Below are 102,934 nucleotides of genomic sequence, written 5' to 3'. Positions count from 1 at the left end.
TTTTACCGTGGTCAACGTGTCCGATGGTACCAACGTTGACATGCGGTTTTAGACGTTCAAACTTGGCCTTTGCCATGGGTATTTCCTCTTTTTTTGGGATCAAATGCTTGGCTCGTATAAATACGACAACTAAGACAATCTTGACCTCATTAAGATAATTGTTAAAAAATCACACATACTAATGTGCAGATATTATAAGAAAATAACAGCCAATAACAAGTCTTTTAACAAGTTATTGGCGTATTTTTCGATGACAATATAATGATATTAGCTATATTGCCGTCTTTAATAAATTTTTACTTACTCGTCATCATCTTTATTGTTGAACTTAGAGATGATTTCAGCAGCAACTGATTTTGGAATCTCAGCGTACTTTTGGAATTCCATTGAATAAGTAGCACGGCCTTGTGACATTGAGCGCATTTGTGTGGCATAACCAAACATTTCCGCTAATGGTACTTCAGCACGAATCTGTTTAGTACCGCCAGGTAAGTCTTCCATACCCTGTACTAAACCACGACGACGGCTAAGATCGCCCATGATGTCGCCCATGTAATCTTCAGGCGTTTCAACTTCTACTTTCATTACTGGCTCAAGTAGTGCTGGGTCAGCTGCCATGAAACCTTTTCTGAAGGCCATAGAACCAGCCATCTTGAATGACAATTCATCAGAATCGACATCATGATAAGAACCATCATACAAAGTCGCTTTTACGCCAACTACTGGGTAACCAGCAAGTACGCCGTTTTTCATGCGCTCTTGGATACCTTTATCAACGGCACCATGGAATTCTTTTGGTACAGTACCACCAACAACTTCTTCAGCGAATTCATATTCAGTATCGCCAGCTGGATCAAGTGGCTCAAGACGTAACCAAACATGACCGAACTTACCACGACCACCTGTTTGACGTACGAATTTGCCTTCTTGTTCGACAGTGTTACGAATCGTTTCACGATAAGCAACCTGTGGTGCACCGATGTTAGCTTCAACGTTGAATTCACGCTTCATACGGTCAACAAGAATTTCTAAATGCAGCTCACCCATACCACTGATGATTGTCTGACCAGATTCTTCGTCAGTGTGTACACGGAACGATGGATCTTCTTTAGCCAAACGACCTAAAGCGATTGACATTCTTTCTTGGTCAGCTTTGGTCTTAGGTTCAACCGCTAGGCTGATAACTGGATCTGGGAATTCCATGCGCTCAAGCGTGATAACATTTTGCTCATCACATAGCGTATCACCAGTCGTTACGTCTTTCATACCAACCAATGCAGCGATGTCACCAGTACGGATTTCTTGCAACTCTTCTTGAGAGTTAGCCATCATCTGTACGATACGGCCAACACGCTCACGCTTCATTTTAACTGGGTTATATACGCTGCTACCTTGCGTCAAAACACCTGAATAAACACGAACGAAGGTTAAGTTACCAACGAATTTGTCATTCATGATTTTGAATGCTAAAGCTGAGAACGGTACATCATCAGATGCTTCACGGAAGCCTTCTGATTCATCTTTGTCATCAAGAATACCGCGGATAGCAGGTACATCCATTGGTGCTGGAAGATACTGAATAACCGCATCCAACATCTTCTGTACACCTTTGTTCTTAAAGGCAGTACCACAAAGCAATGGAATAATTTGGTTATCAATAGTCAACTGACGAATAGCAGTATTGATCTGTTCTACAGTCAATTCACCATTTTCAAGATATTCGTTCATCAACTCTTCGTTTGCTTCAGCAGCATTTTCTACAAGAAGCTCACGATATTCTTCAGCTTTTTCTTGTAATTCAGCTGGGATTTCGCGCTCGTCATATTCCATGCCTTGAGACGCTTCGTCCCAATAGATAGCTTTCATGGTTACTAGATCAACAACACCTTCGAAGTCATCTTCTTTACCAATTGGAATAACCAATGGTACAGGGTTGCCGCCTAAGCGGGTTTTGATCTGTTCGATAACACGATAAAAATCAGCACCAACGCGATCCATTTTGTTTACGAATGCAAGACGTGGAACTTTATATTTGTTAGCCTGACGCCAAACAGTCTCAGACTGTGGCTGAACGCCGCCTACTGCACAGTAAACCATGCAAGCGCCATCAAGTACACGCATAGAACGTTCAACTTCGATCGTGAAGTCAACGTGACCTGGGGTGTCAATGATATTGATACGATGTTCATCAAACTGTTTTGCCATACCTGACCAAAAGCAAGTAGTTGCCGCTGAGGTGATAGTAATACCACGCTCTTGTTCTTGCTCCATCCAGTCCATGGTGGCTGCGCCATCATGTACTTCGCCAATTTTGTGGCTAACACCGGTATAGAATAAAACACGTTCGGTAGTGGTTGTCTTACCAGCATCGATGTGCGCTGAGATACCAATATTGCGATAGCGTTTTAGGGGAGTTTTACGAGCCATAGTGTTTTCCTAGGAAAAGTCGTGTATATAATAATGTATTGTGTCTCTACCTCATACTCTATGACAAAGCGGACAGCTTCGTAATATTACTTACTGATTATTAAGCCTAATACGGACAAAAAAAGAGCAAATACTAAGAATAGTGTGGTATCAAATTTGGGATACTCTCTCGTTAAACCTAGTTAATAGTTAAATAGTGTCTTTTTAGAGAAGCATCTTGATAGATGTCCGCCATCTTAGTTGTAAATAGCTTTTGACTATTAGCAACTAAATAAATGATGGCGGCAATCAATAGAATAAATAACAGTGTAAGACTGGTTAACTTTAGCCAACCAGTCTAAAGCTACTAGTAAACAGTAGCTTAGAAGCGGTAATGAGAGAATGCTTTGTTAGCATCTGCCATGCGGTGAACTTCGTCACGCTTTTTCATAGCAGCGCCTTTGCCATCAGCAGCATCATTCAATTCGCCTGCTAAACGCAGTGCCATTGATTTCTCAGAACGCTTAGCAGCAGCTTCAGCTATCCAACGCATAGCCAATGCAGTACGACGGGAGGGGCGTACTTCCATTGGTACTTGGTAGGTTGCACCACCAACACGGCGAGCTTTTACTTCTACCATTGGGCGTACATTTTCTAAAACGTCTTCGAAGAAAGATACTGGATCTTCGATTTTACGTTTTTCGCTTACTGTTTCAAGTGCACCGTAAACGATACGCTCAGCAGTAGATTTTTTACCATGACTCATTACATGGTTGATGAATTTTGCAACAGTTTGGCTACCAAACTTAGGATCCGGTAGGATCTCACGGGTAGCAACGACGCGACGTCTTGGCATAATAAATTTCCTTGTCTTCAGGAGTGTCTGACATTCACAATCTCGCACCAGTTATTAATCAGGTGGCGTTATATCGAGTTGTCAGTCAGCCTTACTGCACGGCGGTATGTTTTAACAGTGAATCACTAATTTAATAATACTGTCAACACCAGACCCATGCACAGTTAATGTTTGGTATAAAAAGCTTATCTAATAACGATTAGTTATTAAACTTTAGGCTTCTTAGCACCATATTTAGAACGACCTTGCTTACGGTCTTTAACGCCTGCGCAATCCAATGCACCACGAACAGTGTGATAACGTACACCTGGTAGATCTTTTACACGACCACCACGGATAAGAACAACACTGTGCTCTTGTAGGTTATGACCTTCGCCGCCGATGTAGCTTGATACTTCATAGCCTGAAGTCAAACGTACACGACATACTTTACGCATGGCTGAGTTAGGTTTTTTAGGAGTCGTAGTATATACACGAGTGCATACGCCGCGACGCTGTGGGCACGCTTCCAACGCAGGAACTTTTGACTTTTCCTTGATGGTTTTGCGACCTTTACGAATCAATTGGTTAGTTGTTGCCATGAGGCATCCTTCTCCCGTTTGGTATAAAACAAAAAAATGGGGTAATGCACCATCCATCTGACGTTAATGACAGATTTTCGGAGCACCCATTTTTAGGACAGTGTATTATAAAGAGTTGTTGCTGCTATTTCAACCACTTATGAGTGATTGTACTTTACAACATTTGATAGATATGCATTCAGCCTGTTACTGTACCCACTTAGCTGCCTTTAATTAGAAGCCAACTAGAAAATAAGTCACTAAACGTGGCATAAAAACAATATCACATGTGGTCTGAATAAGATGTTTAGTGATAAATAGACATCTATGGTAAGTAAATGGCGATATTATCTAAATTTTCAAGAGTCAAAAGATAATACCACCAATATTAATAGTTAGCGATTGGCCTATAATGACTTATAAGCGCAGCCTTATGTAGAAAACTAAAAAATAGAGATGTTTGAATTGTCTTTATTTACTCTGCTTATCAGCAGACTTATCTTTTGCGGCGCTTGACGGGCTATCAGATGACTCATCCTTCTCATCTGTACCATCCTTATCTTCAGTAGTGCTATCTTTGGTATGGTTATCAGTACTTTCTTGATCATCGCTACTAGCAGACTTATCTACTTTTGCTTCGCTACTGCTATCATCCGTAATTGCACGATTTGCCAGTTTCGCTTCTGGTGCGAAAGTCGCTTGAGCCACCCCGATTACTTCATCAATTAACTGGCTGTTATAGTGCATGCCAATGACGACCGCTGTGGCTGGTAAGAAACGGCGTACCCATGATAAGTTGATTTGATCCAAATCAATGCCAACCTGACTGGCGATATTATCAACTTGTTCTGCATAAAAATTAACGTTTTTGTTTTTTAGGCCTAGATTTTTGAGCTCGTTATGTAAACCACTATTTTGTGCATTATCGAGCAAGCCTTTACCAATACCGATACCAGCAAGCAATGCTTGTTTTTCTTGCATCTTGCTTAGATCTGCATTTGATAGCAATTCATAAGCCATCTTGATACCTTGGCTGCCTGTCAGTGGTTTGTTATAGACAGCAGCTAATTGATAAACGGTACGTAATGATACTAGTAACAACCACAATGTATCAGCTAGCAATCCTGGCAGACCCGCCAATCCTGTCAAACCACCTATGGTCGCAAGTGCGCGGTTTTGATTGGCGATATCAGTAGCTAATGCGTAACGCTCTTCATCATCTAAACTAGCGATATTGGCAAAACGATGCTCACTAGGCAAATCAATCTGACTCCAGTTAGACGCAAGCTTTGCTATTTGTGCAAAAGCTCCATCAACGGTTGTCTGAAAAAAACTGTTTGGCACTACTTTTTTGGCATATTTGCCATAAGTAGCAAAACGTGGCCCTAGCAATTGCTGAGTCGCTTTTAATGTTTGCTGACGAAACAAGTCTTCCTGATAATCTTCATCGCCCAAGTTAACCGCTTTATATTGACGCGGCTTACTTGTCTTGGCATTGACACCGTCAATGATTGCACCCATGCGCTCTAGATTATTACGGGTCAGAGAGCCAACTGTTTTAATGCTTTTAGAAAGAATGCTACGCTTTGCCATCGTCATGTCCTTAATGTGGTGATTGATTTTATAATGATAGATTTTTACTTATAATTGATATGCTATATTAGCGAATGACTATATTCAGTGTCAGTGCGAACAATGTTATCGCCATAACAAACTTTGTATCTAAAAGTATAACTTAATCGATAGTTGACGCTATGTTAAAGTTTATTTGTTCAGTTATATTCAAGCACAGCCTTATATCTTTGTGGTCGATGTATCGACGACTGCCCTCTTCATACTACCTTTTATGTATTTAGTTTTTGTATAACCTTTAACCTTAAACGCTATTTTGTCGTTATTTTGCACTTGTACAAAGATTTTGGACGCTTGATACGTTATCATATGCCATAATTCACAGTACAGTTGTACTCGGATTTATAAAATACCCTTTAAACAGTATATCTAGACGATACATATAAATAATACATCGTTTAATTATGACAGTAATTATAGCTGCAACAGAAGCATTTGATATTCAAAAATACGCTTTCTTTAACATATTCTTTAACACACTGTTTTGACACATTGTGGTTATGAGAGAGTGGTACGTTTGAGATCAAATAATAGAAGTAGATATTAAAAACGATTATTAGAAATAATTTATTAACAGTAATTATCAAAAAATCGTCATTTATAAGGAATAGAATATGCGCCGCGTTGTTATCACTGGAGCAGGGATTGTCTCTTGTATCGGACATGATTTAGCCACTGTTACTGCTGCTCTTAAGCAAGGACAGTCTGGTATTACGTTCAATGATTCTTATGCTGAGCATGAGTTTAAGTCACAGGTCAGTGGTAGTATTGATAAATCAGTACTGGACACGTCTGCTATCGACCGCAAGCTTAAAAGGTTTTTTAGTGATGCCAGTCTCTATGCTTATGTTAGTGCATTAGATGCCATTAAACAATCTGGATTGTCGCTTGATGTCATTAGCCAAAACCCACGTGTCGGTGTGGTTGCCAGCTCTGGTGGCGCTTCAACAGAAAATGTAGTCGCTGCTGTCGACGCCATGCGTGAGAAAGGTCTACGCGGTGTCGGCGCAATGGCGGTACCTAAGACTATGGGCAGCTCAGTATCAGCAGCGCTCGCAACAGGTCTGAAAATCCACGGTATCTCCTACTCTATCTCCTCTGCTTGTGCGACTTCAACGCATTGTATCGGTCATGCTGCTGAGCTTATTCAACTAGGCAAAGCCGATGTCGTCCTAGCAGGTGGTAGTGAAGCTGAGCATTGGACTCAATCATGCATGTTTGATGCAATGGGTGCGATGAGTACTCAATATAATGACACGCCTAAACAATCCTCGCGCGCGTATGATAAAGACCGTGATGGCTTTGTGATTGCAGCGGGTGGCGCAATGGTCGTCGTAGAGAGTCTAGAGCATGCACAAGCGCGCGGTGCTAATATCCTAGCGGAAATCGTCGGTTATGGTGCTAGTTCTGATGGTGCTGAAATGGTTGCGCCAAGCGGTGAAGGCGCCGTACGTTGTATGCAGCAAGCATTAGCCGAGGCTGGATTAGAGAGCGTTGATTATATTAACACTCACGGTACCAGTACGCCTTTAGGTGACATCACTGAGCTTAAAGCAATTGCTAAAGTGTTCGGTAATGATGTTAGTAAAGTACCTGCTCTTAGCTCAACCAAGTCTATGACTGGTCATAGCTTAGGTGCGGTAGGTGCTCAAGAATTAATATATTGCTTACTAATGCTTCAAGAAGGCTTTATCGCACCAAGTATCAATATCGAAGAATTAGACCCTGCTGCTGAAGGCTTTGATATCGTCGCCCAAATGCGTGAAACGAAGCTTGAGACACTTATGAGTAACAGCTTTGGCTTTGGTGGTACGAACGCAACGCTAATCATCAAAAAGTTCGACGCGTAACCGATGCACGAAAAAAATCATAAGACTACTGAGCAGACAGATTCTGCCCTATCGCCAGCTACTAATCCTAGCTGGCGTTTTGGTGAGCTACCTGCCGCAGAATTAATGCCGCATTTACAGCGTTATCTGCTAGCACAAGATGCTAAAGCAAATTGGCAACTGGTTTGGCTGAATAATAATGGACGGCCTGTCATTGGCTTACTTCCTAGAATGAGCTGGTCTGTCTATTTTAATATTGCTGAGAATCAGTCACCTGATGAGCAATCAGCTAATTATAAAGTTATTCGACATTGCCGTGATATTGAAACAACTAACAATGTTGATAATAGTAATGTCATTACGACAGCCTATATGAGCTATGCGGAATGGCAAAATAGCTTAACGACTTATAGCCAAGCTTATGAGACTGAAACTGATGACGGAACATCGACAACTGATATCACTGAAAATCCCAATTATCATCATGGTCTAATAGGGTTTATCAGCTATGACATTGCGGCTCATGAGCTAAGTCCAGCTGCCAATATTGAACTGGCAGCACAGCCTTGTGCGGTATTGGGTCATTACGATATTTATCTGTCACCTAAAGAAAATAGCAAAACTGGTTGGCAGTTAACCGTGAATACAACGGCTAACAGCTCAGATAAAACTATTGATGATGTGTGGAGCGATAAAGCTGTCGTAGCGCTTATCTCATATCTAGACAGACTAGATCAAAAACTGTCTGACACATGTCTGATTCGAAAACACCTTGAGTCATCAACACCTGCTCCTTTAATATTGCAAGCACGATGGCACAAGCATGATTATCAACAAGCATTTGATCGCACCCAAGATTACCTACAACAAGGTGATTGCTATCAAATAAATCTAACGCAAGAATGGCGCGGTCGGCTCTCTCATAAAACAAGCAATACCCAATCAATATCCAATCTGATTGATTATTTGCCTATGCTATATCGTAATACGCAGGCGCCCTTTGCAGGATATCTGTCAGTTAATAGCATGCATGACAGTACAATCACTCCTGATATACCCACGAATCCGTTTGAATTATTAAGCTGCTCACCTGAGCTGTTTTTTACCTTCAAAAAAGATACTAGCACTGGTAAACATCACATTATCACCAAGCCCATTAAAGGTACGATGCCGCGTGGTGCAACGATTGAACAAGATAACAGTTATAAAAATCAACTCAGCGATAGCGAAAAGGATCGTGCTGAAAACGTCATGATTGTCGATTTATTGCGTAACGATTTGGGCAAATATGCCAAAATTGGTAGCGTAAAAGTACCACAGCTATTTGCAATAGAAAGCTTTAGCAATGTACATCATATGGTCAGCACTATCACTGCTGAGCTCAAAGAAAATACCCACCCGTTGGCAGTATTGTTTGGCAGTTTGCCCGCTGGATCTATTACTGGCACACCAAAAAAACGTGCCGTTGAGATTATCGCTGAATTAGAGACAACACCGCGTGGCGCGTATTGTGGCACCATGGGCTTTATGAATTTTGATGGCAGTGGTCAATGGAATGTATTGATTCGTACGCTGCAAGCCAATTCCAATGCTCCAGCAAATGATAATTTAAACAGAGAAAAACATGTCAGCTTATGGGCTGGTGGTGGTATTACTATCGCCTCTAGCTGTGATGCTGAATACCAAGAATGTTTGGATAAAGTGGGTAACTTGCTATCAGTACTTGCCCAAGAGAATCTAAGCAAATAAGATTAAGCAGTGTTTTAAGAAGTAAAAAAAATAAAGCCTGCTCAACACAATGTTGGCAGGCTTTACTTTTATTAGTCAGTATCAATACAACAGGGATGATTCGTTAATTCGCAGCAACTTCAGTATCAGCATGTAATGTTGTTAAATCATTTATTAAAGACATATTGCTCGATACATGACATCCGTTCGTAACACATATTTAACACCTGATATCACTGGTGCACCTTCATGAAGCTGTAGATGTGCAAACAATAATGCTTGGCCTTTTTTCGGTGTAACAATATAAGTTGGCGTATCATTATTATACCAACCACCTTGCCATTGATAAAATTTTGTCTCGCCACCTTCGAAGTCGTCATTCAAATAAAACAATAGCGTTAAGAAGCTTTTATGAAACTTACCTTGCTCATAAGCACCATCAAAGTGTGGTTTGAACGTTTGGCCTTCGCCATAACGATAATAACGGAAACGTTCATTTAGCCCCGACAACTCCCATAAACCCTCATCCCATGTTTTTGGCAAATAACACGCCACTTGGTCAAAGAGCTCTTTTGCTAAATCAGTATCGTCAAATATGATACGGTCATTATTCCGAACACTCGTATCTGTCCGAAACTGGTCGTTGCCTAACGTAATTTGTGCCTGTTCATACTGCTGAACTTCACTTTTTTCAATGAGTTTCTCACATTCCAGCTCATTGAAAACGTGATCAATAGTACAAATCAATGGTAAATTACGAATCACATTCAGATTTTTCATCTATGCGCTCATCGCGTGCAGCGTAGTTAATGCATTGATCAAACGCTCATTCTGCTCTACTGTACCAACGGTAATACGCAAGTACTCATTGATACGCGGTTTGTCAAAATGACGAACGATGATGCCTTGCTCACGTAACGCACTGGCCACAGCACTCGCATTACCCTCTTTTGGACGCACAAATACAAAGTTGGCGTGTGACGGCAGAACTTTATAATCCAATGCTACTAGATCTGCTGTTAGTGACTCACGCAGGTCAATAACCTGCTGACGCGTTTGCTCAAAGTATTCAACATCTAAGACACTGGCAGTTGCACCCACTTGCGCTAACTTGTCTAATGGATAGCTATTAAAGCTGTTCTTCATACGGGTCAATGCTTCAATCAATGAGGCATTACCAAAGGCCATACCAACACGTAATCCAGCGAGCGAGCGAGACTTTGAAAAGGTCTGCGTCACAAGAATATTGTCATAGTCATTGATTAAGCTTATGGCTGAGACAGTAGTATCTGAGCTATCCTCTTCTATCTGGGCAAAGTCAATATAAGCTTCATCAATCACGATCACTGAATTAGAATGCTCACTCGCCAATTTGCTGATATCCGCAAGTGATAGTAGCAATCCAGTTGGGGCATTAGGATTGGCGATAATGATACCGCTACAGGGCTGACGATACGCATCTGGACTGATACTAAAATCAGCATCTAAGGCAATTTGTACCAGCTCGATACCAAAGGTATGCGCGTATACCGGATAGAAACTATAACTGATATCAGGTGCTAAAACAGAACGCTCTTTTAGGAAAAAGCTGGCAAACACCAATGCCAATACTTCATCTGAGCCATTACCGACGAATACTTGATTGACATCGAGGTTATATAATCCTGCCAATGCACTACGCAATTCATCAGACTCAGGTGCTGGATACAAGCGCAAATCATCTGCTTGACGTTCCAACACTTTAGCGATGGCTTCCGCTACTTTTGGAGACGGTGGAAATGGGTTTTCATTGGTGTTTAGTTTGCATAAATTGTCGTGTTGCGGCTGCTCACCTGGTGTATAAGGTGACAAATTACGTGCTTTAGATGACCAAAGTCTCGTGTCTATCTTTAATTCACTCATAAGTTATCCTACTATTAGCCACAAAAATTATTAAAAAAGATGTCAAAATCCATGACAAAATTAAATTTTACAGTATTCAAAAAATATTACTGATAACGATAACGAGCAGAGCGCGCATGGGCATCTAAGTCCTCACGCTGCGCTAAAATATCTGCCGTTTCGGCCAATGGTTTGCTGCCCGCTTCACTACAATAGATAATAGAAGATTTCTTTTGGAAGTCATAGACACCTAGTGGTGAAGAAAAACGCGCCGTGCCTGAAGTTGGTAACACATGGTTAGGACCTGCACAGTAGTCACCAATCGCTTCAGGCGTATGACGACCCATAAATATAGCGCCAGCGTGACGAATATCATTGAGCAGTTCATCAGGATTATCTACTGACAACTCCAAATGCTCAGGTGCCACACGATTGATCACTGCAATGCCCTCTTGACGGTCTTTAACTAGAATAAGCGCACCACGGTTTTGCAATGAATCACGAGCGATATCAGCTTTCGGCAAGTCTGCCAATGCTTTTTCAATCTCAGAAGCAACTTCAGCTAGCTGCTCTTCACTAGTCGTCACAAAAATAGCTTGGGCAATACGGTCATGCTCAGCTTGTGACAATAAATCCATCGCCAACCAATCTGCACGATCTTGCGCTTCACCCTCTGCATATACCAACACTTCAGAAGGGCCTGCAATCATATCGATGCCGACTTGACCGAATACTGCACGTTTGGCGGCTGCCACATACTTGTTGCCCGGCCCTGTAATTTTATCCACTGCTGGAATTGTCGCGGTTCCATAAGCCAATGCGGCCACAGCTTGTGCACCACCAATAGTAAAAACACGATCAACCTGTGCCAAATGCGCGGCTGCCAATACTAATGGGTTTAGTACACCTTTGGGCGCTGGCACGACCATAATGACTTCGGCAACGCCTGCTACTTTAGCAGGAATGGCATTCATCAATACCGATGACGGATAAGAGGCCAAACCACCAGGGACATAGATGCCCACACGATCAAGTGGTGTGACTTTTTGACCGAGACGATTGCCTAGCTCATCTTCATATTGCCACGTCTCTTGTACTTGGCGCTCGTGAAATGTCTGTACGCGTGTGGCCGCTGTCGTCAATGCCGTCTTGACGGTCTCATCAAGGTTGGCAAATGCCTCAGCAAGCGACTCTTTGGATAGCTCTAGCTCTTGCATCGTGGTCGCTGGATGCTGATCAAATTGTTGAGTCAAGGCTAGCACCACACTATCACCATCATGGCGTACTTGCGCGATGATGTCATCAACGGTCTTCAATAAGTCGGCATCATTAACGGTTTCAAAAGCAAGCAACTCTGTCAATTGACTGTCAAAATCGGCATCTTGGGTACTTAGTTGGCGCATGACCTAATCCTATGGCTGAAATGAATAATGTAATGGTAGCGTGTATTGAATATTAACAATAATTTGGTGGCTTATATATCAGATTATACTGGGCTTTTATTCTCTGACAAGCAAATATGAAAAAACCAGTTTAGCACGCTATATCTATCATAGAGCACTAAACTGGTTTAAAAATTTGCATAACCATGCTTTATATTACCAATGATTGCCAGTGGCTTACGATGCACTAGCAATACTGTTTTTAAAGCTATCTAAAATCGGCTCAAGTAGTGCAAATTTACGCTTATAGCTGACTTGATTGACGATAAGACGAGATGAAACATCACAAATGTGATCACGAGCTTCAAGCCCATTCGCACGTAAAGTATTGCCAGTATCGACCACATCAACGATCAAATCACCGAGACCGACCAACGGGGCAAGCTCCATCGAGCCGTACAGCTTAATGACATCTACTTGCTGACCTTGGCTAGCAAAGTAAGCGCGTGCCACATTGACGTATTTGGTCGCGATACGTAGGCGACGATTAGGCAGTGGCGCATCTTTTACGCCAGCAGTCATCAGCTTACATTGAGCAATTTGCAAATCCAACAACTCATAAACATGATTGGCACCATGCTCAAGCAAAACGTCTTTACCTGCCACACCAAAATCAGCTGCACCGTGTTCTACATAGGTCGGCACATCGCTGGCACGCAAAATCAATACACGTACATTGGGATTTGAGGTTGGGAAAATAAGTTTGCGCGAGGCTTCAGGGTCTTCTAATAACTCAACACCAGCTGCGCGTAGCAGTGGCATGGTTTCTTCTAGAATACGGCCTTTTGATAACGCCAATGTTAAGCCTGAAAACTCATCATTCACTTCGTTTAATACACCGCTGGTTGGTAAGGCTTTGGTTGCTTCAGTCATAATGACATCGTATCCATGTACAGTTGGCAGCCCCACTGAAAGGGGCTTTTAGTTGTATATTACTAAGCTTTTCGTGATAACACCAATTACATCCGTGGTGGACAAATTGGTGCTGGATAAGCCAGTTAATATTAATCGTTGGTATTAATACGTTCGATATTCACACCTAGCGCGCGTAGCTTGTTTTCGACGTCTTCGTAGCCACGATCGATATGGTAAATACGGTCGATTAAGCTTTCACCTTCAGCAGTCGCCGCCGCCATGACCAATGACATAGAAGCACGCAAATCAGTCGCCATGACTGGTGCAGCAGTAAATTTCTCAACACCTTTTACCACAGCAGTATGACCATCAACCTGAATAGAGGCGCCTAAGCGATTAAGCTCAGGGACATGCATATAGCGATTTTCAAAGATATTTTCGATAAAAGTACTCGTGCCATCCGCAAGACAGCTAATCGCCATCAATTGCGCCTGCATATCAGTCGGAAAACCTGGATGTGGTTGGGTGCGAATATCAACAGCCAATGGACGGCCTTTCATCTGTGCACGAATCCAATGATCACCAGTGGTAATCACGGCGCCCATGGCTTCAAATTTTTCTAACACTGGCGTTAATAATAGTGCAGATGTATTTTTGGTCAATACATCACCGCGAGTCATCAACGCGCCAGCAAGGTAAGAACCTGTCTCGATACGATCTGGTACAACTGAATACTCACAGCCATGCAAGCGTTCAACACCTTCAATGGTCATGACCGATGTACCGATACCGCTTATTTTAGCGCCCATCGCGACTAGCATATTGGCCAAATCAACCACTTCTGGCTCTAATGCACAGTTACCTAAAACGGTCGTGCCTTTAGCAAGCGCTGCTGCCATGATCACGTTTTCAGTACCGCCCACGGTAATCATATCAAATGAGAAGTTACAACCTATTAGCCTGCCACCTTTTGGTGCCTGCGCTATGACATAACCATTCTCTACGCTAATCGTAGCACCCATCGCTTCAAAAGCTTTTAGATGCTGATCAACAGGGCGTGAACCAATGGCACAACCGCCTGGCAATGACACTTCTGCTTCGCCAAAACGCGCCAGCAATGGCCCAAGTACTAATATCGAGGCACGCATGGTTTTGACCAAATCATACGGTGCATAAAAATTATCGATATCTTTGGTATCGCAAGTAACAGTATCGCCCTGTTTTTGGATTTTGATACCCATGCCGCCGATCAATTCAATCAATGTGCGCACATCTTGTAGCGATGGCACATTGTGTAATGTCGTTGGAGTCTCGGCTAATATCATAGCCGCAAGTAACGGCAACGCGGCATTTTTGGCGCCTGAGATAGTAACTTCCCCTGCGATACGACTACTACCAGTGATTAAAAATTGATCCATAGAGGTGACAACCTAGCGATGAGTGTAAAAAATGGTGAAAATTAAACTTATAACCAACCACCTAAATGGTTAGTTTAAAATGTTCAATCATATATATAACGGTTTAGCCTTTTGACTGGATATCCCATTCAGCAGGCGTTAATGCTTGAATATTGAGCGCATGAATGTCGCCACTCGCAATCTTATCATTGACCAAGGCATAAATCGCTTGTTGACGTTGAACGGCACGCTTGCCCTCAAAACTGGCATCAACCACACGTACATCAAACTTATTACCTTGATTGGCAGCTTGAATAAAAGCATCTGGGAAGTGTGTTTGTAAAAAGGCAATCAAATCGTCAGCGTTCATGCTCATAGAATATCCTGTTAATAGCGGTAAAAAAGGGTTTTATTTTGAATGCAGGTATTATAACAAGAGTTTGAACATCTTACAGCACTGTCTGTGTATAAGAAAACCTGAGCTATATATACAATACCTGCTGAACAATAAAAGCAGTAAGTGTTTAAGTAATCAGTACTTAAAACTACTTCAGCTCTTTATCTAAATAGGTCAGCACTTGCGAGCGCACATCGTTTAACCAACGTAATGGTGGTGCCATCGCGCCGATACTGGTGGCATGGCTGGCACCTTCTATTTCACTGACTTCTACCCTAGCACCATAGTCTTTTAGCGCTTTTGTCATATTGACCGTATTTGTGTCATAGACAATCTTATCATTTTCAGCGGTCAATAATAGATAAGGCGGCTGCTCGCCCTTTAACTGTCTATCAGGCATAACTTGGTCAGGAGTAGCATCGGCAGGAAAAGCAGTAGCACTATCAAACTTCCTAAAATCATAGCTATAAGGGCCTGCGATGCCAACAACTGCTTTGATATCACTTGGTTTGATACCATAAGGTGCTAAGAAATCTTCGTTAGAAACTGCGGCAACTGCATTGAACGCGCCAGCTGATTGGCCCATGACAGCCATGCGCTGAGGATCTGCATGCAAGCTTTTGGCATTGTTATAGCTCCATGCAATCGCTTTTGCCGTGTCTTTTACATAATCAGGATATGGATGTTCGGGTGCCTTCCGGTAGTTAATCACTGCGGTCACATAGCCTGCTCGCGCCAGACTCTTACCCACGAAAGCATATTCTTCTTTGGTACCATTTTCCCATGATCCGCCATAGACGAACACGACCATCGGATAAGTATCAGTGATCGCAGTTTGGGCTTTCATGGCTTTTGCCAAAGGCTTCGGGTAATAGATATCTAAATCTTGTGAAGGCTCATCACCGTAGAGGATGTCTTTACTAACGCCAACACCGCCACTCGATGTAATGCCGTTGACGATAGCCAGCGGTGACACAGCTTGCGCACTATGTGACGCTAGCGCGATACCACCTATTGCTAGCACTGCGGTCAGCCCTACGCCTGTAAATGGTAGCGTGCTTGGCTTTTGATAAGACACTTTGCTATTAGAGGCCTGTTCGTTAGAGGTATTGCTATGGTTGTTTTCGCTCTGCTGTGCGCGTTTCTCTAAATCCTTCATTTACCAGTATTCCTATTATATTTATAAACAATGATGAGCATTACCACAGCCACTTTATAAAATATCATTCACTAAAATTACTATTATTCATTAAAAGTACCATTTATTATTTGGCGGGCTGTTCTACTGCTGATTGTCTATATATTACTGGCTCGCTAAGGATTTATCGTGTTTTTCCTGTTAGTGCTGTTTAGTCTTCTTGTCATTAAAATCCAATCACTTAACAGCCATCACTTATCTATCGGGTTTATAAATAATGACTGCTTTATCAACATAACTACTTTATCAACTTTGGCTTTACTATTGATTCTTGTATAGCTCAATATATGGACTAGAGGATGGCTGCTCACCTGTTGTGCCCTCTTCTGTCACTATAACTGGCGTTGCGGTAGTGGCTGTATTGTTTCCTACAGAGTTGCTAGGACTAAAATTATTATTAGCAGCAGCACCTTCAACGACTGGTACTGAATCAGCATTGCCCAAGTTATTATCAGTCATAATGTCGTTTTGGTTTATCTTCACACCTCGATCATCCACGACTGTCGTCAGTAGCACCAGCTCTGTCACACCGACCGTCGTGTTGGCAATATCAATGAGATTACTCTGTTGAGTGGGTGTCATACGTCCCATAATATAGACCACGCCGTTATCGCTCACTGCCTTAACCTGTGAAGAACTAACACCGTTACTAGCGGCCACTTTTGCTAGCAATTTTGAGGTGATATAACCATCCTGCACGGTAGAGCTATAACCTTTTGAGGCACTAACGTTCAATTCGTTATAAACGCGGCGCACATCAGGCATAGAGCTAACGACTTTTTCTATTTCTGTTTTAATGGCTTCAGTTGGCACTTCACCTGTCAGCAACACTTCACTGTTGAAGCTATCAATGCCCATACGGCTGGTTTGTTGTAGGTTTTCTTGTAGACCATAGACATTGATTTTGGCAGTGTGTTCGATACTGCGATCAAGCAGACGCTGCGGAATAGTGCGCTCTGTCATCGGCACACCATACGTGCCTTCTGTGCTATTGGTCAGATAGTTGGTCGTACAGCCAGTAACAGCGATACTGGATAGTAGTATCATACCAATCGCTGTACGGTGTGATGAGCCGAAAATAGCAGTGCGCAGATGCATCCGTGTCATGATTTACCTCTTAGGACATGATTGTGACGATTATATAAATTTAATGGATTGAACAATTTCGATCTAGCGGCTTTTAGGGCGTGTCATCAATTAGATTGTGAGGCTTAAAATGAGAAAAATTGTAGATAAACAAGGAAGAAATTGCCGTGAATATGTACATATTGGCAAAATTTCTAACGATGTTTAGCAAAATTTAGCCATTTTAAGACCACTAAATGTATTAATGCGCTAATTGATGACACGCTCTAACATAGCTGCTTATAACAACTTGTAATACAGCTACTTATAACATAGCTACTTTACTGAATTTTTGCTGAAGGCGGTTAGGTTTTTGGTAACGATAGCTGGATACTAAATTCTATGTGCTGTTTTATTGGTTCTATTCACTGTTTAGCCGTACCGCTTCTATATAGTGTCACCATGCCTCTGCTACGAAGGCACCCTGAAACCATTCTGGTTGAGTATCTATATTTTGGTTTTTTTTGCTCACACTGCTAGCCGTATTATAAGCAATCACATCAAACCGACATTCATAGTCGCTATATTCAGGATGCTGCTGCAAAAAATAGCGCGCAGCTTTGATAACTTTGCGTTGTTTGCTAGCCGTCACACTCAGCGCGGCATCGCCAAACCCTGACTGCTTGCGCTGACGAACTTCGATAAATACCAGTGTTGACCACGCCTGCCCTGTTTCTATCATGATCAAATCTAGTTCACCCACTTTTGGCTGCTGCCAATTTTGTGCAACTAACCTTAATCCTTGCGCCTGCAAAAATTCACGTGCTTGCTGCTCAAACAGGCTGCCTTGGCGTTGTTTTGGTGAAGTAAGGGTTAAAGGTTTATGGTTCGCCATGATGTCGATTGGTCTGGTTAACATTTCAGAATTATCATAGCACATCATGCTAAACTAGCCACTTTCGCACGCCCTAGCTCTGTCATCGACAAGTATGTAATCGCTTACTATTTGGCTGAAACATACATTAGATGATGACGGTATGGGCAACCGTGCCATATTCTTTTTAATGACCCGAGGTTTTCATGTCTACTCCTACCGCGATGCCAGCTTGTCTATATATCGTTGCCACGCCGATTGGTAATCTTAGCGACATGACACCGCATGCAATTGATGTCCTAAAGCAAGTCGCCATCATTGCCTGTGAAGACACCCGTACCTCAGGCAAGCTATTGTCACATTTTGGTATTGATACCAAAGGCAGCAAAACTGACGATGCAAAAGCATCAACGCCTCATCATAATGAAAACAGTGCTGCAGACGATACGGAAACCACTTCAAAACAAAAAGGCCACAATAAGCTGTGGGCATACCATGAGCACAATAGCGCGATTCAAACACCGAAGATTATTGAGATGATTGAGCAAGGTCATTCGGTCGCTTTGATTAGTGATGCTGGGACGCCACTAGTTAGTGATCCTGGTTATCAATTGGTACAAGCAGCACATGCCGCTGGCGTCGCCGTGTCACCTATCGTTGGTGCCTCTGCTGCTATTGGCGCGCTTTCAGTTGCAGGATTGCCGTCAGATCGCTTTAGCTTTATTGGATTTTTGCCAGCCAAAACTCATGGTCGCCAAAAACAACTGAGCGCATTAATCGCTCGTACCGAAACCCTGATATTTTACGAAGCACCGCACCGTATTATCGCCAGCTTAGAAGATATGGCAACGATATTTGGTGCAGATCGCGAAGTCGCGTTTTGCCGCGAATTGACCAAAACCTTTGAGACGGTACGTAAGAGTACACTTGGCGATTTGGTTGAGTTTGTCAAAGCAGATGACAATCAACAGCGCGGTGAAATAGTCGTTGTCGTCGCTGGCGTGAATGTGGCTCAGGATTCAGATGACATCAGTATCCATGATAAATTATTGCAAAGATTGCTAGAAGACTTATCGGTCAAAAAAGCTGCAGCATTGGGCGCTGATATCACAGGCGTCAAAAAGAATGCGCTATATCAACGCCTACTTGAACTACAGGCTGAATAGCTTTTAAATATAAAAATGTGCGTTTATCACTTAATTGAGGAGAAGTAAGCAATGTACGATGTAATGGCGATAGGGAATGCGTTGGTTGATCACGAATATGTGCTGTCTGATGCAGCATTAGATGAGACAGAACTGACTAAAGGTCATATGACGCTAGCTGGTATCGAGGAGCAACAACAATTACTCGCATATTTCAAACTTGCTAACATTGACCCATCAAAACAAGCAGGCGGTGGCTCAGCTGCCAATGCGATGTATGCATTTGCCAGTCTAGGTGGCAAGCCTTTTTATGCGTGCCGTGTCGGTGATGACGATCAGGGCGCATTTTACCTCAGAGACTTGCACGAAGCAGGCGTGGCCACCTCAGACAAGTCTATCCACGCAGGCGGTGTGACCGGCTCATGCGTGGTCGCGGTTACAGAAGATGGTGAGCGTACCATGCAGACTTATCTTGGCACCTCAAGTGAGATTGTCGCCGACAATGTTGATTTTGATGCGTTGACGCAAGCAGATTGGCTATATCTAGAGGGTTATCTAGCGATGTCTGAGAGCATCCAACCAGCGATGACTCAGTTACGCCAACAAGCCGGTATTCATAATGCAAAAATTGCAGTGAGCTTTGCTGATCCTGCGGTGGTACAATTTGCCAAAGATGGCTTGCTTAATATGCTTGGTAATAAAGTTGCCGTTATATTTTGCAACAGTGAAGAAGCTAAGTTGTTTACGGATAAAAAACAAGTTAAAGCCGCTGCACGTGCCTTGCTTGAATACTGTCAAACTGCAGTCGTAACCGATGGTGCCAATGGTGCTATTATCGCCCATAAATCTGATGACGATTCAGACATTGAGGTTTATGAAGTTGCTACCCCAGTAGTTGCCAATGTTATTGATACCAATGGTGCAGGTGATAATTACGCGGGTGCTTTCTTATATGCATTATCGCAGCAGTACAGCTTGCCAGAATGCGGACGTCTTGCCAGCGAAGTGTCAGCACAAATCATTCAACAGTTTGGGCCGCGCCTTGCTTCACAAGACTATCAAGATATCGCTCAGCGTGTATTATCAGCGTGATATAAATAGACGTTTTTGATGCTAATCAGAAAAGCCCATAGCAAATTTTCTATGGGCTCTTTTTGTCACTCAATAAGCAAGTTACTCAGTTCAATGAGAGTCTTCTAGTATTAAGCTGAAGCTAGTGCCTGCTCTAAATCTGATTTAATATCTTCAATGTGTTCGATACCAATCGATAGTCGTACCATATCAGTACTCACACCTGCATTGGCGAGCTCTTGCTCATTCAACTGGCGATGGGTGGTCGTCGCTGGATGGCAGGCTAGTGATTTGGCATCACCGATATTGACCAAACGCGTAATCAGTTGCAGCGCGTCGATAAAGCGTGCACCAGCTTCTAAACCACCTTTAACCCCAAAGGTCAAAATAGCAGATGGCGTGCCTTTCATGTACTTCTTAGCAAGCTCATGCTCAGGATGATCCGGTAAACCCGCATACTTCACCCAAGCAACTTTATCATGGTCACGTAGATATTCCGCAACGGCTTGAGCATTCTGTACATGGCGCTCCATACGTAGACTCAATGTCTCCATACCTTGCAAAATACCAAAAGCATTTAGCGGACTAAGCGCTGCGCCAGTATTACGCAGTGGTGCCACACGAGCACGAGCGATAAAGGCTGCTGCACCCACGTCTTTGACAAAGTTCACACCGTGATAGCTGTGATCTGGCGTGTTTAATAATGGAAAACGCTCAGGATAATCACCCCATGCGAATTTACCACTATCGACAATCGCACCACCAATCGAAGTGCCTGTACCACTCATATATTTAGTCAACGAATGAATGACAATATCCGCACCAAACTCAAAAGGACGACATAGCGCAGGTGTCGCAACCGTACTATCAATTACAACTGGCACGCCATATTCGTGAGCAATATCACTTAATGCCTGAATATCCACGATGTTGCCCAATGGATTACCGATACTCTCTGCAAAAACCATCTTAGTCTTATCATCGATTAAATCACGAATCGCTTCAGGATTTTTGTGGTCAAAGAAGCGCACTTCGATACCTTGACGCGGCAATGCATGGGCAAATAAATTGTAAGTACCACCATACAAGGTCGATACAGCAACGATATTGTCACCCGCTTCACAGATGGTCTGAATCGCATAAGTGATGGCAGCCATACCAGATGCCACTGCAAGCGCACCGATGCCACCTTCAAGCGCTGCGACGCGCTCTTCTAACACCGCATTGGTCGGGTTCATGATACGAGTATAAATATTACCTGCGACCTTTAAATCAAACAGGTCTGCGCCATGCTGGGTATTATCAAAGGCATACGAGCTAGTATGATAGATAGGTACTGCGACGGCTTTAGTGGTGGGTTCAACACTATAACCGGCATGAATCGCTAAGGTTTCAAGACGTTGAGGGGTCTCTGGTTTTTGGGCTGTTTGCTGGTCTGCTTGTCCATCACTCATTATATATTCCTTTATTTCGATAAAAGTTATTAATCAATAAATGACTAATCAACAAATTATTAATCAACAATCTACCACTGAAAATTCAGTTAAAAAACACTCTACCAAATCATAGCAATAAAAAAAGCCAAGTTCATCAAAACTTGGCTTTTTAATTAAAATAACTTTTCGCTATTACTTAAGTCTGTAACTTCCAGCTAGACTTTTATTTGTAATAAGCGTTTTCAGTACGGGTATGATCCGTCTCATCAATGACTTGGGTCAACTCTGGTATTTGCTGCTTGAGCTGTACTTCAACGCCTTGACGCAAGGTCATGTCGACTGCTGAGCACCCTTGGCAACCACCACCGAATTTCAATACCGCTGTAAGGCCAACACCTTCCTCATCAATCAGCTCAAGCAACTGCACGTCACCACCATGGGCGGCCAGACCGGGATTAATCTCCGACTGTAATACGTAGTTGATGCGCTCTTCTACACTGGCATCAGCACCCACTTTAGGTACTTTAGAGTTTGGCGCGCGGAAAGTCAGCTGACCACCGAAACGGTCTTTATTATAATCGATAACGGCATCTTCTAGATAAGGAACTGAAGCCGCTTCGATAAATGCAGAAAAACTGTCATACGTAAAACGCAAATCAGCGCTATCTTCTTCGCCCGGTTGGTTATAGGCCATACAGCACTCTGCACGTGGCGTACCTGGATGCTCGACGAAAATACGTACGCCGATACCGTCTGTATCTTGCTTAGATAACAAATCCGCTAAGTACCCTTGGGCTGACTCAGTAATAGTAATATTACTTTTTGCTTCAGTCTGATCAGTATCTAGCGCTGATTCATAGTCTGCTGATGGCGCTACTGGGCTATCAACTTGGTCATGCTCACTCATAATGTTTCCTATGCGTTATGACACAAACGCTATATCTATTATGGCTACTGTGTCGTGAATTTGAATGTTTAAAATTTTTACGGCTTGTATAAAACATGCAGGCTAGCAATATTTGAGATTTATTATTGTATGACGCTGCCCGCCATGAGTATAAAGTTTAATTCGTCTATAGCACTCATTATACCTGAATCAAGCATTAATTCCGACCACGCTACTGTGAATTGAACGGTGGGCGCTGTAAATGGTTGTCATTGATTTTTTTAATGATGCTACCTACTGGCAAAGTAACTCAATATTTAAACAATGAAAAACAAACATGCCTAATAGTTGTGTTGCTTAGTTGTGTTGGCTGCCAAGTTATTCTCTATATAAAGACAGCTATACCATTTATCAAGCATACTCAGCATTTTCGCTATGCGATACCGTTCACATCTCGTTTGAGCAAGTCATTTATATTTGACGTAGTATTGATAGTTTGAATAACTTTGTGCACTGGCTTTATGAGCATGGTAGCTTTGATGGCCTTGTATAAATATCACATATTTTTCGGATAGGATGATTTTTATGATGACACGGACGTTGCACTTAATAACTACCAAGGATGATGAGAAAATTGCCGTTTGGAAAGTAATTGATACTATAGAAGACAGTACGATAGCCAACACGTTAGAAAATAGCTTGCCTATTATAAAACCTCAAAATATATTTTTGACGCACGGGACCTTTTCGGACAAACAAACTTGCTTAAAAATCGCTGAGTATCTGGCTGGCCTTGGACACCACTGCTACATCATGGAGTGGCGCGGTCATGGTGACAGCTCAATGCCAAAAGAACAATTTAATTTCGAAACAGTGGCAACCTATGATTACGAAGCGACTTTTCGCTATTTTTTTGATGAATTAAAACTCGATAATTTGCATTGTATTACTCATAGTGGCGGCGGTATTGGTTTGATTATGTTTTTAATTCAAAACCCACGCTATATCGACAAAATAAACAGCATCAGCATGTTTGCTTGCCAAGCCTATGGTGCAGCATCAAAGCCAATTAACCATGCGAAAATTATTGCAGCCAAAATACTCACGCGACTGCTTGGCTTCATCCCTGCCAGAAAATTAAAGATGGGCCCCTGCAATGAAAGTTATTACACGATGAACCAGTGGTACGACTGGAATCTACAAAGGAACTTTAAAAGCAGCTTTATCAAGCAAAGTACATTTAATCAAAGCACGTTTAATAAAGCTAGCACTGATACAAATGGCGTCGCTGACGAGCTTTTAGACTATCGACATCAGATGCCAAACATCACCATACCTGTATACGCCATCAGTGCCAGAGGGGACAACTTTATCTCCCCTACTCATGGCTGTCAGATGCTCTTTGATAGTTTTAAAAATCCCACCAATGTCTTTCGCGAGTATGCGCTCAGTCACGGTGATTTAGACGACTACACTCACAGCCGCATTATGATCAGCCGTAACGCTGCCAAAGAGATTTGGCCAACGGTGACCGATTGGATTGAGCGTCATGCTCAATAGTTGCTATGCCACTTAGCCACTTAGCCACTTACTATAATGAGCGCTTTATTATGTACAACAACTGCAAGGGTTGAAACTATTATGGCTGATAATGGCTATCAAATAGTCTGTAGCGGTAGAATGATAACCGATCAAAACTAATGGTATGAGAATTATGCTTATGAACCAGCTTTTGAGCACTAGGTCGAACAAGGGTGTCATAGACCATAACCATCGCTGGCAACAGCGTTACAAGTCAATATTAGTCGCAGGCTCTATGAGTCTAGCCAGTCTAATGATCGGCTGCCAGTCAACTGCGACTACTCAACTTACGACTCCCCCATCCTTACCGCAAAATGCAGTCTTGATTAATAAGGCGACCAATTTATATCAAGTTGATAAGCTACTGTTTCGAAGTGAGCAGTTACGTGCAGCTGATATCCCTTTACTTAAAGCCAATCGTATTGACGCTATCCTTAATTTACGCTTTTTTGATCGAAATGATGATGAAAAATTACTAGCTGATATTGTTAATGAGACGTCCTTGAACTTATATAATCAACCGCTTAAATCGTGGTATGTTACTCCAAAAGAAATCGCTAAAGCCTTAAATACGATAAAAGATTTACAGGCACAAAATAAGAGCGTACTGGTACACTGCTATCATGGTGCTGACCGTACGGGACTGATTATCGCTATGTATAGAATCATTGAGCAAGAGTGGTATATTGAACACGCTAAGCAAGAGATGGTCGCTGGTGGATTTGGCTATCACGCCGTTTGGGTAAATCTTGAAAACATGTTAAACCCTAAAACCGTGGCTGCTGTCCGTATAGAGATGTAGCCAAAAATTTTGTGATATGGCACTTAAGCTAGTAACTTTAAAAATCCTGACAATGTCTTTTGTGAATACGCGCTCAGCCATGGTGATTTAGACGACTATACTCACAGACGCATTATGATTAGCCGTAACACTGCCAAAGAAATCTGGTCAACGGTGACTGCTTGGATTGCAAAGCATTCTCCTTAAAATTATGGGTGTATTTATCTGGCCTCGTTACATCATGATGCACATCATCATTGACCGTTATACTATCCCAAACATCTTTCCACTTGTCAGCAAGTCATCGGCTGTGTCAGTATTGGCATTATTAATTTTTTACCAATGAAATATAAGTCGTAGGAAATTGGCGTCTATGAGTGAATTATCAGAGCAAAGTTCAGACATACAAACCCCTGATCAGAAAAGCAGTAAATACTATCGTTATTTGGTTTTCATTGGGCGTTTTCAGCCGTTCCATCGTGGACATAAAGCCGTCATCGACGAAGCATTAAAGCGCTCGGATGATGTGATTATGCTCATCGGCTCAGCCAACCTGCCTCGTAGCTTACGCAATCCGTTTAGCGTCGCTGAGCGTGCTGCCATGATTAAAGACGCCTATTCAGCAGAGGAAGCAGCACGTATTCACTGCGTGGGTCTAGACGATGCACTCTACAACGACACCCGCTGGCTACAGTATGTGCAAGCAGGCGTCAAGTCTGTCACTGGTGACTTGCAGAGCGACATTGGGTTGATTGGTCACTCAAAAGACAGCTCATCGTATTACTTATCGCTATTCCCCAACTGGGACTCAGTCTCGGTGCCCAATTATCACAATCTATCAGCCACACCTATTCGCGATAGCTACTTAATGGGTGCCACGCCGACACCTGAACGCACGCCCGAATCAACCCGTAAAGTGTTGAATGATTTCAAAAAAACTGATGACTATCATCAACTGCATGAAGAAGCAGATTTCATCGATAAGTATAAAAGACAGTGGGAATCCGCCCCCTATCCGCCTACATTTATGACGGCTGATGCTTTGATTGTACAGTCTGGACATATCCTGTTGGTAGAGCGTCGTAGTATGCCAGGGCGTGGATTGTGGGCATTACCTGGTGGGTTCTTAAATCCGAAAGAGACCTTATTTGATGCTTGTATTCGTGAGCTGCGTGAAGAAACGCGTCTCAAAGTTCCTGAGCCAGTATTGCGTGGCTCTTGTCACAGTCAGCATACTTTTGATGACCCATATCGCTCGGCACGTGGTCGTACGATTACCCAAGCATTTTATTTTCAGCTTAAAAATGATCCAAAAGGTCTACCAAAAGTAAAAGGTGGCGATGACGCAGCTAAAGCTTTTTGGTTACCGCTGGCAGAGCTTGATGCCACCATGATGTTCGAAGACCACTATGCGATTATTACCAAAATGGTTGGATTGTAAATTTACATAACGTTGACCGACTAGTACATGATTTACAACCTTATAATCAACTACAGTCTATATAATTTATTTTCTTAGTTTTTTATTTTTAAACCTGATTTATCATTTTTGCACACGTTTTTGTACAACAGCTTTCACCGCCCAAGTCGATAGACGGCAAGGGTTCACCGCTGCAACTGTTCTTTCATAAAAGCAGCTGCGGCATTTCAAAGCAGAGGAGTTCTGTGATGTATACCAGTAATCTAAATAATTTAATTCTTAACAGCGACAGCTATAAAACCTCACATTGGGTGCAATATCCAAGCGGTAGTGAGTATCTGTCAAGCTACATTGAGGCGCGTAAAGGCGACTATGATGTGGTATTTTTTGGCTTGCAAGCCTTTATTAAAGAATACCTAAGCACCCCTATTACCCATCAAGATATCGACGAAGCCGAAATGGTCGTTCAAGCGCACGGCTTGACTTTCAATCGTGCTGGTTGGGAGCATTTGGTGGACAAACACAATGGTTATCTACCATTACGTATCCAAGCCGTACCCGAAGGCAGCATCGTACCAGTGTCCAATGTGGTCTGCCAAGTCATCAATACCGACCCTGAATTTTACTGGCTGCCAAGCTATATCGAAACTGCACTATTACGTGCTATTTGGTATCCGTCGACGGTCGCCAGTGTCTCGCATTACTGCAAAGACATCATTCGTAAAGCGCTAGAAAAATCAGCAGACAACACCGAATCACTTACTTTTAGACTGCATGATTTTGGCTCACGCGGTGCATCTAGTCAGGAATCTGTGGCACTCGGCAGCTTGGCACATTTGGTGAACTTTGCGGGCACTGACTCAATGACGGCACTAGTAGCTGCCAGTCGCTGGTATCAAATGGATAAAGACATGCCAGCGTTTTCTATCCCTGCAGCTGAACACAGTACAATGACTGCATGGGGCCGTGACGGTGAGACAGCAGCCTTTGCCAATATGATTGAACAGTTTGGTGGCGAAGGCAAAAGCTTTTCAGTGGTCTCAGACAGTTATGACTTATGGAATGCTATTGATAATATTTGGGGTGGTAGCCTAAAAGACGACGTAAAAAACATGGGCGGCACACTGGTCATTAGACCAGACAGTGGCGAGCCTACCAAAGTTGTCCGCGAGGCATTAGAGCGCTTGGCAGTGAAGTTTGGGACGACTGTCAATAGTAAAGGCTATAAAGTACTGCCTGACTACGTACGAGTCATCCAAGGTGATGGTATCAGTCCGCAAAGCTTAACCAAAATTATTGATGTCATACTAAAAGCAGGCTTCAGCGCTGAAAATGTCACCTTTGGTATGGGCGGTGGCTTACTACAACAAGTCAACCGCGACACCATGAGCTGGGCGATGAAAGCCAGTTCTATTTCTATCGATGGCACATGGAAAGACATCTATAAAGATCCTATTACTAGCCGTTCGAAACGCTCAAAAAAAGGTCGATTGGCTTTGGTCAAAGACAGCAACGGACAGCTTAAAACCATCAAAGCCGATGACTTAGCTGCCGATGCAGAAAACCTGTTGCGTGATGTTTATGTCGATGGCCAGTTATTAATTGAAGACAATCTAACGACTATCCGAGAGCGTGCTGGATGGTAGCAATATGATAAATAGTAATAAAATGGCGACAGTGGCAAGAGATGTCCTCCTTGCCCCTGTTTATCTTTATCAAGGTCGCAGAATCAAGCGTGACACGGTTCGCTTGCCTGAGCCACATGGTGAGAGATATGGTCATGTCCAATTAAGCCACTCTACTAATACCCTGTCTGCTAATACACAAAAAGATGGCGTCCGAAAAATGCTAAACATCATGGTGGTTGGTGACTCAGCCGCCGCTGGTGTTGGTAGTCAAACGCAGCAAGAAGCCTTAGTAGGCAAGCTGATCCCTGCTCTGCAGCAGCAGTCTGCTATTCATACTCAGTTTGATGAGCTGACATGGTCATTGCAAGCAACTACGGGTCACACTAGCTTTGATATCTTGCGTCGGCTTTATATCCTACCCACTCCTAGCCAAGCGGTTGATGTCATGGTGCTGAGTGTCGGAGTTAATGACACCACTGCTAATGTCTCTGCGCGTAAATGGCAGCAGCAAATTGAAGACATCATTGCTATTGCTCAGCGTAAATTTGGTGTGCGAGAATTGATTTTTTCAAGTCTACCACCAATGGCACAAATGCCTGCAATACCTACCCCGCTCAATAATTTTATTGGTGCCAAAGCATCCACTTTGGATAGGATACTGCAGCAAGTCTGTGCCGAGCATGACAGTGTCACTTATATGGAAACTGACTTTGCAAAGATGATAGAAGAGCACTTTGATGGCAAACCTGTCGATATCGCCGTGATGTTTGCCAGTGATGGCTTTCACCCTAGTAGCCTAATGTATGGCTATTGGGCGCAGCAATTATCAGAGTTGATAGTACAGATATTAGACGCCCCGACTGCTTAAGGCTTGCCTTAATTTCACCTTTCAAAAACACTATCCTAAAATTCAAACAAAAAAAACCGCTGAATATTCAGCGGTTTTTTATTGCTTTGCGAAATATATTTACACAATAAGTGTAAATTATTCTGCAGCGTCAGTATCAGCAGCTTTCTTACGGCCACCAAACGCACCAAAGCGTTTGTTGAAGCTAGCAACACGGCCTTCAGTAGAAGTTTTGCGTTGTTCGCCAGTATAGAATGGATGCGACGCACTTGAGATATCAAGTGGGTAGTATGGATATTCTGTACCTTCGTATTCACGAGTAGCTTTGGTTTTAGCAGTTGAACGAGTCAAAAAGAAAACGTCAGCGTTAGTGTCGTGGAATAAAACTTCTTGGTAATTAGGATGGATATCTTTACGCATAATAAACTCTCTATGTCCGATGTATGTATAGTGCTTTTGAGCAACATCTTAAATGATGTGCCAAATCAACAATGGCATACGTAACTGAGGCACTAAGGACATTTATAAGTATGGCAGCTGCATCACTGGCTTATTCCAGCACCCAACACCATTCCTCTGCTCACTTAGCCTTTCCCCAGCGGGAAAATCAAACCGCGATTTTAACGGTTTTCGACGTCCGATGCAAGTTAGTCGGGCGCTAAGACTGTAATGATATGCCAATACAATCTTGATAAAGACCAATTAGTTCTAGAACACCAAAGGATAGTGTGTCAATGGTAGTAAAAGCGGTAGCAGTCGATACCCTAGAGTAGTGAGTGAGATGAATATCGTAGTAGTTGCATCATAGTTATATAGTGAATAGACCATAGCATGCCATATTATTCCGTTAGCAATTTGGCTAGCGTCAATACGCCTGATGCCAAAGGGCTGTCTTTACGATAAACAATCGATAGCTGAACTTGCTTTGACCCATGATTGAGTGGCGTCATGACCAATGATTTTTCATATCGACTACCGACTACCATATTTTTACCAATGATGGTGTAGCCTAATCCCGCAGCGACACACCCCAATACACCGTCAGCGCTGCTCATCAGCATTAGCTCATCACACCCTCTGCCTGCTTCTTGTTGCCAAATAATGGCCTGTGTCCTGTAACCACAACCTTCATCGCGTACGAATAAGACAGGGTCATGCTCACTATCTAATGGCGTCACCATCATCAGCTCTTCTCTGACAACAGGAATCACCACCAGATCTTGATGTTTGGGTGCATTGCCAATTGCCGCACAGTCTACTTTATTATTTAAAACCGCCAAGACCAACCTATCACTGGTATCTGTATAGATTTTGGCACGGATTTCAGAGTGGTTTAACTTCAGTTGCTTCAGTGCCAATGGCATATGGACAGCAGCAAATGTCTCAGGCATACCGATTATTAATTCATAACTGTCTTTATTTCGCAGCATAGCCGATGTGGCTTGATACTCTAGTTGTAAAATTTGATCAGCATAATCGCACAGCTGTCGCCCACTCGGGGTTAATTGCAGCTTTCGACCAATGATATTGAATAATTTGGTATCCAACTCCCTTTCGAGTTTTTTGATACGGTTGGTAATATTTGACTGAACGGTATGCAGTTTTTCAGCAGCCCCTTTAATACCGTTTTCATCAACAACCGCTTTAAACGTCTTTAACGTCAAAATCTCCATGTGAAAATCCTTATTCACTTATTAAACAGTTCTTATAATGAGAATACTTTGTTCTAGATAATTCAATTTTTAAGATTAACAGAGTCACGTATTCTTTGTTAATAACTTTCCGATATGAAGTAATAAAAATGTCTATAGAGCTCACGAAAGTCCGTGTATACATGGCTGGAATTTGCAGCTTGATAGTGACCGTAGGGGTTGCTCGATTTTCGTATAGTCTATTGCTACCAGTCATGCAAGAAGGCGCTGGCTTGACAGAGTTAGGTGGTGGGTGGTTAGCCAGCACGAACTTTATGGGTTATATGTTTGGCGTTTTGATTGCGGCGAGCATGCATAATCTGAATTATAAATATCACTTACATCGTGTTTACCTTGTTTTAAGTGTGGTCACCTCTGCAGCTATGGTTCTGACCACAGATATAACCACTTGGGCGATATTAAGGTTCCTAGCTGGCGTCTGTGCTTCAGGCGGATTTATTATTGCTTCGGGATTGATATTGAAATGGCTGGTAAAAAATAACCACCGTACTGAGCTCGGGGTTCATTTCGCAGGTGCAGGTTTGAGCATTGTGATTACCTCGTTATTGTTTGAGGCAATGCAGTCAATATCAGCAGATTGGCAACAGCAATGGTTAGCACTCTCTGTGTTGGCGATTGTCTTTGCTGTGCCTGCATGGTTATGGATGCCACACCCTTCCACCGATAGTAAAAATCAAGAAGTGATTAAGGACAATCCACCAAGCAAGACTTTCAAATCATTAATGATGCTGGCTTATTTCTGTGCAGGTTATGGTTATGCAGTCAGCTCTACCTTTATCGTCGATATCGTAGAGAGTACAAAAGGCTTACAAGGACAAGGAGGTTTTGTCTTTTTATTGATTGGTTTAGCTGCTACCCCAGCTGCACTTGTATGGGATCGTATTGCTCGGAGGTTTGGTTATCTTAGGACACTAATCGCCGCTTATCTTGTGCAAATAATCGGCATCATATTGCCTGCCCTCAATAACAGCTTACCGACGGTCATAATCAGTGCAGTGTTATTTGGCGGTACTTTCATTGCTTGTGTGAGTTTAGTATTGACGATGGCTGGTAAATTCTTCCCCAGTGATCCTGCTAAATTCATGGGAACAATGACGTTATCGTATGGTGCAGCTCAAATCATTGCACCCGTCTGTACCGGTTATATTGTTAAAATTTACGGAAGTTATGATCCTGGTCTATATCTATCAGCAGCAGTCGTGACAATGGGTACACTACTCTTGTATGGTTTATTGAATTTAAAGCATCCTCAATAAAAATCTATCACTCACAAACTATCAAAAAATGAGATTTAGACTTAAATCTGCATACTAAAATAAGCACCAAGACTATTACTAAAATAGCTAAAAGCAGCCACTCGATGGCTGCTTTTTTTATTGATATAAAAATAACGGCTTTATTATTGAACTATATATTCAATAAAACGCATAAAAGCTTTTGATAGGCTTGTTAACCTCGAAATTTATTGTTATATTCATATATGTGAATTTATGAATATAGTACATAACACTGAGGAAGCAGAAAAATGGATACAATAAAAGTTGATTTTATAGATATAGATAAAGAATGGGATAAGCAAATATCAGACTATCATTTTGACGTATACCATTTATCTGGCTGGATTGCGGCATCAGCCGTCGTCGATAAAGGCATGCCTCAAGGTATAGTCGCTCACTACAAAGATAAAAAAGTGTTTTTACCTATTATCATACGAGAGATAGACTCAGAGCATTGGGATGCCACCTCTACATATGGCTACGGCGGTCCTGTGATGGACAAGACGCTAACCGATGCCCAGCTCGATCTCGTACTAGAAGGCATAAGAGCTTTTCTCTTTGAAAAGGGTTGTGTGTCATTATTTATGCGACTGCATCCAATCATCAATAAAGAATGGCTGCCTACCGTTGGAAAAGCGCTTACTCACGGCCTGACATTAATGTCTGACTTAACAAAATCAGAAGAAGAACACTGGAGCGAGACTCAAAACCGTCATCGTCGAGGCATCAAAAAAGCCATGAAAATGGAGGTTGTCACAAAAATTGAGTCCCTAACCAAAGAAAGCGCCATGGTGTTTTCGAACATTTATAAAGAAACGATGGAACATGTTAATGCTAGCCAGTATTACTTTTTTGATGACAACTATTTTTTCAATTTATTTGAAAACCTTCAAGACAGAATACTACTAATAACGGCTTATCAAGACGGCAAAGCCATTGGTTCATCGATATACACAATCTGTAGAGAATCAGGCATTATGCAGTTCCATCTCGGTGGTACACTCAACGCCTATACACATCTACAGCCGTCTAAACTTATTACTCATGTTGCTCGTAATTGGGGTAGAGAAAATAATTATAACTTACTCCATCTTGGTGGCGGCCTAGGCTCCAACCTAGATTCGTTATATGAATATAAAAAAGGATTTAGCTCACAAGAGCTGTTGTTTAAAACCTATAGACTCGTTGTCAATTCATCCAAATATGCCGCGTTGATTGCGAATAATTGGTTTACTGAAAACGATTTAAGCTCAGATTTTTTCCCTTTGTATAGAAAAGAGCCAACCAAAGAAATGGTATTGGAAGCTGAAGGAACTGAATCTCTAGTTAGTGTTTGATAAGCAGACTTACCTACTCTCAGCAAATATCAGCAAACAAAAAAGCAGCCACGATGATGGCTGCTTTTTTTCGACTCAAGGTTAGCTATTTTATTTCATTGTAACGATATGCCACACACCTAACTTATTATCGCCATCTTTATCACCTACCTGAGTATCATTGGCATAGAAGTACAAAGGTTTGCCATTCATGGCCCATTGATACTTACCATCTTCGCGCTGGAATGCAGCAAACTGACCTGAGGCTTTCGCATTATCAGGTGCTAAAAATGCTGGCCATACTAGCAAACACGCAGCGCCACATTCTGATTTCCCCATAGCATCTTTATCAAAAGTATATAAGGTCATATGATTGTTCGCATCAACCAACATACCGTTTTTGCTCGTAACGGGTGCCGTATTGTTATTAGTCGCCTGCACTTCATGCATGCCAGAACCATCCTTGCCCAATACATTGTTTAACGTTGAACAACCAGTAAGCGTCAAAACACCTGTCAACGCCGATAATATGAGCACACGTTTCATGATAACGTCCTTGTTATTGTCATGGTTAATTTTATTTAGAGTTTGCTTACAATCATACGACTTGAGTACAGGTTCTTTGATTACATGTGATTTAAGTAAAAGCAAAAATGACCCAATCCTGACTTCAAGCTATTCAATATAGCATGGGCATATAGACAGTTGCTTTTATACAGAGTGGTCTTTACAAAACTGCTTATATCCTACGGAACAAGCCAACAAATCCATTGCACTAGATAGACAGTCCTACCTACTCGTTGACAAAACTCATGTATTCACTTACTTATTTGCCGTCATATCAGTTGTAGTTTTTCGTAAAATAACGCTATAGAGTTTAAGAGTTACTAAACAATAGAAAATATTACCATTGCGGCCCAATATACATATTGAAGTTGGCAACTTTGCACGCATATCAACAGTTATAAGTTATTTAGACACAAGATATTTAATGAATACATCGAGCACTATTTGCTGTGAATGCTATTAAGGATATAACAACGACAATGACTCAATCTGTTATCAAAAATCAAACGCATCCTACCAAACGCGTCGGTATTTTAGGTGGGGGTACGGCCGGAGCAACTATTGCTATTCGCCTTGCAGCATTAGGGCTTGAGACGTATTTATTTGAAAAAAACAAATCACTGATTGATGGCCCACCGATGTGTCATCTACATGCAGGGGGCAATCTATATCGCGAGATACCTGACGAGGATTGTGTCGCACTACTAAAGCAATGCATCGATATTTTGCGTCTTTATCCTTACACCATCGACGTACGTCCAACCGTATTTGCCGTGCCGACACGAGATGGTGGCTTGCCCGAAGACTTGCTCCCACGCCTCGATATATTGACCGATGCCTATCGGGAGCTTATCGCTCAAGACGACAATAACAAAGTACTGGGTGAGCCAGAAGACTACTATCAGCTCTATAGCCATGAGCAATTGATTGAGCTATCCGAGCGTGAGCAAGTTGCTGTACCAACGACCGTTGACGAATGGATGATACCAGTCGCCAAATATCTGGATCTGAACAAAGTCAAATTTCCATTGATCGTCGTACAAGAATACGGCTGGAATATATTTCGCTTAGCGGCCTCTGCACAATTGGCATTAGAAGATTATGACCATGCGCATGTCTTTACCGATACTCAAGTACAACAAGTCATGCCTGTCGACTGCGAAAACTGCTCAAATGCGGATCACCATGTCACCAAATGGCGTATCGACTATCAACAAGCTGCTGGTTACGAATCAGCCCTCGAATCAAAGCCTCAAACTGAGTCTATCGAAGTAGATTACTTGATCAATGCTTGTGGCTTTCGTACTGGCGTGATCGACGATATGGTCGGTGTCAAAGTGACTCGCATGGTCGAGTTTAAATCCTCTTATATTACGCATTGGGACAATGCTGGCGGACAGATACCAGAGATTATCGTCTATGGCAATCGAGGCACACCAGAAGGCATGGCGCAGCTAACCCCTTATCCAGGCGGCTACTTTCAAATACATGGCATGAGTAAATTCATTACTTTGTTTGATGATGGATTGGTCGCTTCTAGCAAAGACAGTGCCCAACCCAAATTGCCCCCGCAATATGTACACTATATCGAAGACGGCTGGGACAAGGCACCGCTACAAGCGCGCAGTCAACAATCGATTGATTATGTGGCTGAGTTTGTACCGACATTCCATAGCGCGCGTACAGTTGGCAATGCGTTATATGGTGGTCAGCAAATACCTGGGCAAGATGACACCTTGCGAGTCGCTGATGTGAGCCTGTATTCCAATATCCGTTATGCGCGTGCTGAAAACGTCAAAGCATCCTCGACTCTGATCGCTGCTGATCAAATCGTTGACGAGTTGACCAAACTTGGCTTGGTTAATCCTGATACGTCTGCAAATCGAAATCGCGATGCTCACGAATGGTCTTATTTAGTACATAACGATAGCATAACTATTGATAGAGTCGCTCGTGGTTTGGCTGAAGAACGCGGCTTTCCCATAGCGATGGCTGGCGTGAACCATAGTATTCCTAAGAAGGACTTAGATACGGTATAGTCAATCTCATATACATATAAATGACATACGGTATCAGGCTTAACTTAAGCTTTATCATTGGCTATTTGAAAATTGAGTAAAAAAAAGGAGAGAGTGGCTTATTATTAGCCACTCTCTCTTTTTTTATGCATCTACACTCGATTGCTTTGTGCTATTTATAAATTGAGTCGATTACAAGCCAAATACCGCATAGGCTCGAACTTAATTACCAGCCATTTTTTCTGTATCGACAGCACTATCGATGGTTACTACGGTTTTTAATAGGTCAATGGCTTCATCAATGGTATTGCACACCACCAAACGCTCAAGATCTTCTTGCTTCATAAAACCTTGGTCAGTAGTATATTTTAAGTGCTCAATCATACGATCATAGAAACCATTGATATTGAGGATGATCATCGGCTTTTCATGCTGATATAGCTGACGCCAAGTAGCAATCTCCATGATCTCTTCTAATGTACCAAGACCACCAGGTAAGGTAATGAATGCATCCGCATACTCTGCCATCACTGTTTTTCGAGTATGCATGGTATCGGTCAAGTGTAGACAAGTTAGCTGTTCATGAGCAATCTCATGTTTGAGCATAAAGGTTGGAATCACCCCAATCGCTTGTGCACCGCCCTTGATCACTTCATCTGCAACGGCACCCATCAACCCAATACTAGCGCCACCGTAGACCAAACCCATACCGTTATCTGCTAACGCACGACCTAGCTCGCGTGCTGCTTGCTCATAAATTTCTTTATTACCGAGACGTGATCCGCAATACACTGCCACTAACGGCATTGTCAATGCTGATTTATTCACTGCTTGCTCAATGTTAGTGATGTCTTGGCTAGTGATAACTTCATACGTATCGTTATTAATCTTCATTTGCATATAGCTTCCTTAATGTTACATCGATTGTTTTTATTGAATGTCTATTGATTAAAAATTTAGTTATTAAAAAGTGTATGTATACTGGGGCATGCCCTCAATTCAAAAATAGATTTTTATGAAAACATTGATAGATAATAGCATTTAAAATAAAAAAAATAGAACTTGGAAGTCATCTTCGAGTGCCTTCCTCACTAAGATTTATTTTAACATAAGCAACCCTATCAGATATCAGCAACGATTTATCACTACGCAATGACTACATGCCCAAGACGGTTAGCGATTCTTTACTCATCAAACGCAATGATAAAAATGATAAAAATGATAAAAATGATAAAAATGATAAAAATGATAAAAATGATAAAACATCCTAAGGCCAAACCATGGAAAACAGCCCTATCAATAATCAAATAGATACTGACTCTCAAATAGATGTTTACTCTCTGAGCATCATGACAGACCGTAATAAGGCATTGGCAGCCACTGTCTATCGTCCTAGAGATACGACGAAAAAAGCAATCATGATGGCACCAGCCACAGGTATCAAGCGCCATTTTTATCATCATTTTGCGAGGTATCTCGCAGAGAGTGGTTTTGGGGTGCTGACCTTTGACAATGAAGGTATCGGTGAATCGCTTTCTTCTGAGTTATCTAAATGTGATGCATCTTTGATTAGCTGGGGTCGCCATGACATGCCAGCCGTCCTTGATGCGCTGCAAGATGAATTTCCTAATGCGTCTTATCACCTTATCGGTCATAGCGCAGGCGGTCAGTTGATTGGCTTAATGCCCAACTATCAGGCGATTACCTCAGTCTTCAATGTTGCTTGCTCTTCAGGCCGTATCAAAAACATGGGCATGCCTTATAAGCTCAAGGCGATGGGATTTATGGATGCGTTTATTCCGCTCGCTAACTTAACATTGGGCTATACACCATCGGATAAAATCGGCATGGGTGAGCCATTACCGCGCGGTGTAGCTCGACAGTGGCGTGATTGGTGCAATGAAGACCGCTTTTGGCAAGAGCATACACACGCATTTTTATGATGAACTGAGCATGCCAGCGCTTTGGTTGGGCTTTAGCGATGACGATATCGCCAATAGCAAAAACATGGATGATATGATTCGCGTATTTACAAAAATGCCAGTAGAAAAGCGCTTTTTAGAACCCAAAGATTTCGGGCTAAATCATATCGGTCACATGCGTTATTTTAGTAGCAAAACCAATGCCAAAGCACCAGAGCTTTGGCAGATGGCAGTTGATTGGCTTAGTAAGCAGCATTAAGAGGGATATTTACTTTAAGAGGAGTATTTACTTTTCTGAGCTTTCGTTCTCTTCTGCCTTAACACGTTTCGTCAACGCAGAATACAGCGACGGCTGCATGTTATGAATATTGCCTATCATCCATTTGACATAGCTGATAGGTACCTCTTTAATTGGCTTGCCCTTATGCTTGCCAAACGGCATCTTACTCACAGGGGTCGCTTTATTAGAAATAGCATGCGCCGCTGCAAAATCTGTCGGAGCAATCTCTAGACGTTCGCAGCAAGCCTTATATAGCAAATAACACATGCGTGCATCGCCTAGTGCATCATGAGCAGCCACCGTCATTCTACTTGCTTCAGACTTCCCCAATAGCTGATCGATACACTTGGACTGACCGTAAGCACTCCATTCTGGAAAGGCTACCCTCGCCAGCCGCACCGTACATATAAGCTTGGCAGAGGGGCTGCCAATCACTCTCCAATCAAAGCGTACATTATGACCAATCAGATATTCAGGCAATTCAAATTGGTCTAATTCAAAACACTCAAGACCAACCACATCCTCATCGGTAATGCCATGCACTTTGATGACAATTGGTGATATGGCACGACCACTATTAAAGTATTTCATCCACTCAAACCCTGTCGCCACATTAATAGTCGCAACTTGAATAGGTCTTGGATCACGACCTTGATCTGTTTCGGTGTCGATAATCAGTGCAGTGTCAAAATCGGTCATAGAATATGGGTCATCAATAGTGGCTGAAATAGCCTAACAGAAGCGTTATAGTGAATAGAAACATGCTTGCTACATTTATAGTTATTGGGATAAAAACCAAATATAACAAGCTCATACAGAAAGTAAAGGATAGAACTTCTACAATATAGTATTCAATAATATAGAAAATTTAAGAGAGCCCTATGCTACCTGCCGATGAACATCAGCGAGCCAAACCCACATTTTTACGCCGTGTACTAAGCGTGCTCATTAGAGCTGCTGTGTTGGTGATGCTATTGTTTATATTAGACAAACTACTGCCAAGTATCAGTCAACAAACACAGTCATTCGTTGTGTCAAAGTGGCAACAGTTGAGTCTATTGCAGCAAGCACTGCCTACAGAAGACAGTCTACCCTCGCCGTTACCAGAGCAGAATCTAACGGATACTTGGGGTGCTGCGCGTAGTCAAGGCCGCTCGCATGAAGGTATTGATATCTTTGCAGCGCGAGGCACGCCGATACAGTCGACAACGCAAGGTATCGTCCGCAAAGTAGGTGAAAATAATTTGGGTGGTCGCGTGGTGGTCATCGTTGGACCTGGCGGCGCAGGACACTACTATGCGCATTTAGAAGATTATGCCGATATTGCTCCCAACGACTGGGTGAATGCTGGTGATATCATTGGTTATGTTGGTGATAGTGGCAATGCAAAAGGCACACCGCCTCATGTCCATTATGGGATATACATCAATGGTAGCGCTGTGAACCCGTATCCATTTTTGCAAAAGAATTAGGGCATATTATCCGTCTATAAATCAGTAATATTTTCGGTCTTAACTCGTAGGAGCGGATCGAACATAAGCTGCTGGGAATACCATACTAAATGTGGACCCGACCCCTTCTACCGAGTCAATTTGTAATTTTGCCTCATGTTGGTACAAGACATGTTTTACAATCGCTAAGCCCAAACCTGTACCACCTGTGGCACGACTACGGCCTTTATCAATACGATAAAAACGCTCCGTTAAACGCTCAATATGCTGCGATGCAATGCCAATGCCATTATCCTCAACAGCGAACTTGCAGCCTTCTGACGTCTTGGTCCAGCTGATGGATATATCGCCACCTTTTGGAGTATATTTAATGGCATTAATCACCAAGTTAGACAATGCGCTATTTAGGTACATCTCTGAACCTTGTAGCCCGTCATAAGTATCTATCTGCAAATGAATGGTATGGCCATATGACTGGTTGTAGGCTTGCGCGTCATCGTAGACATGAGTCAACAGCTTGGTCATATCAATATAAGTCAGCTCATGAGCCTCCTCGATTTCAATGCGAGATAACAGGAGCAAGTCATTTACAATTCTGTTCATGCGAGCTGTTTGCTGAGTCATCAACTCAAAACCACGACGCCAATGCGGCGGCATATCTGGCTGATGTGAGAAGTTTTCTAAATACCCCATCATTACGGTCAGTGGCGTACGCAATTCATGCGAGACATTCCCGACAAAATCGCGGCGCATTTCTTCTAAATTATGTAATCGTGTCACGTCATAAATAATGAGCAGCTTTTCATCACCAAACGGTGTAATTTCACACTTTAAATAGCGCTTAGCATCTCGCCATGATTCTATATGAACACCATCGTTAGGTATCGTTGTGGACTGATAATATTGACGGAATTCAGGGGCGCTGATGAAGTCAAAAATACTCTGACCTTTATCTGTTACTTGCAATAGCAGCAAATCCTCTGCCGCTTGATTCCACCACTCCAAACCATCATCATCATTGATTAAAATCACCGCATCTCTTAATGCTTGTACGGCGCTGCTGATTTTTTTAAGTTGATCCGTTGCATGCTTCTGAGAGGTTGACTCTAACGTGCCCTGCTGGTTATTTTCTATTGGCATAGTATTGCTCACTTATTATCCTTACCACTATTCGCTATATTGGGCCACGATTGCCAAGGCACTTTTAGGGTCAATTAACTGGGTTCAATAAAGCTAGAAAACCGATAGCCTGTACCACGAACCGTCTGTATCAACTTATCACAGTCATGTGGGCGCAGTAATGTACGCAGACGTTTGATATGTACATCAATGGTTCTATCTTCAATATAGACGTTGCCACCCCATACTTGATCTAGCAGCTGTGTCCGCGTATAAGCACGCTCTGGGTGACTCATAAAGAATGCCAATAATCGATACTCAGTGGGGCCAACTTCGATGACTTTGCCTGTGGCTGTCACGCGCTGGCTCTTTGTATCTAGGCTTAGATTACCTATTTCGATAGGCTTATCACTACTGAGCGCACTACTACGGCGCAACACTGCTTTGATTCTTGATATCAATTCACGTGTCGAAAAGGGCTTGGTCATATAGTCATCAGCACCGGCATCAAGGCCGTGAACCTTACTATCCTCTTCACCTTTGGCCGTCAGCATAATGACGGGGATTTCGGACAATATCTCATCATTTTTGAGCATACGGCAAAAATCAACACCGCTTTTATCTCCGGGCAGCATCCAATCTAATAAAATAAGCGCAGGCCTATGGTCGACGACTTGCTGATGCGCCTCTGATACATCGGCTGCCTGCAAGCTATCAAATCCAGCCATTTCTAGTGTCATTACGATCATTTCACGAATCGCAGGTTCATCTTCAACAATTAAAATTTGCTCATTATACATACGGTATTCTCAGCGTTAGATGACGAAACTCAACTTATAAACAAGGCGATAGGTGCTCGTTATATTTTATCTATTAAACGGATTAATTATGACAGCTTAATGACATTTGTTTGAAATGCCTTATCCTTAATATTGAATCCGATTGTTTACTTTACCTCTAATAAGAAATTCAGCGGCCCATCATTGATGCTCGATACCTGCATATCAGTGCCAAACTGACCAGTAGCCACATTGGCATGCTGGGTTTTGGCATAAGCGACCAATTGTGCGAACAACGCCTGTGCCATATCGGGTGCCATTGCACCCCCAAAGTCAGGGCGACGGCCTTTATCAGTTTTTGCCATCAAAGTGAACTGTGATACCAATAGCAATCCACCGGCGACTTGCTGGACGTTTTTATCTAATTTACCATATTTGGCAGGATCATCATCATTTTCAAAGATGCGATAGGTCAGGATTTTATCGATCATTCTCTGCGCGCTTTGTAGCGTATCATCGTGACCCAGACCAATATATGCCAACACACCTTGCTCAATAGTACCGACACACTGTTCATCAATGGTGACACTCGCACCCTTCACTCGTTGTATAAGTGCTTTCATTTACTGACTCCTTACAGATTATGCTCATACAATAACATGCTGTCCATGATAAAATGCAGCCATTCACTTGCCCATTAATTATTACATTGAACTTTACTTTGGTAACCTCATTATGAATTTATTCACCACCTTGCAACAGCTTGTCCCGCAGCAGCAGCTAAGTAAAATTGCAGGCCGTCTAGCCGCAAGTCGCCACCCTTACGTCAAACGCGCATTTATCCGTAGCTTTGCTAAAGCTTATCATGTCAGTTTGGACGAGTATGAGCGCCAGAGCTTTAATGCCTATGAAAGTTTCAATGATTTTTTTACTCGTGAACTAAAAGACGATGCTCGCCCTATCGATACTACTGCTGACGGCATCGTCAGCCCTGCGGATGGTGTTATCTCTCAGTTGGGTCAGATCGAAGACCATAAATTGCTCCAAGCCAAAGGTCGCTACTACGATGTTGGGCAGCTACTTGCTGATAGCGAAGATGGCCAGTATTTTGCTGATGGTAGCTTTACAACCGTTTATCTAGCACCTAGTAATTATCACCGTGTCCATATGCCGTTCGATGGTACTTTAACCAAGACGCGTTACGTACCGGGTACGCTGTTTTCGGTCAATAATACGACTGCCGACAACGTGCCTGACTTATTTGCACGTAATGAGCGTTTGGTTTGTATGTTTGATACTAAGTATGGCAAAGCAGCCGTGGTGATGGTCGGGGCGATGATTGTCGCTGGTATCGAGACGGTAGCGACAGGTAAGATTTCTCGTACGGATGATATCCAAGAAGCCGACCATGACATGAGCTTTGAGAAAGGTGATGAACTTGGCCGTTTTTACTTAGGCTCAACCGCCATTGTAGTGCTACCAAAAGCCGCAAAAGCTGCTTGGCAAGACAGTATGAAAGCCAATAGTGTTGTACAAATGGGACAATTATTGGGCAATACCGATACCAAATAAATGTACTACCGACTCCCAAAACAAGAGCTGCAAAAAACAAAAGCCCCGTTAAGCGTAAATCATAACGCTTAACGGGGCTTTTTATTCATTACTTTTTACTAATTATTAAAAGTAACGACTCATAACGAAAGCGCTTCAGTATTGAAAGATATTCAAAGCACCTTAATATCGAAAGTGCTTATGGATAGGATAAGCAAATAGGATGTTTTCCTCTTGCGTACCGCTGCCGATATTATGAATAATCAACGGTGTGCCATCAGCGGCTACTTTGTCCGAGACAATGCCTATGTGCGGCAAGTTACTTTTTGGCAGACGCCATGACACGATATCTCCCGCTTGAAAGCTGTCTTTATCCGTAATTGATAATGTCTGGCCTTGACGCTCAAAGAATGCTTCCAGATTGGGCACACGACGATGGTCAATATTTTTGTCCGTCGATTTCAGTCCCCAATTCTTTGGATAGCTTGACCAGTTGGACTTCATGTCATGATTGACCAATTGCTGTAGATCAATGTTTTGCAGACGATACGCTCTGATGATGACATCAGTGCAGACACCACTTTCTATCGGCACATCACCACGCGGAAACTCTAATTTACGATAAGCGGGATCATAGCTGGTGGTAACCCCAATTTGCTTTTTGGCATCGTGCGCCAATTTACTACCACTACTGATGGAGGTCGCGGCTTGAGCCATTTGTGCCAAGCCTAATACACTGACCAAGACCAGTGATGTACATAATGTTCTATAAATTACAGATAATCTCATTTAACAATCTCTTTTTGGTTGAACCAATCACCAGTACTGTAGCACGTGCAAATGATAGCTAAGTTGCAAAATGTTTAAACAATCAGGCTGTCCCTTTACAAATCAATCAACCACCCTTGCTGAGTTGCATATTTAATATTTTCTGATAACCAGTCATGAATGCTAGGAAAGCTGTCTTTGATAAATGCATGTGCACCGCTTACTTGTGAGCGAGTGACACCTAGCTCAATCCATGTTTTTCCTTCGGTATTTAGATTGAGTAAAAAAGGCAGTAAACGATCAATCACTTTTAGCAGCTGCGTCTCTTTACTATCGCCTGTCTCTTGCTCTTCCCAAACTTCACTTAAATTCGTAATACCATTACCACGTTCAGCTTGTAACCGAGCAATACCCTCACGCTCTTCTACGTGTGCAGTGCTACGAGTACTGGCATATAAGAAAGTATCGCCAGCATCAATCTCACCCAAATCATGTACCAGTGCAAGCTTTAATAACTTCTCATGATTGACATCTAACTCAAACTGCTCAGCGATTGACCAACATGCCATGGCCAAATGCCAAGAATGCTCAGCAGAGTTTTCTAAGCGCGTAGTACCCGTCACATAGCTGCGACGATTGACTCGTTTAAGCGCATCCAACTCTAATAAAAAATGGGTAACGTCATTTATATCGATGTCTACAGCGCGTGTTGAATCGATTGATAAAATAGGTTTGGTTGATACTGCTGGATTAACTACTGACATACTGTTCTCTAACTTGTCTATGGATTGATTGCGCTTTATATTGCTTATATTAGAAATAGAAATAGCGCTGATTCTATCAAGCGCTATTTTTATAAAAACTATTCAAACATATCAGTATATGAATGATACTAACGGCTTAACTATACGTCATGACATTGGTTATTTGATCAAATTGCTAATCGTCTTAAAGGCAGGGTCTTCGCTGCTACGGCACAGTTCAAACAGAATGGTTTCGACTGTGGTAATCACACCACCTGCACGGCGAATACGGCGAATGGCTTGCTTTTTATCATAAGGAAAGCGTGACCCAACCGCATCCCCAATAATGACGGGTTGCATACCGTTATCGAGTAAATCGAGTGCGGTTTGCAGCACACAGACATGCGCCTCTACCCCAAATAATAGAACAATGCTGCGATTCTGCTGTGCTAGATAGTGCCATGAGTCATTGTTGTCGCAAGCGCTAAATGTGACTTTCTCAAAGCTTTTGGCATTAGTGCCTTCTAATATTTCACGTATCTCCGGCAATGTATCACCTAGACCTTTTTTATATTGCTCATTGAGCATGATAGGGACATTCAGCGCTTGCAGACCTTTGATAAGCGTCACTGTTTTTTTGACGATATTCTCGTGATCATAGATGTGCGGGGTAAGACGCTCTTGCACGTCAATAATCATAGCTTGCGTATTTTCGCGAGCGATTCGATAAGTACGATCGGTAATCATAGTAGACATAGCACACTCCTTGTACAACTGACGTTTATAATTCAAATCCGTTTTAGTTTTATCATGAATATTATCATTGTTGAACCAACTCTTATTTAGTCATACTTTGTTCAGTGCGTCAATGAAGATAAACTTAAATAATCGCTATAAAAAAACCTTAGCTTTTAGAGCTAAGGTTTTTTTATAGCGATTAAGACCATAAATGTGAAAGTTTATCGCTATTTTGCTTTTGTGTTTCTAATTTGGTGCAGTTGGCATCAAGTAGAACTTACTCTTTTGGCGTGTTTCCAGAGTCTTTGCTACCTTCAGCCCATTTCCCTAAGTTATGCGCTTGGCAGCTGTATTTCGCCATTCGCGACGCAGTACTTTCACTATTACCGTTATCCAATGCTTGCTGATAATTTTTCATATAAATACTGTCCGTTGGCTGACAGTTACTGCTTGTGGTAGCACATCCAGCTACTACAAGTATACCCAAAGATAATAATCCCATTCCCAATAAATTTTTCATATTCACTCTAGAAATTATAATAATATAATTAAAAACTAATTAATCGATTTTGATCTCAATAAAAAACTCTGCACGAGTGCAGAGTTTTTATTGGAATCAACTCAATAAATCAATAATTACACACGCTCAATGATAGTCGCAATACCTTGGCCAAGACCGATACACATCGTCGCTAGACCGATTTCAGTATCTGACTGCTCCATTGCGTTTAGCAAGGTAACCGTGATGCGAGCGCCTGAACATCCTAGTGGATGACCTAATGCAATCGCGCCACCATTGATGTTGACGATGTCTTGCTTGTCCGACAAGTTTAAGGCTTTAAGTACTGACAAGCCTTGCGCTGCGAATGCTTCGTTTAACTCGATGGTTTGCATATCATCGACGCTCATGCCAGCACGTTTAAGTGCTTTTTGAGTCGCAGGTACAGGACCATAACCCATGATAGCAGCATCACAACCAGCCACTGCCATACTACGGATACGAGCGCGAGGCTTTAGACCTAGCTCTTTGGCTTTTTGGGCGCTCATCACTAGCATAGCAGACGCACCGTCAGACAATGCAGATGACGTAGCAGCAGTAACCGTGCCGCCTTTTGGATCAAACGCTGGACGTAGCTTTTGCATTTGTTCCATCGTTGCGTCTGGACGAATTACTTCATCAACCGTACACAGTTGCAAACGACCCGCAGCATCATGACCTTCGATGCCGATGATTTCATTATCAAAACGACCTTCGGTAGTCGCAGCCCATGCACGGCGATGTGACTCAAGACCGAAAGCATCTTGCTCTTCACGTGTGATGTTATTCATACGGCCTAGCATTTCAGCAGTCAAGCCCATCATGTTTGAGGCTTTTGCGTAGTGCTTTGATGCTGCAGGGTTCAGATCAACGCCATGCATCATGCCGACGTGACCCATATGCTCAACACCACCGATGATGAAAACATCACCTTGATTGGTCATGATTTGAGCAGCAGCAGTATGAAGCGCCTGCATAGAAGAACCACATAGACGGTTGACTGTTTGGCCACCCGCTGTCTTTGGAATACCTGCTAGCAGACCGATGTTACGACCGATGTTTAGACCTTGCTCTAGCGTTTGGTTGACACAACCCCAGATGATATCTTCAACGTCACGTGGGTCAAAGTCGTTACGCTCGACCAATGCACGTACCAATTCAGCAGACATGCTATCAGCGCGAACGTGGCGGAACATACCGTTTTTAGTTTTACCCATCGCTGAGCGTACGCCATCTACGATGACCACGTCTTTTGGACTTAAAATTGTCATACTATCTTCCTTTTCAATTTTTATTGTCAGTGTAGTCAGCTCAATTTACTACTATTAACTCGTCAATCTCGCTTAAAGTACAATAGGTACATTTGCGCTCGATTTTCTTGTACTAGCATTAAATTGAACCAACTATAATCGTACGTTCACTATTGGAGACGATTCATGTCTCAATTGCTTTCATGCAAAAATAGCAAACGTACGGCACTTCATCCTAGTAGTGACTGCCTATTACGCTGTTGCGTAAAAGGTCTCGCCCGCTGCTGCCATGTCGCGGATTTTTTGCGGGGCTTCATAGGCTTTGCCAAGGTATGCGTATTTTTCACATAGTGCCAAGTAGTTATCTAGACCCATTTGGTCAACATAACGGCAAGGACCACCGCGGAATGGTGGGAAACCTACGCCCATAATCATCGCCATGTCGGCCTCGCTTGGCGTGCTCACGATGTTGTCTTCTAAGCAACGCACTGTTTCATTACAGAATGCAATCATGGTGCGATCAATGATTGCTTGATCGTCGAATTCTTGCTTTTCGCTATCTGTGGTGGTTTTTAGTAGCTCATAAGTGGCTTCGTCAGCGACTTTCTTTGGCTTGCCGCGTTTGTCCATTTCATACTTATAGAAACCAACACCGTTTTTCTGACCTAGGCGTTTGTTTTCATATAAAAGCTCAATAGCACCTTTATAATCAGGCTTCATGCGATCAGGAAAACCTTCTGCCATGACTTCTGCGCCATGAACACCCGTGTCTAGACCGACGACGTCGATTAGATATGCAGGACCCATTGGCCAGCCGAATTTTTCCATGACTTTATCGACATGAGCAAAGTCAGCACCTTGCTTAAGTAGCAAGTCAAATGCACCAAAGTATGGGAACAGAACACGGTTTACGAGGAAACCTGGGCAGTCATTGACTACAACTGGCACTTTGCCCATTTTAGTTGCAAGAGCAACAGTGGTCGCAACCGCTTCTTCAGATGACTTCTCACCGCGGATAACTTCTACCAATGGCATACGGTGTACTGGGTTGAAGAAATGCATACCGACGAAGTTTTCTGGACGCTCAAGCGCTTCAGCCAAGAAAGTAATAGAGATGGTTGAAGTGTTTGACGCTAGGATACAGTCGTCTTTTACCAAGCCCTCTACTTCTTTTAGCACCGCACGCTTCACGTTTGGATTTTCGACTACCGCTTCGATAACGATATCAGTTTCAGCAAAATCACCATAGTTAAGCGTTGGACGGATACGGCTTAAGGTTTCGCCCATTTTTGCTGGAGTCATTTTGCCGCGATCGACCATTTTACCAAGTAACTTGCTGGCTTCGCCCATACCAAGATCTAATTGCTCAGACTTGATATCTTTCATGATGATTGGCAAGCCTTTGCTGGCTGCTTGATAGGCAATGCCGCCACCCATGATACCAGCGCCTAGTACAGCGGCTTCATTGATTTCATGTGCTTTTTTGCTGTGTTGTTTTGCTAACTTTTTAACCAATTGATCGTTTAAGAACAGACCTACCAAGCTCTCTGCTTGTGGGGTTTTAGCCGCTTTAGCAAAACCAGCCGCTTCTACTTCGATTGCTTTGTCACGTGGTAAATTAACGTGCTTCTCAATCGCTGCGATTGCTAGCGCTGGTGCTGGGTACTGCTTAGGATTTGCTTTGGCAAAGATCATACCTTTGGCACTGTTGAATGCCATGGCTTGCTCAAGCTGATTTAGCTTAACTGGAACCAGTTTTTCTTCACGTTTTGCTTTCCAATCAAGCTCACCTGAGATACATTTTTTGACCAAGTCAATTGCCGCATCTTGCAAGTCATCAGCTGGAACCGTCGCATCAACCAAGCCTAGCTTTAGTGCTGCTAGTGCTTTTTTAGGTGCGCCAGTCGCGATAAGCTCAAGTGCATTATCGATACCAATGATACGCGTACTACGAACCGTACCACCAAAACCTGGGAAGATGCCCAATTGGGTTTCTGGTAGACCGATGATCGCTTTGTCGCTCATGACACGGTATTCACACACCAAAGTCATCTCACAACCGCCGCCCATTGCAGCACCATTAATGGCTGCAACTTTAGGGAATGGCAGGTCTTCAAAACGATTGAAAGCGTCATTGACATGAACGACCCACTCTTTGATCTCGCTTTCTGACTTCTTAAAAGAACCCACGAATTCTGTGATGTCAGCACCAGCGATAAACACGCCTTTGGCTGAAGTAACGATAAGACCTTTTACGTCATCCGCTTTTTCTAGCGCACTAACTGCTTCACCAAACTGCTTGTTGGTCTCAGCATCAAATTTGTTCACGCTCTCATTTTCGGCGTTGTACTGCATATTGGCGATGCCATCCTCTAGCATTGTCACCGTGATGCGATTTCCTTGGTATACCATGTGGAACTCCTTTCTATTGTAATAAAAACGATGTAGTAAAATTTATGACTTATAAAATTTATAACTTATAAAGCTACTTTTTAGACTGTAAAAAATAGCCGGTTATTGTTAGTAAAGTAAGTAATAGCAATGATTAATCTGTACGCTCATCATGACAAACAGCATGGCAGATGAACCAGTGAAGATGTCTTTATTATCTAGCGCTTATCGTTATGCATTCATTGCTATGTGCGCGTTGTTATTTCTTTAATACCAATGAGTACAGCGCTTCATTTATATCATTTCTTTCAAGATACTGCTGTTGCAAGTGTTGATGTTATAAATACTGACTGAGATTTGATTTTATATGAGTTGTCCGCTTAGATGCAGGCACAAAACTTATGCTTTCATCATCAGGCTATCTCTACGCCAATTAGTGTAGGGGATTATGCCCCTTACTGTCACAAGCTAATGCCATACTCACAAGTCACTCTTAAATCACCTGTAAGCATTTACCTTATGCGCAAAGTGCTTTAGTGAATGATTGTATACTCAAACCAGGCGTGTCGCTGTCAGGCTTTGCGTAAATATTGTCTTGCAACGCATAAATCATAGTAGCAACCATCAAACATACGCCTTTATCAGAACACATTCAATCCGTCAGTGAAATCAATGATAGGTAACGAGAGATTGTTGGAATATTGCGTTCGCAAAAAACAGTCGCGAAAAACAGTTAATTGATACTTTGTCACACACAAGCCATGCGCGCTATCATGCTACACTAATGTCGTTTTTACCTTATCTCTGATAATTTTTACTGCACTCCTATAAACTGCATCCCTATAAATGGTTGGATTATGACTGTTCCTTCTACGCTACACCCTACTCCTTTCGGCTTTATATCGTTTGATAATAATGAACAATTTCATAGCACAGTGCGCGAGCAATTGGCACAAGATATCGACGTGCTGTTTGCTTATGCCAAGCTCCCCAGCCCACTAGTCGATGCTTGCCGTTATGTGATGACTGGACAAGGCAAATTGGTACGTCCACTGTTGGTCGCCAGTGCCTTCTCTAGTATCACAGCGAATAATAACAACAGTCTTAAACAGACAGATATCCAGCAAAAAAGCTCTGAACAAAATGACGGTTTGGACGCACTGTTAGAAAGCAACGCTGACTATGATATGGCGCGCCGTGCAGCGTTGGCAGTAGAGCTGCTACATACCTATTCGTTGGTGCATGATGACTTGCCGTGTATGGACGATGATGACCTGCGCCGTGGTCAGCCGACGGCTCATATCGTCTTTGATGAGGCGACAGCGCTGCTAGCAGGGGATGTGCTACAAACGCTCGCCTTTGAAGTATTGACCGCGGAGCTGCCTACTTTTGCGCCTTATGATTCAGACATTGCCAACCAGCTGCTCGCTATATTTGCGCCACGTGCCAGACGCATGGTTTCCGGTCAAATGCTAGATCTCAATGCCGAGGCCAGTGACAGCATCTCACAAACTGATTTGGAAGCCATTCACCGTGACAAAACGGGTGCATTGATTGAAGCGGCCATGCTCATGGGTGGTGTCTGTGCTGGCGCGACCGCTCCTCAGCGTATGGCACTACAAGAGTGCGCTCAGCATATTGGTCTGGCGTTTCAAGTTCAGGACGATATATTAGATGTGACGACTAGCACGGATACGCTTGGCAAGCCTGCCGGTAGCGATGAAAAACTGGACAAATCCACTTATGTAAAATTCATGGGCGTTGAGAAGGCAACTGACTATGCGCAATCGCTATTTAATGATGGGCGCACAGCCATTATGCGTGAACTAAGTAGTGGTGAATTGAGTAGTGAAAACGAAAAAACAGATACAGACAACGATGCATTATTAGCATTGATTGAGTGGCTCTGGTCGCGTAAAAAGTAGCTTATCGAATTACAAACGATAAAAGATATCGTAGCAAACCTTATTACCCAAAACGGCAGTGAGTGGTCAACATGGACAGTAACCCTACCCCGCGTATTTATCTTGGCACTGGTGGCTATAGCGATACTGATTTGCTCGGTACGCTGTATCCCACTGGCACCAAAAAGACCGACTTTTTACGTGAGTATGCCAAGCAATATGGTGCGGTGGAGATTAACAGCACGTTCTACGCACCCATTGGACAAAAAGCCTTTGCTGGGATGGTCAATAAAGCATATGTCCAAGCCGACAGTCAGTTAAAGTTTGCCGTCAAACTGCATCAAGACTTCACTCATGCACGCAAAGGTACTGCCGAACACGCACAAGCATTTTTAAATGCCTTATCTCCGCTTATCGAAGCAAATGCTTTAGCGCCATTATTATTACAATTCCCGCACGGCTTTGACCGTACTCGCGAGCATCGCCTCTATTTGGCCAATCTGGTCAGTTGGTTTCAAGACTATCCACTCACCATTGAGTTTCGTCATAACGCTTGGCACACGCCACAAGTGGTCGATAGCTTTCGGCAGCAAGGTCTCATTTGGTGCAGCGTTGATTATCCTAATGTCAGCGGACTGCCACCGTCACGATTGATATTCACCGAACGCACTGGCTATCTGCGCATGCATGGCAATAATCTAAATTGGTGGGATGCGATGAGCGCAGCTGATCGTCATGATTATCGCTATAGCGAGGCTGAGATGCAGGACTGGGCGCAAGCGATAGCCAATCAGCGTCAGCATTTCGATACGTTATATATCTTCTTTCAAAACACCACCAAAGCGCATGCTTATTATAATATTGCGATGCTGCGTAAAGCGTTATTCGCTCACCACTTTGAGGTTCTTTAAACCAGAAGCTGCCTTGTGTGATAGTCAATCATTACTCACACTCAAACAAGAAAGCAAATAAGCAATCAAATAAAAAATCATACAAGTAGATAACCATGGATTCACTTAGTCAGATCGTTTTAGGCGCTAGTGTACAAGGTGCGGTACTGGGTAAATACCAAGGACGCAAAGCTTACCTGTACGGAGCTATGCTGGGTACTTTGCCCGATTTAGATGTACTAATACATTATCCTGATCCCATCAGTAATATGACGTATCACCGTGGTTTTAGTCATTCGCTAATTGTCCTGACGGCAGTGGGTATCGTGGGCGCGTGGGCAATCAGTCGCTATCATCAATGGCGCAACATGCCACTGCCTTACTCTACTGCGCGCTTGGCAGCGGCCATGACGCTAGCGCTGACGACCCATCCACTTTTAGACAGCTTTACGGTCTATGGCACGCAATTACTGTGGCCGCTACAAGAGTCTTTATCGCTGACGCCTTTTAGTATTGCGTCAATGTTCATCATCGATCCGCTATATACGTTGCCACTGCTCATCGCCATGATGATAGGGCTGATAAAAGGAAGCCAGCTTGGTATCTTTAAAACTGGCGTATTAGCCCACTGTCAACGGCTTGCCATTTGGATGTTGGTTATCAGTAGTGGGTATTTGATGCTTTCATTAGGGCTAAAATATTACGCGCAAGACAAAGCTGAGCAAACGTTAGCAGCTGCCAAAATAGACAATATAACCCGTATCAAAACCATGCCTGTCCTGCCTACTATCCTGATGTGGCGTACGGTCGCTGAAGACGATCAAAATAGACTGATTGAAATGCGCGGTAGCGTTTTGGACAGTCGCTTACCTGAGTATCGCTATCTGACGCAGTATGACGACTCGCAGACGCTACGCGCAAACTTACCAACCGCGAGCCAGCCCTATGCACATAGGCTGGATTGGTTCTCTGGTGATTGGACAGGCTACCGAACGCAAACCATATTTAATGACGCTGTTGAACCGAATAAGCAAGACATCCAATTGGTCGTTGACGACCTGCGTATGATGGCAGGCGACACAGCGTTCTTTAGTTTTGTCTTGGCAAATAAAACAGGACAAGAGTCGCCATGGCAATCTGTTACGCCTATAGACGCACCTATTGTCAAAACGGATGGTGAACCTGAGGTGTCACGCATTGAATTGGTGAAACAAGGGTTTGTGAGAGTGATCGATGCGTCATCTATGGATAAAGATGGTGGCTGGGTTTTGGTTGATGAAGATTAGTGCTGACTAAGAATAAAAGCTGTCTATAGCGTGTAAGGTGCAAGCAATTGCGAATTAGCATCAGCACTTTGATACGTTATATACTTTCTTTCAAACCACTATTAAAGCGCGTGCTTATTATAAGATTGTGAAGCTGTGGGAAGTGTTGGGCAATTTTAAGTTTTAGGTTTTGTTATAATTGACTACTAAATTCGAAAATTATATTTCAAGGAATAGAAATGTCAAACTGGCTTTTAGATAGACTATTTGAGACTGGTAAGCAGCCTAAACCAAGATTCGCCTTTCAAGGAACTGTTAATTGGATGCGAGCTCTAGCTGAAGTTGTTGATAGCGGAGTTTGTGATAAAGCAAATCTTAAAATTCTGTATCAGAAGGTACAAAGAAGGTCTGTTAATACAGAAGCTGATAACTGGGTTTTCGAAAACATGCATATGGCTTACAACAACTTAGCAGCTCTAAACACTATGAATATTGAAGCTGTTGATAAATACGATATCTGTAGTTCTGCAATCGTATCATGGTATTACGCAGTTTATTTTGCTAGTAGCGCTATGATTGCTGCATCTTCAGGCTCGAAACAAGAAAACCACACTGCGACCGCAAGAGTATGGCAAGCAGATATAGCAGAAAAGAAACTTATCCCCTATCCTTTTGATCTTTATTTAAGTAGTTTAGTTACCAGTAAGGCTGAAGCTGAAATTGCAGTTTATCGAGGAGATAACCAGTTTGATCTAAATCAAAGATCTGGAGGACTAGATATTGCTCATGGAGGTATTATCTCTTACTTGAAGGGCACTCATAAATATAAAAAAGACGAAGCGGAAGAACGTATTCAAAATACGAAAGAGTTTAAAGCACTCAAAGTTGATGACTTTCGAAAGAAAATTGCTAGAGAGCTTAGAGATAAAACTTTAGATAAAGGGCAAGTGAATTTCTTAATTCAAGCTTTTAGATATCGAGGTAAAGCCCATTATAGAGATTCTATCTTTCTGTCCTACGGTGATGATCACATAGAATCTATTGAGCAATTAATTAAAGACTTAAATATAGTTGCACTTGGATTCATACGTGCAGCGTCTCATTATTGCTCAGTTAGGGTAGAAAAAGGGACTTGGGAACTATTTGTCGATGATATTAAAAATAATACACGTTTATCTTTAGATGTCGAAACTATAACCGTATAGACAATTAATCAAACCAAAAAAGGACACCTCACCGTGTCCTTTTTTCTCACTAAGATCCTTATCAGCCCCAAACCACGCTCTCAAACCTACAGAAACCCAGCTATACATTTATCTAAAAACAAGCATACAGAACCGCCCTACTCATTGTCTTTGCACACTGGTAATGTCTGTATCGTTAATTAAAAATTGTCAGTCAAAGCCCCATATAGGCGTACTGATATCTATTTATAATATTGGAGAAAATATCGATGACAACACTAAAAAATAAAGTCGCGATTGTAACCGGTTCATCAAAAGGCATCGGCGCACAGATAGCCATACTACTCGCAGCAGCAGGCGCTAAAACCGTTATCAATTACGTAAATGATGATGCAGCAGCCAATGATATCGTCAACCAGATTAAATCAGCAGGCGGTGAAGCCATCGCCGTGCAAGCAGATGTCAGTAATGCCAAGCAAGTCGAAGCAATGTTTGATGCCACTATCAGCGCTTTTGGCAAGCCAGATATTTTGGTTAACAGCGCAGGCGTGATTATCTGCAAACCTATCGCAGAAACCACCGATGAAGACTTTGACCGTATCTTCTCTATCAATGTAAAAGGCACGTTTAATACATTGCGTGAGGCAGCGACTAAACTTAATGACGGTGGCCGTATCGTCAATCTCTCAAGCACGACCACTCGCATGATGCTGCCCACTTATGGCACCTACTGCGCGACCAAAGGCGCAGTCGATCAGCTGACTAGAATCTTCTCTAAAGAAGTTGGCGCGCGAGGAATCACGGTCAATGCAGTCTCTCCCGGTCCTACTGATACCGAGCTGTTCCATGAAGGCAAAGCGGATGACACGGTAGAAAAGCTCGCCAGCATGTCACCGTTTAATCGTATCGGTGAGCCAGTCGATATCGCTCGTGTAGTGGCATTTTTGGTGAGTGAAGAAGCCGCTTGGGTCACAGGGCAAAATATCGGGGCTAACGGCGGTATCGCTTAACAGCATTATCGTATTGACGATATGTATATTAATACCTAAAACAGAACAAACAAAAAAAGGACACCTCGCGGTGTCCTTTTTTATCAATCAAATACTTAGCAGTTAAAGCTTATGCTTCAACGCCAGCGTCTTGACCTTTATATTTTGCATTTGCGTAGTCCCAGTTCACTAGTTTGTCTAGGAACGTGTCTACATAGTCAGGACGACGGTTGCGGTAATCAACATAGTAAGCATGTTCCCATACATCACAAGTCAATACAGCGATTTGACCGTTCGCTAGTGGCGTACCAGCGTTAGGTGTTTTAGCGATTGACAGTTTGCCACCGATTTTGTCAGCGACTAGCCATGCCCAACCTGAACCGAATTGAGTCAATGCTGCGTTTTTGAACTCTTCACGGAACTTGTCATAGCTACCGAAATCTTCTTCGATTTTAGCTTTTAGATCGCCAGTAGGTTCGCCGCCACCGTTTGTTGGCGTCATGCAGTTCCAGTAGAACGTGTGGTTCCATACTTGAGCTGCTTGATTGAACATACCTTGCTTGCTGTCATCTTTAGCAGTTGCTAGGATGATTTCTGGCAATGTTTTGTCTTCTAGACCAGAACCTGGTAGCAATTCGTTAAGCTTAGTCACGTATGCATTGTGATGCTTATCGTGATGATACTCTAGCGTCTCGGCGCTGATATGTGGCTCTAGTGCGTCTTTTGCGTATGGTAGTTCTGGCAATGTAATGTTTGACATAGTTATTTTATCCTTGCTGTTTAGCCGTTAGTTTATAAAACTGATTATAGAAACTGAATTTTACGCTATTTTTACACCGCAAAAAACACTATAAAATAGCGGACTAAATTGGCTGAGTTTATTGTTTGAAACGAATATTATTGCTTGATACACGGTACTGCTCAATACAATATCACGTATTATTATGAATCCAAAATGAACCTAGCGGTTACTGCTTGCTATTATTCTTTGCTTAAAAGCCAAGTGTTTGACTTCATAAGCATTTATTAATTAAATATTCAAAAGTTACAGGATATAACTCGCTGTAGCTTGGCGAGTATTATAGCAACAATGACCAAAAGTATCAGTTACCAAATGTTATAGACCGTACAATCTGCATAGCGATTGGTTATTTATTCCATGATGCTCGCATGTCTGATAAAACAATGTACTATCACTACGATTATGACTATCAAGGTCAACCAGTACAGTATCTGTAATAATATTAGACTCTAATAATAGACTGACCCAATCATCACTTTTTAGCATTTTTCATATAACGGAATGGCCCTATGAGTACCTCAGATACTTTATCAATCCCTACCCAATCGACAGCTGATAACCAATGGGTGCTCGCCAGTAATAACAAAGGCAAGCTGGCTGAGTTCAAACGGTTATTTGCTGAGGCGAATTTGGATGTGACGATCATCCCGCAAGGTGAGCTGAATATTGAAGATGCCATCGAAGACGGGCTAAGCTTTGTGGAAAACGCCATTATTAAAGCCCGTCATGCCAGTCGCATCAGCGGATTGCCTGCTATCGCTGACGACTCAGGACTGTGTGTGCCTGCACTCGGTAACGCACCGGGCATCTACTCAGCGCGCTACGCAGGTGAGCACGGCAATGATAGTAAAAATAACGCCAAGCTTATCGCTGACTTGCAGCCTATTCGTACTGAGCACGCTCACGAGCCTATTAAAGGGTTATTCGTTTGCGTACTGGCGATGGTGCGCCATGCTGATGATCCATTACCAATCATCGCCCAAGGATTGTGGCATGGCGAGATTTCAGAGACAGCGCATGGTGATGGTGGCTTTGGTTATGACCCATTATTTTGGTTACCTGACTTGCAAGCCAGTGCGGCCAGCTTGAGCGCTGCTGATAAAAACAGCATCAGTCATCGTGGACAGGCCCTTCAGCAGCTATTGGCGCAACTGCCTTTATAAGTGCTCCTATAAAGGCAAGCAACATAAGGAAACATGACACCAAACAGATAATTTTTACTTTAATAATCAGATAGATTATACTGTTCTACTTTTAAAAATTTTGTCGAAAACCGTTATATGTCTGTATAATTCACCAAAAAGCGTTATTATGCGGTGCATTAACGGTTTATTATTGATATTTGATAGCATTTACAACCTCAGCAGTTTTATATTTTGTGCTGGCAGCGATTGCTACTGACACTGATATGGACGTTGCGGGCTATCATTGTCCCCTATTTATTCCAACGGCAATCCGTTGTACACGCCCGTATTTTGAGGCTCGGTTTGTCTATTACCATTTAATCCTAAGTACTGCTTAATTTTAAGTACTATCTAATCCTAAAGGTGTAATTAACATGGCTACAGATTTACAAGTCACAACCAACAAGCTATCTAACAAAGAAACCCAATTGACAGTTAAAGTACCTGTCGAAAAAATTCAAAACAAAGTCGAAGGCCGTATTCGCCAAGTTGCGAAAACTGCCAAGATTGACGGTTTCCGTAAAGGTAACGTCCCTATGTCACACATCCGCTCTCAGTACGGTGCTGGCATTCAACAAGAAGTTATCAACGATGTGATCCGTGATACTGTTTTTGAAGCAATCAAATCTGAAGACATCCGCGCTGTTGGCATGCCTAACATCGACGACGTAAAACTTGAAGACGATTTCTTGGTTTATCAAGCGACTGTTGAAATCTTCCCAGAAGTAGACGTACAAGGTATCGATGAGATCGAAGTTGAGCGTCATACTGCTAAGGTTGATGAAGCTGACGTTGACACCATGATCGAAAACCTACAAAAGCAACGTGAAGAATTCGTTGAGAAAAAAGGCATGGCTGCGAAAGACAACCAAGTGACTTTTGACTTTGAAGGTTCTATCGACGGCGAAAAATTCGAAGGCGGCTCTGCTGAAGACTTCAAATTGGTTATCGGTAGCAACCAAATGATTCCTGGCTTTGAAGCGGGTATCAAAGGCATGAAAGCTGGCGACGAAAAAGTTATCGAAGTAACTTTCCCAGAAGATTACCAAGCTGAAAACTTAGCAGGCAAAGAAGCTCAGTTCAAAATCAACGTAAAATTGGTTGAAAAATCTAAGCTACCTGAAATTGACGATGCGTTCCTTGAGCTATTCGGCGTAAAAGAAGGCGGCGTTGAAAAACTAAAAGACGACGTACGCAAAAACATGGAACGCGAAATCAAAAACGCTGCGCGTAGCCAAGTTAAGCAAGCGACTTTTGACGCATTGCTAGAAAAGAACGAGTTTGACGTACCAAACGCGATGCTAGAGCAAGAAATCGAGCGTCAACGCAACATGATGATGCAACGTTTTTCTCAGCAGTTCGGTGCCAATGCTGATAGCTTCGATAAAGACATGCTACCAAATGAGCTATTTGAAGAGCAAGCGCTACGTGCTGCCCGTCTTGGCATCATCGTTGCCCGTGTTATCGACACCAAAGGCTTAGAAGTAGATCAAGCACGTGTTGAGACGTTCATCAAAGAAGCGGCTGAAAACTACGAAGATCCAGCAGAAGTGATCGAGTACTACACCACTGATAAGCAACAGCGCGCTAACATTGAGTCTGTTGTACTAGAAGACCAAGTGGTTGATTATCTAATCGAGCAAGGTAAAGTAACTGACAAAGAAGTTAGCTACCAAGACTTGCTAGCTGCTCAGCAACAACAGCAGCAAGCCATGTAGTCTAGACTGAGCGCTATCTGTCTTTAGGATACCTACTTTCAGATAGTGCTCATGTTCTTAGCTCATAAAAATACGGCCCCGATCATCGATTGGGGCCGTATTTTTATGGGTAAACATAAATAGCAGTTTAGGTCAAAATAGTAATAAAGCCCTAGGTTAAAACAGGAATGAACACTACCCCTAAACCTAGCATAACCAACCCACGTTGGAACCAAAAGTGACCGCCGAGACGCTGTTGCAACTGCTGATTAATCACCATACCAACCGCATAGAGTCCTAACATAGACACAATCATACCAGCATAAAAACCTAACTGACCTGATACGCCGATCTGTGCTGGCAATTCCATCGCATGTGCCATACCGTGAAATACTGCCAAGCCGCCAAAAGTCATACTCAGCAATGGTACATCACTTTTAGTTGTCGTACTCGCTACTGACCTATTCAATGATGCAGCTTTTCCGCGCCATTGACCCATTAACACAAATGCCAATACCACCACTGATAAGAGTATTGCCATTTCAACCATGCCAGCGGCCGAACCAAATGCAGCCCCACCTACCAAAGCACCGACAGTCGCTAATACCACACCCAACGATAATCCTCCTGCCAATGACATCATGCCCAAGCGCTGCTTTTGCAGTCCGTAAAACAACATACCCATACCGACTGCTAAAAACAAATGATCAAAGCCAGTCAGCGGATGCATCAGCCCTGCTTGCAACGTGCCTAACAGCGATGACGTGTGCGCAGTCGTTGAATGGATATGACCTGAATGCGCCTGCGCCAATGACGGAAGCATCAATGAGGTCATCATCACAGCTGAGCCAGTTACTATGTTACGAGCGAATAGAGCCTGTGAAAAATGCGTCTTTGTTATAGTTTTTGTCTTGGTAGAGGCTGTCATGGGAGTGCTCCTTAATATTAATAATTTAGTTGTTCGTAGCTTGTTGTTCATAGTTAGTGAGATTCTATTGACTAAGCAAGCATGCCCTGCTCTTTGATAAAGGCGATAATCTCATTTAGCCCATCACCTGTTTTCATATTACTAAAAATAAATGGCTTGTCACCGCGCATTTTTTTAGCATCTCTTGCCATGACTTCTAGTGAGGCACCTACCATAGGCGCAAGATCAGTCTTATTAATAATCAATAAATCAGACTTGGTAATTCCCGGCCCACCTTTACGAGGTATCTTGTCTCCTGCTGAGACATCAATAACGTATAGGGTCAAATCAGACAGTTCTGGGCTAAACGTCGCTGCCAGATTATCACCACCTGACTCGATGATAATCATCTCTAAATCTTTAAAAGTTGCTTGTAGTTCGGCAATAGCAGTCAGATTAATAGAGGCATCTTCGCGGATAGCCGTATGCGGACAGCCACCTGTTTCTACACCGCGAATACGCTCAGCAGGCATGGCATCATTACGGGTTAAAAATTCTGAATCTTCTTTGGTATAGATATCATTGGTCACTACTGCCATATTGACCGTGTCACGCATGTTTTGGCACAAACGCAACGTCAACGCGGTCTTACCACTACCAACAGGTCCACCAATGCCAAGGCGTAGGCATGACAATCCAGATGGCTGATTTTGGCGGTCATTATCAGTCTGTAAGTCTGATATAGATTGAGAGTTTTTTGGCTTGAGCGGGGTTAGAGACATATTGAATTCCTAAAACAGTTTGTATATTAATAAGTATAAATAGAAATAAGGGTGCAGTTATGAGCGAAACAATCGGCTGTATTGCTCCTCATGCATACTTGAGAGGATAGCCAAATTGGGCAAGTTATTAGATATATTAAGCGTCTCATAGAGGTCTTGGCACAGTTGTTGACAGTTCTGCTCTTCAAGCGAATCTGATGATGTCATCACTATATCAAAAGCATGCTGTACATCATCACTTAGAGCATCAACCTGAGCACCCAGATCACTCTGCAACTGCCACAGGATACGCTGCCCCGCCATCTGTCCTAGCGGTACCGTTTTGACCGCAGCCAATACCATGTTTTCTAGTTGGGCGAAGCCATACGTGGTCATTGATTGTGCCAATGGTAGCTGCCAGTGCTGTGCAATATGAGCAAAAAGTGGCAAGTAGCCGTCTTCAGGTATCTCAGCAGGTATACCGAGGCTCAGTACCTCATTGAGCCAAGATACCATTGCTTGAGCCAGTTGCTGAGATTCAAGCACAAACTCTTTACTCTCTAAGCCAGCATGATAATCGTGTGCCAGATTTGCAGCCAGCGTGTCATTACCTTGACCAAGTGCGAGCATTATTAGCCCTAATACTGGCAACTCATAGCCGATAACAGCAAGCGCTAGATAGTCCTGCATAAATACTAGCGTACTGGCTTCATCAGAGATCACGCCTGACTCAATCGCTGACTCAACACCTTGCGAATACGTATAGCTACCAATGGGTAAGTTGCTCGATGCCAGCATCAGCAGCTGACCAAGTTGGTCCGGCTGTGCAGACTGCGCACTGATATCTACCATCACTTTGGCTGCCCTACAGTCTCATCATGATGGCTGTGGTTATTTTCATGACTGTGTTCATGGCTATCTGATGCGCCATGCGTATTGCCATGTATGTCGCTGTGCGAATGGCTATGTGAATCACTACTTGAATGCGCATGCGCATGTGAGTGAGAGTGGCCATGTGAATGTCCTTGCCCTGACTGATATGCCCCTGTTTCAGGTTCAAACGGTACCGAAGCATCTTCAACCCGCAATCCAAGACGCTCTAACATTTGCGCAAGCACATGGTCGTTTTCAAAATATAACGCGTAGCCTGTATCACCGTGGTCAAAACTTTGGTCAAACATCAGTGGCACGTGCCGATTGCCTAAATGATATGCGCCTTTCATCAACGTAAAAACATCATCAGCGGTAACTTTGGTGACGACCTGAGGTTTAGCGATGACTTGTATTAGCTCGCCTGCCTCATTGATTAGCACGTCATTACCTTTGAGAGTACCTGTTCGAGGCAAGTCAACACCAACGCTCTCACCTGACACAGTGGTGGCCTTAAATCGAGAATGCTGGCGAGTATCAAAATCTAGCAGTAGATAGTCATCGGTTTGATGCTGTTCTGCTAATTGTGTTTTTTGAGCGTCATTTGGGGCATTTAAACGGGTATTAAATATCTTCATCATTATTATACTCTGGCTGTTGTTGCTCAAACGGTTGAGGAGTAAAACTCACAATATTTAGAATGATAAAACACTTAGAATAACAAGGTGTTTAGAATAACAAGGTGTTTAGAATAAAAAGTGCTTAGAATAAAAAGTAACGCTGCGCCATGGGCAATATGTCAGCAGGCTCGCAAGTTAGCATCTCGCCATCAGCACGTACTTCATAAGTCTCAGGGTTAATATCCATATCAGGGCAGTAACTATTGAAGCGCATGTCGCTTTTACGGATATGACGAATGCCATGTACTGGCTGAATGACTTTGGTCAATCCTAGCTGCTTATCCACTTGTTTTTCGATAGCTGCTTGCGACATAAAGGTGATACTGGTTTGAGCAATGGATTTTGGATATGTGGCAAACATAGGACGATAATGTACGGGCTGCGGGGTGGGAATAGAGGCATTAATATCGCCCATCGGCACAGCAGCGATAAGTCCGCCTTTGATGATACATTCAGGCTTTACCCCAAAAAACTTGGGCGACCATAACACCATATCTGCCCATTTCCCCACTTCAATTGAGCCAACCATCTCGCTAATACCATGAGTAATCGCAGGGTTGATGGTGTATTTTGCGATATAGCGTTTGATACGAAAATTATCGTTGTCCACGCTTTGGTCATAGTCTGTCAAAGTGATACGCTGGTCTTGATGCTCTATATCTGCTGTCGCATCTGGAGCGAGATGCCCACGTTGGACTTTCATTTTATGCGCCGTTTGCCAAGTACGAATAACCACTTCACCTACTCGACCCATGGCTTGCGAGTCACTACTCATCATCGAAATCGCGCCTAAATCATGCAAGATATCTTCTGCGGCAATCGTCTCTTGACGAATACGGCTTTCTGCAAAGGCCACATCTTCAGCGATAGCAGGGCTCAAATGATGACAGACCATCAGCATATCGAGATGCTCATCAATAGTATTGACGGTATAAGGGCGCGTTGGATTAGTAGATGACGGCAAAACATGTGATTCGCCAATAGCCTTAAGAATATCAGGAGCATGGCCACCGCCCGCGCCTTCGGTATGGAAAGTATGAATACAGCGATTCTTGAACGCTGCTAGTGTACTCTCGAGATAACCACTTTCATTTAAAGTATCGGTATGGATCGCCACTTGCACATCATACTCTTCAGCGACACTCAAACAGTTATCAATGGCTTGCGGAGTAGTACCCCAATCTTCATGTAGCTTTAGCCCTACGGCACCTGCTTCGATTTGTTCTGCAATAGGTTCTGGTACACTCACATTTCCTTTGCCCAGTAATCCGATATTCATAGGAATACTATCGGTAGATTTTAGCATTGAAGCAATATGATAAGCCCCTGGTGTACAGGTAGTCGCGAGCGTACCCTGTGCAGGCCCTGTACCACCACCAAGCATTGTGGTCACGCCTGACATAAGCGCTGTCTCACACTGCTGTGGTGCAATAAAATGAATATGGCTATCGACACCGCCTGCTGTCAGGATTTTGCCTTCACCAGAAATGATTTCGGTAGCACCGCCAATCGCAATATCGATGGCAGGCTGGATATCAGGGTTGCCCGCTTTGCCAATGCCGCTAATTCGACCATCCTTAATGCCGATATCTGCTTTGTAGATGCCCGTATAATCCATGACCAACGCATTGGTAATGACCGTATCGGCAACGTCAGCACCCAATAACTGCCCTTGCCCCATACCATCACGGATGACTTTACCGCCACCAAATTTAACTTCTTCGCCTTTTATCTCAATAGGTTTGCTAGCACGTGCACCACCCTCTAGTACCGCTACTTGATCGTTATCGGTACTCAATTGGCTCGTTAAATCAGCCTCAACCTGTAACCATAATTCGGTGTCGGCTAGGCGAACCTTGTCACCTGTTGTCGGACCAAAATGCTCAGCATAAATATGCCGACTCACTTTTTTCTGCGAGGTAACTGGCGGGTTTTCAGTATCTCTGTTATCTGATGCTGTGTCTGAGCTCGCGGCGCCCATCACACGCCCAGCAAAGCCATAAACTTCCTGCTTGCCAGCGTATGCTACCAACTCCACTTCACGTGACTGCCCCGGCTCAAAGCGTACTGCTGTACCAGGGATAATATTCAGGCGATAGCCACGCGTCTGCTCTCTCTCGAAACTCAAGGCATCATTGACCTCATAGAAGTGATAATGTGAGCCTATTTGGATGGGGCGATCGCCCGTATTAGCGACACTGATGGTCTGTACCTGCCGTCCTTGGTTTAAGATGATATCGCCATCTTGGATATGGTATTCGCCTGCTTGCATAAGAGTCGCCTTATTTTATAGTGAGCATTTCAGTGCTATAACATTGGTATACAGCCTTACACGATAGGATGATGTACCGTGACCAGTTTGGTGCCGTCAGGAAAGGTCGCCTCGATTTGTACTTCATCCACCATCTCTGCCACACCATCCATCACATCATCAACAGACAGATAGGTAGCGCCTTCACTCATTAATTCAGCCACTCTTTTGCCATCTCTAGCACCCTCCATCAGTAGCATGCTGATATAAGCAATGGCTTCGGGATAGTTAAGCTTAACACCTCGGTTTTTACGGCGTTCAGCCACCATGCCAGCCGTGAATAGCATGAGCTTGTCTTTCTCTGTCGGGGTCAAATGCATGGAGCTTCCTTATTGTATTTATAATGTTCTGTGTCACAGATTAGTGTACTTCAAACGTTTAGTACCTTAGCCAAAATAGCGATTGTGTCTTTTTTTAGCAGATTAATGTCATAACAAATTAAGTAGTATCTACTCAAAAATCACGTATCCCAAATCCGTGGACGACATGGCTCAAGTTGCCACCAGTGCTCACGTAACACTTCTCTAAGCTGATAGAACGCCTCAAAACAGCCACGCACATCTGTGCCAATATAGCGGATATTAATCGCTTGATAATTGTGGGTGCAATAGACAGGTAGCCCCGCTTCGGCGATTGCTTGCCGCAAAGTCATTATCGTACTGTCCAAATAACGGGTTAATGCTTGCTTGGTCGTCGCTTGCGCAGTCGCGGTTGATTTTTCTATTTTTGATGTCAGGGCCATTGGATTTTTGTATACGTCATTTAAGTTCGGCACAGCCCAAAACGACCCATAGATATGCTGTCCTGCTAGCCCTAAACGCGATGTGAACCAGCGACTTTGGGCAGACTGGGCCACACGTTCAGCAACGATGACTTTACCTTCTCGGTAGATATTCAGCCCTGTATGATAATGCCCTTGCAAAAACTGCTCATCATATGCCTGCCGCCCAAAAACGCTAATCTCCCACGTCAGTAAGCTAGATGAGTCCGTTAAATCAAAACGACTCGTCGCATGCATATTGGCTTCGTTATAAATAATACTCTCTTGCGGCAACCATTCTAGGCGAGCATTTGTGTCTAATGTGGCGTATACCTTTTGGCTAGCGTATTTAGCCATGTCACTTTGAGCTATATCGTTGTTATCTATAGCAGTATTCACTTCTACTGCGGTGTTAGCTGATTGGTCAACTAAGGTTTTGCTCTTTTGGCTGACACTGTCTTTGCCATACCATTTACCCGCCCCTGGTGTCGTAATGACAGCATGACTATCGTTATCTAAACGCAGGTTTATGGTCAGCGTATCACCACCTGCGATACCCGCTGGAGGATATAGCATCAATATATGACAAATACCCTGCTGCACACGCGGCTCAGGATACAGAGCACGCTGTACCATCAAGGCGCCTGTATGCTTACGATGATAAAGCCGAGTTTTTGACTCAGCTGTGGCTATACCTTTGATAGTATTCGTGCGTTTTACGGTGTCAAAATCTAAAGCTAAAGAAGAGGCCCAGCTCATTTCATATACTCATCTACTAATTAGGGCGTGTTGAACATCAAATATAACACACGATTGTGATGCTAAGAGGTCGAGCATTAAGCCGATCAGACAAAACCCGGTGGTATAGTCATTCCACTATAAAAGAGAAAGCAACGATGCCAACAGTCAAAATGCCAAAAGCTTATGCAGCTGGCTACATCCAGCAACGACGTCACTCCATATATACAATCATTATGCCAACTTACTGACACTGGCTATCAGAGCAAGCAGTCAATACTATGCAAATGAATGATATTGCTTGGTTTTTGAACACTGAAATTTTTGGTTATATTGTCCACCTCATTTTCACGATGTCTCAAATAGATATCAATCATTTTTATTTTTTTGGCAGGCTCTAATTTGCACCAAAATTGTACAATTTACTATCATAAATGCACCATTTTTTATCATCATATTTCTTTTTAATGTAGCACCATATTCATAAATAATGAGACACCTGTAATCCATACAGAGGTAGCCTGTCTGCTATCTTTATGGAGGGTTTCTAGGCAAGCCCCTTGATAAATGTATACACACACCTTATTAATAGGGAGTCATTTATTATTTTTCACATTAAAAAGTTACTATTGCCACGATAAAAAAGTTACCATTAGCTCAATTATTTTTAGCGACATCTAGATCGTACCATTGCATCTAGTCAGTGTTAACAACAAGCGGTAGTATTTATCATGATAAGCACCCATAAAATCTTAACCGTTCGCTAATCCCAATCCCTTTATTTTATGTACTTATAAACAGGACATCTTTATGACAGATTATGAACGCATCACTGCCAACCCGCATTTTGATATGCTGATGAGTGCGCACAACGACATGCAATATACCCAAAGTGCACCTCAAGCTGCATTAGTACCGATGGTGGTTGAACAGTCATCACGCGGTGAACGCTCGTTTGATATTTTTTCACGTCTATTACGTGAGCGCGTTATCTTTTTGACTGGTCAAGTCGAAGACAATATGGCCAATCTCATCGTCGCACAGTTACTATTCTTAGAGGCTGAAAACCCTGATAAAGATATCCATCTATATATCAACTCACCAGGCGGTTCAGTGAGTGCTGGTTTGGCGATTTTTGACACGATGAATTTCATCAAGCCTGAAGTATCAACCATCTGTATGGGCGGTGCTTACAGCATGGGTTCATTCTTGTTGGCAGCTGGCCAAAAAGGCAAGCGTTATTCACTTGCGAATGCTCGCGTCATGATTCATCAGCCTTCAGGTGGCGCGCAAGGTCAAGCAACAGATATCGAAATTAATGCTCGTGAAATCTTAAAAACTCGTGCACGTTTGAACAAAATATTGGCTGAGCGTACTGGTCAGCCAGTAGAAAAAATCGAAAAAGACGTTGAGCGTGATTATTGGTTGGATGCAGACGAAGCAAAAGAATATGGTTTGGTTGACGAAGTATTAGAGCGCCGCCCTACTTCTTTATAATTAGCATATAACAGCCTTGATAAGCATCAATTGTCTGAGCGCGATGCGTTTTGGCATTGATGCAAACAATCAAAATATTTGTAAGTTTTAAAATTTTAGGAGCGCCTTTTATGGCAGAAGACAATACCCCGCAGTGCTCGTTTTGTGGCAAAGCCAAAAGCGATGTGCAGCAGCTGATTGCCGCTGATGATGCCAATATCTGTAATGAATGCATTGAGCTATGTACCGATCTAATCGCTGACAGTGCCGAAGACGGCGATGATGACAGCGAAATCGATACCTCTTGGGTCAATAAAAAGCTACCAACGCCAAAAGAGCTGCGTGCCAAGCTTGATGAATATGTCATCGGTCAAGACGCTGCTAAGAAAGCATTGGCAGTTGCCGTTTATAACCATTATAAGCGTTTAAAAGTTAGCCAAACACTGGCCAATGACAGTAAAAAATCTAAGATTGGTGCTGATGATGCCATGGTTGAACTGGCTAAAAGTAACATCTTGCTCATAGGCCCAACAGGCTCAGGTAAGACATTACTGGCACAAACCTTAGCGCGTCTGCTTGATGTGCCGTTTGCCATGGCTGATGCCACGACCTTGACTGAAGCAGGTTATGTCGGTGAAGACGTTGAAAACATCGTGCAGAAGCTACTCCAAGCATCTGACTATGATGTGGCCAAAGCTGAGCAAGGCATCATCTATATCGATGAGATTGACAAAATCAGTAAAAAGGGTGATAACCCATCGATTACCCGTGATGTGTCAGGCGAAGGCGTTCAGCAAGCATTGCTAAAGCTTATCGAAGGCACTGTGGCTGCTATTCCGCCGCATGGTGGTCGCAAGCATCCACAACAAGAGCTGATTCAAGTCGACACCAGCAACATCCTTATCATCGTTGGTGGTGCGTTTGCTGGTCTTGATGCTGTCATTCAGCAACGTACTGAAAAAGGCGGTATCGGCTTCAACGCGGATGTCAGCTCAAAAGACGATAGCCGTCGCAGCTCAGATTTGCTACAGCAAGTTGAGCCAGAAGATTTGATCAAGTTTGGTCTGATCCCTGAGCTGATTGGTCGTCTGCCTGTACTTGCTGCACTACAAGAGCTTGATGAAGAAGCATTGGTACAAATCCTGACTGAACCTAAGAACGCACTGGTAAAACAGTATAAATATTTGTTCGATATGGAAGGTGCTGAGATTAACTTTACGCAAGAAGCACTTGATGCCATCGCCAAAAAAGCCATGGAACGTAAAACGGGTGCCCGTGGTCTACGTTCTATCGTAGAGAATGCATTGCTTGAAACCATGTATGAGCTGCCTTCTATGGAAAACGCAAAGACAGTTATGGTTGATGCAGACGTCATCAATGAAGGTAAAACGCCTGAAATCTCTTAATTTATCGTGCCGTTAACATCACTAATTATGATTAATAAGTGATTACAACAAAAAAGCGTCTAGCAAAGTTTACTAGACGCTTTTTTTATAAGTCTTTTAACCCATCGCTATCGTCAAAGAAGTCTAAAACGAGTACAAGGCAGCCGACTGCAAATGATACATTAGCATGCTTAGCGAGGATGACGATGTAGCGGATTGATATGGGTTGGACTATATTAATATTAAGGCAACTTCATATCACCATCTAACAACCAACCCATACGGCGCATCATGTAAGCAACCATGCCAGCAATGACAGCAGGTAATACAAACATCAATAAAATAATTGCTGTCCATAGCTGACCTGTGCTCATAATTTCTTGTGACGCTTCAATGACCCCAAACACACCGACTAAACCAGCAGTACCCATACCTGCCCCTGTAGCAGTACAGGCAAGCCCGAACCCGACGGTTGCGATAGGTCCAACGATAGCACTGGCGATAACGGCGGGCAGTAGAATCAGTGGCTTTTTTAGGACATTAGGGATTTGCAACATACTAGTGCCCAACCCCTGAGATATCACACCACTTACACCGTTGTCTTTGAAACTGGCAACCGCAAAGCCAATCATATGTGCTGCACAGCCGACTACTGCCGCACCGCCAGCCACACCGCCCAGCCCAATAGCAATACAAATAGCCGCGCTTGAAGTGGGCATTGTCAGCAAGATACCGACCACGACTGCGATGACAATACCCATTAATAGAGGCTGTAACTCAGTAGCTGCTTGGATACCTTGACCAATAGCAGCGACCGCAGCAACGATAGGTGGATTCAGTAGCGCACAAACGGCTAATGCGACGGCACAGACCAATAAAGGAATTAACAAAATATCCAGCTTAGTCTTGCCAGCGACCCAAGTACCAGCACGATAAGCAAATACCGAGGTTAAATATGCCCCTATCGGATTACCAGGCAATGCCACAAAAGTCGCAGGCCCGCCTACTTGCGGGGTAAAAAGTGTACCTGCCATCAAAGCTTCAGAATGTGCGCCCAGCATACCTGCGACCAAGCAACTTAGCATGACTAGCGTTGGCGCTTTAAGATAATAGGCAATGCCCACGCCGATACCAGCCCCCATCAATATCGATGCTAGCTTACCAACTGCAACCAACGCAGGCAGATCTAGCCAGCCACCAATTTGTGAAATGATAAGGCCCGCTATCAATGTGACAAAGAGACCTAAAGCCATACCAGTAAAAGCATCGATAAAATACTTCTGAAAAAAGGATTTAATGACGCCAGTAGATGCAGGTGTTGAGTCCGATACAGTCATAGCCATACTCGTTGAGGAAGTAATGATAAGATATAATAAAACCACAAAGTAAAATAGCGTTACTAAAAATAAGAGACAAAAAAAGCGTCATTACGACGCTTTTTTATAAATAAACCATTAAGATTTCTACAGCAACTAAATCTAACGGCGCTGCTCAACGATGATGGAGTCAATACCATTATTCTGTAAGCGCTGCTGAGCAGTCGTTACTGCTTGACGATTACTCATCGGCCGTGAGATCACTTGATAGATGGGCTCACCATTGCCCGTTGTATTCTTGGCGACTCTAGCATCGACACCAGCCATCAGTACCTGTGCACGGCGACGATCCGCTTCATCTGCATCACCAAAGCTATTTATCTGCAAAATGTAAGTCGCAGCAGGCTTGGCAGCTTGAACACTGGCAGTACCTGCACCACTTGCTCGATTGGTTGCACTACTGGTGCTATTGGTCGGTGCTGAGCCATCATAGGTCGCATCTTCTTCAACGATCACGATATCATCACTAGCAGCATTGCCACGGCTAGGTTCGATCACGGTGTTTTCAGTAATGCCAACATTGCCAGTGTCTTCACTGCTGGTCGCTGAAGCACCATTCGGCTGAGTGACCACGATATCAGGCTCAAAGGCTTCGATACCACCGATACGATCATTGTTTATTTCACCAAAATCTTCATCAGGGATGGTCGCCATCTCTTGATTGGGTAAAATATCATAAAACTCATAATCGCCATTATCGGTATCAGTCTCGACTCGCGGCTGTACCTGACGATCAGGGTCATTGTCGGCACTGCTATCAGCAGGACTGAAATTAAATAATGGTGAGAGGTATATAAACACACCGATCATCAGTGTCAGTACTGCTCCGACAAACATCCATAACAAGCCTGATACGCTACTTGTTTTGCGCTTTTCAGTCGCACCTTTAGGTTTTTTGGCTAGCATGGATCTGGTTCTCCCTACTGAATCTATCTATCATAATCACATTATTGTTATCAATCGTCTATACTCATAATACTACATATTATAAAGTTACTGCATGTTAGAAGCTGACTACTTATGAGCAAGCGACTACATGCTAGACGGTGCAGACAATCCTAACAAACCAAGCCCATTAGACAAGACCTGTCGCACGGCTTTAGACAAACGCAGACGGGCTTGCATTAAGTCCAGCTCGTCAGCACTTGGCGTGCCACCAGAGGTCAAACTCATCGGCAAGATACGATTGCTGTCATACCAGCCGTGGAACAATGCGGCCAAATCTTTTAAATAATTGGTCAATATATGTGGCTCATAGCCAGTCGCGGCACGCATGAGGGTTGCTGGATAGCCTGCCAATAGCTTAATCAACTCATCTTCATGGGACGCATTAAGCAATTCTTGATGCGCCAAACCAACCGCATCATCTACTGTAAGCCCACTATTTTGCAAATTCTCTAATACTCGGCACACACGTGCATGCGCATATTGAATATAGTGCACCAAATTGTCTTTGCTTTGTGATTTGGCAAGTTCTAAATCAAAATCAATATGCACTTCAGGCTTACGTGCTACATAATAGAATCTCGCAGCGTCATTGCCAACTTCGGCACGCAGCTCACGCAGAGTCACAAACTGACCAGAACGCGATGACATTTGTACTTTTTCAGAACCGCGCCATAGTGCCACAAATTGTACAAGCACCACGTCTAAACGTTCGGCATCGATACCCAGTGCAGTTAACGCGGCTTTTACACGTGGGACATAACCATGATGATCTGCGCCCCACACGTTAATGACTTTGTCAAAACCACGATCAAATTTATTCTTATGATAAGCAATGTCAGAGGCAAAATACGTTGACTGACCATTGGCACGGCGTACCACACGGTCTTTTTCATCACCGAAGTCAGTCGATTTAAACCAAATGTTGCCGTCTTTTTCGTACAAGTAACCTTTGTCATCGAGTATTTGTAGAACAGGCTCAATCTCGCTATCGATAGAGCGCTCGCTAAACCAGCACTCATAGCTCACGCCAAAATCATTTAAGTCGTCTTTGATATCCGCCAAAATACTGCTCAATGCTGCATTTAAAAACAGCTCATAGCCATCACCAAGCAATGCTTTACTATTGGCAATTAGCCCATCGATATGCGCTTCTTTGTCGCCTGACAATAGAACTTTTTCGCCGTCTGCATTTATCTCAAACTTAGCATCGGCAGGCACTTCTTTGGCAATATTTGCAAAACTATGCACGTAGCTATCAGCATGTTGTGACTTGACCGTTTGGGCAATATCACTGACATAGTCGCCTTGGTAAGCATTGACAGGAAAGGTAACTTGCTCGCCATTGGCTTCTAAATAACGCAAATACGTACTGGTCGCTAGAATATCCATTTGACGGCCAGCGTCATTGACATAATATTCACGCGTGACGTCATAACCAATCGCTTCTAGTAAGTTTGATACGCTCATGCCAAATGCAGCGCCGCGGCCATGACCGACATGCAAGCTAGACGTTGGATTAGCAGAGACAAACTCAACTTGGATTTTTTGCCCTTCAAACTGATCGCTTAAACCAAAACGGTCTTGTAAGGTAAAAATATCGTCCAATACCGCAAATTTGGCTTCAGCGTTTAAAAAGACATTGATAAACCCTGGCCCTGCGATTTCTACTTGGCGTATGTCTTGGTTTTCAGGTAGCGCGTTGACGATTTTTTCGGCAAGCTGGCGTGGGTTGGCCTTGGCAGCTTTGGCAGCAGTCAGCGCGATATTACTGGCAAAATCACCATGACTAAGGTCTTTAGTACGGGTGATTTGGCTATTGTTTTGCCAGTCAGTAGGCAGTGTGCCGTCGGCTTGCAAGGTCTGAATAGCATCGTTGAATAGTGATGCAAGTGTATCAATTTGGGCTTGTGACATAGGGATTTGAACTCAATTAAATAAACAACAAAAACGATGTGAAAATGTGACGAGTGCAAGCAGTCAATAACTGCTTATTATAATAGCGACCGACATTGCAGGGGATAAAATAATACAAAAAGATAAGTAACCTGTAAATATAACAATCTTTGCGCTTTATTGCACCATTTGCACCGAAATTAGTACTAAAATCTTACGGTTAAGACAGTCAACTCTAATAGTTGAGATAGGTGACAGACGTACTTTACGTACTTACTGCCTATAAATCATGATAAAGCAGTATAAAAGTAGCTATTCAATAAATATCAGCCCTATTGATTGTAGCGTTACTGTTGCTCGATACTGGGCAGTCGTTTATACCTGACTGCTTCCACGTTATAATAATGGTTTGTACGACTCTTCTCAGATATAAAAGAGGCGTTACTATTTTCTTATAGGATCATGCCATGTTTGCTATTGCTGCCAGTACTGTCACTAGTTGGGGATTGTACCTTTTATTGCCAATCTTTATTGCTTTCTTGTTTTTTATTATGTGGGATATCTCTAAAGAATCTCAAGCTGGACGCGCCGGTACATTTTGGATTTTCGTAGCGCTTGGTGCAGGCTGTGTTGGCTTCATTATCAAGATTATCATGGAAGTTGCCTTTAAAAAGTGGTTAATCTAATCGGCGTTAGTCACTTTGTATAACCTTGCCTATTCTATAACTTCGCTGACATAGGTTGGTAAATCCCATGCGCCACCAGCAAAACCTCGGCACATTCCTGAGCTAGAATCTTCTGATTTGGCAAAAGTTTGACCATCCCAAACCCAAACTAAACGATTCCAGCAGTCACCCAATCCTCGATCTTTATGTACTGCCCAAATCTCACCATCAGAATAATCATTGCCTGCGGTGGTAATTAGCTGAGGGTTACGAGGTTTTGCATTATCTATAAGCCAATATCCACTAGCTGCGTTGTAAGCACCCATCCAACAGCTATGGACAGCTAAAGTATGAGTAGCATCAATAGGGATAAACTCCCAACCAGAGCTGTCGCCAGCATATTTTGCAAAATTTATAGAAGTGTCACTTTTAGGATTTATAAGCTCACAATCTCCCATCACATCCTCCGAACCTATTAACTGCTCAGAGTTGATATCTACCCACGTATTAATATTTTTCTGAAAATAAGCCAACCTTAAAGCATTTAACTGTTTATTGTCTTTTTCTGAATAAGCGAATGCTTTTTTTATCACAGGTGTTGGCTTAGCAGATTTTGGTGTTTGCTTACTAGCATGATTCTTACTCACCAATGCTATTGACGTACCCACTCTGCCTTGTACTTCATCAAGTTTAAGCAACACCGCTCCCATACCTTTGTCACTAATCGTCCAGCGATCACGACCTACTCTTACTTCTATTTTTGTATTCAGGCGAGCGTGACGAAGCAATTGCTTGGTTTGATTTTCATCTAGCATATGCCTAGAATCATCATCACTTCTACTATTGATAGCGCCGTAACTTTTGTCATTTAGCCATAACTCGGTATGGCTAGATTCATTACCAGTATTCAAACTATCATCAGATGATGACTGGTAAAACTCATCATCTGAATATATAAAGTCTACATATACTTTTGGCAAAGCTTTCTTCGGCTCTACAACCATTAATATCGATACTGGATCGCTATTAGCACTTTCTTCAGCGTAACCCGCTGCTCGGCAGGTCAAAGTGTTGTCGCAAACCACTTGCCAATCATCTTTGACAAAACCCCAGCCTTCAAATGGATCACCATACGCATCTGACGCCACAGCGGGTAGCGAAAACAAACTGAGCGTCATCAAAGCCATTACTATTTTCACAATTCTTCTTCCTTGTGTTAGGGTCTCTTATAGCAACTATTTATATTGACTGACGTTGGCCCTGCTACCCTAAAAAACTATCTTTTGGCAATTAATGTCGCGCGCATCGGCGCAGGATACCCTTCCATGGTTTTAGTCGAGTCATTAGGATCCAAGAAGTCTGCTAACGAATGATAAGTCATCCATTCCGTTTTACGCTGCTCTTCCGTCGATGTCACGGCCACATCGACGCAGCGTACGTCTGAGAATCTAGCTTTTTCTAACCAACCAATTAATGCTGCGACTGATGGCAAAAAGTACACGTTATTCATCTGCGCATAACGGTCGTGTGGCACTAGTACGGTATTGGCATCGCCTTCAACAACTAACGTCTCAAGCACTAGCTCACCACCTTTGACCAACTGACCTCTGAGCTGCTGTAAATGCTCAAAAGGTGACTGGCGATGATAAAGCACGCCCATACTAAATACGGTGTCAAACAACTGGCTGTGTGCAGGCAAGGCTTCCAGCGGTACAGGGATATAATGTGTACGGTAGCGGCCCCTGTCCTTAGCATGAGTATAAGTATGAGCATCTGCTGCGCCAACGAAATGACGAATTGCCATAAACTGATGATAAAACAAGCATGACGGATCAATGATAATGACCGTATCCGCCCCTGCCCCTGCCATACGCCAGCCGTGATAACCAGAGCCACCGCCTACATCTAACACGCGGCGACCTTCTAAACTACCCAAATGCGGCGCAACTCGCTGCCACTTCCAATCACTGTGCCACTCGGTATCAATCTTAATACCTGATTCATCATCGCCAATCTGACTGCCGATTTGACCGCCGATTTGACCGCCGATCTGAAATGGCCCTTTGCGCCATGGCATCAGCTGCTTTAACAGTGCCATTGCTTGTTTACGCTCAGACTCATTAAGACTGGCATCAATCGTCAAGGTATCACTGTTTAGATCGACATTATTGACGGTTAGTGTTGGCAAGCGAGCGACTGACGCTTGGTAGGCAGGCGCGTGCGCATAATTGGCTTTGTCTTTGATAGTATTTAGCCATGTTGGTAATTGCTTAAGCCACTCATAAGCGATCGGCTGCTGCTGTGCCAGCTCTAGCAAAGTTAAATACAGTTCACGTTCGGCGTTGATGATAGTTTCGTTGAGCATAAAAGCAGATTACCGTGTTGATTATTATTTAAATGAATAAAATTAAAAGAGTTAAAATAAAAGAAAAGGCACCTCAACATATGAATTCTTCAGAGGTGGTGAAATATGCGGGGCATAGGTTATCTATCTTTAATAACTCAGTTTACGTTTCGTTATTACCCAATCCTAGTGTTTAAACTTATATATTATTCGAACGCCATTATATTTGCTGTTTTTATAATTTCATTTATTGCTTTGTGAGGAACTGGAAAATTCCCCATAAAACTACTCTCATATGAGTCCCAAAGTTCTTTTTTTCCCTCCGATGGCTTATACCACTCAGCATTTTCAGTACAACCCTTAGCTATAATAAACATAATTACTTTGAAGGGTTTTGGTGCACCTACACCTGGCTCAAAAGTAGGGAGCTTTTTAACTCCTAGAAATTCACCCAATAACTTGGCATCAATAATCCCTTTATTAACCTGATCTAATAGCTCTGGTCTATAACATACTAATAAGATACCAATTAATCGGAGCAGCTTATAACCTAAATATTGTCGTTCAGCAAATATTGCTGATTCAGATAGAGTCTGTGCAATTTGTATATGTAAAATCAATGTCTCTATTTCTCTAAGAGATAGACTGCGAGAGCGAACTAAATCCTCAATCGCTGCTTCAAAATAATTATCGTTTAAATAATCAGCAGGTAAACACTTTTTTTCTGACGCTAGGTTGAAAAAATGCTGTTTAGCAGCTAAAACAGGAGATTGATAACCCCTACTAGAAAGAGAAGATAATTCAAACCTAAATTTTATAAATTTATCCAAGTAGCGTTGTGCATCAACTGCCTGACCATAGCAATGGTTTATAGAAGCTCTCAACTGCTGAGTATTAGTAACAAGTACGAAGCTAACACCTTCAACATCAAAAGTATGCTTGATTATCTCAAGCATATCGACCGCGAAGTTTGGTCTACAGCGATCAAGCTCATCGATAAATATAATAATAGGGTCTTGAGATGCAATGGCAGTTAGAGCAGTTTGTAATGTTTTTAAACTCTTTTCTGCCTCCACATGATCTTTGAGTATCAACTCTGCTGTTTTATCTATTGAATCATCAGCTGCTTTTTGAATTACTTCATCAAAATCATTTGCAATATCAGCAAAATCTTGTCTCAGAAGATGAGAAACACCAGCTTTAGCAACTGTTTTTAGGGTGTACCGTACAGCTGGCAGTACTCTGTTTATAAAAGCTTTTCTACGTGGGCCATCAGGTAAGATTTTAATAATTTCTGCTAGTACAGTCATCAAAGGCTCATCAACGTGATCAGCTTTAAAAGCATCGATATAAATTATATTGTGCGTACTGCCTTCTTTCATTAAATTGATAAGTTTATGACAGAACTCAGTTTTACCTGTTCCCCAACTACCATCAATAACCATTGGTGAAATATCTATATCAGACTTTAGGAGCTTAATAGCTTTTTCAGCGATACTTTTACGTTGAAATTCATCACGCCCACCTTGTCCATCGAATGTTTTTGCCGTAATGTCCATATCCATTTTATCGCTCCTTATTAATTATAATCTAACTTAGCAAAGATATACGATGCAATAGGGCGCGCATAGCGCACCGATAAAATAACTGTCTATTTACATTATTACGTGAAACTCAGACAATAGCGAAAAGCGAGATAAGCTCCCACTATTTATTCAAACAACCCTATTTAAACGCCACAATAGACACAAAGTTCAAAAACTGAAACCATGTCAGATGACGCTTAAAACCAACTTCACTCAATCGTGCATGATGCTCGTCTAAAGTATCAGTAATAAGGACATTTTCTAACGCATTGCGCTTGCCGCTGATTTCCATCTCGGTATAGCCATTCGCACGTTTAAAGTCGTAATAACGCTCAACCAGCCATGCATCATACTGCTCATCAAATGCGTGGGTTTTTTCAGTCAGTACCAATATGCCGCCTTCACTTAATGCCGCATAAATCTTCTCTAATACCGCGACTCTATCGGCAGCTGGTAAAAACTGTAGCGTTAAATTCAAAATCACCATATCGCATGGCTCAAGCATCACGTCACGAATGTCAGCAGTGATGACTTCGATATCATGCTCAGGATAGTTCTCACTTAGCAGCGTGGTCGCCTCTGTCGTCATCGCCGGTGAGATATCAATCGCCTTAATCTGCAAATCTTGCGGCTCAAACTCGCCCGCCAGCGCCATCGTAGCCCCGCCAAGTGAGCAACCCAAATCATAAATACGGCTGACACGTTGTCCATTATCACCTTGTTGACGATACTTACAATGACGACGGGCAAAGATAGGAAGCATCGCGAGCACTTGACCATAACCAGGCACACTACGGCGAATCATGTCAGGGAAACAAGCCACTACCTGCTCATCAAATGAAAAGCGCGACGCTTTATCCAGCGGTGTAGTAAACGGTTTGTCAAATAGGGTGTCATGTTTGATAGTAGGCTTGGATTGGCTCATGGTGCGACTCGTTTTTGGATAATAGAACTTACATTAGGAAATATTTGGCGATTTTGCTCGTCATTATTAAGCGAGAACAAAGCAACGTATAGGTCATTCAATTCAACAAAGGTACAAGGCAACCAAGTGCAGATGTATAGGCAATACTTCAAGCGAGGTTAACGCTGTAACTTGTTTATAGTGAATGTCCTATAGCAAAAATCCATTATAACATTACTGTTTGTTACTTATCGCGTTTGGCTCGCCTGCTAAGCTGATTAAGTAGTGCTAAAGGTAGTGAGACATTGAAAAGAAACGTTGAAAAATGAAAACATCACAACCAAATACAGCACTTAACTCATATCTATAATAATAGGAAAAATTATGCAAACCATTATATTAGGCGGTGGCTGCTTCTGGTGTACCGAATCCATATTTTTATCAGTAAAAGGCGTGCAATCTGTCGTATCAGGTTATATGGGCGGCGATGCCGTCTCAGCCAATTACGAAGATGTTTGTAGCGGAACGACAGGACACGTTGAAGTTATCAAAGTCGAGTTTGATGACACTATCGTACCGTTAGAAGTTATCTTAGATGCTTTCTTTGCGACGCATGATCCCACCACGATGGATCGTCAAGGTAATGATGTCGGTAGCCAGTACCGTAGCGTCGTGTTTTACACTGATGAAAATCAAAAACCAACTGTCGACCGTACCATTAATAAATTGCGTGATATGGGTGTCAGCGTGGTCACTGAAGTACATCCTGCCGTTGATTTTTATAAAGCTGAAGAAGCACATCAAGACTTCTTTAATAGAAACCCAGGACAAGGCTATTGCAACTTTGCAATCCCGCCAAAGCTTGCGAAACTACGTAAAGAATTCAGTCAGTACATGGTAAGCTAAATAGTGAATTACATCAGCATTTATGTGTTTAGAATAAATGCTTAGCGCCATATCTGATAAAAGCCAAACGCCTATATTGCAAGCGTTTGGCTTTTTAATGTTGTCAGTAGTATCCATTAAATCGCTATCGCAACAAGCGTAAAATAAAGGCTAACATCATGAATCCAGAATTTTGGCAAACACGCTGGCAGGAGAAACGCATTGGCTTTAATCAGTCTGTAGTGAACCCGTTATTAATGAAATACCTAAGCCATTTAAACGTGCCAACTGGCGGCTGTATCTTTGTACCTTTATGCGGCAAGTCGATAGATATGGTTTGGCTAGCAGCGCAAGGCTATGATGTGGTGGGTGTTGAATTAGTAGAAACAGCCGTACAAGCATTCTTTGCTGAACAAAATATCGTACCCACCGTACATGAGCATACAACTAGCCCCACTCTCAAATATTATCGAGGTCAGTTGTCGGGACAAACCATTACTTTATGGGTTGCTGATATTTTTGCACTGACGCCTGAAAATATTGGTTCCATCGATGCCGTATATGATAAAGCTGCATTGATTGCCTTGCCAGCCGATATGCGTGTGAAGTATAGCGAGCACGTTCTACAGCTTAGCGATACTGCTGATAAAGGATATGCACCGCAACTATTAATAACGCTCAATTATGATCAAAGTAAAAGAAACGGGCCACCCTTCTCAATTAATGATAAACAAATACAACAGTATTATGGCCAGCATTATCAAATCAGCGAACTCGCCAGCGAACCTACTTCTGTAGGGTCGACACCTGAGTTGACGGTGACAGAGCATGTCTGGCTGTTAAATAATAACTAAAATGCTAAGCACAGCGATTAAGCAGCTATTAAAAAATAACGGAGCGTTCTTATGAAAATTTTAGTCAGTATGATAAGTTTAATCGCGTTTTTGCTGGTTGCACTACCAGCACCGCTTTATAGATTTGGGGTTGTAGAGTTAGGCACTGCCTTTACAGGATTTAAATTTGGACTGGTTGCTGGTATCGCAGCGCTCGTACTCTTGGTAATCCAAGTTATATTTAAACGTAAGACAGTTAGCCTTGCTAGCGCAGCAATAGCCGTTATATTTTCTACGATTGCTATCGCCCTTCCACTCGGCATGATGACTACTGCCAAAAACGTACCACCGATTCATGATATTTCAACTGATTTAGTGAATCCACCTGAGTTTGTCGCGATTGCGCCACTACGTGCAGATGCGCCAAATCCAGTAGAGTATGCAGGTGCAGAAGTGGCTGAACAACAACGCACGGCCTATCCTGATCTACAGACATTGACCTACTCTCAATCCAAGTCTGAATTGGTTGAGGCATCCAAACAAGCCATTGAGAATTTAGGTTGGGAACTTATCAATACTGACGCAGATAAAGGCATCGTTGAAGCGACAGAGACGACTGCTTGGTTCGGCTTTAAAGATGATATGGTCATTCGTGTGACTGACAACGATAGCGAACGCTTGGTTGATATTCGTAGTAAATCACGAGTTGGACAGAGCGATTTGGGTAAAAATGCGGCGCGGATTCATAGCTTTATTGACGAGTTGGATAACATATTGAATAAATAGTTGGATATAAGTAGCTATAAAAATAAGCTATGCTTGCTACATAAAAGGCAGCAAGCAAGCATCCCAATAGTTACGCATCACCAAGAATACATTGATTGGCTATGGCTTAGATGGCAATTTTCTGGCTAATCATTTGCTGATTAACGACGGTCTTACTGCTTGTTGTACCTATTGGCTGGGCTAAGGCAAAGTATCGAGCGCAGCATTTGTATCGAACGTGGAGGGCTGTCCACAAAAGATATCAACCACGGCATTGATAGCAAGGCTTTGGTGCTCAAGGTTTGGTTCAAAGGTGAGGTTTATCATGATTTAATAAACTCTCTTTTAACTAGATGAGTCGTCCTCATTCTCATCTTTTGTATTATTTATTGACTGTTGGACTTCATCAATCTTACTGGATGGTTCAATGCTCTTTCTAATTTTTTCTAAATTACTTTGTTGTTTTTCAAAAGGCTTTAAAGCCTCAGCTAAAGAGTTACTAATAGTATTTTGTCTTTCATAATTTTTTAAAATATCACTAACTTTAGGGTCTAAAGCACTACCTACTGTCAAATTATGTGGCAGCGTAGATTTTCTGATATTTTCGAGTGCTTTATTAATGCGAATAGAACTATCAACCGAACCAAGACTTCCTACAGGACCTAAGTTTAGATCTTTAAGCCTTTCACCAATAGAGAGCATTCCTGCACGATCCTTATTCAGTGCGATTATTGGACTTTGAGTAGAGTTCAAAATCTTTAATAGTCTGTTCGCTTGTTTATTTAGAGCAATATCGGAGACATCTTTATCCCAGCTACTTTTAGAGTCATTTTCGACTATATCTTTAGTATCTGAACTTACATTCTCAGCTTCGTGTTCTGAATCACTTTCTATACTATTCTCAGTTTCCTCACTTTGGCTTTCTACAAGAGACTCTGCTTTAGATAACTCTATCTTTCTATAATAATCGTGAAAAGTAGTTGAATGTTCTTCACAGCTACTTAATACCCCATTTAAAATTGACATTCTTCTGATTAGTTCAGGATTATTTTCATATTCAGGATAGCGTATATAATGATCGATTTCTCCCCAAGCTTCTTCAAGTATCGTTCGAGTCTGTAGCTCAAACTTAAAACTATTAGGCGGAAGTCCTTCTATAACATAGTGGGTTGACCTATATCTTGAACTTTTACATTCAAAATTATACGAATAATCGTTATTATTAAAGTTTTTAGTATATACGTCTTCTTGTTTTTTGAGGCGTTCATCATCTTGATAATGACTGATATCATCATCATTTGCATAGTATAGTATTACAGCTTCATCTTCACAGACTCTGAAATTTTCAAAAATATACTCATCAATCAACGACCACTGAGCTTTAAATAAATATATGGCTCTCAGACCAACTAAATCGTTCACTATACACTTATAATTATTCGCATCTATATTCATATATTTAGAACTATCGTTACCGTCTACTATAGCTTCTTTTCTTTTTCTAACGATTTTAATTAGTAAATGAATTGGGTCTTTAGTTCTCCATTTCACTGAGTTAATATCTTCACACATATGAAGAATATTACTAAAGTAATTAGCTTGCACCTCTAGATTTTTGACTAGTTTATTATAATCATCAATAATATCAATTAACGTCTGCTCCTCTATTTGAGCTTCTTTCAGATCTTTTGTTTGCAAACCTTTTATAGTAAAAATCTCATTTTTTAGGCTCATAGCTTTCCCATATCTAAAAATACAACTAATAATTAAATAGCTTTTAATAAGAATTAAATATTAAAAAGGTATAGAAACCAACATATCAACACACTATAAACTGTTCCAAACTGGCTTAATTCTAATTTTACACCCTATCAATATAAGTCGTCTTAGCCTGTGCTAAATGAAATAAGACTCCTGACTTAACAGATTAAAAGCTGCGAAAATAATATCTCATCACTTCAAGTATAAGAAAATATAATTGAATACCAGTCGCTATAGCTAGGAGAAAAATACCTAAAGAAAAATCGTTATTTAAGCCTATATTTGAGCTAATATAAATACCTAGCAAAATAAGACATAGTGTGAAGAGAATTTGACTTAAGTAAATGTATAGATTCCTGTGACGCCATCTGCCAGATAATTCTTCATAAACCCAGCATCTGAACTGAACGGCTGTATTTGGATCTAGAGGATAGCCTACTGCCAAGATTGCATCAAGATTGCATCAAGATTGCATCAAGATTATAATATTTACATATAATTTGCTCTCTAGCTTCGTAAAACATTTTATAATTAGGAATTAAAAAATCTTTAGATATTAGATTTTTTTCTAGCCATTTATGAGTATAAAGCTTTTCTAAATATTTTGTTATCAAACTTAAATCAATATTAAACAAATAAGCTAGTTGCTCTTCAGAAAGCCACACAGAATCATTAAGAAAATTGACATATATAGCTCTATTTCCTTCGGAAGTTGAATATACAAACCTCTTTTGCTTCAATTTATCCATGTTCTAATCCTAAACACACTTGATTACCAGCCTAGCATCCTCAAAATATCACATTATACCTTGCTTACATAGCGGCATCGTGAATTTACTAATGTCAAGATAGCCTTCACTGAACATTTTTAGCAGTATCTGTTTCAGTTTAGCAAGTGCTATCTATTGTGGGGTTTGAGTAATAAGATGTATAAGATTATTAAAGTGTTAATGAAATATAAAATTACTAGATTTAAGGTGTTAACAGTATAGCAATACCATAGTCAATAATGCGGCTATTTACTCTATTTAAAAGACCCTGTTTAATTCTATTCTTTTCCTATAATCAATCCTAACATTACACCTCTATCAACCTAGCGTAATTATTTATAGTCCTAGACCTGCGATATCTTTTCATTGGGTGAAATATTGGTTACTCTAAAGCATAGCCATTGTCTTGAAAGCTTGATTGATTTTTTGTACCCGCATTTTTAACACTTATAGGACATTTCCATGCGTTTGACTTCACTTTCTAATTTATCGTTACTTAGCATCGCTGTTGGGCTGAGTTTTGCTGGCACTGCTCAAGCCGCGCAGCCGCCAGCACCTGATTTATCCAATAGCGAGTTTCAGCAGTGCTTGGACAATCTAAAAAATTCTAGCAAGTTTAGCGGTGTTGATGGCTATACTTTTAATAACTATCGCCCAAGCCAGCCTGATCCTAGTGTGATTCAGTCTCTTAACTATCAGCCTGAGTTTCAAAAAGACGTGTGGGATTATCTTTCAGCACTAGTGGACAAAGAGCGCGTAGAGGATGGTATCCGTGCCAAACGCCAATGGAGCGATACACTACGTCAAATCGAGTCACGTTATGGTGTAAAAGCTGAGCACGTACTCGGCGTGTGGGGCGTAGAGTCAAACTTCGGTCAGACATTGGGCAAAAAGCCACTGTTTGAGTCTTTAGCGACCCTATCTTGCTTTGATCGTCGCCAGAGTTATTTCCAAGGTGAGTATGCAAATGCTCTAAAAATCGTCCAAAATGGTGATATCGCGCCAAGTGATATGACTGGCTCTTGGGCAGGTGCTTTTGGGCAGACACAGTTTATGCCAAGCACGTTCTTAGAGCTGGCCGTTGATTTTGATGGTGACGGACGCCGTGATTTGGTCAACAATGTCCCTGACGCACTAGCCTCCACTGCCAACTTTTTGAGTAAGCGCGGCTATCGCTCAGGCGAGCCTTGGGGCTATGAAGTCAAACTACCTGATGGCTACTGGGCAGCGTCTGACCGTAAAAACAAAAAGTCTATTAGTCACTGGCGTGGTCAAGGTCTAACACTCGCGAATGGTGGCTCTTTACCGTCTGATTTGAGCAGCGCAGGATTATTATTACCTGCTGGTATTGAAGGCCCTGCGTTTTTGGTTGGTAAAAACTTCGATACGTTTTATTCATACAATGCATCAGAAAACTACGCATTGGCAATCGCTCATTTAGCAGACCTAATCACCCGCGAAGACAGTAGCAAAACCGACTTTGCCACAGCGTGGCCAACGGATGACCCAGGTATCAGCCGCCAACAAGCAAAAGACATTCAACAAGCACTATTAAATGCTGGTTATGATATTGGTGGTGTTGATGGCATCATCGGAGACAATACCCGTACTGCTATCCAGCAATACCAATCTAGTAAAGGTATATTTCCAGCAGATGGCCGCGCAGGACAGAAATTCTATCGCGCAATCGTTGGTAATGCAGCGCCAAATCAAACTCAGTATGGCCAACCTGCAAATAGCAGACCTTTAAACCCTACCCCTGCTGATCGTATGGGACAACTGATCCAACAGCAAACGACCACGCCTAACAGCACTTATTCGGCGCAACCAGCTGCTCAAGCATCGACGTCTGGCAATACACGCTATCGCCGCGTTACTAGTGCCGATGGTACTATTCAGCTCGTCCGTGTTGACGAAGGGTCGTAAGATTAAACAATCTAATCTTTAGCACATAAAAAAGCCACACTATAATTAGCGTGGCTTTTTTTGGTTTTGTCAAATAACCATATAGCTTTTTGAAGGCTAGAATAACAATTTAAACGATAGGTGGTGGATTTGGCTTACCATTGTCACCATCCCAGTTTTCACGCGCTTTGTCATCTAAATCAGCAGGGGTTTTTGATTCCCACTTGCCATTCTCTTTCCAAGTTGCATCGCCCCAATCTTCGTCTTGTTCTTTTCTATCCAAATCTTTATAAGCTTGGCTTGGATCGATACCGCGGCGTTTCATATCTGCTACTTGCTCTTCTAATGTATGAAACTGTTCAGAGTCATGCATCGTTTTTTCTAAACCATCTAATTCATTTCTTAGTTCGTCACGTTTATCGTTACTCATTATATGCTCTCCTTAATGGGTCAATATCATTGTACGTTCTATACGTTTGTAATTTTAATATAAGCGATGTGTTCATCATAAACATCTAACCAGTCTTATTATCACCAGTCTTGAACGGATTCACAACCATTGGCTCGTATGCTTTGTATTACAAAACGTATTCGTAGAATCATATGTATTACTGACAATATCGAGCATGATGGATATTTTAAAATTGAGGAGATGTGAAAAGTACTAATAATAATTGCTACTAAAAAGGTATATTTATCATTGCGACTGAGAATCCGAGTTTTTCCACAGATTCTTTGCATAAAAGGTCAATTTCCAAAGCTCTTGTGAAGCTCGAGTACCGTAAGTGGTCAGCTGTATCCAGTTTGCACCAACCAGTTGACGCTGCAATTTATTTAAATCATCTTGAGAAATTTGGCAGCGCGAGACAGCATGAACATTAGGCATATCTTGTTTGACGTCTTGCTCAGCCTTTGATGCTATGAGGCGATTCATGGTGTTTTGCAGGCCATAGCTAGAAAAAGTCGATGGAATCTTCATCAATGAAACCAGTATCTCATCCCATGTTAATTCAAGCGGTCTGGTCACATCTGTTAAATTACCGCCCTCATAAGCTTGGGCGCTATACTGAACTTCTATCGCTTCTGTCAATACAATTGGTTGGCTCACGCTATCCGCCGCAAAGGCTTCATCGACAGGACTGTCTTTCTTAACAGTTTTATTAGTAGATAATATATCTGCAAATCTTTCAGCCACTGATTGGTTGCTGAACTTGATGGTTTCCTCATTAGCCCTTACCCAGCCACCAGTTACCTTATGATCAACCATGATATTGTCGTAAGCTTTTGCGATCAGTTTTTCGATATCAGCTTCTGTATCATAATAATATAGTTGATTATCTTGCCTAGTCACCAACTTAATGAACTCTTGCAGTTGACGGCTAATGAGCGCATCTTGAGAATGATTTTTGACTAACACAAATAAGGGTTTGCTTTTGGCTTTAGCATTCAAATAGCTCAAATGCATTTGACTGACGCCTGTTCTTTGTACCGTACCGTAGCTGTCTCCAATGATCATCGCCACATAATCGCAGGAATCGATACATTGTCGACCATATAAAGAGGCTGTCGGCAATTGGCTCGACACATCATAGGTCAAAAATGCAAACGGCTGAAAAAATATCGCTAAGCTGTCTAAGACCAACAACTGGTCATTATCAGCGCATATGATATGAATATGGTAGCGACGGTTTGGCACAATCACCTCTAAAATCAGGGCATGATATAAAAGAATATGATATAAAAGAGAGCACAAATATCTTGTTTTGCACAGACTAGCACAGTCTTGTAAAAATTTGGTTCAATTTATTTTAATGATATAAGTATGATTAGGGGCTTTATATAAGCAGTATCAGTCGCCCTTACTTAGCATAATATTGTAATACGACTTCGCTGCCAAGCAACCGCGTAATCAAAACATCCAGTTTGCCATCATATTTGGTCGCATAAAAAACCAATGGCGACCGCAGATTAACATCTGAGCCACCAATGGCAGCTAGACCATTTGACTGACTCTTAATTGACGCTGACAGCTGGTTCACGACCAATAGTTGTTTGACGCGCTCGGCGATTGCTTGTCCAGAGTCAACCACTTGCATCGATAACTGCTGCTGAGCAATCTCATCTAATAAGAATTCTTTAAAAAACGGATAATGCGTACAGCCTAGTACCAATTGGTCAATACCATCATTTGCAAACACTTGTAGCTGCTGGCGCAAATTTAGAGCCGTTTCGCTTTCCTCTGGCATCCCAGCCTCTACCCAAGGTACTAATTGCGGATCAAAATACTTGGTAACGATAGTATGGTTAGGTTTTGCGACGTTATTGATAACGTCATTCAGCAACGTACCATTCAAAGTCGCCTTGGTCGCCAATACTGCAACACGGCCACTTTTACTCGCGAGCACTGCGGGCTTCAAGGCAGGGACTAAACCGACGATAAGTAGCTTTGGATAATAACGCCGTGCTGTCTCAAGTGCATAAGCTGAGGCACTGTTGCACGCAATGACGATAAGCTTACAGCCTTGCTGATACAACCACTCTACTGCCGTCAACGTTAGTGCTTCGATGTCTGCACTGTCACGATTACCATAAGGCACATTCAGCGTATCAGCATAATAAACATAACGCTCAGTAGGTAATTGCTTCGCTAAATGTAGATAGACAGACAGTCCCCCGAGACCAGAATCAAACAGTCCAATTGGCGCGTTTCGACTTCTATTATGCACAGTGGTATTAATGCCAGTTTTAATAATAGTAGCATTAGATATACATTCAGAGCCGTTACTATTAAGGCCATCTGAGCGTACTTTGATTGTATTAGGGGTATTACTTGCGGCAATATCCATGATTACGTTACTGCCATTTTTATACACATATCGTCATCTTTATACTACTTATTCAATCACGGATTGACTTAAATATAGCCATTCCACTATATAAAGTATTACTGTGTTAATCTCGCTTGAAGTATTAAATATACATCTACACTCAGTTGCCTTGTACTACTTTTAAATTGAATCGACTATATCATACCGCTATCAGTGTTTTAGTTGATAAAAATCATCCTATCTATTAAGTGTAGCGTAATTTACCCATATTGTTAATCAGCTGGCATCGATAATTGATATGAGTTGCCGCCACTTTGTAAGGTTAATATTACTTTACCATCTTGCTCTTTCAGTTCACCAATTTCTGTCAAATGATAAAAAGTGTTGCGACCGATCAGCGCTGTCAAACCATTCCTAACGAGCATATAAGGACGTATTTGCGTTTCGGATGTTTTTCCCTGATAACTTTCAGCCTCTACCTCTACATCAGCCATTGTATGGTCGATTATATTATTACCTTTAATATTATACGCCTTTAATATGATTTGATGCTCATCATCTAAACGTACCACATCGCCTGTTGTGGTCGTAAACTCTAACCAACTTTTATTGCCCTCATTGACGATACCGACATCGTTAATCAGAAGTGGCGCATCTTCCACTTGAATGCGGATTTTTTGCACAGGTGTCTTCAAAAAGTACTCAGTAATGCCCTCATTTTCTTCTTTCCACAATATAGTCGCAAACAAGCTGACTAATGACTCTCTAGTCATTTTCCCACCCTCATGCCACCACTCACCATTTGCCTTTATGACCAGATCCATATCAGCCACATTATCAGGATGCCAGTTCTCTAGTGGTGGTATCGCACGACCCTTACGTGACCCTGCAGTAGACTTTAAATACAGGCTAAGCGCATCCATGTTATTTAGGTCGCGCGACGCGTCATCAGGGACTTCAGCACCATTTTTACGATTACTAGCAGCACTATTATTATCATTATTCATTGTATAATCCTTTACCTAGTATTCAAAGTTTGGCAAATCTGTTATTACTATAAATTTTAGTTTCGGGTATGATGAGACCATGTCATCATAAACCACTCATTAACTCGATATTACCTTAACACCTATACTCATAAATGCGTATCGTGTTTATAGGACTTTTCTTTTATAATGAGTAACGATTTTTTATTTTTATTAAAACGATCAAGTGGCTATTGTGTTAATGACACATTTTACGTTATGTGTTGATATCTTTAAATAAATTGATCTCAATAGCAGCGTGATCAATTGATGCCGCAAAGACAGTTTTTATCGGGCAGCCATATGTCTGAGTAACGTTAGCGCCGCAACTCTATTATTCAATTGTTAAGCTAATGATGCCCTGAGATAAGCCACTAAAAGTTTAGGAGTAGGTATGCAAGAGCCAAACAATCAAGAAGCAATCATCGACGGTAATACTGTGAACACTGATAAGCCAGAAACAGCAAATCTGAACAAAGCAGCGCCAGAAGTTGCGACTCAAGAAGTTGCAGTTGAAGAATTCGCAGTGGAAGAGCAACTTGCTGAAGAAGTTATTATCGAAAAAGCACCAGAGCCAGTCGTAGAACCTGTGGCGGTAGAGCCTGAAATCGAACGTGAATCAATGGAGTTCGATGTCATCATCGTCGGCGGCGGACCTGCTGGTCTCTCTGCCGCTATTCGTCTACGTCAACTTGCTATTGCAGCTGGCAATGATGAATTTATGGTTTGTGTGGTCGAGAAAGGCTCTGAATTTGGTGCTCATACCTTATCTGGCGCGGTCATCGAACCACGTGCGCTGAACGAGTTAATTCCAGATTGGAAAGAAAAAGGCGCACCGCTTAACGTGCCAGCGACCGAAGATCGCTTCTACTATCTAAACTCAGCCACACGCTCTACTAAAGTGCCTGATTCTCTGATTCCAGGGCCGATGCATAATGACGGCAACTATATTGTCTCATTGGGTAATGTGGTTCGTTGGTTGGCCGTACAAGCAGAAGAGCTAGAAGTCATGATGTTCCCAGGCTTCCCTGCCGATGACATTTTATATAATGACGATGGCTCTGTACGCGGTGTCTTAACGGGTGATATGGGCGTGGCGGCTAATGGCGAAGCTAAGCCAAGCTTTGAGCCTGGTTACGAGCTGCTTGCCAAATATACTATCTTTGCTGAAGGTAGCCGCGGTCACCTAGGTAAACGCTTGATCAGCCGCTTTGATCTTGATAAAGACTCAGATCCTCAGCATTACGGTCTTGGCTTAAAAGAGCTGTGGGACGTTGTGCCTGAAAAGCATGAGCAAGGCGTAGTCATGCACGGTCTTGGTTGGCCATTAACCGAAACGGGTTCTACTGGTGGCTGGTGGTTGTACTTTGATGAAAACAACCAAGTCAGCTTTGGTCTTGTCGCTGACTTGTCTTACCACAACCCATATATGTCGCCATTTGATGAGATGCAGCGTTTGAAAACGCATCCTGTCATTAAAAACGTACTGGAAGGCGGTAAACGCATCTCTTACGGTGCACGTGCATTGACCAAAGGTGGTCTAAATTCACTACCGAAATTCACCTTCCCAGGTGGTGTTTTGGTCGGTGATGATGCTGGCTTCTTGAACCCTGCCAAAATCAAAGGGACTCATACCTCGATGAAATCAGGTATGCTCGCAGCTGAAGCTATCTTTGAAGCCTTACAAGCTGACCGTCAGCATGACGAAGTCGTTGCTTATACAACCATGTATAAAGAGTCATGGTTATATCAAGATAACTATGAGTCACGTAACTTCTCGCCTGCGATACATCGCATGGGTCTGTTTATGGGTGGTGCATTTACCTTTATTGAGCACAATCTATTAAAGGGTAAAATGCCATTTACCTTACATGACAATCTACATGACTATGATCAGCTTGAACGTGCTGCTCATGCTTATCAGCCAACTTATCTTAAGCCTGATGGCAAGCTGGTCTTTGATAAATTATCATCAGTATTTATCTCTAATACCAACCATGCTGAAGATCAACCAACGCATCTGAAACTGACCGACCCAACGGTTCCTGTCTCAATTAACTTGCCTTTATATGCAGAGCCTGCGCGTTTATATTGCCCAGCCGGTGTTTACGAAGTGGTTAAAAATGCTGAAGGCGCTAAGTTTGTTATCAATGCACAAAACTGTGTACATTGCAAAACGTGCGATATCAAAGATCCTTCGCAAAACATCACTTGGGTAACGCCAGAAGGTGGCGGTGGCCCTAACTATCCAAACATGTAATCTATGATTGAGACCATCATTGCTCCCATAGCGTTATAGCAGTTCAATAAAAAACCGCCCTTCCTATATACAGAAAGGGCGGTTTTTTATACTTAAGGACTTCATTTAATCATCAAAATTAATCTGTCCACGCATCACGATTGGCTTCATCTTTCAGCTTCACGAAATCATCAGGGTTAAATTTGATTTGATCTCCTGTTTTGCCCTCTTTTATTTGACGTTCATAATCACGTAAAATTCTAAGCGCCACTGGAGATAGCATGACAATAGCCACCAAGTTGACCAGTGCCATCAGACCCATTGATAAATCGGCGAAATTCCAAATAGCAGGTAAGCTGGCAACGGCACCAATGAATACCATGCCCAATACCATGAAGCGGAAAACCATGATCATTACCTTGGCGTTTTTAGCACCAGAGATAAACTCAAGATTCGACTCACCATAGCTATAATTGGCGATGATAGAAGTGAACGAAAAGAAGAAAATAGCGATGGCAACAAACACCACACCTAAGTCACCCACATACTGTGATAACGCTAGCTGAGTCAGCTGAATACCTTCTTGTTCAACATTTGGATCGACCACACCAGATAATATGATAATCGACGCGGTTGCTGTACAGATGATGAGCGTATCCATGAATACACCCAGCATTTGCATGAAGCCTTGTACTGCGGGATGGTCAGGATGGCTTTTTGCAGTTGCTGCCGCATTAGGCGCTGAACCCATACCGGCTTCGTTAGAGAATAAGCCACGTTTGATACCATTAATCATTGCCTGAGCAATACCATAACCAATCACACCACCGGCTGCTTGCTCAAAACCAAATGCTGATTTTACAATCAAAGCAATCGCTGCTGGGAACTGGCTAAAGTTGGTAACGATAATATATAAGGCCAACAACACATATAAAATAGCCATGACTGGTACGATTTTACCCGCGATACGAGCAACCGAACGCAAGCCACCGAATACCACTGGCGCTACTAATACTACTAGTATCAAGCCTGTCATCCACGTTGGGATACCAAAGGCTTCATGCGTTGCCTGTGCAATGGTATTTGACTGTACGCCGTTGAACGCCAAACCAAAAGCCACTAGTAGACATAATGAGAAAAATATCGCTAACCAGCGTTTACCCAAACCTTTTTCAATATAGTAAGCCGGTCCACCACGATAGACATTGTCATTGTGCGGTACTTTATATGCTTGAGCGAGCGTTGACTCAATAAAGCTCGTCGACATACCGACGATTGCAGTCATCCACATCCAAAACACAGCGCCTGGACCACCAAGATAAATGGCGATGGCTACCCCTGCTAGGTTACCTGTGCCGACGCGCGCTGCTAATGATGTCATTAATGCTTCAAACGAGCTAATACCGCCATCTTTACGCCCTTGATTGGAAACGCGTAATAGCTTCCACATATGGCCAAAATGACGAAACTGAATAAAGCGTGTAATAATGGTAAAGTAAAGACCTGCGCCAATAAGTACAAACACTAACAATCCATACCAAGGGTTACTGGCAATCAACCAATCATTGTTACCCCAAATAATGCTGACACCATAATTTACGATGCTATTAAACCAACCTGCTATTCCGTCATTCATACGGACTCCTCATTAACGATTAACACTTTATAGACTTTCTCTAAGAGTAGTACCGGTATCATATTTCGACCAATGCAAGACACTAAAGCATCTGGCTCAAAACATTCGATACCAAAATATCATGTGCATGATATAGACATTGAGTGATTAACGATTATCACATTTAGTTATTAACTCTGATAATATATTTATTAAATAAATGTTACTTACACTTGATATACTATAGAATGTATTGAGTAACAATTTAGCAGTATTTATTAATACTATTGTTGTATCATCCCTGCGATTTTAACTATTGAGAGGATATATACCAATACTAGATGCTATATAGATATCTTAAATGCACACTCAATTATTGCCATTACTTCTATTTAGTACAGGCAAAATGCATTTTAGACATTCATGTTGATGTAATATTTACTGGTCAACATGAATTTTTGGAACATTAAAAATGTTCAGGCCCTTGTCAGGAAGACAAGATTGCAAAAAAGACAGTGGATTGTCCTACTCCCTCTCTCTCTTCCTCGATAAGCCCTATTATTCCCATACAACATTTTTAATAAAAGTGACCGATGCAATACTGAAGCATTCATTTATCACTTTTGGCAATCAGCTTTCAGTAAAAATATGCTGTTACGTATTGCGTTTCCCACTGTTTGGCACAGTACGTATCTATTTTTTATGACCATTTGAGTAATAAAAAATAGCCAAAACCTTTCTCATGTTGTTGGTACTTTTTTAGTAACACTATTAAATAATTTTGGATTTGCAGTCTATCAAGCAAATTGTTGCCATAGATATAATATCGCGGTAATCGATAAATGTGAAACCATCACGATTTAGTAAAACTAGACCGACAATAACATTTTAGGTAAGACAAAAGGAGTTGTCCTATGGAGAACCACAGCGATTCATCTGGATATTGGAAAGCCAATATTCGTCTCATTCAAGGTTGCCTTGTCGTTTGGGTACTATGCTCGTACGGCTTTGGTATCTTGTTTCGTCCATTGTTAGCTGGTATCAAAATCGGTGGTACTGATCTGGGCTTTTGGTTTGCTCAGCAAGGATCTATTGGTATTTTTATCATCCTAATTTTCTTTTACGCTTGGCGTATGAATAAGTTAGATAAACAATATGGCGTAGACGAGGAATAGCCCCATGAGTCAATTTGTAATTAATCTTATTTTTGTGGGTCTATCTTTCGCACTATACTTCGGTATCGCGATTTGGGCTCGTGCTGGTTCGACCAGTGAATTTTATGTTGCTGGCGGTGGTGTCCATCCGGTCGTTAACGGTATGGCAACCGCTGCTGACTGGATGAGTGCAGCGTCATTTATCTCCATGGCAGGTCTGATTGCTGCTGGTGGTTATGGCGCTTCTACCTATTTGATGGGTTGGACAGGCGGTTATGTTCTACTCGCGATGCTTTTAGCCCCTTACTTGCGTAAATTTGGTAAATTCACGGTTCCGGACTTTATCGGCGATCGTTTTTACTCAAAAACGGCTGCTATGATTGCTGTGGTCTGCTTGATTACTGCATCGACCACTTACGTTATCGGTCAGATGACCGGTGCTGGTGTTGCATTCTCGCGCTTCTTAGAAGTTGAGAGCAGTACTGGTCTTGTTATCGCGGCTATTGTTGTCTTCTTTTATGCTGTACTTGGTGGTATGAAAGGGATTACCTATACGCAGGTTGCACAGTATGTGGTTCTGATGATTGCCTATACTATTCCTGCCGTCTTTATTTCACTTGAGTTGACAGGTAACCCGATTCCAGGCTTAGGTTTGTTCTCAAACCATGTCGAATCAGGTGTCCCTATTTTGACCAAGCTGAATCAAGTCGTTACTGACTTAGGTTTTTCTTCGTATACTGCTGACGTACCTAATAAGCTCAATATGGTACTGTTTACCTTGACGCTTATGATCGGTACAGCAGGTCTACCACACGTTATCATTCGCTTTTTCACTGTACCTAAAGTCGCTGATGCTCGTTGGACTGCTGGTTGGACGTTAGTATTTATCTCACTATTGTACTTCACTGCTCCAGCAGTAGGTGCTATGGCGCGCTTAAACCTAGTAGATACTATCTATCCACAAGGTGTTGAGAGCCAACCTATTCTTAATGATGATCGTCCTGATTGGATGAAAACTTGGGAAGAGACAGGTCTTATAAAGTATAACGATCTAAATAATGATGGTCGTATCCAGTTATATAGCGACAGTGGACTTGGTGCCGCTCAGATCGCCCTTAATACTGCTCAAGCTGACGGTGGCGATGTTGCTGCAGCAACTGCAGCAGTAGAAACCGCTCGTATTGCACATGATGCAGAGCTTGATGGTCGTTTTGCTGACGCTGGATGGGCAGGTAACGAGCTTGATGTTAACGCTGATATCTTAGTTCTAGCGAATCCAGAGATTGCACAGCTTCCACCATGGGTTATTGGTCTTATCGCTGCAGGTGGTTTGGCAGCCGCACTATCAACAGCTGCAGGTCTACTGCTCGCAATTTCATCAGCCATCAGTCATGACTTAATCAAAGGTAACTTAAACCCAAATATTACTGATGCACAAGAGTTGAAGTATGCTCGTATCACTATGGGTGTGGCAATTGTAGTAGCGACTTACTTAGGTATGAATCCACCAGGGTTTGCCGCACAGGTCGTAGCACTGGCCTTCGGTATTGCTGCCTCTTCATTGTTCCCTGTATTGATGATGGGTATTTTCTCTAAACGCATCAACAATCTTGGTGCTATTGCAGGTATGTTGACTGGTTTAATAGTCGTTCTTGTCTATATCTTTATGTTCAAAGGTTGGTTCTTCATCAGCGGTACTGCTAACTTCCCTGATACTGAAGAGTACTGGTTATTTGGTATCTCACCATTATCATTTGGTGCAGTTGGTGCATTGCTTAACTTCATCGTAGCATTCGCTGTATCTTATGCTACTGCGCCACCACCAGCACATATCCAAGAGTTGGTTGAGAGCGTACGTTCTCCACGTGGCGCTGGCGGTGCAGTCGACCACTAAGCTCACAACTGAGGATATATCTTCTGTTACTATATATCACTCACAGGCAGTAATTGCTTGTGGGTGATTTTTTTATTCTATAGCTATAATAACTAGATTTTTAATTTATCCAATAGGTTCAATTAAACACATCTAACGCATTAAGGAATATTTTATGCTTTTTGAGTTTATCGCTACCATCGCTGCCGCATTTGGTATGGCTGGAATAGCACTTATCATAACTCACCTCAGCAAACTGGCAGGCAAACGCGCTCCTAAATGGCTGATTCCCTTATTTGCTGCTATTGGTATGTTTGCATTTCAAATAAACCAAGAGTACAGCTGGTATGGTCAACAAGTTGAAAAGCTACCAGAAGGCGTAGAAGTCGTCAAAACAGCAGAAAGTACGGAGTGGTTCCGTCCATGGTCTTACGCTAAGCCGCACATATTACGGTTTATCGCTGCCGATATTGGAAACGCTAGTGTACAAATAGATAATCCAGATATACATTTATTCAATTTGTATTTATTTGAAAGACGAAGAAGTATAGAGAAAGTTCCTCAAGTTATCGATTGCAGTATTCCTGCACGTGCAGACTACGTTATACCTGAGAAAGGCAACACCCTATCAATTGATGAACATATAAAGCAAACGACTGCATGGCGAGATTTAGCCACAGATGATCCATTATTTATCAGAATTTGCACTGATAAACAAAGCTAACGAATTAAAAGAGAGTTCAGATAGAAAGTCCATTAGCATTAAATTTTTCAAAAAGATATATGATGATAAGGTGGTATTTTAGATGAATAAAAAATCTAAATTACCGCCTTATTTACTTTGCTTTTCATTGACGAGACGTTGGCGCATAAGGATGCTTAGAGTTAGTACCTAGCAGCAGCCCCGCACATAAGCCACCGAAATGTGCGGCAAAAGAGATACCTTCTTGCGGCATCAAGCCCTCTTTGATAGTGAGCCAATACCCCGCCCCCATAACGATGCAAGCAATCAAATAACCCCAGCGCCGTGCAAATATAGCCCCTCCTATCATGTAACCGAGCATCGCAAAGCATAACCCCGAAGCTCCAATATGAATGGAAGATGGCGAACCGATAATCCAAGTAACTAACCCAGAAGCCACTATCAATTTAAGTATGGTTCGATAGGCGTTTTTTTCAAACAAGCCGAATAAAAATAAAATTTGTAATAACGTTACCGTGTTGCCAAGTAAATGTGAATAATTACCATGCATCGTCCATGAAGCAAAAACGCCTATCATGCTGCCCATATCTAGAGCACGTGGCACAATACCAAAAATATTCCACAGTCCAAATAATGCCACTTCATTCAGAAAAAACATTCCCCACATAGGTATTAGTACAAAAGCATATAAACCAAAAACTTGCTTGATTCGGGCTACGAACAAGGTAAATAATTGCCGCCAGTTCATATTATTTTTTATCCTTTGGGTTAATTGATTCAAGCATTTCTTACGGATTTATAGCAAATAGTGGGTGCTCTACTGGTTTAAATGACAATAATGCAGCATCTTTATCAACCGTTAAATAGCTATCACCATGTAATAGTGACGTCGAGTGGTAAGGAACCAAAGCAGTAGGAATGAAGCTGCGTGCCGCATCGATATGCTTGATTGAATCATCAAAAAAGATATGTGGTGCAAACGTTCTCAGGACTGCTGTTTTCTCCAACCCTCCTAAGAAGAACGCCATATCAACGTTTACGCCCCACTCTCGTAGCGTCTTGATAGCACGCAAATCAGCAGGTGCATTACGAGCAGTGACTAAGGCAATCTTTATTGGAGACAGTTTCAGACCAGCTGGCAGACGCTCTTGCAGGCTCGATAGCTTGATTAACAGCTCAGCATAAGGCCCTTTTTCAATCGGCAAGTCACGCATCTGTGCTTCACGATCATGAAAAGCACGCAGGCCTTTTTGTTTATAGAGCAACTCTCCTGAATCATCAAACAGCACTGCATCGCCATCGAAGGCAATACGTAATTGCTCAGTATCTAATTCATAAGTATTAACAGGGGTCGCATCCAGTATCGCACAAGCACAAATATTGGCATCGGCAACTTGCTGCGCATCCTCACGATTGGTGGTCAGAAATAAATCGACATTGAAATCTTTTATGTAAGGCGCAACAGGGCTACCTGAAATAAATGCTGAGCGTGAGATATTAATACCATCTGCAAGAATGGCATTGAGTACCTGAATACCAGTGTCTGGACTACTTTTTGAGACAATGACCACTTCTACTAAAGGAGCATCGGTCTCTATATCTTGCATTTTATTATTATTACAATAATGATTAAGATTCAGCAATGCTTTGATTAGTGGATATCCAGCGCCAATATCTAAAGGATCATTTTCACGCTCGGTCATGTAGTCACGAAACTCTTTGATAGCGCTTATCGGGCGCTGCTCTAATAACTCTAATAAATAATTTTCTGATTCCGTTAAATCAAAAAGTGCGGTTGCAGAAATCGCAACTATAAGCGTGTTACTAAAATCAATTGCCATTATTTTCTCTACTTATCAAACTATCTATTCAGAAGTGCCAACCAGTTTACTACATTCACAAGCCCTTAGAATGATAAGAAAAGTTATCTACCTATAGTCATTACACTATAAAAGTATGACAGCGTTAGCCTCGCTTAAAGTATCACCTATACATCTACAATCATTCGCCTTGTACTACTTTCAAACTGAATCGACTATATAGTCTACGCTAATAAAAAATTCACCTTCGAGCACTCAAAATGACCACTTATAAAGTGTCTCATAGTGTGACTTTATGGAGGATAAGTTAATAGTAGAATAATGACGCCAACTTTTTCTTTGATCATAAAAAAGCCATATTGCTATGAAAACAATATGGCCTTACCAATGAAATCTATTAATGAACTATGATTTTTAAGCGTGCTTTTACCAATATAGCTTACGTTAGCAGCACCAAAGATATCGCTGGGAAAGCGACCAAAATAACCAGTCGAATCAGATCAGAGACAATGAATGGCGCGACCCCCCGGAACATATCAGATAGCTTAATATGCGGTGCCATTGCCTTAATCACAAAGATATTCATCCCCATCGGTGGCGTAATCAGTCCAAGCTCTACTGTCAATACAGCGATGATACCAAACCACACTGGATCAAATCCTAACGCCACAATGATTGGATATACCACTGGAATAGTGATTACTAACATTGCTAAAGCATCCATGAACAACCCTAAGAGGAAGTACATGATTAAAATACATATCAATACAATCATTGGGCTGACATCTAACGTACCAATCCAAGTTGCTAGTGTATAAGACAAGCGTGAGACGGATATAAAGTAACCCAAGGCTTCTGCACCCAGTAGCATAAAAAACACCACTGCTGACAATGCGAGCGTCTCAATCAAGGACTGCTTTAAACCATCTAGACGCATGCCTTTGACAAAAGCATAAGCCCAAGAAACAAACGCACCGACTGCAGCCCCTTCTGTTGGCGTAAATAACCCAAAGAAAATACCAGCGATAATCACAATAAAAATAAAGCTAAATGGTATGAGTCCCGTTAGCGAGAGCAACTTGGCTTTCAACGAAGTAGGCTCACCGCGACGCGCTAAATGCGGCTTCCAGCGTACCATAACCATGACAGTGATTGAGTACATCACCATCCCTAACATACCAGGTAAAAAGCCAGCAATAAACATATCACCGACAGACTGTTGAGTTAAGATCGCATAGACCAGTAACGCGATGCTGGGTGGAATCATGATACCTAATGTGCCACCCGCTGCTAAAATACCACAAGCAAAACCAGGCTGATAACCGTACTTTTCCATTTGTGGCAACGCAACTTTGGTCATGGTAGACGCGGTCGCCAATGATGACCCTGAAATTGAAGCAAAGATACCGGACGATCCGATACCAGCAATACCCAGACTCCCCCTCACTCCACCAAATATTGTGCGAGTCGCATCAAATAACTTTCCTGCCATACCCGAATGAGAAGCAAAAACACCCATAAGTATGAATAAAGGAATGGCACTAAAATCATATTTTGCTAAAACATCAACTGGTAAATCCTTAAGCATTTGCACGGCACCAATCGGTGCTGTCACCGCACCAAAGCCAACCAAACCAACACCTAGCATAGCGAGCGCAACAGGAACGCGCAGCATGACCATCGCAATCATGCACAACAAACCAATGGCGCCAATAATTTCTGGACTCATGCCCCTGTCTCCTCAGCGTCAAAGAACTCGCCTGTTTTAAAGATATTAATGGATTCTATTAATGATCGAATGGCAAGTAGTATGCTTAAAAAGGCACTGATAGCGTAAATGGGCATCATAGATATTCGAAGGTCTTGAGTGACTTTGCCATACTCTATCGCGTCAAAAGCACTCTCATAAAGTCCCCATGTGAATACAATACCGATGATGAAGAAACCCATCATAAAAGTGCCCATCATGTAGCCTTTAACAGCTTTTGACATTTTTTGAGTGAAGACATCGACAATGATTTGTGAGCGTTCCACAAAAGCGGCAAAGGCAGCTAACAATGCAAATAGCATAAAGTAGGAAACTATCTCTACACTACCTTTGACCGTAAATCCAAACTCACCACCAGTGAGCTTGAAAATATAACGAGCTGTCACATCTAACATAGTTACAAGAACAAGAATGATAAGACTAATGCCACCGATGAACTGACATAGCCTAGAAATAAAGGTGCTAATTTTTACTAAAAATGCCATGTGATACCTCCAATGAATTAAACCTTACAGGCTGCACTGGCGGCTTTTGCTTTTTCATAGACACTATCAGCATCTAAACCCAAAGCATTAACATCACTTAGATATTTTTTAGTGCCGTTTTCGAGCGGTCCTTTCCAGTCTGGATCATTTAGTGGATCAGGGATTTCGATGATTTCATCGCCTTTATCTCTGGCCGCTTGTATGGCCATTTGATCATGCTTATCAAACACTTCACCCACCTTGTTGGCCAGTGCCATCCCAGAATTTTTATCCAAGACTTGTTTTAAGTCATCAGGCAAATTGTCGTACTTGTCCTTATTCATAGTCACCATTAGCGCCGAACTATAAAAAGGGATGTTGGTATGATACTTGGTAATCTCGTCAATTTTAAATGCTGTGACAGCTTCCCATGGGAAACTCAACCCATCGACAACTCCTCGCTGTAACGAGGTATACATATCATTTGCAGGCAGACCTACTGGTGAAGCGCCAGCACTTTCGATAATGTCACCAGCGACGGCTGAAGGACGGCGAATGCGCATACCTTTCATGTCTTCAGGAGTACGGATCAATTTATCCGTAGTATGCAGTGCACCAGGCCCAGCACCATACATGAATAGTAGATGTGAGTCTTCATACTCACTAGCGAGCGTGCCATCCTCATAAAGAGTCTGTAGTATACAACTCATTTGAGTCGCTGAATTTGATAAACCAGGAAGTTCAGTGATTTGAGTTAAAGGAAAACGACCACTAGTATAACCATGTGCTTGTGAACCGATATCTATCGTACCTTTAGCAGCAGATTCGTAGGTAACATCTGCTTTGGCAAGACCTGCGGAAGGATATAGCTCTATTTTTAGACGACCATCAGAATCTGTTTCTATTTGTTTGGCCCAAGGTTCAAAGACCTCTGTGCTAATAGATGAGGTTGCTGGCCAAAAATGTGAGAAGCGCAAAACAGTCGTTTCTTGAGAGTTCGCTGATGAGCCATCAGTTGTATCAGCAGATTGGTTAGAACAACCTAAAAGACTGGCAGCCGCTAAGGCACCAATTGAAAAAAGAGGAGCTAACTTCATTATCAATTCCTTTTGATAATTATAAGAGTAGGAGTAAAGCTTACATTTAGTACTTCGGATTAAAAAAATAACGAGTTGTCTACAAATTTAAAACGTTATTTTTATAAAACTGTAATAAATATACCATTTAAAACTAGCAGCTATAATGATATAAGTCAAATCATTTTAGATTATTATCGCCAGTAATATATTCACTAACCGTGCATACAGTTATCCAAGATAAAATCTCTAAAAATAGGACGTATCTCTATGATAATAATCAAATAAACCATATTAATAAGGATAGGATAGTGCAAAGAATATTGAAGTCTTCATTAGCTATTTGGTAAAATTTACGCGTTTTTAGTATGTTTAGATGAATTTCTATTGAATTGAGGAAGCACTTTAGAAAGAAGCGTTATGCGATATTTTCAGATATTTAATTTTGGCAAGCTAAAAGCTAATTGTCTAAGAAAGCAGCTAACTCCCTCAAATACCAACCAAAAGAAAACCCCCTCTGACATAAGTCAAAGGGGGTTTATCTTTAGAATAGAGAGCTGACGATGACCTACTCTCACATGGACGAATCCACACTA

91 protein-coding genes and 1 pseudogene are annotated in these 102,934 nt (G+C 42.3%); 34 read left to right on the top strand and 58 right to left on the bottom strand.

The window, feature by feature from the left end; all coding sequences use genetic code 11:
• The 5 genes and pseudogenes from I6E84_RS14240 to I6E84_RS13740 all read right to left on the bottom strand — a co-directional run.
• Window positions 1-76, bottom strand: a pseudogene (locus tag I6E84_RS14240) (elongation factor Tu); the annotation flags it as partial.
• 224 nt (window positions 77-300) lie between these two features.
• Window positions 301-2,427, bottom strand: coding sequence for an elongation factor G (fusA, locus tag I6E84_RS13755; protein WP_110924208.1), 2,127 nt, complete (start codon window positions 2,425-2,427; stop codon window positions 301-303).
• Window positions 2,428-2,788: 361 nt separating this feature from the next.
• Window positions 2,789-3,262, bottom strand: a complete 474-nt coding sequence (rpsG, locus tag I6E84_RS13750; RefSeq protein WP_110924207.1) for a 30S ribosomal protein S7 — start codon at window positions 3,260-3,262, stop codon at window positions 2,789-2,791.
• A 206-nt stretch (window positions 3,263-3,468) separates the two neighbouring features.
• Complete coding sequence (rpsL, locus tag I6E84_RS13745; protein ID WP_011281154.1) at window positions 3,469-3,843, bottom strand: 30S ribosomal protein S12; 375 nt, start codon at window positions 3,841-3,843, stop codon at window positions 3,469-3,471.
• A 450-nt stretch (window positions 3,844-4,293) separates the two neighbouring features.
• Entirely contained in the window at window positions 4,294-5,415 is a 1,122-nt protein-coding gene (locus I6E84_RS13740) for an EcsC family protein (protein WP_197218558.1), read from the bottom strand.
• Window positions 5,416-6,068: 653 nt separating this feature from the next.
• Between I6E84_RS13740 and I6E84_RS13735 the strand changes: the two genes are divergently transcribed.
• Complete coding sequence (locus I6E84_RS13735; RefSeq protein WP_197135161.1) at window positions 6,069-7,304, top strand: beta-ketoacyl-ACP synthase II; 1,236 nt, start codon at window positions 6,069-6,071, stop codon at window positions 7,302-7,304.
• Window positions 7,305-7,307: 3 nt separating this feature from the next.
• Window positions 7,308-9,032, top strand: a complete 1,725-nt coding sequence (locus I6E84_RS13730; RefSeq protein WP_197218556.1) for an anthranilate synthase component I family protein — start codon at window positions 7,308-7,310, stop codon at window positions 9,030-9,032.
• 153 nt (window positions 9,033-9,185) lie between these two features.
• On the opposite strand, the gene I6E84_RS13725 is transcribed toward I6E84_RS13730, so the two are convergent.
• The 9 genes from I6E84_RS13725 to I6E84_RS13685 all read right to left on the bottom strand — a co-directional run bounded on the left by I6E84_RS13725 (window position 9,186) and on the right by I6E84_RS13685 (window position 18,189).
• Entirely contained in the window at window positions 9,186-9,791 is a 606-nt protein-coding gene (locus I6E84_RS13725; protein WP_197218554.1) for a prolyl hydroxylase family protein, read from the bottom strand.
• Window positions 9,792-10,913, bottom strand: coding sequence for a histidinol-phosphate transaminase (gene hisC / locus I6E84_RS13720; protein ID WP_197218553.1), 1,122 nt, complete (start codon window positions 10,911-10,913; stop codon window positions 9,792-9,794).
• Window positions 10,914-10,999: 86 nt separating this feature from the next.
• Window positions 11,000-12,295 carry a histidinol dehydrogenase gene (gene hisD, locus I6E84_RS13715; protein WP_197218552.1) on the bottom strand — a complete coding sequence of 432 codons (1,296 nt, stop codon included), beginning with the start codon at window positions 12,293-12,295 and terminating at the stop codon, window positions 11,000-11,002.
• Window positions 12,296-12,511: 216 nt separating this feature from the next.
• Window positions 12,512-13,207 (bottom strand): ATP phosphoribosyltransferase, encoded by a 696-nt coding sequence (gene hisG, locus I6E84_RS13710; RefSeq protein WP_197102459.1) that lies wholly within the window; start codon window positions 13,205-13,207, stop codon window positions 12,512-12,514.
• 131 nt (window positions 13,208-13,338) lie between these two features.
• Window positions 13,339-14,607 (bottom strand): UDP-N-acetylglucosamine 1-carboxyvinyltransferase, encoded by a 1,269-nt coding sequence (gene murA, locus I6E84_RS13705; RefSeq protein ID WP_197218551.1) that lies wholly within the window; start codon window positions 14,605-14,607, stop codon window positions 13,339-13,341.
• A 103-nt stretch (window positions 14,608-14,710) separates the two neighbouring features.
• Window positions 14,711-14,962, bottom strand: coding sequence for a BolA family protein (locus I6E84_RS13700; RefSeq protein WP_110924198.1), 252 nt, complete (start codon window positions 14,960-14,962; stop codon window positions 14,711-14,713).
• A 169-nt stretch (window positions 14,963-15,131) separates the two neighbouring features.
• Window positions 15,132-16,142 carry an alpha/beta hydrolase gene (locus I6E84_RS13695; protein ID WP_197218550.1) on the bottom strand — a complete coding sequence of 337 codons (1,011 nt, stop codon included), beginning with the start codon at window positions 16,140-16,142 and terminating at the stop codon, window positions 15,132-15,134.
• Window positions 16,143-16,442: 300 nt separating this feature from the next.
• Window positions 16,443-17,288: a BON domain-containing protein gene (locus I6E84_RS13690; RefSeq protein ID WP_197218549.1), complete on the bottom strand. Its 846-nt coding sequence runs from the start codon at window positions 17,286-17,288 to the stop codon at window positions 16,443-16,445.
• Between the two features lie 415 nt (window positions 17,289-17,703).
• Window positions 17,704-18,189: a YraN family protein gene (locus I6E84_RS13685; protein WP_197218548.1), complete on the bottom strand. Its 486-nt coding sequence runs from the start codon at window positions 18,187-18,189 to the stop codon at window positions 17,704-17,706.
• A gap of 137 nt (window positions 18,190-18,326) precedes the next feature.
• Here I6E84_RS13685 and rsmI point away from each other — a divergent pair, with 137 nt between their 5' ends.
• Entirely contained in the window at window positions 18,327-19,286 is a 960-nt protein-coding gene (gene rsmI, locus I6E84_RS13680; protein ID WP_197218546.1) for a 16S rRNA (cytidine(1402)-2'-O)-methyltransferase, read from the top strand.
• A 51-nt stretch (window positions 19,287-19,337) separates the two neighbouring features.
• On the top strand, window positions 19,338-20,357 hold the full coding sequence (locus I6E84_RS13675; RefSeq protein WP_197218544.1) for an adenosine kinase: 1,020 nt from the start codon (window positions 19,338-19,340) through the stop codon (window positions 20,355-20,357).
• Window positions 20,358-20,467: 110 nt separating this feature from the next.
• Here the strand turns inward: I6E84_RS13675 and I6E84_RS13670 are convergent, their stop codons facing one another.
• Window positions 20,468-21,790, bottom strand: coding sequence for an O-acetylhomoserine aminocarboxypropyltransferase/cysteine synthase family protein (locus tag I6E84_RS13670; RefSeq protein WP_197218542.1), 1,323 nt, complete (start codon window positions 21,788-21,790; stop codon window positions 20,468-20,470).
• Between the two features lie 205 nt (window positions 21,791-21,995).
• On the bottom strand, window positions 21,996-22,679 hold the full coding sequence (nfuA, locus tag I6E84_RS13665) for a Fe-S biogenesis protein NfuA (RefSeq protein ID WP_110924191.1): 684 nt from the start codon (window positions 22,677-22,679) through the stop codon (window positions 21,996-21,998).
• Between the two features lie 564 nt (window positions 22,680-23,243).
• Between nfuA and I6E84_RS13660 the strand changes: the two genes are divergently transcribed.
• The 5 genes from I6E84_RS13660 to I6E84_RS13640 all read left to right on the top strand — a co-directional run bounded on the left by I6E84_RS13660 (window position 23,244) and on the right by I6E84_RS13640 (window position 28,936).
• The gene (locus I6E84_RS13660; RefSeq protein ID WP_197218540.1) at window positions 23,244-24,218 is read left to right on the top strand and encodes an alpha/beta fold hydrolase; all 975 of its coding nucleotides are present in this window, start codon (window positions 23,244-23,246) and stop codon (window positions 24,216-24,218) included.
• Window positions 24,219-24,378: 160 nt separating this feature from the next.
• Window positions 24,379-25,041, top strand: a complete 663-nt coding sequence (locus tag I6E84_RS13655) for a dual specificity protein phosphatase family protein (RefSeq protein WP_197218538.1) — start codon at window positions 24,379-24,381, stop codon at window positions 25,039-25,041.
• Window positions 25,042-25,393: 352 nt separating this feature from the next.
• Entirely contained in the window at window positions 25,394-26,461 is a 1,068-nt protein-coding gene (locus I6E84_RS13650) for a bifunctional nicotinamide-nucleotide adenylyltransferase/Nudix hydroxylase (RefSeq protein WP_197218536.1), read from the top strand.
• Between the two features lie 227 nt (window positions 26,462-26,688).
• Window positions 26,689-28,086 (top strand): nicotinate phosphoribosyltransferase, encoded by a 1,398-nt coding sequence (locus I6E84_RS13645; protein WP_197218534.1) that lies wholly within the window; start codon window positions 26,689-26,691, stop codon window positions 28,084-28,086.
• A 4-nt stretch (window positions 28,087-28,090) separates the two neighbouring features.
• Window positions 28,091-28,936, top strand: coding sequence for an SGNH/GDSL hydrolase family protein (locus tag I6E84_RS13640; protein ID WP_227681538.1), 846 nt, complete (start codon window positions 28,091-28,093; stop codon window positions 28,934-28,936).
• Window positions 28,937-29,053: 117 nt separating this feature from the next.
• Here the strand turns inward: I6E84_RS13640 and I6E84_RS13635 are convergent, their stop codons facing one another.
• Together I6E84_RS13635 and I6E84_RS13630 are read right to left on the bottom strand one after the other, a co-directional pair.
• Entirely contained in the window at window positions 29,054-29,335 is a 282-nt protein-coding gene (locus I6E84_RS13635; protein WP_110924187.1) for a type B 50S ribosomal protein L31, read from the bottom strand.
• A 419-nt stretch (window positions 29,336-29,754) separates the two neighbouring features.
• Complete coding sequence (locus tag I6E84_RS13630) at window positions 29,755-30,588, bottom strand: LysR family transcriptional regulator (protein WP_197218532.1); 834 nt, start codon at window positions 30,586-30,588, stop codon at window positions 29,755-29,757.
• A 161-nt stretch (window positions 30,589-30,749) separates the two neighbouring features.
• Between I6E84_RS13630 and I6E84_RS13625 the strand changes: the two genes are divergently transcribed.
• Together I6E84_RS13625 and I6E84_RS13620 are read left to right on the top strand one after the other, a co-directional pair.
• Window positions 30,750-31,883 (top strand): YbfB/YjiJ family MFS transporter, encoded by a 1,134-nt coding sequence (locus I6E84_RS13625; protein ID WP_197218530.1) that lies wholly within the window; start codon window positions 30,750-30,752, stop codon window positions 31,881-31,883.
• A gap of 269 nt (window positions 31,884-32,152) precedes the next feature.
• Complete coding sequence (locus I6E84_RS13620) at window positions 32,153-33,241, top strand: GNAT family N-acetyltransferase (RefSeq protein WP_197218528.1); 1,089 nt, start codon at window positions 32,153-32,155, stop codon at window positions 33,239-33,241.
• A 90-nt stretch (window positions 33,242-33,331) separates the two neighbouring features.
• On the opposite strand, the gene I6E84_RS13615 is transcribed toward I6E84_RS13620, so the two are convergent.
• Window positions 33,332-33,766 carry a hypothetical protein gene (locus tag I6E84_RS13615; protein WP_197218526.1) on the bottom strand — a complete coding sequence of 145 codons (435 nt, stop codon included), beginning with the start codon at window positions 33,764-33,766 and terminating at the stop codon, window positions 33,332-33,334.
• Between the two features lie 500 nt (window positions 33,767-34,266).
• Between I6E84_RS13615 and I6E84_RS13610 the strand changes: the two genes are divergently transcribed.
• Window positions 34,267-35,826, top strand: coding sequence for an FAD-dependent oxidoreductase (locus tag I6E84_RS13610; RefSeq protein WP_197218524.1), 1,560 nt, complete (start codon window positions 34,267-34,269; stop codon window positions 35,824-35,826).
• A 201-nt stretch (window positions 35,827-36,027) separates the two neighbouring features.
• Here the strand turns inward: I6E84_RS13610 and I6E84_RS13605 are convergent, their stop codons facing one another.
• Window positions 36,028-36,705 carry a TIGR00730 family Rossman fold protein gene (locus I6E84_RS13605; RefSeq protein ID WP_197218523.1) on the bottom strand — a complete coding sequence of 226 codons (678 nt, stop codon included), beginning with the start codon at window positions 36,703-36,705 and terminating at the stop codon, window positions 36,028-36,030.
• A gap of 380 nt (window positions 36,706-37,085) precedes the next feature.
• Here I6E84_RS13605 and I6E84_RS13600 point away from each other — a divergent pair, with 380 nt between their 5' ends.
• The gene (locus tag I6E84_RS13600) at window positions 37,086-37,748 is read left to right on the top strand and encodes an alpha/beta fold hydrolase (RefSeq protein ID WP_265090878.1); all 663 of its coding nucleotides are present in this window, start codon (window positions 37,086-37,088) and stop codon (window positions 37,746-37,748) included.
• Window positions 37,749-37,758: 10 nt separating this feature from the next.
• On the top strand, window positions 37,759-37,986 hold the full coding sequence (locus I6E84_RS14235; RefSeq protein WP_265090877.1) for a hypothetical protein: 228 nt from the start codon (window positions 37,759-37,761) through the stop codon (window positions 37,984-37,986).
• A 27-nt stretch (window positions 37,987-38,013) separates the two neighbouring features.
• Here I6E84_RS14235 and I6E84_RS13595 read toward each other — a convergent pair whose 3' ends face one another.
• A complete protein-coding gene (locus tag I6E84_RS13595) occupies window positions 38,014-38,706 on the bottom strand; it encodes a putative quorum-sensing-regulated virulence factor (RefSeq protein ID WP_197102495.1) in 693 nt (230 codons plus the stop codon).
• Window positions 38,707-38,888: 182 nt separating this feature from the next.
• Between I6E84_RS13595 and I6E84_RS13590 the strand changes: the two genes are divergently transcribed.
• A complete protein-coding gene (locus tag I6E84_RS13590; protein WP_197102497.1) occupies window positions 38,889-39,479 on the top strand; it encodes a M23 family metallopeptidase in 591 nt (196 codons plus the stop codon).
• A 39-nt stretch (window positions 39,480-39,518) separates the two neighbouring features.
• Here the strand turns inward: I6E84_RS13590 and phoR are convergent, their stop codons facing one another.
• From phoR to dtd, 3 genes are all read right to left on the bottom strand, one after another.
• Entirely contained in the window at window positions 39,519-40,610 is a 1,092-nt protein-coding gene (gene phoR / locus I6E84_RS13585; protein WP_320158649.1) for a phosphate regulon sensor histidine kinase PhoR, read from the bottom strand.
• A gap of 62 nt (window positions 40,611-40,672) precedes the next feature.
• Window positions 40,673-41,377 carry a phosphate regulon transcriptional regulator PhoB gene (phoB, locus tag I6E84_RS13580; protein WP_197102499.1) on the bottom strand — a complete coding sequence of 235 codons (705 nt, stop codon included), beginning with the start codon at window positions 41,375-41,377 and terminating at the stop codon, window positions 40,673-40,675.
• Window positions 41,378-41,523: 146 nt separating this feature from the next.
• Entirely contained in the window at window positions 41,524-41,979 is a 456-nt protein-coding gene (gene dtd / locus I6E84_RS13575) for a D-aminoacyl-tRNA deacylase (protein WP_197218522.1), read from the bottom strand.
• A 112-nt stretch (window positions 41,980-42,091) separates the two neighbouring features.
• Between dtd and asd the strand changes: the two genes are divergently transcribed.
• On the top strand, window positions 42,092-42,928 hold the full coding sequence (gene asd, locus I6E84_RS13570; protein WP_197218521.1) for an archaetidylserine decarboxylase: 837 nt from the start codon (window positions 42,092-42,094) through the stop codon (window positions 42,926-42,928).
• A gap of 162 nt (window positions 42,929-43,090) precedes the next feature.
• Here the strand turns inward: asd and I6E84_RS13565 are convergent, their stop codons facing one another.
• The 6 genes from I6E84_RS13565 to fadB all read right to left on the bottom strand — a co-directional run bounded on the left by I6E84_RS13565 (window position 43,091) and on the right by fadB (window position 49,356).
• Window positions 43,091-43,696, bottom strand: coding sequence for a DUF1287 domain-containing protein (locus I6E84_RS13565; protein ID WP_197218520.1), 606 nt, complete (start codon window positions 43,694-43,696; stop codon window positions 43,091-43,093).
• 95 nt (window positions 43,697-43,791) lie between these two features.
• The gene (locus I6E84_RS13560; protein ID WP_197218519.1) at window positions 43,792-44,439 is read right to left on the bottom strand and encodes an HD domain-containing protein; all 648 of its coding nucleotides are present in this window, start codon (window positions 44,437-44,439) and stop codon (window positions 43,792-43,794) included.
• 159 nt (window positions 44,440-44,598) lie between these two features.
• Entirely contained in the window at window positions 44,599-45,174 is a 576-nt protein-coding gene (locus I6E84_RS13555) for an isochorismatase family protein (RefSeq protein ID WP_110924173.1), read from the bottom strand.
• 259 nt (window positions 45,175-45,433) lie between these two features.
• Entirely contained in the window at window positions 45,434-45,676 is a 243-nt protein-coding gene (locus I6E84_RS13550) for a hypothetical protein (protein WP_110924172.1), read from the bottom strand.
• Window positions 45,677-45,792: 116 nt separating this feature from the next.
• Window positions 45,793-46,965 (bottom strand): acetyl-CoA C-acyltransferase FadA, encoded by a 1,173-nt coding sequence (gene fadA, locus I6E84_RS13545; protein WP_197218518.1) that lies wholly within the window; start codon window positions 46,963-46,965, stop codon window positions 45,793-45,795.
• Between the two features lie 231 nt (window positions 46,966-47,196).
• Window positions 47,197-49,356 (bottom strand): fatty acid oxidation complex subunit alpha FadB, encoded by a 2,160-nt coding sequence (fadB, locus tag I6E84_RS13540; protein WP_197218516.1) that lies wholly within the window; start codon window positions 49,354-49,356, stop codon window positions 47,197-47,199.
• Between the two features lie 836 nt (window positions 49,357-50,192).
• Between fadB and I6E84_RS13535 the strand changes: the two genes are divergently transcribed.
• The 5 genes from I6E84_RS13535 (at window position 50,193) to I6E84_RS13515 (ending at window position 55,588) form a co-directional block, all read left to right on the top strand.
• Entirely contained in the window at window positions 50,193-51,260 is a 1,068-nt protein-coding gene (locus I6E84_RS13535; protein ID WP_197218514.1) for a polyprenyl synthetase family protein, read from the top strand.
• 71 nt (window positions 51,261-51,331) lie between these two features.
• Window positions 51,332-52,150 carry a DUF72 domain-containing protein gene (locus I6E84_RS13530; RefSeq protein ID WP_197218512.1) on the top strand — a complete coding sequence of 273 codons (819 nt, stop codon included), beginning with the start codon at window positions 51,332-51,334 and terminating at the stop codon, window positions 52,148-52,150.
• A 95-nt stretch (window positions 52,151-52,245) separates the two neighbouring features.
• Window positions 52,246-53,415, top strand: coding sequence for a metal-dependent hydrolase (locus I6E84_RS13525; RefSeq protein ID WP_197218510.1), 1,170 nt, complete (start codon window positions 52,246-52,248; stop codon window positions 53,413-53,415).
• A gap of 218 nt (window positions 53,416-53,633) precedes the next feature.
• On the top strand, window positions 53,634-54,599 hold the full coding sequence (locus tag I6E84_RS13520; RefSeq protein WP_197218508.1) for a hypothetical protein: 966 nt from the start codon (window positions 53,634-53,636) through the stop codon (window positions 54,597-54,599).
• A gap of 248 nt (window positions 54,600-54,847) precedes the next feature.
• Window positions 54,848-55,588, top strand: coding sequence for an SDR family oxidoreductase (locus tag I6E84_RS13515; RefSeq protein ID WP_197218506.1), 741 nt, complete (start codon window positions 54,848-54,850; stop codon window positions 55,586-55,588).
• 109 nt (window positions 55,589-55,697) lie between these two features.
• Here I6E84_RS13515 and I6E84_RS13510 read toward each other — a convergent pair whose 3' ends face one another.
• The gene (locus I6E84_RS13510) at window positions 55,698-56,327 is read right to left on the bottom strand and encodes a superoxide dismutase (RefSeq protein WP_197218504.1); all 630 of its coding nucleotides are present in this window, start codon (window positions 56,325-56,327) and stop codon (window positions 55,698-55,700) included.
• A 551-nt stretch (window positions 56,328-56,878) separates the two neighbouring features.
• Here I6E84_RS13510 and rdgB point away from each other — a divergent pair.
• Together rdgB and tig are read left to right on the top strand one after the other, a co-directional pair.
• The gene (gene rdgB / locus I6E84_RS13505) at window positions 56,879-57,532 is read left to right on the top strand and encodes an RdgB/HAM1 family non-canonical purine NTP pyrophosphatase (protein ID WP_197218502.1); all 654 of its coding nucleotides are present in this window, start codon (window positions 56,879-56,881) and stop codon (window positions 57,530-57,532) included.
• A 395-nt stretch (window positions 57,533-57,927) separates the two neighbouring features.
• Window positions 57,928-59,271 (top strand): trigger factor, encoded by a 1,344-nt coding sequence (tig, locus tag I6E84_RS13500; RefSeq protein WP_197218501.1) that lies wholly within the window; start codon window positions 57,928-57,930, stop codon window positions 59,269-59,271.
• 151 nt (window positions 59,272-59,422) lie between these two features.
• Here the strand turns inward: tig and I6E84_RS13495 are convergent, their stop codons facing one another.
• The 7 genes from I6E84_RS13495 to I6E84_RS13465 form a co-directional block, all read right to left on the bottom strand.
• Entirely contained in the window at window positions 59,423-60,178 is a 756-nt protein-coding gene (locus I6E84_RS13495; protein WP_197218500.1) for a HupE/UreJ family protein, read from the bottom strand.
• 71 nt (window positions 60,179-60,249) lie between these two features.
• Window positions 60,250-60,939 carry an urease accessory protein UreG gene (ureG, locus tag I6E84_RS13490; RefSeq protein ID WP_197218499.1) on the bottom strand — a complete coding sequence of 230 codons (690 nt, stop codon included), beginning with the start codon at window positions 60,937-60,939 and terminating at the stop codon, window positions 60,250-60,252.
• Between the two features lie 57 nt (window positions 60,940-60,996).
• Window positions 60,997-61,770, bottom strand: coding sequence for an urease accessory protein UreF (locus I6E84_RS13485; RefSeq protein WP_197218564.1), 774 nt, complete (start codon window positions 61,768-61,770; stop codon window positions 60,997-60,999).
• A complete protein-coding gene (gene ureE, locus I6E84_RS13480) occupies window positions 61,770-62,426 on the bottom strand; it encodes an urease accessory protein UreE (RefSeq protein ID WP_197218562.1) in 657 nt (218 codons plus the stop codon). The genes I6E84_RS13485 and ureE overlap by 1 nt, the downstream gene beginning before the upstream one ends.
• A gap of 124 nt (window positions 62,427-62,550) precedes the next feature.
• Entirely contained in the window at window positions 62,551-64,740 is a 2,190-nt protein-coding gene (gene ureC, locus I6E84_RS13475) for an urease subunit alpha (protein ID WP_197218498.1), read from the bottom strand.
• Window positions 64,741-64,796: 56 nt separating this feature from the next.
• Entirely contained in the window at window positions 64,797-65,099 is a 303-nt protein-coding gene (gene ureA / locus I6E84_RS13470; RefSeq protein WP_197218497.1) for an urease subunit gamma, read from the bottom strand.
• A 140-nt stretch (window positions 65,100-65,239) separates the two neighbouring features.
• Window positions 65,240-66,298 (bottom strand): urease accessory protein UreD, encoded by a 1,059-nt coding sequence (locus I6E84_RS13465; RefSeq protein ID WP_197218496.1) that lies wholly within the window; start codon window positions 66,296-66,298, stop codon window positions 65,240-65,242.
• A 789-nt stretch (window positions 66,299-67,087) separates the two neighbouring features.
• Here I6E84_RS13465 and clpP point away from each other — a divergent pair.
• Both clpP and clpX read left to right on the top strand, forming a co-directional pair.
• The gene (gene clpP, locus I6E84_RS13460; RefSeq protein ID WP_413786953.1) at window positions 67,088-67,774 is read left to right on the top strand and encodes an ATP-dependent Clp endopeptidase proteolytic subunit ClpP; all 687 of its coding nucleotides are present in this window, start codon (window positions 67,088-67,090) and stop codon (window positions 67,772-67,774) included.
• A 110-nt stretch (window positions 67,775-67,884) separates the two neighbouring features.
• Window positions 67,885-69,159: an ATP-dependent protease ATP-binding subunit ClpX gene (gene clpX / locus I6E84_RS13455; protein ID WP_194198226.1), complete on the top strand. Its 1,275-nt coding sequence runs from the start codon at window positions 67,885-67,887 to the stop codon at window positions 69,157-69,159.
• A 221-nt stretch (window positions 69,160-69,380) separates the two neighbouring features.
• On the opposite strand, the gene I6E84_RS13450 is transcribed toward clpX, so the two are convergent.
• The 3 genes from I6E84_RS13450 to argS all read right to left on the bottom strand — a co-directional run bounded on the left by I6E84_RS13450 (window position 69,381) and on the right by argS (window position 73,376).
• Window positions 69,381-70,475, bottom strand: coding sequence for a PTS transporter subunit IIC (locus I6E84_RS13450; protein ID WP_197218494.1), 1,095 nt, complete (start codon window positions 70,473-70,475; stop codon window positions 69,381-69,383).
• Window positions 70,476-70,616: 141 nt separating this feature from the next.
• Window positions 70,617-71,420 (bottom strand): SPOR domain-containing protein, encoded by an 804-nt coding sequence (locus I6E84_RS13445; protein WP_197218492.1) that lies wholly within the window; start codon window positions 71,418-71,420, stop codon window positions 70,617-70,619.
• Between the two features lie 126 nt (window positions 71,421-71,546).
• Window positions 71,547-73,376 carry an arginine--tRNA ligase gene (argS, locus tag I6E84_RS13440; RefSeq protein ID WP_197218490.1) on the bottom strand — a complete coding sequence of 610 codons (1,830 nt, stop codon included), beginning with the start codon at window positions 73,374-73,376 and terminating at the stop codon, window positions 71,547-71,549.
• A 446-nt stretch (window positions 73,377-73,822) separates the two neighbouring features.
• Here argS and I6E84_RS13435 point away from each other — a divergent pair, with 446 nt between their 5' ends.
• On the top strand, window positions 73,823-74,041 hold the full coding sequence (locus I6E84_RS13435) for a DUF2788 domain-containing protein (protein WP_110924151.1): 219 nt from the start codon (window positions 73,823-73,825) through the stop codon (window positions 74,039-74,041).
• A gap of 29 nt (window positions 74,042-74,070) precedes the next feature.
• Here the strand turns inward: I6E84_RS13435 and I6E84_RS13430 are convergent, their stop codons facing one another.
• From I6E84_RS13430 to cmoA, 4 genes are all read right to left on the bottom strand, one after another.
• The gene (locus I6E84_RS13430; protein WP_320158648.1) at window positions 74,071-75,219 is read right to left on the bottom strand and encodes a DUF1176 domain-containing protein; all 1,149 of its coding nucleotides are present in this window, start codon (window positions 75,217-75,219) and stop codon (window positions 74,071-74,073) included.
• A 77-nt stretch (window positions 75,220-75,296) separates the two neighbouring features.
• Window positions 75,297-76,385, bottom strand: a complete 1,089-nt coding sequence (gene cmoB, locus I6E84_RS13425; RefSeq protein WP_197218488.1) for a tRNA 5-methoxyuridine(34)/uridine 5-oxyacetic acid(34) synthase CmoB — start codon at window positions 76,383-76,385, stop codon at window positions 75,297-75,299.
• A gap of 185 nt (window positions 76,386-76,570) precedes the next feature.
• Window positions 76,571-77,929: a P-loop NTPase fold protein gene (locus tag I6E84_RS13420; protein WP_197218486.1), complete on the bottom strand. Its 1,359-nt coding sequence runs from the start codon at window positions 77,927-77,929 to the stop codon at window positions 76,571-76,573.
• Between the two features lie 160 nt (window positions 77,930-78,089).
• Window positions 78,090-78,875 (bottom strand): carboxy-S-adenosyl-L-methionine synthase CmoA, encoded by a 786-nt coding sequence (cmoA, locus tag I6E84_RS13415; protein ID WP_197218484.1) that lies wholly within the window; start codon window positions 78,873-78,875, stop codon window positions 78,090-78,092.
• Window positions 78,876-79,238: 363 nt separating this feature from the next.
• On the opposite strand from cmoA, the gene msrA reads away from it, so the two are divergent.
• The 3 genes from msrA (at window position 79,239) to I6E84_RS13400 (ending at window position 81,358) form a co-directional block, all read left to right on the top strand.
• Entirely contained in the window at window positions 79,239-79,760 is a 522-nt protein-coding gene (msrA, locus tag I6E84_RS13410) for a peptide-methionine (S)-S-oxide reductase MsrA (RefSeq protein WP_197218482.1), read from the top strand.
• 158 nt (window positions 79,761-79,918) lie between these two features.
• Complete coding sequence (tmpT, locus tag I6E84_RS13405; RefSeq protein WP_197218481.1) at window positions 79,919-80,593, top strand: thiopurine S-methyltransferase; 675 nt, start codon at window positions 79,919-79,921, stop codon at window positions 80,591-80,593.
• Window positions 80,594-80,644: 51 nt separating this feature from the next.
• Window positions 80,645-81,358, top strand: a complete 714-nt coding sequence (locus tag I6E84_RS13400) for a DUF1499 domain-containing protein (protein WP_197218480.1) — start codon at window positions 80,645-80,647, stop codon at window positions 81,356-81,358.
• A gap of 180 nt (window positions 81,359-81,538) precedes the next feature.
• Here the strand turns inward: I6E84_RS13400 and I6E84_RS14230 are convergent, their stop codons facing one another.
• The 3 genes from I6E84_RS14230 to I6E84_RS13390 form a co-directional block, all read right to left on the bottom strand.
• Entirely contained in the window at window positions 81,539-81,664 is a 126-nt protein-coding gene (locus I6E84_RS14230; protein WP_265090876.1) for a hypothetical protein, read from the bottom strand.
• An 18-nt stretch (window positions 81,665-81,682) separates the two neighbouring features.
• Window positions 81,683-83,071 (bottom strand): RelA/SpoT domain-containing protein, encoded by a 1,389-nt coding sequence (locus I6E84_RS13395; protein ID WP_197218479.1) that lies wholly within the window; start codon window positions 83,069-83,071, stop codon window positions 81,683-81,685.
• A gap of 479 nt (window positions 83,072-83,550) precedes the next feature.
• Complete coding sequence (locus I6E84_RS13390; protein ID WP_197218478.1) at window positions 83,551-83,847, bottom strand: hypothetical protein; 297 nt, start codon at window positions 83,845-83,847, stop codon at window positions 83,551-83,553.
• Between the two features lie 483 nt (window positions 83,848-84,330).
• Here I6E84_RS13390 and I6E84_RS13385 point away from each other — a divergent pair, with 483 nt between their 5' ends.
• Window positions 84,331-85,794, top strand: a complete 1,464-nt coding sequence (locus I6E84_RS13385) for a lytic murein transglycosylase (RefSeq protein ID WP_197218477.1) — start codon at window positions 84,331-84,333, stop codon at window positions 85,792-85,794.
• Window positions 85,795-85,903: 109 nt separating this feature from the next.
• On the opposite strand, the gene I6E84_RS13380 is transcribed toward I6E84_RS13385, so the two are convergent.
• The 4 genes from I6E84_RS13380 to I6E84_RS13365 form a co-directional block, all read right to left on the bottom strand.
• The gene (locus I6E84_RS13380) at window positions 85,904-86,203 is read right to left on the bottom strand and encodes a hypothetical protein (protein ID WP_110924141.1); all 300 of its coding nucleotides are present in this window, start codon (window positions 86,201-86,203) and stop codon (window positions 85,904-85,906) included.
• A gap of 267 nt (window positions 86,204-86,470) precedes the next feature.
• Window positions 86,471-87,469: a DUF4062 domain-containing protein gene (locus I6E84_RS13375; RefSeq protein WP_197218476.1), complete on the bottom strand. Its 999-nt coding sequence runs from the start codon at window positions 87,467-87,469 to the stop codon at window positions 86,471-86,473.
• A 163-nt stretch (window positions 87,470-87,632) separates the two neighbouring features.
• A complete protein-coding gene (gene murI, locus I6E84_RS13370) occupies window positions 87,633-88,619 on the bottom strand; it encodes a glutamate racemase (protein ID WP_197218473.1) in 987 nt (328 codons plus the stop codon).
• Window positions 88,620-88,873: 254 nt separating this feature from the next.
• The gene (locus I6E84_RS13365) at window positions 88,874-89,608 is read right to left on the bottom strand and encodes a DUF1285 domain-containing protein (protein ID WP_197218471.1); all 735 of its coding nucleotides are present in this window, start codon (window positions 89,606-89,608) and stop codon (window positions 88,874-88,876) included.
• 640 nt (window positions 89,609-90,248) lie between these two features.
• Here I6E84_RS13365 and I6E84_RS13360 point away from each other — a divergent pair.
• Window positions 90,249-91,886, top strand: coding sequence for an electron transfer flavoprotein-ubiquinone oxidoreductase (locus tag I6E84_RS13360; RefSeq protein ID WP_110924209.1), 1,638 nt, complete (start codon window positions 90,249-90,251; stop codon window positions 91,884-91,886).
• A 118-nt stretch (window positions 91,887-92,004) separates the two neighbouring features.
• Here the strand turns inward: I6E84_RS13360 and I6E84_RS13355 are convergent, their stop codons facing one another.
• On the bottom strand, window positions 92,005-93,501 hold the full coding sequence (locus I6E84_RS13355; RefSeq protein WP_197102555.1) for an alanine/glycine:cation symporter family protein: 1,497 nt from the start codon (window positions 93,499-93,501) through the stop codon (window positions 92,005-92,007).
• 893 nt (window positions 93,502-94,394) lie between these two features.
• Here I6E84_RS13355 and I6E84_RS13350 point away from each other — a divergent pair.
• The 3 genes from I6E84_RS13350 to I6E84_RS13340 all read left to right on the top strand — a co-directional run bounded on the left by I6E84_RS13350 (window position 94,395) and on the right by I6E84_RS13340 (window position 97,231).
• The gene (locus I6E84_RS13350; protein ID WP_110924137.1) at window positions 94,395-94,655 is read left to right on the top strand and encodes a DUF4212 domain-containing protein; all 261 of its coding nucleotides are present in this window, start codon (window positions 94,395-94,397) and stop codon (window positions 94,653-94,655) included.
• A 4-nt stretch (window positions 94,656-94,659) separates the two neighbouring features.
• The gene (locus I6E84_RS13345) at window positions 94,660-96,528 is read left to right on the top strand and encodes a sodium:solute symporter family protein (protein WP_197102557.1); all 1,869 of its coding nucleotides are present in this window, start codon (window positions 94,660-94,662) and stop codon (window positions 96,526-96,528) included.
• Between the two features lie 154 nt (window positions 96,529-96,682).
• Entirely contained in the window at window positions 96,683-97,231 is a 549-nt protein-coding gene (locus I6E84_RS13340; RefSeq protein ID WP_197218469.1) for a hypothetical protein, read from the top strand.
• Between the two features lie 124 nt (window positions 97,232-97,355).
• Here I6E84_RS13340 and I6E84_RS13335 read toward each other — a convergent pair whose 3' ends face one another.
• The 5 genes from I6E84_RS13335 to I6E84_RS13315 all read right to left on the bottom strand — a co-directional run bounded on the left by I6E84_RS13335 (window position 97,356) and on the right by I6E84_RS13315 (window position 102,359).
• The gene (locus I6E84_RS13335) at window positions 97,356-97,958 is read right to left on the bottom strand and encodes a rhomboid family intramembrane serine protease (RefSeq protein WP_197218467.1); all 603 of its coding nucleotides are present in this window, start codon (window positions 97,956-97,958) and stop codon (window positions 97,356-97,358) included.
• 40 nt (window positions 97,959-97,998) lie between these two features.
• The gene (locus tag I6E84_RS13330; RefSeq protein ID WP_197218465.1) at window positions 97,999-99,051 is read right to left on the bottom strand and encodes a 5'-nucleotidase; all 1,053 of its coding nucleotides are present in this window, start codon (window positions 99,049-99,051) and stop codon (window positions 97,999-98,001) included.
• Between the two features lie 418 nt (window positions 99,052-99,469).
• Window positions 99,470-100,759, bottom strand: coding sequence for a TRAP transporter large permease (locus I6E84_RS13325; RefSeq protein ID WP_110924132.1), 1,290 nt, complete (start codon window positions 100,757-100,759; stop codon window positions 99,470-99,472).
• Window positions 100,756-101,283 carry a TRAP transporter small permease gene (locus tag I6E84_RS13320; protein WP_194198204.1) on the bottom strand — a complete coding sequence of 176 codons (528 nt, stop codon included), beginning with the start codon at window positions 101,281-101,283 and terminating at the stop codon, window positions 100,756-100,758. The genes I6E84_RS13325 and I6E84_RS13320 overlap by 4 nt, the downstream gene beginning before the upstream one ends.
• A gap of 17 nt (window positions 101,284-101,300) precedes the next feature.
• Window positions 101,301-102,359, bottom strand: coding sequence for a TRAP transporter substrate-binding protein (locus I6E84_RS13315; RefSeq protein ID WP_197218464.1), 1,059 nt, complete (start codon window positions 102,357-102,359; stop codon window positions 101,301-101,303).
• Between the last annotated feature and the right edge of the window lie 575 nt (window positions 102,360-102,934).

The organism is Psychrobacter sp. SCQQ22, assembly GCF_015864605.1.
GTDB lineage: Bacteria > Pseudomonadota > Gammaproteobacteria > Pseudomonadales > Moraxellaceae > Psychrobacter > Psychrobacter fozii.
The sequence above is the reverse complement of the archived record's forward strand: the minus strand, read 5'-3'. Positions and strand labels throughout refer to the sequence as shown.

Bases quoted from the DNA above. Each gene is read 5' to 3' on its own strand.
- I6E84_RS13730 (WP_197218556.1), top strand. From the start codon at position 7,308: ATGCACGAAAAAAATCATAAGACTACTGAGCAGACAGATTCTGCCCTA.
- I6E84_RS13340 (WP_197218469.1), top strand. From the start codon at position 96,683: ATGCTTTTTGAGTTTATCGCTACCATCGCTGCCGCATTTGGTATGGCT.
- I6E84_RS13595 (WP_197102495.1), bottom strand. From the start codon at position 38,706: ATGACCGATTTTGACACTGCACTGATTATCGACACCGAAACAGATCAA.
- I6E84_RS13655 (WP_197218538.1), top strand. From the start codon at position 24,379: ATGAACCAGCTTTTGAGCACTAGGTCGAACAAGGGTGTCATAGACCAT.
- fadB (WP_197218516.1), bottom strand. From the start codon at position 49,356: ATGGTATACCAAGGAAATCGCATCACGGTGACAATGCTAGAGGATGGC.
- I6E84_RS13610 (WP_197218524.1), top strand. From the start codon at position 34,267: ATGACTCAATCTGTTATCAAAAATCAAACGCATCCTACCAAACGCGTC.
- tig (WP_197218501.1), top strand. From the start codon at position 57,928: ATGGCTACAGATTTACAAGTCACAACCAACAAGCTATCTAACAAAGAA.
- argS (WP_197218490.1), bottom strand. From the start codon at position 73,376: ATGTCACAAGCCCAAATTGATACACTTGCATCACTATTCAACGATGCT.
- rsmI (WP_197218546.1), top strand. From the start codon at position 18,327: ATGTCTACTCCTACCGCGATGCCAGCTTGTCTATATATCGTTGCCACG.
- I6E84_RS13630 (WP_197218532.1), bottom strand. From the start codon at position 30,588: ATGGAGATTTTGACGTTAAAGACGTTTAAAGCGGTTGTTGATGAAAAC.
- I6E84_RS13685 (WP_197218548.1), bottom strand. From the start codon at position 18,189: ATGATGTGCTATGATAATTCTGAAATGTTAACCAGACCAATCGACATC.
- I6E84_RS13420 (WP_197218486.1), bottom strand. From the start codon at position 77,929: ATGGATATGGACATTACGGCAAAAACATTCGATGGACAAGGTGGGCGT.
- msrA (WP_197218482.1), top strand. From the start codon at position 79,239: ATGCAAACCATTATATTAGGCGGTGGCTGCTTCTGGTGTACCGAATCC.
- I6E84_RS13320 (WP_194198204.1), bottom strand. From the start codon at position 101,283: ATGGCATTTTTAGTAAAAATTAGCACCTTTATTTCTAGGCTATGTCAG.
- I6E84_RS13625 (WP_197218530.1), top strand. From the start codon at position 30,750: ATGGCTGGAATTTGCAGCTTGATAGTGACCGTAGGGGTTGCTCGATTT.
- murA (WP_197218551.1), bottom strand. From the start codon at position 14,607: ATGGATCAATTTTTAATCACTGGTAGTAGTCGTATCGCAGGGGAAGTT.
- fusA (WP_110924208.1), bottom strand. From the start codon at position 2,427: ATGGCTCGTAAAACTCCCCTAAAACGCTATCGCAATATTGGTATCTCA.
- I6E84_RS13365 (WP_197218471.1), bottom strand. From the start codon at position 89,608: ATGAATAATGATAATAATAGTGCTGCTAGTAATCGTAAAAATGGTGCT.
- I6E84_RS13725 (WP_197218554.1), bottom strand. From the start codon at position 9,791: ATGAAAAATCTGAATGTGATTCGTAATTTACCATTGATTTGTACTATT.
- I6E84_RS13530 (WP_197218512.1), top strand. From the start codon at position 51,332: ATGGACAGTAACCCTACCCCGCGTATTTATCTTGGCACTGGTGGCTAT.
- I6E84_RS13515 (WP_197218506.1), top strand. From the start codon at position 54,848: ATGACAACACTAAAAAATAAAGTCGCGATTGTAACCGGTTCATCAAAA.
- I6E84_RS13330 (WP_197218465.1), bottom strand. From the start codon at position 99,051: ATGGCAATTGATTTTAGTAACACGCTTATAGTTGCGATTTCTGCAACC.
- I6E84_RS13645 (WP_197218534.1), top strand. From the start codon at position 26,689: ATGTATACCAGTAATCTAAATAATTTAATTCTTAACAGCGACAGCTAT.
- I6E84_RS13700 (WP_110924198.1), bottom strand. From the start codon at position 14,962: ATGAGCATGAACGCTGACGATTTGATTGCCTTTTTACAAACACACTTC.
- I6E84_RS13445 (WP_197218492.1), bottom strand. From the start codon at position 71,420: ATGCTAGCCAAAAAACCTAAAGGTGCGACTGAAAAGCGCAAAACAAGT.
- rpsG (WP_110924207.1), bottom strand. From the start codon at position 3,262: ATGCCAAGACGTCGCGTCGTTGCTACCCGTGAGATCCTACCGGATCCT.
- I6E84_RS13400 (WP_197218480.1), top strand. From the start codon at position 80,645: ATGAAAATTTTAGTCAGTATGATAAGTTTAATCGCGTTTTTGCTGGTT.
- I6E84_RS13335 (WP_197218467.1), bottom strand. From the start codon at position 97,958: ATGAACTGGCGGCAATTATTTACCTTGTTCGTAGCCCGAATCAAGCAA.
- I6E84_RS13525 (WP_197218510.1), top strand. From the start codon at position 52,246: ATGGATTCACTTAGTCAGATCGTTTTAGGCGCTAGTGTACAAGGTGCG.
- I6E84_RS13590 (WP_197102497.1), top strand. From the start codon at position 38,889: ATGCTACCTGCCGATGAACATCAGCGAGCCAAACCCACATTTTTACGC.
- hisD (WP_197218552.1), bottom strand. From the start codon at position 12,295: ATGCGCCAACTAAGTACCCAAGATGCCGATTTTGACAGTCAATTGACA.
- I6E84_RS13450 (WP_197218494.1), bottom strand. From the start codon at position 70,475: ATGACTGTATCGGACTCAACACCTGCATCTACTGGCGTCATTAAATCC.
- asd (WP_197218521.1), top strand. From the start codon at position 42,092: ATGAATTTATTCACCACCTTGCAACAGCTTGTCCCGCAGCAGCAGCTA.
- I6E84_RS13510 (WP_197218504.1), bottom strand. From the start codon at position 56,327: ATGTCAAACATTACATTGCCAGAACTACCATACGCAAAAGACGCACTA.
- I6E84_RS13325 (WP_110924132.1), bottom strand. From the start codon at position 100,759: ATGAGTCCAGAAATTATTGGCGCCATTGGTTTGTTGTGCATGATTGCG.
- I6E84_RS13395 (WP_197218479.1), bottom strand. From the start codon at position 83,071: ATGAGCCTAAAAAATGAGATTTTTACTATAAAAGGTTTGCAAACAAAA.
- dtd (WP_197218522.1), bottom strand. From the start codon at position 41,979: ATGAAAGCACTTATACAACGAGTGAAGGGTGCGAGTGTCACCATTGAT.
- I6E84_RS13535 (WP_197218514.1), top strand. From the start codon at position 50,193: ATGACTGTTCCTTCTACGCTACACCCTACTCCTTTCGGCTTTATATCG.
- hisC (WP_197218553.1), bottom strand. From the start codon at position 10,913: ATGAGTGAATTAAAGATAGACACGAGACTTTGGTCATCTAAAGCACGT.
- cmoB (WP_197218488.1), bottom strand. From the start codon at position 76,385: ATGCTCAACGAAACTATCATCAACGCCGAACGTGAACTGTATTTAACT.
- I6E84_RS13435 (WP_110924151.1), top strand. From the start codon at position 73,823: ATGTTTGCTATTGCTGCCAGTACTGTCACTAGTTGGGGATTGTACCTT.
- ureC (WP_197218498.1), bottom strand. From the start codon at position 64,740: ATGCAAGCAGGCGAATACCATATCCAAGATGGCGATATCATCTTAAAC.
- I6E84_RS13315 (WP_197218464.1), bottom strand. From the start codon at position 102,359: ATGAAGTTAGCTCCTCTTTTTTCAATTGGTGCCTTAGCGGCTGCCAGT.
- I6E84_RS13350 (WP_110924137.1), top strand. From the start codon at position 94,395: ATGGAGAACCACAGCGATTCATCTGGATATTGGAAAGCCAATATTCGT.
- I6E84_RS13635 (WP_110924187.1), bottom strand. From the start codon at position 29,335: ATGCGTAAAGATATCCATCCTAATTACCAAGAAGTTTTATTCCACGAC.
- I6E84_RS13600 (WP_265090878.1), top strand. From the start codon at position 37,086: ATGGAAAACAGCCCTATCAATAATCAAATAGATACTGACTCTCAAATA.
- I6E84_RS13345 (WP_197102557.1), top strand. From the start codon at position 94,660: ATGAGTCAATTTGTAATTAATCTTATTTTTGTGGGTCTATCTTTCGCA.
- clpP (WP_413786953.1), top strand. From the start codon at position 67,088: ATGACAGATTATGAACGCATCACTGCCAACCCGCATTTTGATATGCTG.
- I6E84_RS14230 (WP_265090876.1), bottom strand. From the start codon at position 81,664: ATGATAAACCTCACCTTTGAACCAAACCTTGAGCACCAAAGCCTTGCT.
- I6E84_RS13560 (WP_197218519.1), bottom strand. From the start codon at position 44,439: ATGTCAGTAGTTAATCCAGCAGTATCAACCAAACCTATTTTATCAATC.
- I6E84_RS13385 (WP_197218477.1), top strand. From the start codon at position 84,331: ATGCGTTTGACTTCACTTTCTAATTTATCGTTACTTAGCATCGCTGTT.
- I6E84_RS13670 (WP_197218542.1), bottom strand. From the start codon at position 21,790: ATGAGTGATGGACAAGCAGACCAGCAAACAGCCCAAAAACCAGAGACC.
- I6E84_RS13520 (WP_197218508.1), top strand. From the start codon at position 53,634: ATGTCAAACTGGCTTTTAGATAGACTATTTGAGACTGGTAAGCAGCCT.
- I6E84_RS13550 (WP_110924172.1), bottom strand. From the start codon at position 45,676: ATGAAAAATTTATTGGGAATGGGATTATTATCTTTGGGTATACTTGTA.
- I6E84_RS13690 (WP_197218549.1), bottom strand. From the start codon at position 17,288: ATGACACGGATGCATCTGCGCACTGCTATTTTCGGCTCATCACACCGT.
- ureG (WP_197218499.1), bottom strand. From the start codon at position 60,939: ATGTCTCTAACCCCGCTCAAGCCAAAAAACTCTCAATCTATATCAGAC.
- ureA (WP_197218497.1), bottom strand. From the start codon at position 65,099: ATGCATTTGACCCCGACAGAGAAAGACAAGCTCATGCTATTCACGGCT.
- nfuA (WP_110924191.1), bottom strand. From the start codon at position 22,679: ATGAGTGAGCATGACCAAGTTGATAGCCCAGTAGCGCCATCAGCAGAC.
- I6E84_RS13605 (WP_197218523.1), bottom strand. From the start codon at position 36,705: ATGCAAATGAAGATTAATAACGATACGTATGAAGTTATCACTAGCCAA.
- I6E84_RS13660 (WP_197218540.1), top strand. From the start codon at position 23,244: ATGATGACACGGACGTTGCACTTAATAACTACCAAGGATGATGAGAAA.
- fadA (WP_197218518.1), bottom strand. From the start codon at position 46,965: ATGACAATTTTAAGTCCAAAAGACGTGGTCATCGTAGATGGCGTACGC.
- murI (WP_197218473.1), bottom strand. From the start codon at position 88,619: ATGGATATTGCCGCAAGTAATACCCCTAATACAATCAAAGTACGCTCA.
- I6E84_RS13640 (WP_227681538.1), top strand. From the start codon at position 28,091: ATGATAAATAGTAATAAAATGGCGACAGTGGCAAGAGATGTCCTCCTT.
- I6E84_RS14235 (WP_265090877.1), top strand. From the start codon at position 37,759: ATGCCAGCGCTTTGGTTGGGCTTTAGCGATGACGATATCGCCAATAGC.
- I6E84_RS13485 (WP_197218564.1), bottom strand. From the start codon at position 61,770: ATGGTAGATATCAGTGCGCAGTCTGCACAGCCGGACCAACTTGGTCAG.
- I6E84_RS13620 (WP_197218528.1), top strand. From the start codon at position 32,153: ATGGATACAATAAAAGTTGATTTTATAGATATAGATAAAGAATGGGAT.
- I6E84_RS13740 (WP_197218558.1), bottom strand. From the start codon at position 5,415: ATGGCAAAGCGTAGCATTCTTTCTAAAAGCATTAAAACAGTTGGCTCT.
- I6E84_RS13615 (WP_197218526.1), bottom strand. From the start codon at position 33,766: ATGAAACGTGTGCTCATATTATCGGCGTTGACAGGTGTTTTGACGCTT.
- I6E84_RS13465 (WP_197218496.1), bottom strand. From the start codon at position 66,298: ATGAGCTGGGCCTCTTCTTTAGCTTTAGATTTTGACACCGTAAAACGC.
- I6E84_RS13650 (WP_197218536.1), top strand. From the start codon at position 25,394: ATGAGTGAATTATCAGAGCAAAGTTCAGACATACAAACCCCTGATCAG.
- I6E84_RS13675 (WP_197218544.1), top strand. From the start codon at position 19,338: ATGTACGATGTAATGGCGATAGGGAATGCGTTGGTTGATCACGAATAT.
- I6E84_RS13565 (WP_197218520.1), bottom strand. From the start codon at position 43,696: ATGAGATTATCTGTAATTTATAGAACATTATGTACATCACTGGTCTTG.
- I6E84_RS13380 (WP_110924141.1), bottom strand. From the start codon at position 86,203: ATGAGTAACGATAAACGTGACGAACTAAGAAATGAATTAGATGGTTTA.
- tmpT (WP_197218481.1), top strand. From the start codon at position 79,919: ATGAATCCAGAATTTTGGCAAACACGCTGGCAGGAGAAACGCATTGGC.
- hisG (WP_197102459.1), bottom strand. From the start codon at position 13,207: ATGACTGAAGCAACCAAAGCCTTACCAACCAGCGGTGTATTAAACGAA.
- cmoA (WP_197218484.1), bottom strand. From the start codon at position 78,875: ATGAGCCAATCCAAGCCTACTATCAAACATGACACCCTATTTGACAAA.
- I6E84_RS13735 (WP_197135161.1), top strand. From the start codon at position 6,069: ATGCGCCGCGTTGTTATCACTGGAGCAGGGATTGTCTCTTGTATCGGA.
- clpX (WP_194198226.1), top strand. From the start codon at position 67,885: ATGGCAGAAGACAATACCCCGCAGTGCTCGTTTTGTGGCAAAGCCAAA.
- phoB (WP_197102499.1), bottom strand. From the start codon at position 41,377: ATGTATAATGAGCAAATTTTAATTGTTGAAGATGAACCTGCGATTCGT.
- rpsL (WP_011281154.1), bottom strand. From the start codon at position 3,843: ATGGCAACAACTAACCAATTGATTCGTAAAGGTCGCAAAACCATCAAG.
- I6E84_RS13360 (WP_110924209.1), top strand. From the start codon at position 90,249: ATGGAGTTCGATGTCATCATCGTCGGCGGCGGACCTGCTGGTCTCTCT.
- I6E84_RS13390 (WP_197218478.1), bottom strand. From the start codon at position 83,847: ATGGATAAATTGAAGCAAAAGAGGTTTGTATATTCAACTTCCGAAGGA.
- I6E84_RS13495 (WP_197218500.1), bottom strand. From the start codon at position 60,178: ATGACAGCCTCTACCAAGACAAAAACTATAACAAAGACGCATTTTTCA.
- I6E84_RS13355 (WP_197102555.1), bottom strand. From the start codon at position 93,501: ATGAATGACGGAATAGCAGGTTGGTTTAATAGCATCGTAAATTATGGT.
- rdgB (WP_197218502.1), top strand. From the start codon at position 56,879: ATGAGTACCTCAGATACTTTATCAATCCCTACCCAATCGACAGCTGAT.
- I6E84_RS13555 (WP_110924173.1), bottom strand. From the start codon at position 45,174: ATGTCTACTATGATTACCGATCGTACTTATCGAATCGCTCGCGAAAAT.
- ureE (WP_197218562.1), bottom strand. From the start codon at position 62,426: ATGAAGATATTTAATACCCGTTTAAATGCCCCAAATGACGCTCAAAAA.
- I6E84_RS13695 (WP_197218550.1), bottom strand. From the start codon at position 16,142: ATGAAGGATTTAGAGAAACGCGCACAGCAGAGCGAAAACAACCATAGC.